Raw genomic sequence first — 115,343 nt, forward strand, 5'->3', positions numbered from 1 at the left:
TAATCCAAGCAAAAGAATAAGTTTTATGTAAATTATACTACGCCTCATCTTGAAATTTTTGGGTTAACTTATTAACTTCGGCACCAATATCTCCAGCACCTACCAACAATTTTACTCTACTATCCGACTGTGATAAAACTTCAGCTAAATCTGATTTTGAAACCAAGGTTTTATGCTGAGAATCAATCTGATTCAACAACCATTCTGAAGTAATTCCTTCAATTGCCTCTTCTCTAGCTGGATAGATATCCAACAACACCACTTCATCAAATTGTGAAAGACTTCTAGCGAAACTTTCTGCAAAATCTCTTGTTCTTGTAAAAAGATGTGGTTGAAAAACAATCTGCTTTCGATTATTTGGATACATTTCTTCTACTGCTTGATACAAAGCATCTATTTCAGTAGGATGATGAGCATAATCATCTATTAAAACAAGTTTATCAGTTTTAATTTTATACGAGAAACGGCGTTTTACCCCTTTAAAACTCGAAATTGCGTTTTTTAGACATGAAACAGATGCCCCAGCTAACAACGCCATTCCCATTGCCATAATAGCATTGGTAAGATTGTGATGTCCTGGCAAATTAAACGTAATATCTTCAATAAGCTCATTTGGTGTTTTCAAATTGAATAGATATGCTCCATTCTTTATTCTTACATTTTGGGCTTCATAATCTGCAGTATTTTGAACCGCAACAGTCATTCCGTTTAAAGGCAAACCTATCTTTATTAGAACGTTTTCTTTCTTTTCAACTAATTCTGCGAAAGTTGTAAATGCATTTTCAATTTCTGAAACGTCTCCATAAATATCTAAATGGTCGGCGTCCATAGAAGTTATGCAAGATATGTCTGGACGAAGTTGAAGAAACGATCGGTCAAACTCATCGGCTTCAACCACTGTAATTTCACTTCCTTTATAAATAAAATTGGAATTGTAATTCTCCGCAATTCCTCCTAAAAATGCTGTTACCGGCATGTTACATGCAGCTAATAAATGTCCTAATATTGCAGAGGTTGTAGTTTTTCCGTGTGTCCCTGCTACAGCTAGACAAAGTGTATTTTTGGATACCTCTCCTAAAAGTTGAGCACGTTTTACAATTTGAAACTCTTCAGAAATAAAATAGTTTAAAATTTTATTGTTCTTAGGAATTGCAGGGGTGTAAACTACCAAAACATTATGCTTTGCCTTCACCTCAGATTGAAGTGCTGAAATTTCATCTGTAAAAGTTACTGGTATCCCTTCTGCAACCAATTCGTCGGTTAAGTCAGTTGAAGTTTTATCGTACCCAAAAACAGCCTTGCCTTGCATTTTGAAATACCGTGCAAGAGCACTCATCCCAATGCCGCCAATACCTACGAAATAAAAGGTGGTTATGTTTTTTAGGTTGTTCATTAATTGTTGTTCTTCAATAATTTTTCAATCTCTTCAACTATTTCTATTGTGGCATTTGGTTTTGCCAATGCCAATATATTTTTTGAAAGCATTTCCTGCTTCTCTATAGAGGAAATCAATTCTGAAAATTCCTTTTCAAAATTTGTATCCAGCTCATTTTCTTTAATTAAAATAGCAGCATTTTTTTCCGAAATTGCCAACGCGTTTTTTGTTTGATGGTCTTCAGCAACATTTGGCGAAGGGATAAATACAACTGGTTTTCCCACCAAACATAATTCTGAAACCGATAGCGCTCCCGCTCTTGAAATAATAAAATCTGAAGCTGCGTAAGCCAAATCCATTCTGTTTAAAAAAGTATGGACTTGTACATTTTCATTTCCTTTGTATCTATAGGTTTCTTCGTAAAATTTCCCGCATTGCCATATAACTTGTAAGTTGATTCTTTCAAAAAAAGGCAATGATTTTTCAATTAATTGATTTATTCTTCTAGCTCCTAAACTACCTCCTAAAACCAAAAGTGTCTTTTTATCCCTATTCAGCTTATAGAAAGCAAGTGCTTCTTCTCTTTTAAAAGAAATATCCAACAAATCTTGTCTTACTGGATTTCCCGTTAACTTTATTTTTTCAGAAGGAAAAAATTTCTCCATTCCTTCATAAGCCACACATATTTTCTGAACTTTACTACTAAGCCATTTATTGGTAATTCCTGCGTGACTATTCTGCTCTTGAATTAAACAAGGTATATTTCGCATTGCAGCCATTCGCAACAGTGGCGCACTTGCATAACCTCCAGTTCCAATTGCAGCATCGGGTTTAAAAGTTTTTAAAATAGACTTTGATTTGATTAAACTTGAAACCAGCTTTAACGGAAAAGCCAAATTTTGCAATGAAAGATTGCGTTGCAATCCAGAAATCCAAAGACCTTTTATTTTATATCCTGCTTGTGGGACTTTTTCCATCTCCATTCTGTCCTGTGCTCCCACAAATAAAAATTCAGCGTCAGGGAAACGAGTCTTTAACTCATTTGCAATAGCAATAGCTGGGTAAATATGCCCCCCAGTACCACCCCCTGATATGATGAATTTTTTGTTTTTCAATTTTTTGTTTTCTTCTTTATTACACTTAACAACTCTTGTTGTATTCTATATGGTTTCACTTAAAACATCAAGTGGATTTTCTTCCTCTTCTTCCTTTGCTGGAACTTCTCTTTTGGCACTCACACTCAAAATCATTCCCAGTGCCAAACATGTCATCCAAATAGAGGTTCCACCACTACTAATTAAGGGTAAGTTTTGTCCAGTTACAGGAAATAATTCGACTGCCACAGCCATATTAATCATCGCCCTAAAAATTATGGGAAAACCTACACCAATAACTAGTAGTTTGGTAAAGACCGACGGTGCTTTATGAGCAACTACCACTATTCGAAATAACAAAAACAGATATATAGCCATTAAGGTTAACCCTCCAATCAAACCAAACTCTTCAACGATTACCGCATAAATAAAATCTGAGGATGATTGTGGTAAGAAATTCTTCTGAACACTTTTTCCTGGACCTAATCCAGTAATACCTCCCGAGGCAATAGCAATTTTTGCTTTTTCTATTTGATAATCTGCTTCTGTATCTTCTTTATCAGCAAAATTTTCTACCCTACTTATCCAAGTATCTACACGGTTAGGAAATACTCCGGGAAATGCTTTGGCAGTTAAGACAAACAAAGTTAAAAACAGTAACCCTGCACCAAGTATAACGCCAAGATATTTTAATGGATATCCTCCTACAAAAACAAGCATAACAACCATTACAAAAAATATTGCAGTGGTAGAAAAGTTTGCAGGTAGAATTAAACCAAGAACGATAAACACTGGTACCCAAAGAAGTAAAAGCGTTTCTTTAAAAGAAACTTCTTTATCTTTAATACGAGCCAAATACCGCGCTACATAGGTCATTAACACTACCCCTGCTAAGGTTGATGTCTGAAAGCTTAGTCCAACAAATGGCAACCTAATCCATCGGCTGGCATTTGCACCCCCTATGGTTGTACCTTGTGATAGCGTAATTACTAACAGGAATATTATAATAGGCAATCCAATTATAGAAAGTCCTCCAAAGTAATTATAGGGTATTCTATGCACTGCATACAACACGATAAAACCTAAAATTAAATGCGCTAGATGTCGCAATAAAAAAGGCAATGTATTTCCATCATTGTTATACAAATATGCAAGATTGCTACTTGCACTATAAACAGGCAGGAAAGATATAAGTGCTAGAAGCCCAACTATCCCCCAGATTGCTCTATCTCCTTTTGTATATTGGAAAATATTTATCATTTACCTTTTCCGCTATTATTTAATGTTTTTAATTCTTTTTTATGTCTTACTACAAGTTTCTTACAGCATCCTTAAACTGTCTTCCTCGGTCTTCGTAGTTTTCAAATAAATCGAAACTTGCACAAGCAGGAGAAAGTAGAACTGTATTATTTCTTTCGGCTAATTTATACGCAACTTGAACAGCCATTTGCATTGAATCTGCTTCAACAATTGTATCTACTATATTACCAAAAGCATTAATTAATTTTTGATTGTCAACTCCCAAACAAATTATTGCTTTTACTTTTTCATTAACTAGTGGAAGTAATTCGTTGTAATCGTTGCCTTTATCAACACCTCCAACAATCCAAACAGTTGGATTTTCCATACTGTCTAAAGCAAAATATGTAGCATTTACATTTGTTGCCTTGGAATCGTTAACATACATCACATTATTAATTTTTAGCACATTTTCAAGTCTGTGTTCTACCCCCTGAAACCCTTCAAGACTTTCTCTAATTGTTTGTTTACGTATTCTCAATAATGTAGCTACGGTTGAAGCAGCCATTGCATTCTTTACATTGTGTTCTCCCTGTATTCCTATTGTTGCGATTGGCATAGTGAATTCTGTATTATTTATTTTAATTATTATATCGTTATCTCTTCTAAAAGCTCCTTGTTTCAATTCTTTTTTTAATGAAAAAGGAAGCGGTTGTGATTTTATGGGATTCTGTGAAAGCCATTTTAAGATTTCTTCATCATCGGCATCATAAATGAAAAAGTCTTGCGATGTTTGATTCAATAGTATTCTGAATTTGGACGCGATATAATTTTCATATTTATAATTGTATCTATCCAAATGATCAGGACTCAAATTGATTAATGCGGCAATGTGAGGTGAAAATGTTTCAATACCATCTAGCTGAAAACTACTTAGTTCTAATACGAAGTGATCGTATTTAGCTTCGGAAACTTGTTCTGCAAAACTCTTCCCTATATTACCTCCAAGAGCAACATTTAACCCACCGTTTTTCAATACTTCATAAGTTAAACTTGCGGTTGTAGTTTTTCCATTACTTCCAGTAATTCCAACAATGGTCGCGTTTGTATATTTAGAGGCAAATTCAATTTCTGAAATCACCTTTACTTTATTCTCGCGTAACTTTCTCACGATTGAAACAGTTTCAGGAATACCTGGACTTTTCATTACAACGTCGGCAGAAAGAATTTTCTCTTCAGAATGACCTCCTTCTTCCCATTCAATCTCATTATTTAAAAGAACTTGTTTGTACTTATCTTTTATTTTTCCAAAGTCTGACACAAACACTTCAAACTTCTGTTTCTTACCCAATATGGCCGTACCTACTCCACTTTCTCCCGCGCCAAGAATGACCAATTTTCCTTTCATGTCTATTTATATTTTCGTTAAAACGTGAAACTTCACATCTCTATCGAATTTTTAGCGTGACGATGGTTATTATCGCCAAGAATATTCCTACAATCCAAAATCGTGTTACAATTTTGCTTTCATGAAATCCTTTAATTTGATAATGGTGATGCAATGGCGACATTCTAAAAATGCGTCGACCTTCACCATATTTTTTCTTTGTGTATTTAAACCAACCTACCTGCATTACCACAGAAAGATTTTCCATCAGAAAAATTCCGCAGAGGATTGGGATTAACAACTCTTTTCTTACTGCAATAGCTATAACTGCTATAATTCCACCAATAGTTAAACTTCCGGTATCTCCCATAAACACTTGTGCAGGGTAGGTGTTATACCATAAAAATCCAATAAGAGCACCAACAAAGGCAGTGATAAATATGGTCATCTCTCCCGTATTTGGAATATACATTATGTTGAGATAGTCGGAGAAAATAACGTTACCCGAAACCCAGGCAAACAATGCTAGTGTTACCCCAATTATCGCTGAAGTTCCAGCGGCAAGTCCATCTATTCCATCGGTTAAATTTGCTCCATTTGAAACTGCAGTAATTATAAAAATTACAATCGGTATAAATATCAACCAGACATAGCTTTTGTAGCCCTCTCCTGCCCAACTAATTAAAGTGGCGTAATCGAATTCATTTTCTTTTACAAAAGGGATAGTAGTCAACATCGACTTATCTTTTACATAAAATTGGTCTACCGGTCCTTTAGCTATAATTTCGGTTTGGGCTCCAGGCGTTGTAGTATTGTGCTGCACTACGATATCTGGATGAAAGTACATTACAACCCCTACGAAAAGTCCTAATCCAACCTGACCAATTACCTTAAACCGTCCTGGCAATCCTTCCTTATCATTTTTAAATTTTTTGATATAATCGTCAATAAAGCCGATTACTCCCATCCAGAGTGTAGTAACAATTAATAGGATTACATAAATATTTTCAAGTTTTGCAAATAGTAAAACCGGAATTAATGTGGCTAGAATAATTATTATTCCGCCCATCGTTGGCGTTCCTGCTTTTTCATTTTGACCTTCTAAACCAAGATCACGGATAGACTCCCCTACTTGTTTTCTTCTTAGATAACTAATGATTTTTTTTCCATAAACTGTAGCAATAAACAGCGATAAAATAACTGCTAAACTTGCTCGGAATGTAATGAAGTTAAACAACCCCGCTCCTGGCAAATCGTATGTTTTGTCTAAGTATTCAAAGAGATAATAGAGCATGGGGTTATTTTTTTAATAGCGTTAAAATTTCATTTACAATTTTAAAATCATCAAAATCAAAACGTTCACCATTAATTTCCTGGTAGGTTTCATGACCTTTTCCAGCAATTAAAATAATGTCGTTTTCATTAGCCATTTGGCAAGCCGCTTTTATGGCTTCTTTTCTATTTGTTATAGAAATTGTTCTTTTATAATGTTCAGCAGGAACACCTGCTTCAACTTGTTCAATAATTCTATCTGGATTTTCAGTACGAGGGTTATCACTTGTAAAAACCACTTTTGTGCTTAATGTAGCAGCTATTTTACCCATTACTGGACGCTTAGATGTATCGCGATCGCCGCCACATCCTACAACGGTTATCACTTCTTCATTTCCTGTACGAATACTATTTATAGTTTCTAATACATTTTTTAAAGCATCAGGAGTGTGCGCATAATCTACAATAGCGGTTATCTTGTTCTCCGAAATTAAATATTGAAATCTTCCATCAACACTGTCTAGAGTGCTAATTAATTGTAGCGTTTCTAGCTCCTTTAATCCTAATAACTGAGCAGTGCCGTAAATTGCAAGAAGGTTGTAAACATTAAAACCTCCTATCAACTTCACCCACAATTCTTGATTGTTGATTTTAATAAGTTGACCAGAAAATTGACTTTCTAAGATTTGCGCTTTAAAGTCTGCAAAGGTTTTTAAAGCGTAAGTTTGTTTCTTTGCTTTAGTATTCTGAAGCATAACTGCCCCATTTTTATCGTCAGCATTCACCAAAGCAAAAGCGGTGTTTGGTAAATTATCGAAAAACGACTTTTTTACGTCGCGATATTCAGCGAAATCTTTGTGGTAATCTAAATGGTCGTGAGATAGGTTTGTGTAAACACCACCAGCAAATTTTAAAGCCTCTGTTCGTTTTTGATGAATTCCATGCGAACTTACCTCCATAAAACAGAACTCTACACCGGCATCAACCATTTTACGCAAATAACTATTTATTGTGATTGAATCTGGGGTTGTATGTGAGGTTTTATACTCGGTATCCCCTACCATTATGTTTACCGTAGAAATCAACCCAACTTCCATCCCAGCTTTTTTGAAAAGTTTGTATAAAAGTGTAGAAATTGTGGTTTTCCCATTAGTTCCTGTAATCCCAATAAGTTTTAAGTCTTCCGATGGGTTTCCGTAGAAGTTCGCCGCCATAATTGCTAAGGCTTTATGCGTATTGGTTACCTGAACATAGGTAATTCCATTTACTATGTTTTTAGGTAGTGTTTCACAAATAATCGCCAAAGCTCCTTGATCTGCAGCTTTTTTTATAAATTGATGTCCGTCAGAAACAGTTCCCTTTATAGCTATAAAAACATCGTTTAATGAGACTTTTCTAGAATCGAATTCTAGATTATTAACAGCCACAGAAGTATTTCCAACGACACTTTCGATGGTTACTTTATATAATATGTCCTTTAAAAGAATCACGATAATTTTAAGGTTATTAATTTGCCCTTTTCTAGGGTTTCTCCTGATTTTATGGATTGACTCGTAACTGAACCGTTACCCACAACTTGCACTTTAAGCCCAAGATTTTCTAGTATAGAAACCGCATCCATCCCCGCCATTCCAGTTACATTCGGAATAGTTTTATGTGACTTTTGAAGTTTAGCATAGTATTTTTCGAAATCTTTTTCAATTTCTGGATCTGGTGTTTCTATATTTTTAACATCATCTATGGTTCTAGATTCTGTAAATATTTTTTGAGCAATTCTTTTGAAAACAGGCCCAGAAACATCAGCCCCGTAAAATCCCTTTTTTATACTCGGCTTGTGAATTATCACTATACAGGAGTACTTCGGATTTTCAACAGGGAAAAATCCTGCGAATGATGAGATATATCGAGGATTGCTATTCCAGTCTTTGTGCCAATATTCCGTACGTGCCGTTCCAGTTTTTCCTGCCATTGAAAAATCTGGAGAGTATAACGATCTACCCGTTCCACGCTCAACGGTATTTTTCATAATCTCCTTAATTTCATTCAAAATCTTATCCGAACAAATTTTAGGATTAATAATTTTTGTATCGTAGGTAGTTACTCTTTCATTCCACGCACGAACTTCTTTAATAAAACGTGGTTTTACCATCACTCCATTATTAGCGATAGCATTATAAAAAGTTAAGGTCTGTAAAGGAGTTATTTCAAGATTATACCCATAGGCTATGGAAGGAAGTGCGTTTCTACTCCATTTCTTATCCCCCGGTTCCGGTATCATAGGCTCACCTTCCCCTTTAATAGCGACACCTGTTTTTTCATTTAGGTGCCAGCTCTTTAAGCGGTTTATAAATTTGTTTGGGTTTTTTGAATACCCTTCATCTATAATTGTAGCCAAACCTATATTAGAAGAAACCTCTAGAGATCTTGCAGCAGAAATTTCACCATATCCACCTCGTTTTGAATCGTGTACCGGCTTTCCGTAGAATACCTTTCTACCATTCCCAGTATCAACAACAGTGCTTGTATCAACAACTTTATCTTCCAAAGCTGCCATCAATGCCATTACTTTAAAAGTTGAACCCGGTTCATGCGATTCGTATACAGCGTAGTTGCGTTTTTCGTAATAAACACCATTTGATGCCACACCCAAATTAGAGACCGCTTTAATTTCTCCAGTAGCAACCTCCATTACGATAACGGTTCCGTGCTCAGCTTGGTAGTGCTCTAATTGCTTTAACAAAGCATGATGTGCTATGTCTTGAATATTCACATTAATAGTAGATACAATATCGTAGCCGTCTTGTGGTTCTATTTCGTTTTCGTCAAAAATTGGCTTCCACTGACCTTTGGAGATTTTTTGCTTTAGTCTATGGCCTTCTTTTCCCGTAAGTAAATCGTTGAATGCACCTTCGAGACCAATAGCATAATAACCTGGACGATCACTAGCTTCATTTCCAACAGTACGCTGAGCTATTTTCCCAATTGGATGTTCACGAACCGTACGTTGTTCTACTATAATTCCTCCTCTATTCGGTCCTTTATTAAAAAGTGGTAAGTTTCTTACCTTAATATAATCAGAGTACCCAAGATTTTTTACTACAGATACGTACCTGTTTTTATTAGCTTTAGCCTTTCTAAACTTATTTTGATAATAAGAAACTGGTTTCCCAAACATTTTACTAAGCCCTTCAGAAAGGGGCTTTATATTTTCATTAAAATCCTTATCCTTTGGCGCTAAAGCATCAAAACGTATATCGTATTTGGGAACGGAGGTAGCTAACAAACTACCATCATCAGCATAGACATTTCCTCTATTAGCAGGGATTACAAAGTTTTTGGTTGTATTTTGTTTCGCGAGTTCACGATACTCATCTCCATCAACAAATTGTATATTTATCAATTTTATGCTTATGGCAAAAGCAAACAACAACATACACCCTGCAACGATGTATAGTCTGTTTAATATGTTTCTTTCGTCAAATGCCATTTTTTCTTATCAGTATCTTTTTATTGATTTATAGTATTCTTACTCCTCATCATTAATAATCCTAATACGTTTAGGAGGAGTTGTTGAAGGCTGCAAACCTTGATTTTCCATAGCAGCAATTATTTTACTTTCCATTCTAGTTTGCATCAACTGCATTCGCACATCCACATACTCGCTTTTCAACTCTTTTACCTGCGCATTTAAGCCTGATATTTCGTGCACTTTTTTATCTGCGTTATGCGAAGATGCAATCATTATCAAAGCTAAAAGAGATAGAAATATGATGAAGCGCCAATTCTTTAAGGCCTCGTCACTTACCAAGAATTTTCCTTTTACTATGTTATAAAAGCTTTCCTTCAAAACTTACGATTAGAGATTTATTAAATAGCGAAACACCAGCTTCTACTTCCTTTTATACCAACATTTACTCAACCTCGTCTTCTTACAACTTCTCAGCAATACGAAGTTTTGCACTTCTAGCTCGATTGTTCATTTTTATCTCCTCCTTGGTAGGAACGATAAATTTTCCAACGGCTTTAAATGGAACTTCAAAATTTCCAAACACATCTCTTTCAGGCTCCCCTTCAAACAATCCATTACGGATATATCTTTTAACCAACCTATCTTCCAAAGAATGGTAACTTATTAAGCTTATACGCCCACCAGATTTTAAAACCTCGTTGGTCTGTAATAAAAACTCCTTAAGAGCTTCTAGTTCTTGATTCACTTCTATTCTAATAGCTTGGTAAATCTGAGCTAGAATTTTATTTTCCTTATGTGCTGGCAAAAACCTACTCAGCACTTTTTTAAGTTGCTCGCTTGTTTTAATTTTTTCTTCTTCCCTAGCTGCAACAATCACTCTTGCCATTGCTGGCGCACTTCTTAACTCACCATAGTTTGCAAGCACATCTCGCAATTGCTCCTCCTCATATTTATTAACAACTGTATAAGCCGAAAAATTTGTTTCGCGATTCATTCGCATATCCAAATCCGCTTCAAAACGAGTTGAAAAACCTCTTTCTGCAACATCGAACTGATGTGAAGAAACGCCAAAGTCTCCAAGTATTCCATCTACAGTTCGAAATCCGTGAAACCTTAAAAACTTCTTTAGAAATCGAAAATTCTGATTTATCAGCAAAAACCGCTCATCATCAATCGAATTAATCAAAGCATCTTTATCTTGATCAAATCCAATCAGCTTTCCCTCTGGCCCTAATCTGCTTAAAATTTCACGAGAATGTCCGCCACCACCGAAAGTAACATCAACATAAACTCCGTCTGGCTTAATATTTAAACCATCCACAGTTTCCTTCAATAAGACTGGGTTATGATAGTCCATTTTCTTCTTCAAAATTATTACCCATTACCTCTTCGGCTAAATCAGCGAAATCTTCTGGGGAAACAGAAATAGACTCCTCGTACTTGTCTTTATCCCAAATTTCTAATTTCTCTATCGCTGAAGAAATAACCAATTCTTTATCTATTCCCGCAAAAGACATCAAGTCCTTCGGGATCAACAATCTACCAGCAGCATCAAGCTCTACTACCTTAACTCCTGCTGTAAACATTCTAATAAAATCGTTGTTTTTCCTTGTAAACCGGTTAAGCTTACTCATCTTCTTCATCATCTCCTCCCATTCTTTCATAGGATATAATTCCAAACACGGTTGAAAAACCGCTCTTTTAATCACAAACCCTTCTAGCACCACCGAAGCCAACTGCTTTTTAAGCTGCGCAGGCACCATGACACGCCCTTTTGCGTCTGCCTTACATTCGTATGAGCCTATTATATTGAGCATTACGGAAAATTCCTATTTGTGATTTGTAGATTCAAATATATATATATTTTACCACTTTTTACCACATTATACCACATTGTTAATAAATTTTACCACATTGAAGTCATTGCTTAACCATCATTTGAAAACAAAGGCTAATTTTAAGTAGAGTGTATGAAAAATTTTTGTTTACTTTTGTTTCTAATAAATTGCACCAACCAAGTATGACTAACAACTTAAAGAAAGAAGGAAAATTTTCATATTTAGAAATAGGTGAAGGGACACCAATCATAATACTTCATGGCCTTATGGGTGGATTAAGCAATTTTGATGGAGTTGCAAATTTCTTTCCTCCGAAGGGTTACAAAGTTCTTATTCCCGAATTACCCATTTACAAAATGACCTTATTGCGAACAAATGTGAAAACTTTCGCCAAGTATGTTGGTGATTTTATAGACCATTTAGGTTACGGTGAAGTTATTTTACTTGGAAACTCCTTAGGCGGGCACATAGGCTTGCTTTGCACCAAATTATATCCTGAAAAAGTTAAGGCCTTAGTTATCACTGGTAGTTCCGGTTTGTACGAAAGCGCTATGGGAGAAAGTTACCCTAAACGCGGGGATTACGAGTACATAAAGAAAAAAGCTGAAAACGTATTTTACGATCCAGCGGTAGCAACAAAAGAAATTGTTGACGATGTATTTGAAACTGTAAACGACAGAAATAAGTTAATTAGAACTCTTGCCATTGCCAAAAGTGCCATTAGACACAACATGGCAAAGGATTTGCCGAAAATGCATACTCCTACCTGTATTATTTGGGGAAGAAATGACAATGTTACACCTCCTGAGGTTGCTATTGAATTTGACGAACTGCTTCCAGATTCAGAACTTTTTTGGATTGACGAGTGCGGACACGCTGCTATGATGGAACACCCTGAAAAATTTAACGAATTACTTTACTCTTGGTTACAAAAACGTAAATTTTAATTGTTTCTAGTTTTACAAAAACTTATTTCTCTATTAAATCCTAAACAAAAATAAATGCACATTAAATCGGCAGAATTTGTAATAAGCAATAGCGATGTAGACAAATGTCCAAAAGATCGCTTGCCTGAATATGCATTTATTGGGCGAAGTAATGTTGGGAAGTCCTCTCTTATCAATATGTTGATGCTTCGTAAAAACTTAGCAAAAACTTCTGGACGTCCTGGAAAAACTCAGCTTATCAACCACTTTTTAGTCAATAAAAATTGGTATTTAGTCGATTTACCTGGGTACGGGTATGCGCGAGTTTCGAAAAGCAGTAAAAAAACTTTCCAAAAGTTTATTACCGATTATTTTGCCAAAAGAGAGCAAATGATTCTCGCATTTGTACTTGTAGACTGCCGTCACGAACCTCAACCTATCGATTTAGAATTTATGACATGGTTAGGCGAGAATGGTATTCCTTTCAATATTATCTTTACAAAGGCAGATAAATTAAAGCCAATGGCATTGGAACGCAACATAAATACCTATACAGATAAAATGCTGGAAACTTGGGTTGAAATGCCAAATTACTTTGTTACCTCAGCTAGCAATTCAGCAGGAAGAGAAGAGCTATTAAACTATATAGATGAATTAAATTCAAATATAAATCGCGCTGAATTTTAATCTTCTTTACTTCCGATAAAACTTCTCGTTAAAAAAGAATCTCACAGATTATTCAACTTTTTATTGGAATAACCTCCACATCTCCATAACTTCGTTTATGTTGGAACAGATTTTTGCTTTAATCTGAATCTATACCTCAAATAAACCTAAAATTATGAAGAACTTATCAAGCCTTACCTCAATGTTTTTTCTTCTATTTTCGTTAAATAGTTGCGCTACATTTTCATCGGCAGGTTTTGAGAATCAGTATATAATTGATGGAAAATCTGATTTAACTACACCAATTAATTCTTCGAAAAAAATTAACCACAACACTTGGAATGAACTTCTTAAAAGGCACGTTCAAAACAACGGATTAGTCGACTATAAAGGGTTTATTAAGGATAAAGCTAAATTAAACGACTACTTAAAAATGCTTTCTCTTAATCAACCTAATAGCACTTGGAATAAACCTAAAATATTAGCCTATTACATTAACCTGTACAACGCTGCCACTGTTAAACTTATAATTGAAAATTATCCTGTAAAAAGCATTAAAGACATAAGTCGTCCTTGGTCTAAAAACAGAGTTTTAATAGGGAGTGAAATGATTTCTCTAAACAATATTGAACATGGAATTCTGCGAAAGATGAACGAGCCTAGAATTCATTTCGCGTTAAATTGTGCTTCCATCTCCTGCCCTAAACTCTTAAATGAAGCTTTTACCGCAAATAAAGTTGAACAGCAGCTAGAACGAGTTACAAATGAATTCATCAACAGTAAAGAAAATAATATTTCAATTTCTGAAGCTAAGATTTCATCTATATTTAAATGGTACAAAAATGATTTCTTAGTTAACGAGAAGAAAGATTTAATTGGCTTTATAAATCAATATTCGAAAGTCAAGATAAACTCAAATGCGACAATTTCATATTTAGATTACAATTGGAATTTGAATGAAAAGATTTGAAATAATTTCCAAGCCGTTTTATAGCCGTTGGTAAAACCACCTCAAATAGTTCAGATTTACGACGCTATAACCAGCAATCATCAGACAACTATACTAATAGTTTTTTTATCAATAATTTTCGATACTTAGTAATTTGTATATTCCTAAAAATAAATCAGCATAATGCTTTCTATTATAATTCCGGTATTAAATGAAGATCAAATCATCGAAAGATTACTTTTTCATTTAATGGAAAATAGTTCAGGTGAAAATGATATTGAAGTAATAATAGTTGATGGTGGAAGCACAGATAATACTAGGGACTTAATTCAAGGCTTCAGCAAACAGACCTCGATCCCTGAAAAGATTGAAAACTCAAAAAATAGAATTTCTTTTCGGCTTTTTTTCTCAGAAAAAGGAAGGGCTAAACAAATGAATTATGGGGCAAAACAAGCTTCTTCTGAAACCCTTTACTTTCTCCACGCCGATTCTTTCCCGCCGAAAAATTATGATACGTATATTTTATCTGAAATATACAAAGGCAATATTGCTGGATGTTTTAGAATGAAATTTGACAGTAATCACTGGTGGTTAAAACTTGCTGGATGGTTGACAAGGTTTAAATGGAAGGGTTGCAGAGGGGGAGATCAAAGCCTTTTTATTTCTAAAAAACTTTTCAATAAAATCGGTGGGTTTGATGAGAGCTATATTATTTACGAAGACAATGTTTTAATTAATGAACTATACAATAGAAAGTCTTTTAACGTAATACCACATTCCCTAACAACCTCAGCAAGGCGTTACAAAGATTTTGGAATTTGGCGTTTGCAATATCATTTTTGGGCTATTCATTTAAAGAAGTGGTTAGGTGCGAATGCAGATGAACTATATGCATACTATTCAAAAAATATTTGTAAAACACAATAAAACACCAATAGGTAAATATCAGAATTATTGCTGTTTAGTTTAATATCGCTTTGTTTTTTTCGATATTGTAAAGAATTTTAAAGATAAACTATATGAATATTTTTGAGGCTATTAGAAAAGATCACGATATACAACGCGAACTTTGTCGCTTGATTACTTCAACCTCGGGCGACACTAAAGGGAGAAAGCAAAAATGGCAAGCGTTAAAACACGAATTGCAAATTCACGCAGATGCTGAGGAACGTACTTTTTACGCACCGCTAATTCACAATGATATGATGCAAGAACACGCACGTCATGGAATTGCAGAGCACCACGAAATGGATGAACTCATTGAAAAAATTGACGATACAGATATGGATTCACCTGCATGGCTAGTTTACGCCAAACAACTATGTGAAAAGGTAGAACATCATTTAGAAGATGAAGAACACAGCTTCTTCCAATTAGCAGGAAAAGTGTTTACCGAATCACAAAAAACAGATATCGCAAAAGATTATTTAAAGCAAATGAAAGAGAACAGATAAGTCCTATAATTTAATCTTATAGAACTCCAGGTAACATAAATTAAGCCTAACAGGTTTTAAAACCTGTTAGGTTATTTTGTTTTACATCCCAGAAATCACCTTATCCTTTGGAAGTTTTACAGAATAAGAAAATCTCATCTTCTTAGTCTCCCCTGCTTTTAAGTTTAAACTCCAAGTAAGCTCTCCTCTATCGCTATTCACATCTGCATTAGAAGTTTCAATAAGCTTGATTTCTATATCCTTTTCAGTTGAAAGCGGAAATTGTTCTTTAACATCAATATTTACTGCTTCACTACGCGTGTTTTTAACAGAAATCTCATAAGTATAAACTCGTTTTTGAGAATTGCCAAAGAAAGAAGTACTCCCTTCCTCATTCACTCTTTCACGCTTAGTAACAATACGTTCGTCTCTTCCTAAACTTAAAGTTAATTTTTCTTCAGTTGAATTTGGATTAATATATGAGCTACCAGCAAAATTATTATCGATAATCAAGTTCGCACTACCTGGCAAAAGGTTAAGCTTACTCCAATCTGAAATTTTTGCAATTAAGAAAGCTGTTTCGTCCAATCGCGGTACAGTAAGATATGAGTATTTTGCAGGCAATTGATATTCCTTTAACCTAACTGCCTGTGGTTTCTGATTTGAATAAACATTATAAGGCGTATTTATTACAAATGAAGTTGACAGTTGATTCTCCTCAACTACTGCCATCTCATTTCTAGTGGCTCCATCTTCCAATACTTCCACTTGTGCTCCAGCAATTTTACCTTGTAATCTCTGAGGGAGCGGAGCAGCAGGTTGATAAAAACCTACCCACCACGGATTTAAATGTGGCGCATTGTTATTGCGTTTCGGGTTTCCGCTTGAAAAAGTCAATTTCACTTGCTTCCAATCAATTCCTGTAGCTTGTGAAACGTTAGCGTTGTATACTAGTTGTACAGGCTCATTTAGGTTATCTACTCTTACTTCATAAAAAGGTGTCCAAGATACATTATTCGTAAAGTAGTGGAGGTCAAAATTTGTTTTCACAGCTCTATTAGAATTCAATCGAACAACTAATTGTCCTGCATTTTGTCCATTACCACCAGCCTCTTGTAACTGATTATTTAACTTATTAACTATCTTTTGTTGCTCTATTTCTTTACTTTTCAAGTCCAAAATATTTGCAGAAAGGGTTTTATGTTCCTCTCTGTAATATTTTATCATTGTAGCCATACTCGTCGGGGACACTCCATTTTGTCCACCAAACTTTTTATTTTCTTCCAATAATGCTAAAGTACTTTCCTCACCTTTTCGGGCAGTTATTAATTGATCTAAAGTATTTTTAGCTTCTTCATATTTACGCTTTACTTCTAAATATTGAGCGCTTTGATTTTCCCCTTTTACCAAATAATCTCTTTCAAAGGATACCGAAAGAATTGTTAATTGGCTATTATCACTTGTTATGCGAATACTATTGGGATCAACATTTTGCGCAATCTGACTAATTACAAGTTCAGAACTTCCATTAGGCACAGAAAACTGCCTAACCGTATGATGCATACTTGCTCCACGCCCGTATATTATTACATCTTCTAAAGAAGCTGTAGCCTCTAATGTGTTTTGTGCAAACCCCATTTGTGTTGTTAGCGTCAGAACAAAAAATACTATTGGGAGAGGGAAAAGTTTTATAAGAGTTTTCATAAGCAATGTGTTTTTATCGATATATTCAATATTTGTGCCGAGCTCGAATAACCTTAAAACTATTCCTTATTATTTAGAATAGTATTTTTTTACAACAGCTTCGGCCGACTTGTTTTGAGGAGTGAATTGACTATCATTTTCACCACCTACCTTATCGTGTGCGATAAACCATTTCCAAAGAAATCCTCCTGCAAACCAATTTTCATCCCAAATAGATTGGTATAGCCCTTCCAATAAATTAGATTGAGCTTGTAAATTCACCGAATTCATAGACCTATCACTTTTCCAAGGTTCTTTTCCACTATAATCTACACTTCGATACCCATATTCAGTAAAAAGAATTTTTTTGCCTTTTTCTTTTGAAAGGTTTTTCATTTCAATTTGCCATTTCTCAAAACCCGATTTTATTTCAGCAATAGTTGGAGTCTGACTATTAGAAACAGGGAAATACGCATCAACCCCAATATAATCTAAAACATCCCAAAAAGGAACTCTCTTATATTCGTCCCAATTAGCAGCATAAGTAAGTTTTCCACTGTAAACTGCCCGAACTTCTGAAACTAATTCACGCCAATACTCGGGCCTGTGAACTATAAAATTTTCCAATTCGGTACCAATACAGAATATTTCAACATGCTTTTTTTCAGCTAATCGAGCATAATCTAATATGAATTTTTTATAGGAGTTTTCTAAATTCAACCAATCTTCTTCTAAGTTCATCTTAATTTCACCTGTGAATTCTCCCCGCCAAACCCAAATTTGAGGCTTTATCATTACCTTGATGTTATTCTTATGAAGTGCTTTTACATATTGCTCAACCCCATTTAATCTTTCTCCAAACCATTGTCTTTCTGAATTATATATTAACTCTGGATGTTCAATATCCCTAATAAATCCAAATGGCATAATTGCAGCGTAGTTAGCATTAAGGCTTAATAAAGGTGTGATATTTTCTTGTGTAACCGAATCGCGAGAAGCCACGAAGCTTACTCCATTAATTTTTAATATATTTTCTTTTATCGACTCTTTTTGTATTGCTAAATCTTTCTTTTGCACGCAACTAACAAGCTGAGTAATCAGTAAAATGTAAAATAAAAAAGTTTGTCGTTTTAGCATTATATTTTCTGTGGCCTATGAAATTAAGTTAATAAATTAAAAACCAAAAAATAAATCTAAACTTTTAAATATGCTCTAATTGTAATTGTGTAGTTTTATAGATAATCGAATAAGATTATAATTAAACTATGGAGCACGTTGTTATTATAGGTAATGGAATAGCGGGAATCACTGCTGCTAGGCATATTCGAAAACTTTCGGATAAAAAGATAACTATAATATCTGCAGAAACAGCGTATTTCTTTTCTCGTACGGCATTGATGTATGTTTATATGGGACATATGCGATGGCAAGACATAGAGCCTTACGAAAGTTGGTTTTGGGAGAAAAATGGATTGGAACTCAAAAAAGCCTATGTAGAAAGAGTAGATACAGACAAGAAAACTTTATTCTTTAAAGAGGGTGATTCTATTAATTACGACAAATTAATTATAGCTAGTGGATCTGTTACAAATACCTTTGGTTGGGAGGGTTTAGATTTAAATGGTGTTCAAGGTTTAGTAAACAAGCGAGACTTAGAAACTTTAGAAAAAAATGCTCCTAATAATAAAGTTTGTCCTCATGCAGTGATAATTGGCGGGGGATTAATTGGCGTTGAAATGGCCGAAATGCTTCGCACTAGGGATATAAAAGTTACAATACTAGTTCGAGAAGGAGGTTTTTGGGCAAATGTGCTTCCAAAACCTGAAGCAGAAATGATTTCACAACATATAATCTCACATGGTGTAAACCTAAGGCACCTCAGCAATCTCGAAAAAATTATTGGTGATGCAAATGGAAATGTTAAGGCTGTAATCACAACAGAAGGGGAAAAAATCCCTTGTTCTATTGTGGGAATAACCACTGGAGTAAAGCCTAATATTTCGTTTTTGAAGAATTCAAAAATTGATACCGACAGAGGTATTTTAGTCAACAGGAAATTAGAAACAAACATTAAGGATGTTTACGCTATAGGAGATTGTGCTCAGCAACGAGAACCTATTGGTCTTCGACCTGTAATTGAAGCGGTTTGGTATACGGGTAGAATGATGGGGGAAGCTCTTGCTCAAACTATTTGTGGTAACCCTTTTGAATACAACCCAGGAAATTGGTTTAACAGTGCAAAATTTTTCGACATAGAGTATCAAACTTACGGATGGGTATTTTCAGAAGAAAGAAGAAAGGATTACGAGGAGCAGTTTCACTGGAAATGCAAAAGCAATTTACGAGCTGTAACTGTTTCTTATCATAAGGAAACTCGAGAATTTTTAGGAATAAATACTTTCGGAATAAGAATGCGACACGAAGTTTTTGACAGCTGGTTAAATGAAAAACGCAGTGTTGAATTTGTTATAAAAAATCTTAGCCAGGCTAATTTTGATCCCGAATTTTTCAGGAGATATGAAAAAGAAATTGCGAAGGAATTTTTATCCATTACTCAATTAGCTACATCTTAATAAAATTATGAGTACAGTTCAAAGAAATATGTCCCTTACAGGAGAACCCCCAAAAACCATAAACGGTCAACAAAAAATCGCATCTGCTATTGGGTTGATTGGCTTATTGATTTTAGTATTAGCTCTTTTCAATGTGGATTTTCCCAATAAATCGGTTTGGCTAATAGCTTCCCTAACTGCAATTGGAGGAGGAACTATTTGGTTTAGTATTGCGGCGTATAACCATAAACACGAAGGCATAAAAAACGACGGTATATATTTTAAATCGTTAACCTCAAAAGGTTTTTGGGGATGGATTTTAGGGATTTCCCTAACTTTATTCTATGTATTACTCTATTGGTTTCCACAATATCTAGGCTATGTGCAAGGTGGAGATAACAAAGGTGTTGTTGCTCTTTTTGATCCATTAAGCAGATTTTTAAATGGTGGACCAGCAAGCCAATGGTTTCTATATGGCACACTTTATACTTTGGCAATTTTAGCCTTCGGAATAAAATTTATTTTAAAATACAGACATAATAAATACGAAAAGCTAAGAACGTACTCTGTGATGTTTTTTCAATTAGGGTTTGCCTTTATTATACCTGAATTAATGCAACGTTTAAATAGCGAAACCTTTTCATTACCGTATTACGACTTAAAAAATATTTGGCCTCTTAACCATTATAACTTCGAACAATATAGAGTTGATGATTTTATTTCTGCAGGTAATATCGGAATTGGACTATTAATATTTGGTATTGCTTCCATATTTATAATCACTCCCATCTTAACGTATAAATACGGAAAACGTTGGTATTGTTCATGGGTTTGTGGTTGTGGCGGTCTTGCAGAAACCGCTGGAGATCCTTTCCGTCATTTAAGCGATAAAACGCAGGTAGCTTGGAAAGTTGAAAGATGGGTTATTCACAGTGTATTAGTTTTTGTAGTATTAATGACCACAGCGGTTGTGCACTCTTATTTGGGTGACGATACTTCCAAATATTGGCTTACAAAAGATGTTTTCCTCATAAGTGTCGGTGTTTTTTTAACCTTAGTTTTTGCAGGGGTTTGGATTTTTAAAAGAGAAGAGTTACAAAAAGACGCTCGCATTGGGTCTATAGCCTACTTTGCAATAATCATCGCTTTAATAGCTTTACATTTTACAACAGGAAAAACGTTATTTCTTTTTGATGCTGAAACGCTACGTTCAACTTATGGATTTCTTATTGGAGCTGTTTTTAGCGGGGTAATTGGCGTTGGCTTCTACCCTATTTTTGGCAGTAGAGTATGGTGTCGCTTTGGTTGCCCTATGGCAGCGATTTTAGGATTTCAACAACGTTTATTTTCAAGGTTTAGAATTACTACCAATGGCGGCCAATGTATTAGTTGTGGAAATTGTTCTACATATTGTGAAATGGGAATTGACGTTCGCGCTTATGCTCAAAAAGGAGAAAACATTGTTCGTTCTAGCTGTGTAGGTTGTGGAATATGTTCGGCTGTTTGCCCTCGTGGTGTTTTAAAACTTGAAAACGGCCCATTAGAAAAAAGAATTAATCCGAATGAAATACTACTAGGAAATGATTTAGACCTAATGAATTATGTAAACAAATAATCCATATTTAGTCCTAGATTCCATTTAGGATTATACCTACATTTAAGAGTTTGTCAGATATTTTTCTGAAATTCGCGATTTTAATATTCTAAAGCATTTAATGTCAAAAAACATCAAAGTAATAATTCCTGCCTTCAATGAGGAAGATGCTATTGCTAAAGTAATTGCAGAAATTCCAGAAATTGTTTCAGAAGTAGTTGTTGTAAACAATAATTCTACCGACAATACTGCCAAAGTTGCTGAAGCTGCAGGGGCTACAGTATTACTAGAACCAAAAGCGGGATATGGTTATGCATGCTTGAAAGGAATGGAATATATTGCTAATCTAGAAAAAGCTAAACAACCAGATATTATCGTTTTTCTAGATGGTGACTATAGCGATTACCCTTCTGAATTAACTAGAATTGTAGCACCTATTATCGAAGATGATGTAGATTTTGTTGTAGGTGCTAGAGTAAAAGAACTTATGGAAAATGGCTCTATGACCTTACCTCAACGTTTCGGAAATGCTCTTGCAACTAGGCTTATGAAGCTTTTCTTCAATTCAACTTTTACAGATTTAGGGCCCTTTAGGGCTATTAAATACAATAAGTTGCTTGATTTGCAAATGGAGGATAAAACTTATGGTTGGACAGTTGAAATGCAACTTAAAGCACTAAAAAAGAAGTACACTTATGTTGAAATTCCTGTTAAATATAGAAATCGAATAGGTGTCTCAAAAGTTTCAGGTACGGTAAAAGGTGCTATATTTGCAGGTGTAAAAATTCTAACCTGGATTTTTAAATACAGTTTCAAAAAATGATTCTTGAATCAATAATCATTGCAATATATTCCATTGCCCTTCTCCTCATTTTCATGTACGCGTTGGCGCAACTTAACTTGCTATTCAATTATCTTAACGCAAGAAAAAAACATAATGAATCTCCTACATTTAATTTTTCAAACGCCGAAGAAATCCCATTTGTAACCATTCAACTTCCAGTTTATAATGAGCTGTATGTTATGAAACGCCTATTAGACAATATTTCTCTCATAGACTATCCTCACGACAAATTAGAGATTCAAGTCTTAGACGATAGTACAGATGAATCTTTTGAAACAACCGCCAAACACATTCAAGAACTAAAAAAAACAGGTCTTGATATTCAGCATATTTCGCGCGAAAATAGAGTTGGATTTAAAGCAGGAGCTTTGAAAGAAGGTTTAAATATTGCAAAAGGTGAGTATATCGCCATATTTGACGCAGATTTTCTTCCACAAAAAGATTGGTTAAAAAAGACAATCCCATATTTTAAGGATTCCGAAATTGGCGTGGTGCAAACTCGCTGGGGACATATAAATCGAGATTATTCTATTCTTACCCGTGTTCAGGCTTTTGCTTTAGATGCACACTTTACTCTTGAGCAGGTAGGCAGAAATAGTAAAGGTCACTTTATCAACTTTAATGGTACCGCGGGTATTTGGAGAAAAGAATGCATTCTTGATGCGGGAAATTGGGAAGGCGATACACTAACTGAAGATTTAGACCTTAGCTACCGCGCACAACTAAATAAATGGAAATTTAAATATCTGGAAGATGTAGAAACACCAGCCGAACTTCCAGTAGTAATTAGTGCTGCACGCTCGCAACAATTCAGGTGGAATAAAGGAGGTGCAGAAAACTTTCAAAAAATGGCTTGCCGCGTTTTAAAAAGTGAGAACATATCTAATAAAACGAAAGTACACAGTCTATTGCATTTGCTAAATAGCACTATGTTTTTAAATATTTTGATAGTTGCCATCTTAAGCATTCCGATGCTTTACATTAAGAATGAGTACGAGCATTTAAAGGTGTATTTCTATGTGATGAGCTTTTTCGTAATAAGCACCATTATATTTTTTGTATGTTACTGGTTTACTTTTAAAAGCATTTACGGCGGTGGATTTAAGCGGTTTTTGAAATACACAGCAATGTTTTTTACTTTCTTCTCTATAGCTATGGGCTTTTCCGTACATAATTCGATCGCTGTTTTAGAAGGACATTTTGGTAAAAAAAGTGAATTTATTCGAACACCAAAGTTCAATATTAGCAATTTGAAAGAGGGGTGGAAGGGAAATAAATATATTGCTAAAAATATATCTCCAAATGTAATTATTGAAGGTGTATTAATGATCTATTTCGCCTTTGGAATGTACAGTGCTTTTATTGTAGGAGACCAGGGCGGCGACTTCGGACTTTTCCCTTTTCACCTAATGTTATTTCTAGGATTCGGATTTGTATTTTTTAAATCCTTAACATCGAAGACGTAAAAGGTTGACATAGGTCTTAGAGTTTTCACAACGGTTTTGGCTATGGTTTCATTACGGAATGGTACGCGAGTATCATTCCGCCGTAACCATAAATTTAGCAAAAAAGCTCGAAATTCCGATTAGGAATTTCAGCCGTAATGAACTACAGTCGTTGTTGTAAGTAGTTTTTTTCTTATTAATGCTATTCCAACTATCAATCCGATAATTCCCAATAAAATCAGCAATTCAGTTTTAAAAACGGCAATCAATTTCCAAAAGTCAGATTTTCCATTTATTTGTTTTATTTCAGAGATTTTTGGTAACGAAATATGATTAAAAAAATAGTCTGAGTCTGTAATTCCCGTATCATTTTTTGAAATACAATTAAACAAGAACAAGTGATTGCTCATTAAATAAACTTCCGATTCATAAAGTCGATTTCCAGTGCTGTCAGTCAAGGTCAATTTTTGCCCGATAACCCCATTCTTGTTAATTTCTTTTTTCGAAACAGATGTATTCGGATAGCTTTTTGAAATATTGGGAACAATTTCTTCGTAAAGACTAATTAATTCCTTTTTAGAATTCGGTAGACTTTGTACATCAATCAGCATTTTATTTCCACTGTAAATTATGTCATTTTTTTCAGCTGATAGTTCGTACATTTTAATTCCGTCCTGTTCAGAATCGAAAAGATTGGCATTTTCAGCTGGCAATTTAAATCGAACGTTTTTGTTTAATTCAAAATCAAACCATTGTCCGTTTTGAGCGAATGATTGAAAAGAAATCAGTATTAAAATCCAATAAATATTTTTCAAATTTGAAGTGTTTTAAAATTACTTACAACTATAAAATATCATAAATTCTACGACTTACCTCCTATTAAGCTTTTTCCACATAGCCCTTTACCACTTCAAAATCTAACCCGCCATAATTCCCACTGCTCATTAATAGTAAACTGGTATTATGGTAATCCTGAGAGAATAGATAAGTCTTAAAATCGCCAGGATTTGTAAAAACAACTAAGTCCTTACGGTCAAATGCTTCTTCAATCTGTTCCCTTTTTATAGCCTCCAATTTTTTTATCATTACAGCGTGAGGTGAATAGAAAACTACCGCACTATCTGCTGCATTTAGCGCTCCATGGTATTCCTTTAAAAACTCTGGATTAAGACTGCTGTATGTATGTAATTCTAAACAAGCAATCAATTTTCTATCTGGATACTGATTTTTTACTGCTTGCGTTGTAGCCTTTACCTTGCTAGGGGAATGCGCATAATCTTTGTAAGCAACAGCAGTAGCTGTTTCGGCTATCTTTTCTAATCGCTTGCTTGCGCCTTTAAATGTCGCAATGGCTTCGTAAAAACCTTTTGCATCTACTCCCATTAATTCACAAATACCTCTTGCACCTTCTAAATTGTTTAAATTGTGCCTTCCAAAGATTTCAACTTCCAACGGACCTTCTGATGTATTTAGAATTGTTGTTCCGCCTTGAACCTTATAATCAGGTGTTTTATAAGGATATTTGTTAATCGTATTGGTAGTTTTTTCAACCAAGCGTTTTACCTCAGCATCTTCTTTATTGTAAACAATAGCGCCGTCTGTTGTAATTTCATTTAGAAATATTTCAAACTGCTCTACATAGTTTTCATAAGTTGGAAATACATTGATGTGGTCCCAAGCAATTCCACTTAATAGTGCAATATTAGGTTTGTAAAGGTGAAATTTTGGTCTTCGATCTATAGGAGAAGAAAGATACTCATCTCCCTCAATTACCATAAATTCGTTCTCGTGAGTGATTTTAACCATAGTATCAAACCCCTCTAATTGGGCTCCAACCATATAATCAACCTCTTTTCCGTGATAATTCATCACGTGTAAAATCATAGAAGTAATTGTGGTTTTACCGTGAGAGCCACCAATTACAACACGAGTTTTATTTTTTGATTGTTCATACAAAAATTCTGGATAGCTAAAGATCTTTAATCCGAATTCCTTTGCTTTTAAAAGCTCTGGGTTATCTGCTTTAGCATGCATTCCGAGAATTACAGCGTCTATTTCTGAAGTTATCTTTTCTGGAAACCAACCAACATTATCTGGCAACAATCCTTTCGCTTTCAATCTACTCTTTGAAGGTTCGAAAATTTCATCATCACTTCCAGATACGTTTTCTCCCTTTTGATTTAATGCCAACGCTAAATTGTGCATTGCACTACCGCCAATGGCTATAAAGTGTATTCTCATATTAATGTTGAAGAATTTATGAGTTTAAAGTTTAAGTGTAAAGATACTTTTTCTAATTCTGAATTCTTAATTCTCAGTTCAGAATTATAGGGCGAGAATGAGTGATTTCTCTTTAAGAGCCTCTATAAAATCTTGTCGTACTAGCAATGCTTTATTAATCCAGGTAAGTGCAATTTCCTTTTCCCCTATGTTTTTATAAATCTGCGCCAATTGATAGTAAGCCCATTCCTTTGGGATATCATCCCTTATGGAATGATTAGCTATAAACACACTTAAAGACTCTATTCCAATTTGTGACTCAAGATTGTAGCGAGCTGAAATCTCTCCTACTCGATAGTTTAAGTGATTTACTTTATGTTTCCCAACAGAAATAAGAGCAGTTTTTATGGCTTTAAGAGGTTGATTATTTTTCTCATACAGATTTATAAGTTTTTCATAGGTATGAGGTGACCCTCCTACTTTAATTGCCTTTTTATAATTCAATTCTGCATCCTCAATCTTTTTATGAAATTCAGCGATATGCCCCATAGCTAGGTAACCATCTACTATTGAAATTGCTTCTAATTCCTTGGCATAATCTATAGCTTTTTTTTCACTTCCTCCAAAGAATACTGGCAATTGAATGTAGAGCTCTACCAACGCCCAACGCGCTTCTATATGTTGCGGATTTAATTCAATAGCACGTTCAAGATGATGTTTTATTTCTGAAATATATGTAACCGCACGAAGCCGACTAACAGTCATTGCTTTCATTCCTAAAGCACCACCGTATTTAAAATGATAACTAGCATTGGATTCATGGTCTGATACTAAATCTTTGTAATAAGAAAGTGCTGTATCCCAATCCTTATTGTAGCCAGCTATATCGCCTAAGTATTCTCGAGTTTTTATATGACCAGGATGAAGTTTTAAATATTCTTCAAAAATAGGTTCTGCCTTGGTGTAATTTTCTTGTTTGTAATGTTCCTCTCCCTGTTGGAAATTGGATTGAGCGATTATAAAAACAGGAAATAATATAAAGAATATGAAAGACGGGAATAGTCTCTCTCTGCTTACCGCATCTTCCCTCACAATCGAGATTTTGAAACTTGTAGTATGTTTTAGAATTGGCAATTTCTACTTTTTTCTTGGAGTTCGGAATTTAAAATTTGTTATTTTTTAGAAGGTGGATATTTCTTTAAAATTTTCTGAATAACCGATAAGTAGTAAGCTTCCTTTTCCTCTGGCTTTGACCTCTCTTTCATTTCACCCTCCGCAACAGCTTGCCACACCAAGTCATCTTTAACAACATCAATAAAGTCCATTGTAAGTGTTTGGTTTACAACCTTTCCGCCAATAGGTATCCCGCCACTTACACCTACACCAACATTTCGTCCGCTACCGCCAACGCCAATACCGATAGTATTTCGTGAATTTGAAATGCTTTCACGCGCATAAAAATTAATGTACAATTGAGGCGTTTCACTTTTCACGAATCCTCGTTGATGCATAAGACTATCTGTAATCTGAATAATACGTTTATCGTCCAATTCATTTAGGCCTGAGTCTATTGTAGGAAAGTAATTATAGGAAGTGTATTTTGTGAAGTCTACCTGCTTATCATAATCTACCGCTACAGAAGCGCCACAAGAAGTTAAAATCATTGCGACTAAAAGTATCCAGAAGTATCTCATTGCGTTTTCTTATCAATAAAAATACGCAATCCCTAAAAACTTGAATTTTAAAAAAGGTTAAAAAATCTGCAAAAGAATTAAAATCCACCCATTTCGTTTGTAAAATAAAACCTACACTTTAATTGGGATTTCAATTATTGTTTCAACTCCATCTCCGTTTTTTTTATTTCTTACTATAAAAAAATAGTCATTATCATATAAATTAGCCAAACGATCATTAATATTTGATAATCCCATCCCGCGTTTCAGTAAAAATATATGATCAGCTTCAGCGGCTGCCCCATTATTTACAACTTTAATTATTAGTTTTTTGCGTTTTGAATAAATTTCAATTACAATGTTCAAATGAGTATGCTTTAAATCATAACCATGTTTTATGGAATTTTCGAGTATTGGCTGTAATAAAAGTGCAGGAACTAACTTTGAAAGCAAAGATTCGTCAATATCTTTCGTAATATTTAAATGATCGGAAAAACGAACATTTACGATATTCAAATAGAATTCCAATATCCGTAATTCCTTTTTTAACGGAATGCGATTATCATCGTTATCATAAAGAATTTCACGTAAAAAATAACTGAGATCTGCAATTGTATCTTTTGCTTTTCCCGCATCAATATCGGTCAAGGCTGCTATTGAGTTTAAAGTATTGAATAAAAAATGAGGATGCAACTGAGATGAGAGCATTTTCATACGTGTGTTAACGAGTTGAGCTTCTAATTTGCCCTGTTTTTTTTCGGCCTTTTTCACTTCATCAACATAGTAATAAGTGTAAATTATAAACACCATTGCAAAGTAAATCAGGAAATTTAGATCTAAAACATACATAAACCTATAAATGCTTTTTTCGAAATCATAATCTGCAAAGCTCAATTTCCCAATAATAATATAGTAGAAATCAATAACCATCCGGATAATCATTCCTATTAATAAAGAAAACAAAATATGGGTAAATATAATTTTAGTCCAAGAGTATTTTTTTCTGAGGAAGCGTTTAGTGCTTATTGATATTAAAGTCATAAAAACTAGTACTATTATATAATCAAAAAGCAAATTGTCAATCAAAAAATTTGTCCAAGAAAAACCTTCCTCTTTGTATTCCCCATAACCCCTCATATAAGCTATCTTTGCTATCAAAACCAAATCAAACAACAAATAAAATCCACCTAAAAGTAGTACTAACTTTAAGTCTAAGTATTTCTTTTTATTTGAGTGTATTCTGCTCATATTCCAATTTTGCTTAGAAAATTTTTTTTGAAGGTTTTACTGACGTGCAGTAATTTGTTATCAATCATTCGGGCATCAATTTCAGAGTATTCTGAATGAACTATTTCTTTTATATGTTGTATGTTAATAATACTAGATCTATGAATTCTAATAAAGATAGTATTGTCAAGAATAGCACACAGATTAGTTAAGGTTTCTCGAAGTACATACTTTTTATCCTCTATAAATATTTCGGCATAACAACCAGATGCAGTAATATATAAAATATTCTCAGGGTTTAAGAGTATCGTTTTATTCCCCAGTTTAACGGGAAACTTATCCAATTCAGGAGTTCTTGCGGAATTATTTTTATACAGATTAAAAAACGCCAACATTCTCGCTTCAAAATTCTCATCTGCTTCACTTAAAGAAGTTCTTCTAATCTTTTCAATCGTTCTATAAAAACGATCATCCTTAAAAGGCTTTAATAAAAAATCAAATGCCTCAACATCAAACGCTTTAAGAGCATAGTTATCATAAGCGGTTACAAAAATAATTATAGGTTTAGGTGAAAGGGTTATCTTTTGCAATACTTCAAAACCGTTCATATCTTTCATATTAATATCGAGAAAAATAAGATCTGGGCGCTGTTTATTAATTTCAGAAATTGCATTTAATCCGTTAGAGCACTCTCCCAAAACTTCTATATCTGGCACATTCTGCAAGAGTAATAATAACCTTTTTCGAGCAAGTGCTTCATCGTCTATTACGAGTGCTTTTATCATAACATTATCGTTTAAGGGTATACTCAAGTATATTGACCCTTATAAAGGTATTGAAAATCAAATACTTAGAAACACCTTATAGTGTATTTTTGATGTTCTATATATGTGTAAAAAAGACTATCAGCAATTCAACTTACTGACAGTCTTTAACTAATTTTGCAAAACGTTTTCTTTCAATTTAAGGCAACCCCAATAACATTTTGTCTATCGTCAATTTTTAATTTCTGACTATCGTTTCCCTTTTCCAAATGTATTTTATACGTTGCACTGATTAAAAACTCCCCTTTAGTTCTCGCTTTATACTTTGTTTTAGTCAAGGTCCACCCCTTATAACTATCATAGATATCGTTTCTTATATAAGCTGGAATAACCACATTTTTAAATTGTTGGCGAGTTTCTAATAGTTCTCCATTCTTGTCAAATAGAGCCATTAATGAACCATTAGATCCTTTGAAGGTTACTAAGTATTCAATATAATTTTTATCTGAGGTTTTATTTATAAAGTTTTGAATATCAAAATTCGCCTTCATAAAACCTATAGGGTTTCTTGCAAACTGTCTATTTTGGCTGTCTCGAACATTATAGACATAGCTGTCACCGTCGTTAGTGATGGATGTATTTTGTGGAGCATAAATCAGCCTAGCTTCATCTAAAACTGTAACTTCTTGAGCGCTGATTAATGTAACCGTCATACTTAACATAATGGAAATAACTAAAGTTTTCATAACTGATATTTTTAAGAATTAATACAATGTTTATTACACTTGTAAATCACTGATCAGAAATATTTACATCCACTAAATTAGAAGAATATGACGCTACTTTCATTTAATTGAAGTGAACGTCCAACTTAAGCTATTGAATTTATAGAATTTTGAAGTAAGGAAAACCTATATAATTTATAAAAAACTTTATAAAGTTAAATATTAAACAATATCTATCTTTTAAAGTAAGATTATAAGTGCTAAAAGGTATGTATAAAAAAGTATCTTTTTGGTAGCAGAAATTGACACCACTTTATTGTGGTGAAATAAACCGATGAAATATTATTTTAGAAAGCTCCAAGCCTGGGTATTGTTCGGCAGAGGTATGTTTAATTAAGCATCTTCCATAATTTATCCTTCAACTCAGTTAGCCCTTGATGTGCTACTGCTGAGATAAATAAATATGGAATCCCTTTAAACTCTTTGTCCAAAACTTTTTTCATTTCGTCTTTAAGTTCGTCATCTAGCATATCGCTTTTGCTAATTGCCAAAAGACGTTCTTTATCTAAAAGTTGTGGATTATAACGGCGTAATTCATCAACAAGAATATCGTACTGCTCTTTAATATCTGGCGCATCGGCTGGAACTAAAAACAGCAAAGTAGAGTTTCTTTCAATATGACGTAAAAAGCGATGGCCAATACCTTTTCCTTCTGCTGCACCTTCTATAATACCTGGAATATCTGCAACTACAAATGTTTGGAAATCGCGGTATTCTACAATACCTAGGTTTGGTTTTAAGGTTGTAAACTCGTAGTTGGCAATTTTTGGCTTAGCAGCTGTAATTACTGAGAGTAATGTTGACTTTCCTGCATTAGGAAAACCTACTAAACCTACATCAGCAAGAATTTTCAGTTCAATAATAATATCTACCTCTTCCCCTTCTTCACCTGGTTGAGCATATCTTGGAGTTTGATTTGTAGAAGATTTAAAGTGTGCATTTCCAAGACCACCTCGACCTCCTTTTGCTACAACTTTTTCTTCGCCATCTTCAAGTAGTTCGAAGAGAATTTCATTCGTTTCTTTGTCGCGAACAACTGTTCCTAAAGGAACTTCAATATACACATCGGCACCATCGGCACCTGTACTTGTTTGCTTACTACCAGCTTGCCCGTGTTCTGCTCTAAAGTGCCTTTTAAATTTAAGGTGATAAAGTGTCCAAAGGTTTTTATTGGCTTTTACAATTACGTGTCCACCACGACCACCATCCCCTCCATCGGGGCCTCCTTTAGGAATATACTTTTCCCGTCGCATGTGTTTACTGCCTTGCCCTCCCTTTCCGGAAGTAACATGAACTTTCACGTAATCTACAAAATTGCCTTCAGTCACTTTAGTTATCTGTTTGTTGTTTGTTGTTTGTTGTTTGTTGTTTGTTATTTAGTATTGGACAATCCAATATTTAAACTACAAAGTATCAATTACTTTACTTAACCTTTCAGTTATTTCTTCAATACTTCCTTCACCATTTACACCGTAATACATTCCTCTCTTTTCGTAATAATCTTTTAAGATAGCAGTTTCATTGTAGTAAACTTTAATGCGATTACGGATAATACTTTCTTCAGCATCATCTGCACGACCACTAGTTTTTCCTCTTTCTAAAAGTCGTTGTACTAAAACCTCATCATCTACTTCTAATGCTACCATTGCATTTATTTGAGAATCTTTATCATCCATTAGATGTCCTAAGGCCTCTGCTTGAGCTTCAGTTCTTGGGAAACCGTCAAATATAAAGCCGTTAGAACCGCAGTTTTTATCAACTTCATTACTTAACATATCAATGGTAATTTCATCTGGCACTAACTTTCCTTTAGACATAAACGACTTAGCTAAATCACCAAGTTCTGTTTTGTTTTTAATATTGTATCTAAATACATCTCCAGTTGAAATATGAACTAGATTATACTTTTCTTTTAGAAAATTAGCTTGAGTACCTTTTCCTGCTCCTGGAGGGCCAAATAAAATAATATTGGTCATGGGTTTTTTTTAATGGTTGTAAAAAATGAAGTTGCAAATTTACGAAATTTCAGGCAGTTGCAGTTATGACCATAAAGAAATATAATTATATATACTTTGCATTGAAGGAGAGAATTCAACCAAACAATAAAATAAATACCTGATTATATGATATTTACATACAACCAAAAGAAGAATACCACCCGATTACAGCTATCATTTAAACATCTTTTTAGTGATTATTTGACAACATTTACTATAAAATTAATGCGAAAACCTCTTATTTATGATATTAAAAACTCCCTTTTTAGGCTAACACTCTGAGAATGTTGACTGTGGTTGATGCAATTTCATTTTTTTTGACAGCTCAAAGATAGGTTGTAAAAAGTTGTTATTTTCAGTTTACACCTAATAACACCTAGGAACTTGATCAGAACTATTCAGATATATTTTTGATGTATGCTGAAGGTGTATTACCGGTAATTTCCTTAAAGGCGGTAGTAAAGCTACTTTGTGAGGCAAATCCGCTTTCCTCTGCCAAATAGCTTATTTTGTAAGATCGGTATTTAGCATCGGTGTTAAGTTTATCTACTATATATTGAATTCTTAACGAATTGATATATGCATTAAAACTTTTATTTTTAGATGCATTTATTACAGAAGACAAGTAACGTGTATTGGTGTCTAATTGTTTGGCCAAGCTTGCAATACGAATCTGTTTATCTAAATAAAGTTTAGAGCTTTCGAATTTTAGAAGTTTATCTAAAATTTCTTCTTCAGTTTTATCTGAGATTACCGTGCCTTTTGAATTATCAATATCAACACTTTTATCAGCCCTAATTCTGGTGTAGTATTTATTACCGAAATAGATTAATAACAACAAAAAAAGTAATCCGATTGCTATATATAGCTGTCTATTTCTTACAATTATATTATATGCAGCCTCTGTTTGCTTTTTACGGTACACTCCTTCTATTAATACAACCTTTGCTTTACGAGTACTTTGTTGAGTTTTGAAAAAATGATTTTGAAGTCTTTTTTCATAAACCATTAAGCTATCTTCATTTCCTTTAATATTCCAGTATTTAATCGCCTCGTTTAATAATACAGGTTTAAGATCAACATCAAATAAATTAGCCACCACTTTTCGGTATTCTATGCTATCTGTATGAATAAGGTTTAAATACGTTCTAGAAGCCTGACTTAAGGGCTTAACATTAAAATCTTGAATTACTTTATTAAAATAGAGGCTAGAAGAATCATTTTGTTGTGGGTAATATAGTTTTGCAATTTGAAACTGAATAAAAGGTTTTCTTTCATCGTTTCCATCCATTTTATCCAGTATCTTTTTTAAACCTGATATTTTGTCTTCTATTTGCTGGTCTTCTAAATACTTAACTTTAAGTAACGCTAAATCAACTGCATAATTTTTCTTTAAGTTAGAATTTAGATTGTTGTAACTTTTTAATGCCTTCTCATAAACAGAATTACCTTCTCCCTTTAAGTCAATATCCTCATAAAGAGTGGCTAGCTCACGCCAATATTCAAATTGTAAATCCGTACGGGAGGAATTAGTGATAGTGCTTTCGATTTTTTGTGAAATTGCAACCGCTTCTTCATAATTATTAAGCAACCGATATATTTGTAATTTCTTGATCTCGATAGCGACAGATTCTTCCGTGCTGGTATTTTTAAGTAAATAATCGTAGAGTTTAAGCGATTTATAAGGATCGTTAAATCGACTTTCGATTGCTTCAATAAATAACTTTTCTTCTTCCGAATTTTGTGCTTGGAGAAGCTGAGCGCCTAAAACCACAAATAATACACTAAGAAAAAGATTAAGTTTCATAAAACCTCATTGTTCTGAAGTACAAAACTACATCATTTTACAAACCTTATAGATTCGTATTTTAATAAAAAAACTCCTCAACTATTTAATAATTGAGGAGTCGTACAAACAAAAGAAAGAAATCACCAATAATCCTATATTACTTTTTTATGAACTTCAACTGCTTTAAAGTTCCATTACTCAATGTAACCTTTGCAATATATAAACCACTAGTTAAACTAGAGACGTTTATGGAGTCTTGAGTATCTTTTATAGATTTATTAATTAAAAGATTCCCTGAAATATTGTAAATCTTAATAGATTCTATTGAGACTCTTGCATTAATATTTAACACTTCGGATGTTGGATTAGGATATAATGAAAACTGTGTTACCTCATTGTTTTCTACGCCCAAAATCGATTCAAATGGAAGTCTGTAAAAGTCCGTCTGCATTTGGTAATTACCTGTTTCGTACTGAACAGTCATTTTATTAAATATACCATTTCCATCAGTTAGAAAGTTAGACCCAATAACGTTTCCTATACCAGTATCACCTCTAAATTCTACCAGCTTATCTTCATTACTCTTTGAAACTACTAAATTGTTAAAAATAGAACCATCTGTGGCCATTTGCTTATAGATATACATGAAGTATAACTCACTATCATCTACAAATAAATTAGGAATAAGAGCAAACCTCGTTAATACAGGCTGGAAAAGAACCACATCTTCAGGTAAAGTAAATCTATGTCTTTTAAAAAGTGAACCATCTCTTTCATACTCATTAACAACTCCAAAAACATTTCCATTTTCTTCATCTGGTTCGCCTAATCCAACTAAATAATTATAAGAATACCCTTTCGGAATTCTATTGAAATCAGCAGAAATTTGATCACCATTATGATTTGCATCCAAAATCAACTCGAAAGACCAGTTTTCTATATTAAAGAATCCAAGGTTAGTAGCCATGCCATCAGCTCCCATCAAAAAGCCTAACTGATTATCGTGACCATCAACACTATTAATCTCCATAAAGCTGTCGATAATGTACTCATTAAGCTCGTGAATCATTTCACCATCTTCATTTGCCACCATATAAGTATTCCACTCATTATCCGCAATCATATCGTAATAAGTTATACCATAAACTACCTCTAACTTACTATCTGAATTAAAAATATCACTTGAAATATCATAAGTCTGATCCCTATAAAACACTCCAAATTGACCCATTGGGATTACAAATTGTCCTGCATCGGGATATCTTGTTTCGATGTCTAAATACATTGTTTTTACCTCCTCTAAATTCAAATCTAATAACTTAATAACCAAATTATTATCTGGAAACACCTCTAAAGTTGCATTGTCCATAAATAAATGTTTGTAATGCGCCAAAGCCACGTATTCTACACCATCTACAGTTACAAAGTTGAAAGGAGAACCCATTAAAAAGTTTATTAATTCTGAATCATAAACATAGCTATTATCTAACTCCCAAGTAGCAACATTAAAAGCTTTAATAGTTACATCACTATCATCGGCCATATAAGTAAATACTTTATGATTACCCGCAGCATCAATTTTAGTGTCGGCTGAATAACCATCAAGCTGTTGCAATATTTCACCTTGGTTATTTACTACCCAAACTTCCCAAACTTGGTCGTCTGGACCTGGATCTACACCTTCAAAATAATGAAGGAAAACCATAAATTCGTTATTACCGTCAGCGTTAAAAAAGTTTGTTGAATAATGATTTACCACCTCTATTTGATTTGCAGATTCTGGCACTTCAATAGTAAAATCATCAACAATTTCGATGTCATCATTATAGGTTTTTACAGTGTAATTATTCCCAATTCTTTCTGAAGAATATAATATTTCACCCCCGTTTTCAACTTTGTTGATTATCCCCCATCTAAGTACATCTATTTGTGCATAAGGCTCGAATTCTGAGGTTGTACGATTTGAATTATTTGCAACTGCTCCACCCTGTGAATCGTTTTTAAAAGGAGAAGTTACCATTTCTGGTCTATTAAGCTCCGTTAGGTTATAATGCTTAAAAGCGCGAGTTTCTTTTTTGCGCATTTCAATAGTTTGACCTATAGAAGTTGAAGTTTGGGGAATTTGTGCAATTGCTGCTGCTGAAATTAACATCAACAAGATAAGTGTAGTTTTAAATTTCATTTGAAATAATTTTATGTGAAGTAAAATTTGAAGAAGACAAAACAACTAAAAACATATCTCAACAAAAAATTGAAAACTACCGAAATTAGCGAAAATTACGTGAATTCATTAAAACAAAAATAAATTTAAAAAGCTGAATTTCAGGTTGTTATATTTAATTTTAATGCTTTTCAGTAAATTAGAAGAATCCTTGTGAAACTGCCCTAGAAAATATGGTTAAGAATGGTAAAACACACTGAATGTTTAGAATTTTCAATGCTAGAATCGTTATTTATTTTTAACCCAACGCCAAAGTTGCCAAGCTGAAATGATCATTACAATTACTAAAAGTGCAAATAGAAGGTAGTCTAAAAATTTTAATTTTTTATCTGTTTCTGTAGTTTGCTCTTCGACAAATTTAAGTACATTTTCAAATTGTCTATCTTCGAGTTTTTCAATTTCTTTAGCTGATTTATTATATCTATTTCGATATAATTCATATTTGTTTTTGTCACCCATAGACAAATAATTCTCTTTTAAAAGAAGATATAATTCAGTTTTAATTTTTGGATTTTGTGTAGTATCGATAACATTTAGAATTTGCACCACACTATCTTTTGCAGCAGCAAAATTTCCTTCTCGAGTAGATACTTTAGCAAGACCAATATTAGCCTTATGCATATATTCTTCTAGGTCGTTTTGAATAGCAATACTATAAGCCTTTAGAAAATTTGTTTTCGCTTGTTTTAAATTGTTGAGTTCTAGCAAGCAGTTTCCTTTCTCTAGAAATACTAAAGCCAAATTGTTAAGCGAAGCAGAGTTTTCTGGAATTGTTTGATAGGAAGCTATGGATAAATCGTAATTTTTGATAGCGTATTCACAGTCTATCTCATCTTTATATCCATTTCCTTTAATTGCGTAAATATTACCACGAGAAACCGCCATTGCCTCTTTAGACAGATTAGAGCTTTCTATAAGCGCTTCTGCTCTATCCAAATATTCTCTAGAAATAGCATTTAAATGAGATAATTGATATTGTTCTGCCAATAACCCTAAAGCCCATATTTTATATTGGGTATTATCTGAACTTTCTGCCAACTTCCAAGTTTTTGAAGCATATTTCAAAGATTTTCCATTTTGATTGAGAGCTGTATAACCATTAACCATTGTAACCAGGGCATAGATCTTTGTTTCCAATAGCTCTGCTTCTTGGTACACCTTTGTGCTTAAAACTACAGCTTTTTGAGCATCTTGATAAACACTTAAGTTTGCCTCTTCAAGTTCTTTAGCAAACTCTTTTTGAGATTGAGCGTTGCATAATTGTGGCATAAATATGCAAGAAGAAAGCCATACTGCGATTAAAGTAAAAAATGATTTGTAAGAATGCATGCTTTTTTTGGGAATTGAGATGTAACAAATATAATCTTTACATCTTTGACTAATTATATGTACTCCCCTTGATTTAGCAATTCTGCCACTCCGTTTTGGTCAAAGAATAGAAATTGTGAAGCATTCCTTCATACGTAAATTCATTTCGTTTAATAAGCCCCGATTTTGCCAAGATTATATTCGAAGCAGAATGATTTACGTCTGCGATTCCTACAATCTCATCAAAACATAATTTTTGAAATCCGTGATTTATTGAAGCTCTAGCCGTTTCTGAAGCATACCCTCTGCCCCAATATTTTTTCAAAAATCGATATCCTAAATCATAGTAATTAGTCTTGCCGTTTACCACATCGGTAATTAACCTAAAACCACTCCACCCGATAAAAGCTCCACTTTCTTTTTCAATTACTGCCCATCTGCCAATTCCGTTGTCATGGTATTGCTGTTGTATATTATCAATGATTTTTTTTGCTTCCTCAATGGTAGAAATCGGTTTATTTCCTAAAAAAATATGGACATCTGGATCTGAATCCATAGCGTACATCGCCTGAACGTCGGAATCTATTATATCGCGCATAAGTAAGCGCTCTGTCTCTAAATGTATTGCCATATTATATATCTATTGAAGAAAAAAGCTTTAACTCAACCAATGACTTTTAAATTCCTAGGTGAAAAACTATTCCTATAACCACCCTCCTATCTCCTATAAGCTATTCTTTAACTTTCGATTTTCATTAAGCTTGCTTTCCACCCTTAAATCGCAACTGTCTAAAACTTATCTTATCAAATGTAAGTCCACCTACAATTAAGAAAAGACCGATAATAGTTGGAAACCTAATAGGTTCTTCCAACACAAAATAAATTACTACTAAGGATAAAAAGGGAACTAAATAAACAAGGTTACTCACTTTGGCTGCAGTGATAGATTTTTTAAGTGCGATGGACCATATTACGAAAGTAATCCCCATTTCAAATAAGCCGACATATACCGCACCTCCAAATGATTTGATATCTACAAATACTATTTCCGAAGTGAGCAACAAGGCGATGAGGATATAGATAAATCCGAAGAAAAAATTGAGAAACAATTTGCTTAGTTCATCGCGTTCGTCTTTAATATTAAAAATCCAAAACAAAGCCCAGATAACTGCAGAAGCTAGGCCGAATAACACGCCTTGCCCATTGGTAAATGACAAATTAATTAAATTACCACCAGTAGCGATAATAAGCACACCTATAAAACTTATACCAATTGCAATTAAGTTTTTTAAACCTATTTTTTGTTTGAGCAAAGGCACAGCTAATAAACTTAGCATAATAGGCCATGTGTAATTAAGTGCTTGTGCTTCTTGGGCAGGCAAAAGCTCATAAGCTTTAAATAAAACGATATAATATAAAAATGGATTTATTGCCCCGTAGAATGCCGATCTTATGAAAGCTTTTGAAGGGAGTTTGGCGAGGTTACCAAATTTCTTGGTTACAAGCATAAGGATACTCAGGGTCAATAAAGCTGTGGCGGATGACCAAAATAACAACTGTAGAAAACTATAACTCTGTAGCGCAATTTTCATACTGGTAGCAACTGTACTCCATAAAAGCACAGCAAGACCCGCATAAATATATGCCTGTTTTTGATTTTTCATTCTAGACCTTATTTGGAAGTTTAAAAGTATGATATAATATCATAAGAATCCTACGTAGGCTATAGATTCCATCAAAAAATCATTTTATAAGGTCTTTGCACTTTCTCCTGCAACTCTTGAATGCTCATCAGTCTAACTTTCCTTAAAAATTCTTTTCCATCAAAAAACACTAATAATGTTGGAGCAGAAAAAACTCCAAATTTTCCTGAAATGCCAGGAGATTTATCAATTTCTACATGAATGAATTTTATGGCTGGAAAATCTTCAGAAAATAACTCTGCTATTTTTGGCCTTAGCGCATGGCAAACCCCACATTTAGGTGCAGAAAAGTAAATCGCAACTGCAGCTTCATTTTCTACCAAATTATTTAATGTTTCTACATCCATATTTTATGAATTTATTGTTTTCAGTTAGAATTACAGACTTTATGGAATAGTTCCATCACCAAGTCTTAATCGTTAAATAGGCTTTAGTCTTAAGTCCTAAAGTGCAGCGATCTTATGTCTGAATGACGATAAAATGTCTTTAAATCAAAATCCTGATTTTCAAGAATTTTCATTATTATTCTTGTTCATTCTAACAAAATTATAAACTCCTTTTCCTTCCGCTATCAGTTTTTCATTTTGAAACGCTTTCATTCTTGCCACAAGAATTCTATTTCCAAATCTTATTATTTTACCTTCAACCATAATAGCCTCGGGTTCGGCACCTCGTAAATAATCTACCCTTAAATCGATAGTTGAAATTTTATCTTGTAGTGAAGTAAAGTGCATAGCGCCAATTACACCACCCACAGAATCCATAACAGTGGCAATAACACCTCCATGCCATCTGTTATTTCTAAAATCGCCTACTAATTCTTTTCTAAATGGCACACTAATTCTTACAAAATCCTTTTCGAGCAATTCTATTTTTAATCCCAAAAACTTATGCATTGGGATATTTTTTTCAAAAGTAGTTTTAATAAGTTCTGTATTATCTTGAAGCATATTATCAATTTATTTTCTAAAATCAACTTTTATAAATCACTTGATTATATTAAAGCTGGTGTCACATTCTTAATTGTTTCAAATGTAAAAATAAACCTGCAGAACAAATACCAAATAAATACAAATGAATTTTATGGATTATTACTATTAAAATTGATCAATGTAAATTCTAAATAACCAATTAGCAAATCTATCATGCAAAGCCCAGTCAAAGTATCGAAATAACTATCTTTGCAAATTATTATAAACCAACAATTAATATGAACTACTTCTCCACCAACTTCACCCTCGGCATTCTTGGCGGTGGGCAATTGGGAAAAATGATGCTATACGAAACTCGAAAATGGGATATTCGCACACACGTTCTCGACCCTAGTAATGAAGCTCCCTCTAAAATTGCGACAGATTACTTTCAACAAGGTGATTTAATGGATTTTGAAACCGTTTATAACTTCGGAAAAAAAGTAGATGTACTTACGTTTGAAATTGAAGGCGTAAATGTGGAAGCTTTAGAAAAGTTGGAAAATGAAGGCGTGAAAGTTTACCCGAGTGCCGCAACCTTGCGAAATATTCAGGATAAAGGAGTGCAGAAACAGTTTTATAAGGAACATAGAATTCCTACCTCTCCTTTCAAAGTTTACAAGGATAAAAATGAACTAAATGAAGCGATTGTTAGAAAGGAACTGCATTTTCCATTTGTATGGAAAAGTTGTACTGGCGGTTATGATGGAAAGGGCGTAAGCGTTGTTAGAAATGCTGAAGATATAATTCCGCTATCGTCTGAGGCCTGTATAGCAGAAAAACTAATTCCCTTTAAAAATGAACTTGCCGTAATTGTTGCAAGAAATCCTTCAGGCGAAGTAAAAACTTACCCCGTAGTTGAAATGGAATTTCATCCAGAAGCCAACCAGGTAGAATACGTAATATGTCCTGCAAGAATAGACGAAGCTGTTGCAAACAAAGCTAGAGCTTTAGGTGAAAAAGTATCGGAATCGTTTAAACATGTTGGACTACTAGCTGTAGAAATGTTCCAAACTGAAGATGATGAAGTTTTAGTAAACGAAGTAGCGCCAAGACCACACAATAGTGGGCATTACAGCATTGAAGCTAGCTATACCAACCAATTTGAACAACAGATTAGAGCTATTTTAAATTTACCATTAGGAAACACGGATAGCAAAGTAGGCGGGATTATGGTTAATTTAGTAGGCGCAGAAGGACATACAGGTCAAGTTGTTTATAAGAACATAGAAAAAATACTCGCGATGGAAGGTGTAACGCCTCACATTTACGGTAAAAAAGAAACGCGTCCATTTAGAAAAATGGGCCACGTAACCATAGTAAATAAAGATCTCGACAAAGCACGAAAAATAGCAGAAGAAGTTAAAAAGACAATTGAAGTTGTTAGTGAGTAAATCATAGGTTTCTCATACACTTTGTCCAATAAACAATATTAATCAGAGATAACAATGTCCCCTCGAGCGCAGTCGAGAGGTCAATATTAAGCAAGAGTTGTCTTAACAAGTAAGTCTCGACTGCGCTCGACCTGACACAGAACTATAAAACATGAGCAAAGTAGCAATAATAATGGGAAGTACTAGCGATCTGCCAGTGATGCAGGATGCGGTAGATATTTTAAAAGAATTCAACATTGAAGTAGAAGTAGATATAGTATCTGCTCACCGCACACCAGAGAAGCTTTTTGATTACGGTAAAAACGCTCATACCCACGGAATTTCGGTGATTATTGCAGGTGCTGGAGGCGCTGCCCACCTACCTGGGATGATTGCTTCACTTTCACCTTTACCCGTTATCGGTGTTCCAGTGAAATCTAGTAATTCAATCGATGGTTGGGATAGCGTATTGTCTATTTTACAAATGCCAGGCGGTGTTCCTGTAGCTACAGTTGCACTTAATGGCGCTAAAAATGCTGGAATTTTAGCCGCACAAATAATAGGATCGTTCGATGAATCGGTTTTGAATAAAATTCTAGCCTACAAAGAAAGTCTTAAAGTAAAAGTAGAAGAAGGTGCGAAAGAAGTTCGCAGAGGTAAGTAGTGTATATTGAAAACCAAATCGATTAGATTCCTTTTTTAGGAATAATAAATCTAACGTCTAAAATCTAAAAAATTTCAATGAATCCTTTATTACAATCCTATAACATAGCCCCATTTTCAAAAATTGAAAACAAACATTTTCTTCCTGCAATTACGAAGCTAATTGAAGAAACAAAAGCTGAAATTGATGCTATAACTTCAAATTCTGATGTTCCTACTTTTGAAAATACAATTGAAGCATTAGAATTTAGTGGTGAAAAGTTAGACCGAGCAACAAGTATTTTCTTCAACCTAAATAGTGCAGAAACAAACGATGAAATTCAGAAATTAGCACAGGAAATCTCCCCTATGCTAACTGAATTCGGCAATGATATGTTGTTGAATGAAGCTCTGTTTGAAAGAGTAAAAGCTGTTTACGACCAAAAGAACACTTTAGACCTTAATGAAGAACAGCAAATGTTGCTCTATAAAAAGTACAAAGGTTTTTCAAGAAACGGAGCCAATCTATCAGAAGAAAAGAAAAAAGAACTTAGAAAAATAGACACCGAGCTTGCTAAGCTAAAACTAACTTTTGGAGAAAATGTATTAGCAGAAACCAACAAGTTTGAACTTCATATTACTGATGAAAAGGACTTAAGTGGACTGCCAGAAGGCATAATTGAAGCTGCTTCTCAAACTGCAGAAGAAAAAGGAAAAAAAGGTTGGGTTTTCAAATTAGACTACCCTAGCTATGTTCCATTTTTAACCTATGCCGATAATCGTGAGTTGCGTAAAAAAATGGCAATCGCATTTGGTGCAAAAGGTTTTAATAACGACGATTTAGACAATCAGGAAAATGTACTTCAAATTGCACAATTACGTCATACAAGAGCAAATTTACTAGGCTATAAAAGTCACGCACATTTTGTTCTTGAAGAGCGAATGGCTGAAACTCCTGAAAAAGTAAAGTCATTTTTAAACGAATTACTTGAAAAAGCAAAACCTGCAGCTAAAAAAGAATTTGAAGAATTAACCGCTTTCGCAAAAGAACTAGATGGAATAGATCACCTCGAAAAATGGGATGGCGCTTATTATTCAGAAAAGTTGAAACAAAAACTTTTCAACCTTGACGATGAAAAGCTAAAGCCATACTTCGAATTAAAAAATGTAATAAACGGTGTTTTTACTGTTGCACAAAAACTTTATGGACTACACTTTAGGGAAGTTCAAAACATAGACAAATATCATCCAGATGTAAAAACTTACGAGGTAAAAGATGACGAAGGAGAATTAGTTGCACTGTTCTATGCAGACTTCCATCCCCGTCCCGGTAAGCGAAATGGAGCTTGGATGACTTCCTATAAACCTCAGCAAATAAAAAACGGTAAAAACGATAGGCCTCATATTTCTAACGTTTGTAATTTCACTAAGCCTGTCCTGAGCAGACCCGAAGGGACAACTGCTAGTAAACCTTCACTTCTTACATTTAACGAAGTAACCACACTCTTCCACGAGTTTGGTCACGCATTACACGGTATGCTTGCAAATACCCAATACCCTAGTCTATCTGGAACTAGCGTTTATTGGGATTTTGTAGAATTACCAAGTCAGATTTTAGAGAATTGGTGTTACGAAAAAGAGACTTTAAAACTCTTTGCTACGCATTATAAAACTGGAGAGTTAATCCCGATGGAGTATGTTGAAAAAATAAAAGAATCGGCTACTTTCCTTGAAGGAATAGCAACACTTCGCCAATTGAGTTTTGGAATGCTAGATATGGCTTGGCACGGCCAAGACCCAACTGGAATTAACGACGTAAAAGCATTTGAGGTTGCTGCATTTGAAGACACTCAATTATATCCGGATGTAATAGAAAATTGTATGAGCACTTCGTTCTCACATATTTTCCAAGGCGGTTATTCGGCAGGATATTATAGTTATAAATGGGCAGAAGTGTTGGATGCAGATGCATTTGCATATTTCCAACAAGAAGGAATTTTCAGCAAAAAAGTAGCTGATAAGTTTAAAACCTTCGTGCTTTCACAAGGAGGAACAGTGGATCCAATGGAATTATATATTAAATTCCGCGGTCAGAAACCAGACCCAGAGGCGTTGTTAAAGCGTGCTGGATTGTTGAAGTAAAAAACTTAACGTCGAACCCAAGTTTGATAGGTGAAAGCATACTTATGCTTTTCATCTATCTCATGACGGGTTTCCGTTTCCAATTTCCATTCGTCGGTAGAAAATTCAGGAAAAAATGTATCGGCACTGGCAAAGGTTCCGTGAACACGAGTTAGTTCAATTTTATCAGCAAAGGACAATCCTATTTTATAAATTTCACCGCCACCAATAATAAAAGGCTGAGCGTCATTTTTTGCGATTTTTAAAGCTTCTTCCAAGCTTTGCACACTTACTGCACCCGACTTTTCATAATTTTTATCACGTGTAATTACAACATTAGTTCTATTAGGTAGCGGTTTGTCTAGAGATTCAAAAGTTTTACGCCCCATAATTACGTGATGACCACTTGTAAGTTTCTTAAAACGTTTAAAGTCGTCAGGCAGGTGCCAAATCATTCCATTTTTGGCTCCTAATTCGTTGTTTTCGGCCGCAGCAGCAATCATTGTTATCATTGTACGTCTGGAGGTAAAAGGTTGTCTGCTTCGTTTTTTTTTGTGAAATCTTCAGTTTTTGGCAATTGCAATTCGCTATCAACTTGCTTTTGAAGTTCGGCAATTTTCTCTGCTTGTCTTGCCTTTAACTTTTCAAGTTGTCTGTCTTCCCATTCCTTATCCATAAATTTATTCATCACAAAAACATTGAAAAGATGAATCAAAAAGATAAAAGTCCAAATTAGAATAGCCCATATAAACCAATCTTTTATCAATGTTTCATTACCATAACCCAACACAGGATTTATAATAATAAGGATAATTGACCCCACTAGAAACAAAATAAAGTGACGCATTAAACTCTTTTTTTGTTTAATCCGCCTGCGTGCATACTCGTATTGTTCACGCTGCTCAGCGTCTATTCTGTCTGTTTTTTTAGTTTTTGAGAACATAGTTAGTTACTTTCGTTACACAATCACGATAACTTTCTGTAAAAATACCTAAATTTCACAGTTATGGCATAATTCATATGAAAGAAATAAGAAAACACTTTCCCGTCCTTAACACTACAGTGTATCTCGATACAGCTGCAAATGGTTTAATTCCGAAACCTGTGATAGATTGGAGACGAATTCAGGATGATGAACTGCTAAACAATCCTGTAGCTTTTCGCGCGAAACATCAGGAAATTATTGAAGGCACAAAAGTTGAAATTTCACGATCCTTTGGAGCTTCGTTTAATACAATTGCTTTAATCCCCAATTTTTCGTTTGGGATAAATAGTATTCTGGATGGCCTTTCTAAAAATCAAAAAATACTATTATTAAATAACGATTACCCTTCAGTAAATTGGCCTGTTGAACATAGAAAGTTTAATGTATGTTATGCAGAAATAGATGAAAATCTTGAAACAAACATTATAACAGCCATTGAAAAACACGAACCTGATGTATTTATTTTTAGCATTGTACAGTGGCTAAGCGGAATTAAAATCGACTTCAGCTCCTTAAAACAACTAAAAGAAAATTACCCACATTTACTGCTTATAGCCGATGGCACACAGTATTTAGGTACAGAGGTTTTTAACTTTGAAACTAGCCCGATTGATATTTTAGCCACAAGTTGTTATAAGTGGCTTACTTCAGGATTCGGAAATGGAATTTTATTTATTAAAAAATATGCTCAACATCGAATAGCGCCTAAAACCATTGGATTTAATTCTGCAGCTACGTTTGAAAGTTCAGCCTCAGACACTGCTTTTATAAAACATTTTGAGCCTGGACATCAAGACACATTAAATTATGGAAGTATAGCACAAGCCATTAGGTTTCGAGAAGAAATTGGCCGAGAAGTTTTGTATCAACAGATAAAATCAATTTCAGAATTAGCCAAAGAAAGCTTTGCCGAAATTGGATTACTTTCAAAAAACACCCTACTTCGTCAAACCCATTCATCTATTTTCAACCTACAATGCGACAAGGATGTTTTTAAAAGACTTAGAGAAAACAATATTGTGTGTTCTTTACGAGGAAACGGTATAAGAGTAGGGTTTCACTATTACAATACGGAGGATGATTTAGAACATTTACTTCAAGTTCTCAAGCAAAGCTAGATCACCTTTTCTTTATAAAATACATAAGTTTCTGTTAAGTAGTGGAAAACACTGTTCAACTACTTTCCCATTAAGAAGGAAAGCAGTACTTTTGCACCCTCAAAATAAATTACTTAAAAAATTATCATGAATAAAACATTCGACGTACTAATAGAAATTCCAAAAGGAAGCCGTAACAAATATGAATACGATTTTGAGTTAAAGAAAATTCGTTTCGACCGTATGCTTTTTAGCAGTATGATGTATCCTGCCGATTATGGTTTTATTCCAGAGACATACGCAAAAGATGGTGATCCGTTGGACGTACTAGTGTTAGGTCATGAGCCTACATTCCCAATGTGTGTGATGGAAGTTAAGGCTATAGGAGTTTTCCATATGGCTGATGAAAAAGGTCAAGATGAAAAAATTATCTGTGTACCTGTTTCAGACCCAATCTGGAGCCAATTAAACGATTTAGAAGACCTTAACCCTCATTTGAAAAAAGAAATTGAGCATTTCTTTAAGGTATATAAGGATCTTGAGAAGAAACGTGTAGATGTAGGTGGATGGGGCGATGCTATTGAAGCAAAAGAAATTTACGAGCAATGCATTAAGCGTTACGAAGAGACTCCTGAAGTACATGGGAAATTCAGTATATAAGAGACTCTCTTAAGTAAACAATACATTACATATTAAGGACGTAAAACTCAAGACAATAAGGTCTTTTGTTTTTACGTCCTTTTCCTTTTTAGGCATATTTTCATGAAACTTCAATTTCAACATTCTGTTACTACTAGTAATCCAACAAATACATAACTTTAACAGTATCAGTGAAAAAACCTTGAATTTTCTATTTGATTTTTGATTTTTATACTATGAAAATTGCTGTTTTATATCCCAATCCATTTCCCTATTTTTGAGAGTAACATAATAACAACCAACCTTAAACTAATTTTTTTATGGAATCATTGATGATTTATGCGCCTATTGTTATGGCGTTATTAGGCCTTTTATTTATGGCTGTAAAACGTTCTTGGGTAATGAAACAAAACCCTGGAGATGGTAAAATGAAAGAAATAAGCGACCACATTTACGAGGGTGCTTTAGCTTTCTTAAATGCCGAATATAGATTACTCGCTGTCTTTGTTATAATAGTAAGTATCGCTTTGGCAGTTGTTTCATTCGTTGTTCCCACTACAGATATATTAATTGTTGTAGCCTTTATATTCGGGGCTGTGTTTTCTGCTTTAGCAGGAAATATGGGAATGAAAATAGCTACAAAAACAAACGTTCGTACTACTCAAGCAGCTAAAACAAGTTTACCTAATGCGCTTAAAATATCTTTCGGCGGGGGAACCGTAATGGGACTTGGAGTTGCAGGCCTGGCAGTTTTAGGACTTACTGCATTTTTTATCTTCTTCTTCCATTATTTTATGGGAGGTGTTTGGACGAACACTATGGATATGACCATTGTTCTTGAAACATTAGCTGGATTCTCACTAGGAGCTGAATCTATCGCTTTGTTTGCAAGAGTAGGTGGTGGTATTTACACAAAAGCAGCCGATGTTGGTGCCGACCTTGTTGGTAAAGTAGAAGCTGGAATCCCAGAAGATGATCCACGTAACCCAGCCACAATTGCTGATAACGTTGGTGATAACGTAGGTGACGTTGCAGGTATGGGTGCCGATTTATTTGGTAGCTATGTAGCAACAGTTCTTGCTGCTATGGTTTTAGGTAACTACGTCATAAAAGATATGGGTGGAGCTATCACCGACGCATTTGGTGGCATAGGACCAATTTTACTTCCTATGGCAATTGCAGGAGTTGGGATTATCATTTCGGTTATTGGTACAATGCTCGTGAAAATAAAAAGCAATGACGCCAAAGAAGCTCAAGTTATGGGTGCCTTAAATATCGGAAACTGGGTTTCTATTATTCTTGTTGCTGTTTCATGCTATGCTTTAGTATTATGGATGCTCCCTGACACTATGAATATGAGTTTCTTCGGGGAAGGCCTTCAAGAAATTTCTTCAATGAGAGTGTTTTATGCCACACTAGTTGGTTTAGTTGTAGGCGCAGTGATTTCATCCATTACTGAATATTACACAGGATTGGGAAAGAAACCTATTTTAAAAATAGTACAACAATCATCAACTGGTGCAGGAACTAATATTATTGCTGGTTTAGCAACGGGAATGATTTCTACATTTCCATCCGTTATTCTTTTTGCAGGAGCAATTTGGGCATCCTATGCATTTGCTGGTTTTTACGGGGTTGCCTTAGCAGCTTCGGCAATGATGGCTACTACCGCAATGCAACTAGCAATTGATGCCTTTGGACCTATTAGTGACAACGCAGGAGGTATTGCCGAAATGAGCGAGCAAGACCCTATTGTAAGAGAACGTACCGATATTTTAGACTCAGTTGGTAACACTACAGCTGCAACCGGAAAAGGGTTTGCAATTGCTTCTGCAGCACTTACTTCATTAGCTCTTTTTGCAGCCTATGTTACATTTACAGGGATTGATGGTATTAACATCTTTAAAGCACCTGTTCTAGCGATGCTTTTTGTAGGAGGTATGATTCCAGTTGTCTTTTCGGCATTGGCAATGAATGCAGTGGGTAAAGCCGCAATGCAAATGGTAAACGAAGTAAGACGTCAGTTTAGAGATATTCCAGGAATTATGGAAGGCACTGGAAAACCTGAATACGATAAATGTGTGGCAATTTCAACCAAGGCGTCTTTAAGAGAAATGCTTTTACCTGGTATAATGACTATTGGTTTCCCAATTGCAATTGCTTTCGTGCCAATGATCTTTGGAATGAACAACATGGCGATTGCAGAAATGCTTGGTGGATACATGGCTGGAGTAACCGTAAGCGGTGTACTTTGGGCAATCTTCCAAAACAACGCTGGTGGAGCATGGGACAATGCTAAAAAATCTTTTGAAGCTGGCGTTATGATTGACGGCAAAATGACATATAAAGGTAGTGATGCACATAAAGCTGCTGTAACTGGTGATACTGTAGGTGATCCTTTCAAAGATACTTCAGGGCCTTCTATGAATATTTTAATAAAACTAACATGTTTAATTGGGTTAGTTATTGCTCCAATATTAGGAAACCACGATAGCAATATTATTACCACTGAAACATCTACAGAAGAGGTTTACATTATAGATGCTGAAGGAAATAAAACTGTATTAACCGATAAGCAAATTAAATATATTGAAACAGGAAAAACGATCACTGAAGGTGATAACCTAAGAAACAAAACCGAAACGATGGTTGAGTGGCTGAAAAACGACAACAACAATCAGGTTACTGCAAATGTTACAATTACAAGAACAGTTGACGGTGTAGAAAGCACAGAGACTAAAACTTTTACAGGTACTGAAGAAGAAGTGCGCTCACAGTTAAAGGATGTTGATGGTGTGAAAATAAAAGTGAAAGACAAAGAGTAAACCATAACATATCACAATTAAAACGAATAAAAATTTCAAAGCCTGCTAAGTTTATACATCTTGCAGGCTTTTTTTACTCAAGCAATATTAATTTTATATTTCTGAAATTTATTTTCGGAATCCCTGATTAACTTTTATTACTTTAGTACTTATATGAATTACGAGGACATTATAACATTAGCCATTGGGTTTGGATTAGGAATGCTTGTTGGTCTTCAACGCCAAAAAAGCGATCACGAAATGGCGGGGGTTAGAACCTTTACACTTATTTCAATAATGGGTGTTGTTTCAGCCTTTTTAGCTAGAGATTTTAACAATCCATTTATTCTACCTGTTTTAGGAATCTGTCTTACCGCATTGTTGGTAATGGCCAATGTAATTAAGCTAAGAAAGACTAATGAAACAGACATAGGACAAACCACAGAGGTAGCAGCACTACTTATGTTTGCTGTTGGAGCTTATTTAGTAATGGGAGATCGGGTAATTGCCGTTATCGTAGGCGGTTCTGTAGCTATTCTTCTTTACTTAAAAGAACACCTACATGGTTTTATAGAAAAACTAGAAGAAAAAGATCTTGCTGCTATTATGACTTTTGCAGGAATTTCCCTCGTAATACTCCCTCTCCTACCCGATAAAACTTTTGGCCCCCTAGATGTTTTAAACCCAAGAAATATCTGGTTAATGGTAACCTTAATTGTGGGGATAAGTGTAATAGGCTATTTCATTTATAAATTTGTTGGTAAAAAAGTTGGCATTATCTCGAATGGAATCTTAGGCGGACTCATTAGCAGCACAGCTACAACTGTTAGTTATGCTCGTAAAACTAAAGAGACAAAATCTATTAACAAACTAGCAGCATTTGTTATTTCAGCAGCCTCTGCAGTTGCGATGGTAAGAGTATTAGTTGAAGTTGGTGTAGTTGTCCCAGAAAAATTTTCAGAGCTATTCCTACCACTTATTGCTGTATTTGTTGTAATGGCTATTATTTGTGTAGGATTGTTTTATATCATCAGTAAAAACAGTGGAGATGATAAAATGCCTGAACCTGAAAATCCAGCACAGTTTAAAAGTGCCTTGATTTTTGGATTGTTATATGGAGCTATCCTTTTAGCTGTGGCATTTACCAAACAAGAGTTTGGAAATGATGCGCTCTATGTGGTAGCAATAATTAGTGGACTTACTGATGTTGACGCGATAACATTATCTCTCTCTCAAATGATGAAATCTGGAGGGTTAAATACCTCTACTGGTTGGCGTTTAATATTGTTAGCTTCACTTTCAAACTTAGCTTTTAAAGGAATTATGGCTGCAGTTTTAGGCACACGTCAATTGGCAAAATGGATAGGAATTTCCTTTGGAATCACAATTGCTTTTGGTTTAACCATAATGTGGTTATGGCCTGATACTTGGCATTTTTAAAAAAAACTATGTTTAAAAAAGACCCAATTCAGATTGTTACTTTTCGCAGTTATGGCACTGCTAACCATCTTTATGCCAAAGGTAGATCTATTCAGGATGAGGATATAGACCTAAACCAAACAGGTTTATTCAACTTATTAAGAAATAGTTGGAAACGATTTATAACCGATAAAGTAACAAGTGCTAAACTTACACTCACACTCCCTGACAACAGAACTATTTCAACTGTAACCGACAGCCAAGGTTATTTCTTAATTGATGAAACCATAGAAAATCTACTTCCCTTAACAGATGAAGAAGGTTGGATGCCATTTTCAATTTCCTTTACCGAGAATCATACTGGACGAAAAATACAAAAGGACAATAAGTTTAAAGGTGAAATTCTTATTCCAAAAAACACAGCGAAATACGGAGTAATTAGTGATATTGACGATACCATTCTTCACACAGGACTTACCTCTCGATTAAAATGGGCTGTAATAAAAAACACATTTTTTAAAAGCGCCGAGAAGCGAATTCCGTTAAAAGGTGCCGCAGATTTTTACCAAAAATTACACGACGGAAAATCTGGTAACGATTGTAACCCTATTTTCTATGTAAGTCATAGTCCTTGGAATTTATACAATTATTTAGAAGTTTTTCTCGAAGTCAACAACTTCCATAAAGGGCCTATTCTACTGCGAGATTTTGTAAATCCTTTTGCTAAAAAATATAAAGCTGAAAAACCTCAAAAGCAAACTGAAATCATTAACATTTTAAAAACTTACCCTAAACTGCCATTTATCCTCATAGGTGATAGCGGACAGCACGACCCAGATATCTACCAAGAAATAACGGAGTCATATCCTGGGCGAATTTTAGCCATCTATTTAAGAGATGTAAATCGCAAAAAGAAAATGGAACGTGTAAAAAAACTTTATAAAGATTACACAAGGGTGCCTGTACTTTTAGTCGAGGACACTGAAGCAGCAATTAATCACGCAAAAGAACAGGGATTTATATAAAATTTAATTTTAAAATAAACCGTGGAGTTCAGCATCGATTTTATTAATCACCTCTCCAAGATGTTCCTGATTATCTACAAAGTCTAAATCATCAACATCTAGTATAATAAGATTTCCCTTATCATAACCATGAATCCATGCTTCATAGCGCTCGTTTAAACGACTTAAATAATCAATGCTAATTGAGTTTTCATAATCACGACCGCGTTTGTGAATTTGTTTTACAAGGTTTGGAATACTACTACGCAGATATATCAGTAAATCTGGCCCTTCGGTAACACTCTCCATAAGTTCAAAAAGCGATCTGTAATTTTCGTAATCACGATTAGTCATTAAGCCCATCGCGTGAAGGTTGGGTGCAAAAATATATGCATCCTCATAAATAGTCCTATCTTGAATTACACTCTTGCCCTTTTCACGAATATCTAATATTTGGCGAAAACGACTATTTAAAAAATAGATTTGAAGATTAAAAGACCAACGCTCCATCTGATTGTAAAAATCATCTAAATACGGATTGTCTTCCACATCTTCATAATGGGGTTGCCACTTGTAATGTTTTGACAATAACCTTGTAAGCGTAGTTTTACCTGAACCTATATTTCCTGCAATTGCAACGTGCATATTATTTAATTCTTTGGGATAGTTAGTGAAAAGATGTGCAAATATTTGCCGTCATAAATATAAAGCAAATCATTAGTAAGCTGCAAGTCTTTAATATTCATTTCTGCCACATCTAACTTTACGGTTTCTCCTGGTTTATCACCATTCCTTTTTGCAAAATCGGGAATGTAATAAAGCGTATTCTCCTTTAGTGCAATCAAGTTTTCATTTTGTTGAACGATTTTTTCATATTCTTCTGAAGGAGCTTCATTGAGAATACTTCCGTATATATTAAAAGCGCGTAATTTCTTTTCGGTTAAAGTAAAACAATAGTTAAAGTTACTCGCCTGAGACACTAGTTTTCCAGGAAAAGGTTGTGATACCACAGTTTGCATTTTAGAACCGTAATTGTACAGTTCAAGTTGCTGCGTATCTACATTAAAAATCCACAAACTATTACTACCTGCATTTGTAGCAGATCTAACATTCAAAAATTGCGGCAAGTTATTAAAACTAATTCTTTGAATTTCACTTAATTTATTATCGAGTAAAACCACTGTATTAGTGTCTTGAAAAAACACAACAACTTTTAAAGGATTTATAATATCTACTGAAGTAATTCTTCCCAACTGAAGATCGTTGAATTTAAAATTCCCATCAGCTCCCCTCTTGTTTAGAACACGATCTTTAATAAAATAGGTGTTTTTATAGTTGTCAACTCCAATAAACTTATCAGCATCTAACGGAGTCTTACGCTCAAAGTTTAAACTTTGAGCAATACTAAATTGAGAAATTAGTAAAAAGAATATTAGAAATTGTTTCATAAAGTTGGCAAGTTACAAAATGTGGTGATACCCTAAAACGTAAAATTATGTAACACATTATACATTCACTCGTCTTAGTATTAGTGAACTATAGTTTGTTGTATTTAAATATATTATTTTTAAGCAATTTACTTCTTGTTTATTAACTTTAAACGTACCCTTAATTACAATTTTATGATACGATATATTTTAATTTTCCTCCTTTTATTTTCGGTTTCTTTAAACGCACAAAGTATAAGTGGGCAAGCTTTTTACGAATCTAAAACAACTGTAGACTTAGATGAAATGGGAGCTGGTAGACGTGAAATGACTGAGGAAATGAAAAAAATGGTTTCTCAGATGATGAAAAGCGCATTAGAGAAAACCTACATCCTCACTTTTACAAAAGACGAATCTATTTATAAAGAAGAAGAAAAGCTTGATGCCACACCAATTAACCCAGGCTTCAGAATGATGATGAACAGCTTTACTCCTGGAAGTCAATACAAAAACCTAAAAACAGGACAGATTGTAGAGGAAAATGAATTCTTTGGAAAACAATTTTTAGTGACAGACTCTATAAAATCGTTGGATTGGCAGATGACGAAAGAAACTAAGCAAATAGGACAGTACACCGTGTTTAAAGCTGTTGCTATGAAAAAAGTTGACCCCACCGATTTTAGTATGGCTCGTCCAAAACGCGATAGAAAAGGAAAAGATGAAAAGGAAAATGCCGAAGTAGAAAAAGATTCTACAAATTTTGACGACCCAATGGATATGATTGAAATTCCTGAAGAAATTGAGGTTACAGCTTGGTTTACACCACAAATCCCTGTAAGTAATGGCCCTGGAGAGTTTGGAGGATTACCTGGATTGATTATGGAATTAAACGTTTATAGAACCACATTACTATGTTCAAAAGTTGTAATAAATCCAAAATCTGCTGAAAAAATAGAAGCACCTAAGAAAGGAAAGAAAGTAACTCGTGAAGAGTACATCAAAATTGTACAGGAAAAAACTGAAGAGTTGCGCGAAAATTTCCAAAGTAGAGGTGGAAGACGTGGCGGTGGATTCTAGGAGATAAGGAAACGGAAAACGAAAACAATGTAAACACATGGAACACAGAGAAAAATGGAATATAATTATCTATCTATAATCTCTGTGTCTTCCGTGCTTCTGTGGTAAAACTCATATTCAGAGATCAAAAAACCAACCAATGAATAAAACCTTCACCTTCATTTTAATAATGCTCTCCATATCTCTTTCTGCCCAAAGCATCAAAGTAAAAGGAACCATTAAAGATAGCCTTGGCAATCCCTTGGAATTTGCCAATGTAATTGCTAGTGTTAAAACTACAGGTGAAACAGAGTCCTATGGAATCACAAATCATCAAGGCCGTTACCAACTCGATCTGCCAAAAGGAAATACTTACACTTTAACCGCAAGTTTTTTAGGATATGAAACCAAAAAACAAACAGTTTCCGTTCCCTCTGAATCACAAAACATCGATTTAAATTTCATTTTAAATCCGCAGGAAAATCAATTAGACGATGTAGAAATAGTTTACGAAATGCCTGTAACAGTAAAAGGTGATACTATTGTTTACAACGCAGACAGCTTCACCAATGGTAATGAACGTAAACTCGGGGATGTAATGAAGAAACTTCCCGGAGTGGAGGTTAATGACGATGGTGAAATTCAGGTAGAAGGGAAAACGGTTAGCAAAGTAATGGTGGAAGGGAAAGATTTCTTTGACGGCGATAGCAAACTCGCTACTAAAAACATTCCAGCCGATGCTGTAGACAAGGTAGAAGTACTTCGAAATTACAATGAAGTTGACCAAATGCGAGGCCTTGGGAACGACCGCGATAATGTAGCAATAAACATAAAACTAAAAGAAGGCAAGAAAAACTTTTGGTTTGGAGAAGTTACCGCCGGTGCCGGAATTGCTGATGAATACGGTGAAGATAGTGGCCGTTATTTAGTTCATCCAAAATTATTTTACTACAGCCCCAAATACAGTATTAACCTAATTACCGATTTTAATAATATTGGAGAAGTACCTTTTACCTTTCGCGACTACTTCAATTTTACTGGGGGTTTTAAAAATTTTAACCGAGGCGGTGGAACTAGTTTTAGAATTAGCGATAGCGACCTAGGTTTTGCTGTTTCTCAAAACGATAGAGCTAAAGCTATAGACGCAAAGTTTGTAGCAGGGAATTTCAGTTATGCTGTAAATGATAAATTAGACATCAGTGGTTTCGGGATACTAAGTGACAATAAAACGAATATTGTAAATAACAGTATCAGCCAGTACATCCTCACTGGAATTACCGAAAACACAAATACCAATAACGATCAACGCAATCAACTGGCTATGCTAAAATTGAGTAGTGTTTATAAACCTAACACCAATTTTCAGTTGGATTATGACGCCTTGGTAAAAACTTCAAAGCAAACGCAAGACGATGCTACGCTTTCAATAGTTGGCGGTAACCAAAACGATATTTCTGAAGCAAAAGAAAACAAGCCTTTCTCAATAAATCAAAATGCGAATGCTTACTTCACCCTAAATGATAAAAACATATTTGCTGCAGAAGTTCAGCATCTGTATCAAAATGAAGATCCATTTTATCAAGCAGTTCAGGATTCAATTCCATTTCGAGGAGTATTTACTACTATTAATCCACTAGACCCTTTTAATAGTGATGCCGATACATTCGATCCTTTGGAACAATCGGAACGCTATAACATCAATCAAAACAAAACTGTAAAAAGTCATAAGCTCGATGCAAAAGTTGATTATTACTATGTTTTAAACAATGTTAGCAACCTCAACTTTACCCTTGGAACCACTTATAGCAATCAGAGATTTAACTCAGATATTTTTCAAATTTTAGATAATGGAAATCAAAATAATTTTACTGAAAACGATTTTAATAACGATGTAAACTATACTTTCTCAGACGTATTTTTCGGACTTCATTATAAATTAAAATCGGGGAAGTTTATTTTCACCCCTGGGCTTACACTTCATAATTACAACTTGAAAAACGAACAATTAGGAGCAACCTCAACTCAAAACGACTGGATGGTTTTACCAGATATAAATGTTGTTTTAGAACTTAAGAAGAGTGAAAATTTACGTTTTAACTATGCAATCACTTCAGAATATAGCGATGTGAATAATTACGCACAAGCCTATGTTTTTAACAATTATAATAGACTTTTCCGCGGAAATAGAGAGCTAGAAAACTCATTATCGCATAGTTATAATTTAACTTATTTTAGCTTCAATCTTTTTAATTACACCAATATCGGTGGAAACTTGAGTTATACAAGACGAATTGATGCTATAAAAACCACCACTCAACTTGCTGGAATTAATCAGGTAAGTAGTCCTGTTAATTTCGACAGTAATTTTCCAGATGAAACTTTTTCGGCTGTTGGTAGGTTTAGCAAACGAATAAAGAAAATTCAATTTAAATTGGATGCTGCATTATTCTTAACCAAAACAAATAATACCATCAACAATGATATTCAAGAAAGTCAGAGTTTCACTCAGAATTACAATATAAGTGCATTGAGTAATTTTAAGAACTTCCCAAATTTTGAAGTTGGTTATCGTTTCATTAAGAACGATTATGACAATGGAGGAATTGAACAAACATTCTTCACCAACAAACCATATGCAAATGTGAATTTGAGATTTTTAAAAGACTTCAACTTTTTTGCGGAATGGGATTATTACAACTATACCAACAATGCGAAAACTATTGAAAACAGTTATTCGTTTTTTAATGCTAATTTATACTACAAACACGGCGAAAGCCCTTGGGAGTTTTCTGTACAGGCAACAAATATTTTAGATACGAAATCTATTAATAATGATAGCTTTAACGATCAATTCAATACAACTTCACAGTATTTTGTAATGCCAAGAATTGTTATGCTTGTTATTAAATACGATTTGTAATGATTAATTTTCAGTTAAACTAAAGGTTACAATTATTTACTGACAACCAATTTTTATATCTTTCTTGTAAAAAATTACTTCTATGCGAAACATTCTTCTGGGTATTATCATTGCTTTTGTAATAATTTTTAGTGTGCGATATTGTGATGATCGAAAGGACAATCGCGAAACTCTACAAGCTAATACTGCACTTATTGAGAAAGAATTAAAAAATGTGGGCAAATTGATTGTTACCGAAGGAAGTTACGCTCAAGTTTTTAGTTATAATGCTAGTAAAGATTTAATGTATGGCCTATTCGACGCCCGTAAAAAGGCATTGATTGTGGTAAATGCCAAAGCTAGCATAGCCTACGATTTAAGTAAAATAACATCTGAAGTTAACGAAGCGACAAAAACGGTTACTATCACGAGTATTCCCGAGCCTGAGTTATCAATAAATCCGAATATTGAATATTACGATGTAACTCAAGACTATCTAAATCAGTTTACTGCTTCAGATTACAATAAAATAAAACAACGTGTAGAGAAGTCGCTACGCAAAAAAATTGAAGCTTCAGAATTACGAAAAAATGCTGAAAACAGATTAATTTCTGAACTTTCGAAAATCTACATTCTTACCAATTCAATGGGGTGGACTTTGAAATATAATCAAACAGTAGTTGAAGAGGAAGACGACCTACAACGAATCAAACTCTGACGAATTCTAATAAGAAATTGAAATCGAAACCTGAAAGAAGGAGGATTGAAAATGGCCACAGGAGATTTAGATCAAAATTGAATTACGATTATTAAACTTCCTTACGCGCCATCTCTTCTCTCTACTCTATATTCTCTAATCTAGATCTAAAGTTTCTTACTCAAGCTAAACCAGCCACCGCCGTTCATTACTTCTATTCCATTACTTTTTAGAATTCCTGCAGCACTTGCACTTCGCATTCCACTAGCACAACATACAATTACAGGTTTATCCCATTTCTTGATTTGAGAAATTTTAGAACCGATACTTTGTAACGGAATATTTTTAGAACCTGGAATGGCTCCTCCCTCATATTCGCTTTTACTACGAACATCAACTATAACCGCATCACGGCTTTTAAAGTCTTGTATCTTCTTGCTTTTTCCACCAAATAAAAAATCTAATATTCCCATATAATTATTGTTCTAAAGTTTTAAGAATTGATTTTGGTCGTAACTATGTTGACAGAATTACGAATAGTTCAAACTTAAATTACAAATTTTAAAATTCAAAAGTAGGTTAGAGCTATCTTCTAACCAAAGCCTAGCCACTCTATTTTTTGTAAATTGCAATCTAATATGAAGCAAAAAAATCGGAAAGATGAAATAATTGAAGTTGCATCAAGTTTATTTTATGAAAAAGGCTTTAATGCAATTTCTATGCGTGACATTGCCGCGGCAATGGATATCAAGGCCGCGAGTCTTTACAATCACATAAAAAGCAAGCAAGAGATATTGGCAGAAATTATTCTAGAGGTAGCCAAAGAATTTACTTTTGGAATGGAAAGTGTGGTTGCAGAGAATAGTTCGGCTATTAAAAAAATCGAAAAAGTAATCGAACTTCATATCGATATTACGGTAAACTATTCTGAGGCATTAGCCGCTTTAAACAATGACTGGATGCACCTTGAAGGAGAAGATTTGAAGAACTTTATAAAAATGCGTGACGATTACGAAGAAAATTTTCGCGATATAATTAAACAGGGGATTGCAGCTAATGAAATAAAACCCAATCATCCCGAAGTGATATTATTTTCAATACTTTCGAGTTTAAGAACCCTTTACATCTGGAACCAAAAAAGAGGGAAAGTAGACGTAAACATTTTGAAAAAAGATATGGTCTCTGTTTTAATTAACGGAATTGCATAAACTTTAATATACCTATTAAATGTATATAAAGATTTAGCATTTCAGAATATCAAGAATGGTTACTTAGAAATAATTTTCTAGCTCCCTAGTTCATTCGGGAATTCTGCAATTCATTAAAAAACAAAAGGAAATAAAAATCAAAGTTGCATTTCTAACTAACAACCGTTAGTTTTGCTATTCATAAATCATAAAATAAGTGGCAAGATTTCATAAATTAAAAGTTCGAGAGGTTTATAAAGAAACCGATGAATGTTCGGTTATAACTTTTGACGTTCCAGATAATTTGGCTCAGGAATTTAACTTTCGCCAAGGACAGCATTTAACTTTAAAAGCCGATATTAACGGGGAAGATACACGCCGCTCGTATAGTTTGTGTTCTAGCCCTATTGATAATCAATGGCAAGTAGCTGTAAAAACAATTCCAGGTGGTGTTTTTTCTACTTATGTAAGAGACATCTTAAAGTCTGGAGATACCCTTGAGGTAATGGAGCCAAGTGGAATGTTTGGCGTGGATGTGAATCCTGATAAAGCGAAAAACTATTTGTTTTTTGCTGCAGGAAGTGGAATTACTCCTGTTATCTCAATGATAAGAACACATCTAGCATTAGAACCCAACGCTACTTGCAAGTTATTTTATGTGAATAAAACTGCAAAATCTATTATCTTTAAGGAAGCTTTAGAGCAATTGCGAAACCAATATTTCGGAAGATTAGAAATCTATTATTTCCTTACTAAAGAACGCAGAGATATCGAACTTTTCAACGGTCGTTTTGACGAAGAAAAAATGGAAATTCTAACGAAGAATTTCATAGATATACCAGACACTAGTGAAGTGTTTTTGTGTGGTCCTGAAAAAATGGTAGATTTTGTAAGTGAATATTTGATAAAAGCTGGACTTCCAAAAGAATTAGTTCACTATGAACTTTTTGTTACAGGACTTTCAGAAGAAGATATTAAAAGAGCCGAGCGTTTAGCAAAACAAAACGTAGAAGGTGTTGAAGTAACAATTGTAGATGGTGGAAAGGAATTCCAGTTTACAATGACTAAGGATTTCGACAACATTCTGGACGCTGCCTTGGCAGCAGGTGCCGATTTGCCTTTTGCATGTAAGGGTGGAGTTTGCAGCACTTGTAAATGTCAAATTATGGAAGGGAGTGTAGAGATGAAAATAAATTATGCGTTAAGCGATAAAGAGGTAGGACAAGATTTAGTTTTGAGTTGCCAGGCTGTTCCAACGTCTGATAAAGTAAAGGTAGATTTTGATGTATGATGAATTTTCCTGCAAGCTGTCTCCAATTTCTTCAGCGGAGCAAAATGTAGGTATTAAAAAAAAGATATTATGAGCGAAAAAGAAGTGAAAAACCTAGAAGAAATCTTTGAAGCACGTATTGCGCGCGATGAAAAGATAGAGCCAAAAGACTGGATGCCGGAGAAATATCGAAAAACTCACATCAGGCAAATAAGTCAGCACGCACATTCAGAAATTATTGGAATGCTACCTGAAGGAAATTGGATTACACGCGCTCCTTCCCTGCGTAGAAAAGCTGCATTATTGGCAAAAGTTCAAGATGAAGCTGGACACGGCTTATACCTATATTCAGCTTGTGAAACCCTTGGAGTTTCTCGGGACGAATTATACGATCAACTTCACAGTGGAAAAGCGAAGTATTCTTCAATTTTCAATTATCCAACAATCACTTGGGCCGATATTGGTGCAATTGGTTGGTTAGTAGATGGAGCCGCTATTATTAACCAAGTGCCACTTTGCAACACTTCATTCGGACCTTATGCTCGTGCAATGGTACGTGTATGTAAGGAAGAAAGTTTCCACCAACGTCAAGGTTACGAAATTATGTTAACGCTTTGCCGTGGTACTGAAGAGCAAAAAGCAATGGCTCAAGACGCATTAAATCGCTGGTGGTGGCCAAGTTTAATGATGTTAGGCCCTACAGATGCAGAGTCTGTTCATACCGAACAATCCATGAAATGGAAATTAAAGCGTAAAAGTAATGACGAATTACGCCAACAATTTATCGATCAAACTGTACCACAAGCAGATATTTTAGGACTTACAATTCCGGATCCAGATTTAAAATGGAACGAAGAAACAGGTCATTATGATTTTGGGGAAATTGATTGGGAGGAATTCTGGCAAGTAGTAAAAGGTCACGGGCCTTGCAACAAAGAAAGAATGAGTGCTAGAGTAAACGCTTGGAACAATGGTGAATGGGTACGCGATGCCGCAATGGCATATGCTGAAAAGAAAGAAGCAAATAAATTAAAAGAAGCAATATAAAACTAGAATCAAGGCTTAAGGAGTTCAACTTTTAAGACATTATATTCTTGAATTCTGAATCCTCAAAAAACTTTGAATCAAACACATAAAGTTATGTCAAAAAATTGGCCCCTTTGGGAAATATTTGTCCGCAGTAAAAACGGATTAGAGCACCGTCACTTCGGAAGCCTTCACGCAGCAGATGCTGAAATGGCTTTAGAAAACGCGCGTGACGTTTACACTCGTCGAAACGAAGGCGTGAGTATTTGGGTTGTAGAAAGTAAAAATATTACCGCTTCAAATCCTGCTGAAAATGGTGAAATGTTTGAGCCTGCTCAAGATAAAGTATACCGCCACCCTACTTTCTATGATTTACCAGACGAGGTGAAGCATATGTGAAACTAGAACTGAAGTTGAAGTTGAAGATGAAGTTGAAGATGAAGATGAAGATGAAGATGAATGAAAGAAATTAAAGGCTAATACAATACTCCGTATTTTGAAAAAATATGATATAGATTCTAGATTGGAAGATTATGCAGCTGCTATTATCATATTATACGATCGTCCGCCTAAATCTTTTGCATCTGATTATCTAGCTAAACAATTGATTCGCTCTACTTGTTCTGCTGCCTTAAATTTTGGAGAAGCTATGGGAGCAGGAACTGAAAAGGATAAAATAAATAAGCTTAGAATCTGTTTAAAAGAATTAAGGGAAAGTCTAAGAAATCTTAATATCCAAATTAAAGCTAAGCTTTATAGTGAAGAAATAATGAATCCTTTAAAAAAGGAAAATGATGAATTGATAAGAATAATTGTAACCTTGATTAAAAATTTAAGATAAATACTGAGGTTCGACTTCATCTTCGTCTTCAACTTCAACTTTATCAATGAAATAAATAATACCAAACCTTCATTACTTAATGTCTTTTAAAAATGAATAACCTCTATAAATACCTCCTAACAATTGCTGACAACTCACTAATTCTAGCCCAAAGATTGGGGGAGCTATGTGGTCACGGCCCAAGTTTGGAAACAGATATTGCAATTACCAATATATCATTGGACTTGCTTGGACAAACAAGAAGTTATTATCAATACGCTGCTAAATTGGTAGGTGAAGATAAAACTGAAGACGATATCGCTTTCTTACGAATTGAAAGAGACTACAAAAACTGTCTTTTAGTAGAGCAACCCAACACTCATTTTGGGTTTGTTATTGGCAGACAATATCTTTTCGATGTTTATCACTATATGTTAATGGAAAAACTTCAGAATAGTCCAGATGAAAACTTAGCTGCTATTGCCAAAAAAGGAATTAAAGAAGTAAGCTACCACAAGCGTTTTTCTGGTGACTGGGTAAAACGATTGGGCGACGGAACCGAAGAGAGTAATAAAAAAATGCAAGAAGCCATCGACGACCTTTGGAGATACACCGATGAACTTTTCTATTTAACCGATGCTGAAAAAGAAGTTATTAAAGAAGGAATTGGAATTGATGTATCCAAATTTAAAGAAGAATATTACAAAGAAGTTTCTGAACTTTTAACTGAAGCTACTCTTACTGTACCTGAAAATAAATATTTTACAAAAGGTGGAAAAGAAGGAGTTCACACAGAGCATATGGGATATATTTTAGCCGATTTGCAATATATGCAGCGCACCTACCCTAATATGAATTGGTAGTTATACCTTTCACCTTTAATTTATACTCTTGCTACTTAAAATAGCGCTTTAGAAGTTAGTACTATATTGAATACTGAAATTTAAAAAAAACAAATTGTTGACCGAAAGTCCAAATATTGATAAAGATTTAATCCCAGTTTTGAAAACCGTTTCAGACCCGGAGATTCCTGTGTTATCGGTTTTGGCACTAGGAGTTATTCGCGAAGCAATAGAAGTAAACGGAGTTGTAAAGATAAAACTTACCCCTACCTACTCTGGATGTCCAGCTATGGACGTTATTTCAGATGATTTGAAAATAGCATTCGAGAATGTAGGAAAAAAAGTTGAAGTAGAACTGGTTCTTTCCCCTGCATGGTCCACCGATTGGATATCTGAAGAGGGACTTCAAAAAATGGAAGAATACGGGATTGCGCGTCCTCTTTCAGAAACCCACGACAAAGACGTTTTACTTGGAAATAAAAAGATGGTTAAATGTCCGCAATGCGGCAGTACAAATACACACCTAGTGAGTCAGTTTGGTTCTACAGCTTGCAAAGCACTTTTTAAATGTGACGATTGCCACGAGCCATTCGATTATTTTAAATGCCTGAAATAAATTCTCTCGTAGGCTGGAATTTCATCCTTAGTGCTTAAATACTTTAGTCTTGATTCTTGTTTCTTATAGCGCAGCGGTCGTGTTTCTGTAATGAGAATTCTCTCAATCATTAATCTCAATAGTTTCACGCTTGAGATTGTTTAAATTTGTCAAAAAAAAACTATGGGATTTTATTACGAACTACTCAATCGTGAAATAAAAACAGACGGCACGCAAGTGGCACACTATCGCCCTACTAAAAACACTCAAGGAGCCTGGAATGATAACGAACAGCATATGGCCCCAGCTACAGGCGCTATTTGTGCAGAGTTAGAAAAGTTCCAACCAAGAGACGACATGCGAATTAGTCGCATCAGCTTGGATATATTGGGAATGATTCATTTGGACGACTTTCAAATTACTACTCGGTGTATCCGTCCAGGAAGAACTATTGAACTTCTTAATCGGTTTTTGAAGCTAAGGGAAGAACCTGCATTATTGCACGCACTTGGAGGATGATCACCGAAGACACTTCAAAAGTTGCTGGATTGGAAGATAGCCCAATGCCCTCTTACAAGACTTTACCTAATTGGGAAGGTATGTCTGTTTGGAGTGGTGGATATATTCAATCTGTTTCAAAAAATATTAAAGTAGTTGAACGTCGCCCTGGAAAAGGAAAGGTTTGGATTACAAATAAGTTGGAAATGGTAAAAGGAGAAACCACAAGCCCTTTTGTAAAACTAATGGGAATGGTAGATACCATGAATGGAGTGGTAGTTAGACAGGAAAATCCCTTTACTCATATGTTTCCTAATGTCGATTTACAAATCCATCTCTATCGCTTGCCTGCAGGAACGTGGTTAGGTCTAGAAGTTGATCAACAATATGGACAAGACGGTATTGGTTTAACAACTGCAGTACTTCATGACGAGAAAGGACCCATTGGCCACGCCGAGCAAATTTTGACAGTTAGAAAGGTATCTTAATTTGGTTTAATAAACTTATGAAGTATAGTGGGGATATACCAGGGATAACTATGGAGTTAGCATCAGATTTCAACAACTCTTTCTATTTTTGTATTAAAGGACTTCGACAAAGTATTATCTTTAGTCGTTCAATAAGAAATTCATTATATAAACACATAATATGGCTTCTATAATTAAAGAAATAAAAGATAAAACCGCATACCTAACATTAAATCGTCCAGAAGTTTTCAACAGTTTTAATAGAGAAATGGCCCTCCTACTTCAAAGTGAATTGGATGCCTGTGAAAACAATCCAGATATTAGAGCAATAGTAATAACGGGTATGGGGAAAGCATTTTGTGCTGGTCAAGATTTAAAAGAAGTAACTTCTCCAGAGTTAAATCCTGGATTCAAAAAAATTCTTGAAGAACACTATAATCCGATTATTTCTCGAATTAGAAGTATTGAAAAACCAGTTATTGGAGCTATTAATGGTGTAGCCGCAGGTGCTGGGGCGAATATTGCTTTGGCTTGTGATGTAGTAATTGCATCAGAAAATACAAGTTTTATTCAGGCGTTTAGCAAGATTGGGCTGGTTCCAGATAGCGCAGGAACTTTTTTTCTTCCTCGTTTAATTGGTTTTCAGAAAGCTTCAGCTTTAATGATGCTTGGCGATAAAGTATCCGCTCAAGACGCTGAAAAAATGGGAATGGTTTACAAGGTAATTTCTTCAGAAAACTTTTCAGAAGAAGTAAATACTATTGCCAATACCTTAGCCAACATGCCTACCAAAGCATTAGGGCTTACAAAGCGATTATTAAACCAATCCATGACAAATTCATTGGAAGAGCAATTAGATTTAGAAAGCAAACTTCAAATTGAAGCAGCTCAAAGTGAAGATTACGCTGAAGGAGTAGATGCTTTCGTAAACAAAAGAAAACCTGAATTTAAAGGAAAGTAATATTAGCAAAACTCGAATCAAGGTTTGTTAAATATTAAAAGTCTAAAAAATAAGAAATGATTAAAAATATTGGAATAATTGGCGCAGGTACAATGGGCGCAGGAATTGCACAAGTAGCAGCAACAGCTGGATGCACGGTTAAAATTTACGATACAAAAACCGATGCTTTGGAAAAGTCTAAAGCCGATTTAGAAAAAATCATGAATCGGTTGGTTGAAAAGGGACGAATCGATGCTAATGAAAAGGAGCGCATTCAAAATAATATAAAATATGTAAATACACTTAAGGAATTAAAAGATTCCCATATGACTATTGAGGCAATTATTGAAAACCTCGACATCAAGAAAAACGTGTTTTCAACGATTGAAAAGTTTGTAAGTGACGATTGTATATTGGCTTCAAATACGTCTTCCCTGTCTATTGCCTCTATCGCCTCTTCATTAGAAAAACCTGAGCGTTGTATAGGAATTCATTTCTTCAACCCTGCTCCATTAATGAAATTAGTTGAGGTTATTCCTGCGATACAAACCTCTGAAGAAACTTTAAACATTTCTGTTCAAACCATTAAAGACTGGGGTAAAACAGTTGCAGTAGCCAAAGACACACCTGGATTTATTGTGAATCGTGTTGCAAGACCTTTTTACGGAGAAGCACTCCGAATTTACGAAGAAGGCATTGCCGATTTTGCTACTATCGATTGGACTATGACAAATTATGGAGGTTTTAAAATGGGTCCGTTTGAACTTATGGACTTTATAGGAAACGATGTAAACTATACGGTTACCGAAACTGTTTTTCAAGCGTTTTATTACGATCCACGATACAAACCTTCATTCACACAAAAACGTTTTGCAGAAGCTGGATATTTAGGAAGAAAAACTGGTAGAGGTTTTTACAACTATGGAGAAAATGCCGTAAAACCTGAACCTGTGTTTAAAGATGACTTAAACATTGAAAAGCTCGTTTTTGAAAGAATATTAGTAATGCTAATTAATGAAGCTGCTGATGCCCTTTTCTGGAATATTGCATCTGCGGAAGACATAGACAATGCAATGACTAAAGGAGTAAATTATCCAAATGGTTTATTGGCTTGGGCGAACGAAAAAGGAATCGATTGGTGTGTAGAGAAAATGGATGAGCTTTACGATACATATCACGAAGATCGCTACCGTTGTTCTCCGATTTTGAGAAAAATGAAGGATAACGGAAGTACATTCGACGTTTAAATTGAAAATAATTAGGTTTTAAATCGAAATAAATATGAAGAAGTTTACTTATTTAGTTTTGGCTTTATCTTTTATTCTTGGATCTTGTGGAAATAAGAAAGAAGAGAAAAAAGAAGAAGACAATAATACTGCTGAAACAGTATTAGAAAAAGCAAAGAGAATTCACGACAATGTAATAACCATTGACACCCACGTTGATTTTGATGTCCGCAATTTCACCGCAGAAAAAAACTACACCCAAGAACTTCCAGTTCAAGTGGATTTGCCTAAAATGGCTAAAGGTGGTTTAGATGCTGTGTTCTTAATTGTATATACAGGACAAGGTGATTTAACAACAGAGGGCTACAAAAAAGCATATGAAAATGCAGACGCTAAGTTTAATGCCATTCATCGTTTAGCTACAGATTACGCTTCAGACCAAATAAAACTTGCCACTACTGCTGATGATGTACGCCGTATTGCTACCTCTGGTAAAAAAGTTGCTCTTATAGGTATAGAGAACGGTTATCCTATGGGGGAAGACATTTCTAAACTTCAAGAATTTTACGATCGTGGAGCACGTTATCTATCACTGGCTCACAATGGTCATAATCAGTTAGCAGATTCAAATACGGGGGAAGAAGACAATGTATGGCTTTATAAAAACAATCTAAGTGAGTTAGGAAAAGAAGCTGTTGCCGAACTTAACCGTTTAGGAATAATGATTGATGTTTCGCATCCATCTACAGGTTCAAACAAAGAAACATTAGCACTTACAAAGGCCCCTGTAATAGCCTCACATTCTTCTGCTCGTGCATTAAATGATGTAAGTAGAAATCTTTGGGATGATGAGCTTTTAGCGATAAAAGAAAATGGTGGTGTAGTTCAAGCTGTAGCTTTTGCTAGTTATATCAACTCTAAAAAAGATTCTATTCACAAAGCCGCATCCCAAACAATTTTGGATGAAATTGCTTCAGAAATGGATTTAAAAATCTTAAGCTGGCCTGAATACAGAGAATTGAATAAAGATGAAGCTGAAGCATATTTAGATAAATACAGAAAACTTCAGGCAACTGCAAAACCACGGATTGAAAAAGAGGTTAATCCTATTGCACCTCCGGTAGATGTAAAAGATTTTGTAGATCATATAGACTATATGGTAAAACTTTTAGGCGTTGATCACGTAGGAATTAGTTCTGATTTTGATGGCGGTGGCGGAATTTTTGGATGGAGAGATGCTTCAGAAACTCTTAATGTTACTTTAGAATTAGTAAAACGCGGTTATAGTGAAGAAGACATCGCAAAACTTTGGGGTGAAAATCTACTTCGTGTAATGGAAGAAGTAGAAAAAGTAGCTTTTAAACTTCAAAGCGAAGAAAAAGCGACTTAAGCTTATTTCGTTTTCAAACAGATTTAAAAAGCCTTCCAAAAATTTGGAAGGCTTTTTAGTATAACGTTATGATGCTATATACTCATAGCTAGCTTGTAGTCCAAGAGGAATTCCTAGTGCCCAATAAACCAATAGGAAAATGGTCCAAAAAATGAAAAATGCAATTGAGTACGGTACCATGGTTGAAACTAATGTGCCAATTCCGGTACCTTTTACATATTTCTGACAATAAACAACTACCAAGGGGAAGTAAGGCATTAACGGGGTAATAATATTGGATACCGAATCCCCTACTCTATATGAAGCTTGAGTTAGGTCTGGCGATATTCCTAGCTGCATTAACATAGGAACCATAACAGGAGCAATAAGCGCCCATTTAGCTGAGGCCGACCCGATAAAGATATTTACAAATCCTGTGAGAATAATAATTCCCACAATGGTAATTTGAGCAGGTAGATTTAAAGATTGAAGTCCTGAAGCTCCTTTTAATGCCAATAAAGCCCCGAGATTAGATTTAGCAAAAGCATCAATAAACAATGCACAGAAAAAAGCCATTACAATGTAATAACTCATTCCACTCATAGATTTGGTCATACTCTCAATAATATCTTTACTCGTTTTAAAGGTTTTAGACATCATTCCATATACCACACCTGGAATTAAAAATATGATAAAAATTAACGGCACTATCGATTGCATCAATGGTGCTGAAAAGGAAGTGATTTCACCTTTCGGGTCACGTAGAGCTGAATCTTCAGGATAAGCCCATAAAAACAATCCTATTAAACCCAATATCATTGCTAAACAAGCCGCATAAAACGCCTTCTTCTCTTGCTTATTTAAAGAACCCATATTAACCTCTTCTCCTTCTTCAACAACTACTGGAACTTTTTTCAGGCGAGGTTCAACTATTTTATCTGTAATATACCAACCTATTAAAACTATAAGTAACGTTGAAGCTGAGGTAAAATACCAGTTATTTAATGGATTTAACTGAATAGCTGGGTCTATAATCTGAGCGGCAGATTGCGTGAATCCCTGTAATAATGGATCAATTCCAGAAGGGACAAAATTTGCACTAAACCCACCCGAAACACCAGCAAAAGCTGCAGCAATTCCAGCAATAGGATGACGACCAGCGGCATAAAAAATAATACCACCTAAAGGAATTACCAACACATATCCCGCATCGGTTGCTGTGTGTGAAACTATAGCAACTAAAATTAACATGGGGGTTAAAAGTGCTTTCGGTGTAATTCGCAACATCGATTTTAAACCTGCATTTATAAATCCAGAATACTCTGCAACACCTACTCCCAACATGGCTACAAGAACAATTCCTAAAGGAGCAAAACTAGTAAACACAGTTACCATACTTGAAAGAAATTTAGCTAATGCGGCACTTGTAAGAAGGTTGTGAATCTGAATTGAAGAACCAGTAGTAGGATCTATTTCTGAAAACTCTAAAGTCGAAAAGATTGCAGACAGCACCCAAATTAGGAGCATTAAGACAAAAAATAGAATAGCAGGATCGGGTAATTTATTTCCTATTCGCTCAACTGAATCTAGTAGTTTGGTTACAAATCCTTTTTTTTCTGAGGTGGTTTTGTTAGTTGTATTCATATTCATGGGTAAAACAAATAAATGGCTCAAAAATCCATTTAAATGCGATTAAAAAAAAGACTAACATACAATTTTTTCTTAAACTTAAGATTTTTTAAAAGTAGCAAATCTTATTATTACAATTTTCTGAGATATGTAAAAATTGCTAGGATATTCTATAGTATCCAGACTTCAGATAAGCTCCTTCTTCAAAACCAATCGGGTGATCGATATCGTGTTGTGTAAATTCTTCTAATTGATACGCAACATTTAAACGGTCAAATTCTTCACGGTGAATATTTAAAAACTCATCTGCCTTAATTCTAGAAGAACAAGAAGCTAACAACAACAATCCGTTTTTTCTCGTTAATTGAATTCCGAGAGTCGTTAATTCGGCATATTTCTTTTTAGCGACATCAATTTCCTTTTTACTTTTAGCAAAAGAAGGCGGATCGATTACCACAATATCAAACTGCTTTTTGTGCTTAACCATATCGTTTAAAAGCTCAAAAGCATCCCCAGCTAAAGTGAAGTGTTTGCCGTCGTGATTATTTAAATTTGCATTCTGTTGTGCTAATTCTAATGCCTGTTTACTGAAATCTAAACTTGTAACTTCTTTCGCTCCCCCAGCCAAAGCGTGAACCGAAAATCCACCGGCATATGAAAACACATCAAGAACAGTCTTGTCTTTAGCAAGCTGTCCTACTCTATATCGATTTGCTCTATGATCAAGAAAAAAACCTGTTTTATGTCCTAGTAAAAGATCTGCTTGAAAGTTTACTCCATACTCCTTGAATGTTACTGACTGATTATCAAAATTGCCATAAAGCACATCTCCTTCTTTAAAAGAAATTTTCATTTTTTGGAGGTTTCTACTTAGACGAAGCACTAAACTTTCTACTTGACTTGCTTCAACAATAGCACGTACTAGCATTTTAAGATATAATAACCAAATAGGAGAATACAGTTTTACTACTCCTACATTATTATAAATATCAACTATTAGACCTGGAAGCCCATCATTTTCTCCAAAAATTAAACGATACGCATTTGTATCAGTTTTTAATAATTGTTTACGAATTTCGTACGCTTCAAAAGTTTTCTTTTTAAAAAATTCTTCATTTATTTTCGCACCACCTCCTAAATGAATCATTTTAATTCGAATTGGAGAATCTGGGTCGTAAAGCCCAATTCCAAACACTTTATTACTTCTCTGATCGAATAGTATAGCAATATCTCCAGGTTTTCCTGTTTTATTAATTTTTTCAATACTTTCTGAAAATATCCAAGGATGTCCCTGTTTAACTAACTTTTCAGCAGTAGGTTTAAGTTTTATTGCCAAAGAAATTGGAGATGCCATATATAGCTGTGTTGTAAGGTGAAAGTATAGTTGTTTAAAAGAAAAAAGTAAATGATAGTTGGGGTTAAAATTACTTAATCTTCATAAATAATAAGATTTTACAAATGTCTATATTTAATGTCCTATTTTTGTATTAAATCTAGCTTGTTTCATTTTAATCTAATATATGATTGAAAACAATAATAATTCCTTTGGTTCAAAAATGAATCCTGAAGACATACCCAGTAAAATGCTTTCTTTGGATCCTTTCAGCTCTTGGCTTGGAATTGAAATTTTAGAACTTAAAAAAGGGTATGCCAAACTTGGTATGCATATTAGAAATGATATGCTAAATAGTATGGGAAAAGCCCACGGAGGAATCTCATTTTCTTTAGCAGATACTGCCTTTGGATTTGCAGCTAACTCTCAAGGTAAATTTGCTGTATCTATCGAGACTTCTAATAATCATATTGAAGCCTTAGAAGAAGGAGATTACATAATTGCGGAATCTGTAATTGAGAGAACGAAAAACAAGCTGGCATTTTATATTGTTGAAATTAAACGAGAAGAGGAGTTAGTTGCACTTTTTAAAGGAGTTGGCTATAGAACTTCAAAAGAATGGACTGAAGAGTAGAATAATTTTATATTTCCTTTGCAGTTCCTTTATTTCTTGATATTTTAGAAAATGCTGCTCTTAATAAGAATAGTGTTCTATACTTTACAATTGTTGTTTGTTTAAAAACGGTTATTTTTTTCAAATATCAATACTAAATTTAACATAAAAATATTCAATTTTGAATTATTTAAAAAGACAAGAGTAAAGCGAGGTTAGCACTTCATCTACAGACCTAAAAGTTTGTTATTTTTTAATAAAAACTTAACCTTTTAATGAAACGCATTAAATAGTTTTGATAAAATTTTCGAAATCTTAAAACTGATGAAAGTAAAAAAATATCCTATTGATAAAATAAAAAGACCTTTTGCAAAATTAATGCAAGAAGAGAAATCTGGAGCCCTCGTTTTGGGAATAAGCATTATAATCGCTTTTATCCTTGCTAATTCACCAATTCACGAGCAATATCATCATTTTTTCGAACACGAATTTGGTTTTTATTTTGACGGAAGTCCTTACCTAGAATACAGTATTTCTGAATGGATTAACGATGGTTTAATGGCTATTTTCTTCTTTGTAGTAGGTCTCGAATTAAAACGAGAAATTGTCGCTGGAGAATTGTCTAATATTCGAAAAGCTATGCTTCCCATTGCTGCTGCAATTGGAGGTATGTTGGTTCCTGCTGCTATCTATCTAGCCTTGAATCCTACAGGGGAAGTTCATAGTGGATGGGGAATCCCGATGGCAACTGATATAGCGTTAGCATTGGGAGTTTTATATCTTTTAGGTAACAGAGTTCCTCTTTCCATAAAGGTTTTTTTAACAGCCCTAGCCATTGTCGATGATTTAGGGGCTGTTTTGGTAATTGCATTTTTCTATACATCTAATATCTCATTCCTAAATCTTGCTATTGGTTTTGCATTTTTATTAATGATGTTCATTGGTAATAGAATGGGGGTAAGAAGCATTATCTACTATGCCATAATAGGGATTGTAGGCGTTTGGACTGCATTTATTTTATCAGGAATTCACGCCACTATCGCAGCAGTTCTAGCTGCTTTTATGATTCCTGCCAACGTAAGAATTAAAGAGAGCATATATATGGCGAGGATTAAAAAGCATTTGTTTAGGTTTAAAAATACTGATCCTGACGATTTAATTCCAACTTTAACTAACAAACAATTACATATACTCGAGCGTGTTAGTTTAGACACCAAAAAAGCCATTCCACCACTTCAGAGGTTAGAGCATGCGATGACTCCCTTCGTAAACTTTATAATACTCCCAATTTTTGCTTTGGCAAATGCCGGGGTTACAGTATTTAATATTGAAATAGATAAGTTATTTAGCACCAATGTTGCAATTGGAGTGGGATTAGGATTATTAGTAGGAAAAGTTATAGGAATTGTTGGCTTCAGCTGGCTTGCAGTAAAACTGAACATTGCATCATTTCCTAAATTAATGAATCTCAAAAGCCTTACTGGTTTAGCGTTATTAGCAGCTATCGGATTTACAATGTCTCTATTTATAACTCAATTGGCGTTTACACATGAAGAATATAAAACACAAGCGAAAATAGGTATCTTTATAGCATCCATTATAGGTGGGTTATTAGGATATTTTATTCTGAACAAGCAATTTAAAAAAACATCTTAATAGGTTTAATAATATGAAATGGAAAGGTAGAAGAAAGAGCGGTAATCTTGAAGACCGACGAGGAATGAGCAAGGGCAAAATGGCTGCTGGTGGTGGTATTGTAGTTACTATAATAGTATTGGCTCTAAATTTTTTCGGCGGCGATACAGGCAAACAACTCGCCCCAATTGTTGAACAGATTGGAAACAGTCGAACTTCACAACAAGTTGAACAAAGAGAACTCACTGCTCAAGAAAAAGAAATGGGCGATTTTATGGCAACAGTATTAGCTGATACTGAAGATGCCTGGCGACAAATTTTTAACGAGAATAACTTAGGTAATTATCAAGAGCCTAAAATGGTGCTTTTTACAGATGCAGTTAGAACAGGGTGTGGAAATGCTAGCTCAGCCTCAGGACCATTTTACTGTCCTGCAGATCAAAAAGTTTATATGGATTTAGTGTTCTTTAATGAATTAAAATCCCGTTTTGGAGCAAAAGGTGGCGACTTTGCCATCGCTTATGTAACTGCACACGAAATTGGACATCACGTTCAAACATTACTTGGAACTTCTGGAAAAGTAACACAATTGCAACGTCAGTCGGGTGAAGCACAAGCTAACAGACTGTCGGTTGCTTTAGAGCTTCAAGCAGATTTTTATGCAGGTGTTTGGGCCCACTACAACCAAAAATATTTGGAAGAAGGTGACATAGAAGAAGCCTTAAGTGCAGCAAATGCCGTAGGTGATGACGCCATTCAAAAAAGAACACGTGGAGATGTTATTCCAGATAGTTTTACACACGGAACCTCTGAGCAACGTATGACTTGGTTTATGAAGGGTTTTAAAAGTGGAGATGTAAGACAAGGAGACACATTTGCAGAATTATTAAATTAACATTCAAAAACTTTAATGGAAGCATATATAATTGACGGAATTAGAACGCCAATAGGAAATTACAAAGGAACCTTATCTACAGTTCGCACAGACGATTTAGGTGCAATTGTAATTAAAGAAGTAGTAAAAAGAAACCCAGATATTCCTAGCGATGCTTATGACGATGTTATCATGGGATGCGCAAATCAAGCGGGAGAAGACAATCGAAACGTCGCCAGAATGTCTTCGCTTTTAGCAGGATTACCTTACACTGTGCCTGGGGAAACGGTTAATAGACTTTGCAGTTCAGGTTTATCAGCAATTATTCATGCAAACAGAGCAATAAAAGCTGGAGATGGCGATTTATTTATTGCTGGTGGCGTAGAAAATATGACCCGCGGCCCATACGTAATTGCTAAACCTTCAAGTGCTTTTGGAAACGATTCTAAAATGTACGATTCAAGTTTTGGATGGCGTTTTATCAATCCAAAAATGCAGGAAGAATACGGTACAGATGGTATGGGAAATACCGCTGAAAACCTTGTTGAGATGTATAATATCTCAAGAGAAGACCAAGATAAATTTGCACTTTGGAGTCAGCAGAAAGCTACTAAAGCACAAGAAAACGGAAGATTAGCAAAAGAGATTGTTACCGTTGAAATTCCACAACGCAAAAAAGATCCAATATTATTTTCAAAAGATGAATTTATAAAGCCATCCACTTCATTAGAAGTTTTAGGAAAACTACGTCCAGCTTTCAAAAAAGAAGGCGGTAGTGTAACCGCGGGAAATTCATCAGGATTAAATGATGGCGCAGCAGCAACAATTATTGCCTCAGAAAACGCCGTAAAAAAATACAATCTTAAACCAATTGCAAGAATTGTAAGTTCTGCCGTAGTTGGGGTTGAACCAAGAATTATGGGTATTGGTCCTGTTGAAGCTTCTAACAAGGCGTTAGAAAAAGCAGGATTAACTATGGATGACATGGATGTTATCGAGCTTAATGAGGCTTTTGCTGCACAAGCATTAGCTTGTACTCGTGCATGGGGGTTGAAAGATGATGACCCAAGATTAAATCCAAATGGAGGTGCAATTGCAATTGGCCATCCACTTGGAGTAACAGGAGCTAGAACTACTTATTCAGCAGCCTTAGAATTAAAAGAACAAAACAAGAGATACGCCTTGGTTACAATGTGTGTTGGTGTTGGGCAAGGTTATGCTGCAGTAATCGAGCGCGTTTAAAAAAAATGTATTTCACTTAAAAAGTGAATTGCTTAATAAAATTATAATGAAAAAATTACATAATTACATAACAGGACAATGGGTTCAAGGTAAAGGCGAAGGTGTTCCTATGCACGACGCTATTACCGGTGAAGTTATTGCCCTTTCTGATACTGAAGGACTCGATTTTGGAGAAATTCTTCATTACGGAAGAACGAAAGGTGGAGAAGTACTTCGTAAAATGACCTTTCAAGAGCGCGGAAATATGCTAAAATCCTTAGCTCTTCACCTAGTAAAAAAGAAAGCCGATTTTTATGAGATAAGCTATAGAACGGGTGCTACAAAAGTTGATAGTTGGATAGATATTGAAGGAGGATTCGGAAACTTATTTGCTAATGCTTCTCTTAGAAAACTTTTCCCTAATCAACCTTATCACGTTGAAGGAGACCCAATAGATCTTTCTCGTGGAGGTCGTTTTATGGCACATCATATTATGGTGCCAAAACGCGGAGTTGCAGTACACATTAATGCTTTTAACTTCCCAGTTTGGGGAATGTTAGAAAAATGTGCAGTAAACTGGATGGCAGGTGTACCTGCTGTAGTTAAGCCTGCAACCAATACTTCATTCCTAACAGAAGCAGTAGTTCGAGAGATTATTGCTTCTGGAATACTCCCTGAAGGTGCCTTACAACTTATCACAGGATCTGCAAGAACTATATTAGATACTGTAGAATCTCAAGATGTCGTAACATTCACAGGTTCTGCAACTACTGGGCGTATGTTAAAAGCACATCCTAGAATTATCGAGGAAGCGGTTCCTTTTACTATGGAAGCCGATTCGTTAAACGCTTCTATTCTAGGAAAAGATGCCATTCCGGGAACCCCAGAATTTGATTTATTTATAAAAGAAGTACGCAATGAAATGACCGTAAAATGCGGTCAAAAATGTACTGCTATCCGTCGTGTTATTGTCCCTGAAAACTTAGTTGAAGATGTTCAAATAGCACTTGGACAAGCACTTTCAAAAGTAACTATTGGAGACCCACGACTAAAAGAAGTAAGAATGGGCTCCTTGGTAAGTTTAGACCAAGTACAAGAAGTGCGTGAACGCGTTCAAGAGTTGTCAAAAACAGCAAGTATAGTTTATGGCGACTTAGATAAAATTGAGGTAATTGGTGCTGATGCTAAAAAAGGGGCATTCTTAGCTCCCATTGTACTTCGTGAAGACAATCCTTTTAAAAACTTATCTGTTCACGAAACAGAGGCATTTGGACCTGTTAGTACTATCATGCCTTATAAGAACTTAGATGAAGCTATTACTTTAGCTCAAATGGGGAAAGGTTCCTTAGTCTCTTCTATCGCTACCAATGATGATAAAATTGCAAAAGATTACGTAATAAATGCTGCTTCACATCACGGTAGAATTTTAGTGATAAATCGAGAAAGCGCTAAGGAAAGTACAGGGCACGGTTCACCACTACCAAGTTTAGTTCACGGTGGTCCAGGACGTGCTGGTGGAGGTGAAGAAATGGGTGGAATGCGAGGTATAAAGCATTATTTGCAACGTACAGCTATTCAAGGTTCGCCAACCACGCTAACTGAAATCACAGGAATATACCAAGCAAATGCAGATTACAAGGAAGCAGATAAACATCCATTTGCATATCATTGGGAAGACATAAGACCGGGTATGTCGCTTAAAACTCACAAGCGAACACTTACAAATTCAGACATTATAAACTTTGCGAATCTTACTTGGGATCATTTTTATGCTCATACAGATATCACATCGCTAGATGGAAGTATTTTCGAAAAACGAACAGCTCACGGCTACTTCATTATTGCAGCTGCAGCAGGACTATTTGTTTATCCTAATAAAGGTCCAGTAGCTGCAAACTATGGACTAGAAGATTGTAGATTCCTTCGTCCGTTATATCATAATGACACTATTTATGTTCGACTAACGTGTAAGCAAAAAGTTGATCGCGACGTAGCTTCTTCAGAACATCCGAGTGGAATAGTAAAGTGGTTTGTTGAAGTTTTTGACGCCGAAGATGAATTGGTTGCAGTAGCGACAATTTTAACGATGGTTGAAAAGAAACAAGAGGTTTTTACTGAGATGACCGAAGAGAAAATTCAAGAACTGGTAAACAAATTAACCGAAAATGTTAAGCCAAAATGGGGTATTATGACACCACAACATATGCTAGAGCATTTAGAAGAATCGTATAAAATTCTTGGAGGGCAAATTCAAGATTTTGAAATTGTAACTCCTGAAAAAATTGTAGAGAAAGTTAAAAACAGTCTTTATAATTATGAAAAATTCCCTCAAAACTCACACTACCCTACTTTGAAAAAGGGAGAGTTGGAAGATTTAAAACATCCGGATTTAGCAACCGCTAAAGAGAAATTTTTTAAAGCAAGAGAAGAATATGTTTCTTTTTTCAAGGAAAATCCTGACGCTGTTCTCAAAAATATGGTTTTTGGTGAATTGAATAAATATGAATCCTATCTACTAGAAAGAAAACACCTAAACCACCATTTTGAACAGTTTGGGTTGATTTAATTATCTAGATATATTCTATTAAATTTAAAATGGTCTCTTAGTTTTAAGGGACCATTTTAATTTAGAAACATCTACTTTTCTTTTTTACTCTCGTCTTTTAGTAGAATTTCATATAAGAGATAAAGTCCAATAATCGCAGCAATTACAAATAGTATAAAGGCAAATCCTGGATAACCAGCAATGGTCCATGAACTAGGAACTCTTACCAACATCGCTGCTCCAATAATTAAAGCTGCGATGATAAGCCCTGCTGTAATTCGATTGGCCACCTTTTGAAAGGCACCCGTAAATCGCTCTTCATCAATAGCATCAACTTTAATTTTCAACCTATTATCCGCTAGAAGTTCTGAGAATTTATTTAATCGATAAGGTAAATTTTCTGTTAGCTCCTTCATTTCTAGAAATACCTCCATTAAATTTTCTGGTTTTAAATTCTCCTTCATTCGCTGCTGCATCAAAAGCTTAACGTAATCTTTTACGGTTTGCTGCACGTCGTATTTGGGTGCGAGATAGGCCACTATTTGGTCTAGATTGAGTAGAATCTTTCCTAGAATATTCAGTTCTACGGGAATATGAATACTTTCTTTTGCAGCCATTTGGTTCATTTTTATTAAAATTCTACCTGTTTGCAAATCCTTAGCCCGAGCATTTTCATTTTCCTGAATTTTGCGAATTACATCTTTTTTGAAATTCGACACATCCTTCTTGTCATCGTATTCGCTTATACTTAGGAGTATATCTGCAACCCGAGAACCATCGTAATTACTTAAGCCAATCATCAATTTTAAAATGATTTCTTGCATTTCATTGCTGAACTTGGCTACCATTCCCAAGTCCATAAGCGCAATTTTATTTTCTGGCGTTAAGTAAACATTTCCCGGATGTGGATCGGCGTGGGCAAATCCATCCACTATAATTTGTTTTAAATAGCTCTTTACCAATTCATCCACCAAAGGTTCAAAAGAAATGTCGAGACGTTTTAAAGGTGAAACCTTTGTGATTTTCCCTCCTTCAACAAATTCCATTGTAAGCACCTTGGAAGAGCAATAATCCATTATTGGAGCAGGAATGAACATATGTTCAAATTCAGCTAGATTCTTTTTTAATGTAGCCAAATTTTGAGCTTCCAAAGTATAGTCTAGCTCCTTCAACAATACATATCGAAGTTCTTCGATCACACTGTGAATAGCATAATTACGTCCCATTTCACTATAAGTTTCAAGCTTTTCCGAAATAGACATCAAGGTATCTAAATCCTCAATAAATCGCTTCCGAATTCCTGGACGTTGTACTTTTACGGCAACTGTTTTTCCGGAGTGCAGCACCGCACGATGAACCTGACCAATAGAAGCACTTGCCAAAGGTTCTTTTTCGAAAGATGCGAATGCTTTGGATATACGAACTCCCAATTCTTCCTTAAAGATGGTTTCGATCTCCTGATAATCTACATTCTCAACATCATCCTGAAGTGTCGCTAAGGCTTCTAAAAATGGAGGGGGTAATAAGTCTGGACGGGTTGAAAGAAGTTGACCGAGCTTAACATAAGTAGGCCCCATACTTTTTAAGTCTTCCGCAAGTTCTTCAGGCGAATGTTCGAAGTTTTCCGATTCAATTTCGGACTCAGAATCGGCTATTCTTTCTTCTGTATAGGAAAAGACATCGCTGTTCCAATACTTCATCATAAATTTAAAAAAACGGATATACTTGTCGTATTGATCAGGTAGTAGACTCATAATTTGTAATTTTTTATGAAAACTACAAAATTTACTTAACTGCCTATACGAGCTTTAGGATAAATTTAGGTATAATAAATCCCCAATTCGTTTTTAATCCTCCGCAATTCTTTCTTTTCCTTTCTTAGTGGCGATAACACTAATAATTAATATCTGAAAGGCGTGATAAAACATCAGTGGTAAAAGCACTATTCCAATTATACTAGTCTGCCCAAAAAGTGCTTCCGAAAATACAGTTCCGTGGACTAAAGATTTTTTAGTCCCACAAAATTGATTTGTAATTCTGTCGGCGTGATTAAAATTGAGCAGTTTCCCAAACCATCTTGTTAGAGAGTACACAACAAAAAACAGAAGTAGTACCAAAATTACCATAACGCCCATTTCTAATACACTTACGCTAGAGAATATTTCATCCTCAAACGATTGAACGAAGCTTTTATATATTATCAGCAAAATCACAAACTTATCAAATAAGCTCAATTGTTTTTTATGCCTTTGTGCCCAAGCTCCAAAATACTTCCGAAGTAAAAGCCCCAGTATTAAGGGGATTAAAATTTCAGTAATCAACTGAATATAAATGGAAGAAAAATCGAAAGCTACATCTGTTTGACTTATAAATGGCATCATCCAAAGCGGTGTTAATACTATCCCGATAATTCCCGATATGCTTGCATTAAAAATTGCTGCAGGTAAATTTCCTTTTGCCATTGAAACCATCACAACCGAAGAAGAAACCGTAGAGGGCAATGCTGCCATAAATAAAAATGCCAACCAAAGAAGTTCATAATCTGAGTTATTAAAAAGCGGGTAAAACGGCAATATTAAAAGCGGAAAAAGGATAAATGTAGAACTCTGAACAGTAAGGTGTAACTTCCAATTTTTCAGCCCATTTTTAATGGCTTCAGAATTTAGACTTAAGCCATAAAAAAAGAAAATAAAAGAAATACCAATACTACTAACCGTTCCCATAGGTACAGGACTGCTTGAAACCGCAAGTTGAGGGAAAAAGTAGGCAAGAATAATACTAATTACAATTGCTATTACAAACGAATCAATTTTAAGTTTCTTGAGCATAGTATTTTTCAACAAAGATATAAGTGCTGAGCATTTTAAGATGACGTATTTTATAAAATTAGAACAAATATGGTTTTAAAATATATTACCAATTGTTCGATTAAAATCTAGATCATAAAAGTTCAATTAGGCATTAAATTTATAAAAAGTTGATTTATTTTGTAGGACTAGAAAAGACCCTAGTTTTTGCAGGCCTTTTGAATGGTTAAAAAGATCATTTAAAAAGGAAAAGTCTTTTATTTTGAATAAATTGTAACCGAACGAAAATCCGCATAAAAAGCGAAATAATATGAATGAAGCATACGTAAAACACAGCACTCAAAACGAAATTTCAACCATCGAATTTTTTCACCCAGCACACAACAGCTTACCTGGTGATTTATTGGCAAAACTTGCAAATACCATTACAGAAGTTGGCAACGATGATAATGTAAAAGTCATCATATTAAAAAGTGGTGGCGACAGAACTTTTTGTGCAGGTGCAAGTTTCAATGAATTAATCAGCATCAACGATGCCGAAACAGGAAAAAAATTTTTTAGCGGTTTCGCTAATGTGATTAATGCAATGCGCAAATGCCCAAAGTTTATCATAGGTAGAATTCAAGGAAAGACTGTTGGTGGTGGCGTTGGCGTTGCGTCGGCCACAGATTATTGTATGGCAACAAAATTTGCTGCAATTAAATTGAGTGAACTAAACGTTGGTATCGGCCCGTTTGTAGTTGGTCCAGCTGTGGAAAGAAAATTAGGAACAAGTGGTTTTAGTCAAATAGCCATTGACGCCAATTCTTTTTACGATGCCGAGTGGGCGAAGCAAAAAGGATTATACAATCAAGTTTACGACACCACTGAAGAAATGGATGAAGCTGTTCAAAACTTTGCTGAAAACCTTTGCAAGTATAACCCTGAGGCAATGAAAGAAATGAAAAAAGTTTTTTGGAGCGGCACCGAAGATTGGGATGAACTTTTAGCCGAAAGAGCAGTAATTTCAGGAAGATTGGTTTTAAGTGATTTTACGAAAGAAACACTAAAAAGGTTTCAATAATAGTTTGTAGACAAGCAAGTAGAAATGCTTCCAAGTCACGAATTTTGTAAACTATCATATCAGTTTGTTTGCACAGCAGCCTCAATTACTTTTAATATTGGCAAAGTTTAGATAGTACCAGTGTAAACTTTGGGCGTTATTTAAAAATGTTAAGGCGCAGTTTTAATGACATATAGCTGCACCTACCATGGCACAATTGTAACAATACATAAGCTTTGAAACCGATGAAGAAAATAGAAAACGACAACGATATTAGGTAAATTGATTTCAACATTAAAGCGACATTTAAAAAAAAATAAGATGATTAACCTCCCAAAGCGAGGCGCTCTCATCATTCTCCTCTAAAAACTAAATTATGATCTATTCATTCAAAGGCCACATTCCAGTAATTCACGAGTCTAGTTTTGTTCATCCACTGGCTGCTGTAACTGGGAATGTAATTATTGGAAAAAACTGCTATATTGGACCGGGCGCTGCAATTCGTGGAGACTGGGGGGAGATAATTTTGGAAGACGGAGTTAATGTACAAGAAAACTGTACAGTTCATATGTTTCCAGGTAAAAGTATTGTTTTAAAAGAAGGTGCTCATGTAGGCCACGGCGCAGTAATTCACGGCGCCAATTTAGGCAGGAATTGTTTAATCGGGATGAATAGCGTTATAATGGACGATGCTAAAATTGGTGACGAATGTATTGTTGGTGCAATGAGTTTTGTAAAAGCTGAAGAAAAATTTCCCAAAAGAAGTTTGATTGTAGGCAATCCTGCTAAAGCAATTAAAGATATATCAGATGATATGATTGCATGGAAAACGGCGGGAACAAGATTGTATCAACAATTACCAAATGATTGTCATAAAAGTTTAAAGGAGGTCGAACCATTACGCGAAATTCCAAAAAACAGACCTGTTCAAGAAGATTTTTATAAAACACTTCAAGATTTTAGAAAAAAATAATAATGTATAATAGAGAAATAGAAACACTTCCTCTTGAAAAGCTTAGGAAGCTACAAAGTGAACGTCTAGTGAATCTCGTAAACCGAGTATATAAAACCGTTCCGTTTTATAAAAATCTTTTTGATGAATCAGGAATTGATGTGTCATCAATAAAATCGATTAATGATATCCACAAGCTTCCTTTCACCAAAAAAACAGATTTAAGAGATCAGTATCCTTTTGGATTTTTAACTGTACCTGAAAACCAATTAGCGCGAATTCATTGTTCTAGCGGTACTACAGGAAAACCAACAGTGGTGGCATATTCAAAAAAAGACCTAGATATTTTCTCAGAAGTTGTTGCTCGATCTTTGGGTGCTGGAGGTGCAATGCCTGGAATGAAAATGCATAATAGCTATGGTTATGGTCTATTTACTGGCGGGCTTGGAATTCACTATGGAGCAGAAAAATTAGGAATGTCTGTAGTTCCTGTTTCAGTTGGAATGACCGATAGACAAATTACTTTATTACAAGATTTTCAGCCTGAAGTAATTTGCTGCACCCCTTCATATGCCCAAACCATCGCTTTTGAATTAGAAAAAAGAAACCTAAAAATATCCGACCTTAATTTAAAATATGCTATTTTAGGAGCTGAACCTTGGACAGAAGCTATACGTAATGACATAGAAGCATCTCTAGGTGTAAAAGCGACTAATATTTATGGGTTAAGTGAAGTTATAGGTCCTGGAGTCTCACAGGAAGCTTATAATGAGCAAGGCACAGGTAGTTATATATGGGAAGATCATTTCTTTCCTGAAATTGTAGATAGAGACACGGGTGAACCACTTCCTTATGGAGAAGAAGGTGTGTTAGTATTCACCACACTTACAAAAGAAGCTATGCCTTTTTTGAGGTATTGGACTAATGATATTTGCAGCTTGTCTTACGACCATAGCACATCTAGAACCCACATTAAAATGGGACAAATTAAAGGACGCTCAGATGATATGCTTATAATTAGAGGTGTAAATTTATTTCACACTCAAATTGAAGAAATTTTTCAGGAGTATAAAGAATTAGCACCAAACTATCAGCTAATTGTCAGCAAAAATGGTTTATCAGATCAAGTAGAGGTTAAAGTTGAAACCAATACAGACTTTCAAATTAAGTTAGGTTTTGAAAAAGGATTCAAAGAAGATGAAGTTTTAAGGAATTCAGCACTAACTTCTATTTGTAATCAATTGAAAAAAAATATAAAAGATAAAGTAGGATTAAGTATTAAGGTGACCTTGAATTGTTATGGAGCAATCCCTAAAAGTGAAGGAGGAAAATTAAACCGTATCATTGACTTACGAAATTCTTAAAAAATTAAATATGCCTAAGCAGGAATTTAGAATGCCCAAAATGGGCGAAAGCATTACCGAAGGAACCATCATAGAATGGCACGTTAACGTTGGAGAGTGGTTTGAAGAAGGAGATATACTTTTAGAAGTAGCTACAGATAAAGTGGATAACGAAGTCCCTGCAGCAGCTTCAGGAAAGTTAATTGAACAAAAATTCAGTAATGGAGATGTAGTTCCAATTGGAGAAGTTATAGCTATTTTAGAGCTTTCAGATAGTGAAGGTTTAAAATCATCGGATTCGAAAACTTCATCATCACCGTCAAAAAATAAGATTGTTCAGCGCAGTAGTGCTGGTTCAGCTTCTAAAGAGGAAATTGCGAAGCCTAGTCAAAGTTCACCCGCAAAATCATTCAAAGTAAACGAAAACCTATTCATTTCACCTTTGGTTGATAGTATCGCCAGAAAGCATCATATTAGCTATGAAGAGTTAGCTCGAATTCCCGGAACAGGAAAAGATGGACGCTTACGCAAGAGTGATGTTTCTGAATATATTGCAAGTGGACGTCCGTTTAAGTTTGCACAACCAATTTCAGAGCCTACAGGGTTTCAAGTGCCAGATTTAAAATTTGACAAAGGCCAAGGGAAAATAGTAGAAATGGACCGTATGCGTCAAATGATTGCCGACCATATGGTATATTCAAAGCATACATCTCCACACGTTACTGCATATGTTGAAGCCGATCTTACCGAAATGGTAAAGTGGCGAAATGAGAACAAAATCCCATTTCAGAAAAAACACAATGAAAAGCTTACATTCACTCCATTATTTATTGAATGTGTAGCCAAAGCAATTACCGATTTTCCAATGATAAATTCATCTTTAGATGGTAAAAATGTAATTGTGAAGGAGGATATTAATATTGGAATGGCCACTGCTCTACCTACAGGGAACCTAATCGTTCCAGTGGTTAAAAAAGCTGATAAAAAAAGCCTGAAAGAGTTAGCTGAAGCTACGAACGAATTAGCAGGAAAAGCCCGTGACAATAAGTTAAAAGGAGACGACACCAAAGGAAGTTCTTTTACTATTAGTAATGTTGGAACTTTTGGAAGTTTGATGGGTACACCAATAATTAACCAACCTGAGGCAGCAATTTTGGCAACTGGAATTATAAAAAAACGCGCAGAGGTTATGGAAAGAGATACGGGAGATACTATTGAAATTCGCCATATGATGTACCTCTCACTTTCATTTGACCATAGAATAGTTGATGGATATTTAGCGGGATCTTTTTTGAGAAGAATTGCAGACTATATGGAGAAGTTTGATGTAAATAGGGAATTTTAGTCAGGCCTATTAACACAACCCTGCTTTATGCATTTTGACTACAAAAAGTACCATTCAAAATGTCAACATCAACCAAAAGAATAAAAGAAAGAATAAATTTGAAAATTAGAGCCAACAGATTTTAAAAAGCTAATAGCTCTGAGAACAATCTTAAAAATCGTGAAACGATGGTTAATAAAATAAATAAAGAAACCCTTAAAAAAGCCTTTAAAACTCTCGTTACTGCAAAAGGAATGACTGAGATTTATGAAGAAAACTTTAAGACAGTTTCAAAATACGTTCATGCAACTTCACGCGGTCACGAAGTGATACAGATAGCTGCAGGAATGCAACTCTTACCGCAAGATTATGTTTTTCCATATTACCGTGATGATTCAATCTTACTTTCTATTGGGATGACACCATATGAGTTAATGCTCCAGGTTTTAGCTAAAAAAGACGATCCTTTTTCAGGTGGGCGAACTTATTACTCTCATCCAAGCTTAAAAGATGACGATAAGCCTAAAATCCCACATCAAAGTTCTGCTACCGGAATGCAAGCTATACCTGCCACGGGGGTAGCTTTAGGCTTTTGGTATAAAGAATCATTTAATTCAGAATTCAAAACTGAAAATTCAGAATTAGATGCACCAATTGTAATTTGTAGTTTAGGTGACGCTTCTGTTACCGAAGGCGAAGTTGCTGAAGCCTTCCAAATGGCTGTATTAAAAAAACTGCCAATACTTTACTTGGTTCAGGACAATGGTTGGGATATTTCAGCAAACGCAGCCGAAACAAGGGCTCAAAATGCTTATGAATATGCAAAAGGGTTTAACGGACTGGAGGCATTAACTATAGATGGAACCGATTTTGAAGAAAGCTACAACACACTTCAGAATGTAATTTCTAAAATAAGAACTGAGCGCAGACCATTTTTAATACACGCAAAAGTCCCTTTATTAAACCACCATACTTCAGGTGTTAGAATGGAATTTTATCGCGACGATTTAGATGAAGCTAGGACTCGTGATCCATATCCTAAAATGGTAAAACTATTGTTGGATAATGGTTTTAAACAAAAAGAATTAGACGATATTGAGAGCGAAGTTAAAAACGAAGTCAAAAAGGCATTAGAAAAAGCTTTTGCAGCAGAAGACCCAAAACCGGAAGATTTATTTACGCATGATTTTGCACCAACCGAAATAACCGAAGAAGTTGGAGATAGAAGTCCGAAAGGTGCCGAAAAAGTTGTGATGGTGGATTGTGCTTTATCCGCTATTGAAGAAATTATGCGCAAGCATCCAGAATCCTTATTATATGGCCAAGACGTGGGAAGGCGATTGGGAGGAGTTTTCCGTGAAGCTGCAACTTTAGCTGAAAAGTTTGGCGACAATCGCGTTTTTAACACTCCTATTCAAGAAGCTTTTATAGTTGGAAGTACAGTTGGAATGAGTGCCGTAGGTTTAAAACCTTTCGTTGAAGTTCAGTTTGCCGATTATATTTGGCCAGGACTAAATCAGTTATTTACAGAAGTTAGTCGTAGTTGTTACCTTTCGGAAGGAAAATGGCCCGTTTCAATGGTACTACGTGTTCCAATTGGAGCTTATGGAAGTGGTGGGCCTTATCATTCTTCTTCAGTAGAAAGTATTGTTACAAATATCCGTGGACTAAAAATAGCTTATCCAAGTAATGGAGCGGATCTTAAAGGTCTTCTAAAAGCAGCTTATTACGACCCAAACCCTGTTGTGATTTTTGAACATAAAGGGCTTTATTGGAGTAAAGTGAAAGGAACAAAAGGAGCTACTTCGGTATTACCTGCAGAAAATTATATTTTACCCTTTGGAAAAGCTTGGGTATTACAAGAAATTTGGAAGCAAGAAGATGAGGAAACTCTTTCAATAATAACTTATGGAATGGGAGTGCATTGGGCAATGAATGCTTCTGAGGAACTTGGAATGCAAGATAAAATTGAGGTTGTAGACCTTAGAACCCTTCATCCCTTAGACTATGAAACAGTTTTTAAATCGGTTAAAAAATGTGGAAAATGTCTAGTTGTAACAGAAGAACCTTCAGAAAATGGATTCAGTAGAGGACTTCAAGGAAGGATACAAGAAGAATGCTTTCAATATTTAGATGCACCAGTAATGCTGATTGGTTCAGAAAATATGCCAGCAATTCCGTTAAACTCAACACTTGAAGAGACAATGATTCCTTCAACTGAAAAGGTTAAAAAGAAAATATTGGATATATTAGGATATTAAAGAGTTTTTGATGATTAATTAAAAAATAAACACTATATTAAATTTTTTTAAAATTCTAGCTATAGCAAGCTAATTATTTAAAACCAATTAAAATAGGACTACTAAAGTAATTGACACATATTATCCCCCCAAATTCTAGAGGATCATCTATATAGATGATCTTCTTTTTTTAGTCTATATTCATTTTAAGCCAATCAAATAAAGTTTTGTACGCCAGCTTTCTTACAGGTATTTTAGAAAGAAATAAATCGTGCATTCCGTTGTGTATTGCATGAGTTGTAACCTCACCTTTAATCTTCTTAGCGTAATATTCGATGTGTTGTACGTTTAACACAGCATCCGCATACATAAAGTTATTCGTCCATTTTTTTTCATAAATAGTTTTATCGCTATGCATCACCAGCAAAGGAACATCCAATTTTAAGTGGTTTTGAATATTTTTATGGCCATTGTGTATAGCTCTAATAAAACTTAAACCTACCTTGGGTATTTCGTGAGGTTTCCAAGTTAAGTTATAGCTCCATTCACCAAACATATCTTTATGCAAACTATAACCGTAAAATTTAGAAAGACCACTAGAAATTATCTTATTGGGCATATATTTCCCTAAAAATGATAGAATGGGTACCCCTATTTTTCTTTCAAATGAATTAAGATTAAACTCATAAAAGGGGCTGTTGCAGATTACGCAGTGAAACAAGCCACTGTTTAAATGCCTTCCGGCATAGTTAGTTACTATCAAACCACCTGTAGAGTGCCCCAATAAAACCACCTTATTATTTCCTTCTAAATGAATAAGCTGCAAAGCTTTATTTATCTCCTCGTCATACTCCTCAAGGGAGCGTACATTATTTAACTTTTGGTGAGTCAAGAACGAACGACCATACTTTCTTAAATCTAACGCATAAAAATTAAATCCTTCACTATTAAAGTGATTTGCCATTTCACTTTGAAAGAAGTAGTCATTGAAACCGTGAATATATAGGACAGCTTTAGAAGATTTTACAAGCGATTTCTTACGAATTACAGTAGCAACCACCTCCCCTTCATAATCATCTGCTAATGCTAGGGTAATTTGCTGAAAATCATCACCCAATATATCTAATGAATACTGCCCTTTACTTAATTTCATAGTTATTTCATTTTATAAAGAGAAATATTGTACAAATTACATATTCTAACTTGAAATATAAGATAACCTAGAAAATTAGGTATTTTAACTATGCATCAATCTAACGTAAAAAGACGTCACATTTATAGTTAAGACTTCTTACTTAGTAGCGGCAATAAGACTTACTTCGGCTGCGCTCAAAATGAACTTCTCGTACTGTTCTAAAAAGTTATTTTCAAAAAAAAAGACTTCACATTCATAGTGAAGTCTTTTTACTTAGTAGCGGGAACTGGACTCGAACCAGTGACCTTCGGGTTATGAGCCCGACGAGCTACCTACTGCTCTATCCCGCGATATGGGTTTTCAATATTTCAACTTTAGCTTTTAACTTTTCGGTTCATAATGCCGACTGAAATATTGGACTGCAAAGATACAAACCTTTTACTAGTTTGCAAATAAAATTCCGAAGAAAATTCAACTATTTCAAAACCATTTTATAAATAACTGATTTTGAATGGTACCGACTATTAAAATCAGGAATAAAAATAAAAGAGACGGTTTATAGTGAAGTTAAAAGCGTCCCAATACACCCACTGCTCCCCAACAGCAGGTGTAATCGGTAGCTTAATTATGGTAAAAACCAAAATCTAAACATTAACGAGTTAAAATCTTTTCAACTATATAATGACACTGCAAATATATAGTCAATATTTTATTGATTTCGACCTAATGTATTAACGTATCTAAAAATTGGATAAACGTAAAATTAGAGGAAAAGAGTCACAGTTGTTCCAAACTCTGTATAGTCTATATCAAGAGTAGAATCTAAGTTATAATTTAAAAATTGTAAACGTTCTTTTATAAGTGAAATACCTTTTGAAGTTCGTTGGGTAGGTTCAGACCTTTTTTTACTCCCTATTCCATTATCAGCAATTACACATTTAAGCTTATTGTCGTCCATTTGATTAATAACAAGTGATAATTTTGGGTTTTTTATGTCCTTAGGAAATGCATGAACAAAAGCATTTTCGAGGAAAGGTTGCAGAATTAGATTTGGAATCTCCGTATCACAAATATCAATTTTAGAATCGATTACAAAGTTTATAGAAACACGATTTTCGTGACGTTCGTTCTCTATTTCGCAATACGTTTTTAGGTAGTCCAATTCCTCTTTTAAACTTATAAACGTGCGACTAGAATTATTTAAATTGGCTCTTACAAGCTTTGAAAACTTAACCAAATAACTCGAAGCCTTTTCATTTTCACCTATAACAACTAAGTGCTGAATACTGTTTAGAGCATTAAATATAAAATGTGGGTTCATTTGTGCTAATAAGGCTTTAGCTTTTAGTCTTTCAATGCGTTTATTAGTTGCAATTTCTTTTGCTGTAATTATTTGGTGTTGTTTTCTTTTACGGTTAAAATAAAGAGAAGTGATAAAGACTATTGCAGTAGCCACCAATAACCTAAACCACCACTGTTCATAAAACGGGGGGTTAATTGTAAATTCTAAAACAGACTTTTCAAACCACTGCCCAGTATATGTATCATTGACTCGAACAATTAAATTATATTCTGCAGGCTCTAAAAAACTCAAATTAATCTCTGGCAAATCCAATTTATTCCAATTTGAGTTATCTTTAATTTTATAATAAAACTCTAGCTTATTTGGGTATGGGTGAGAATTGGTTGAAATACTAATTTCAAGATTATTTTGTTCTGAATTTAGAATTATAGGCTTTTTTCCATGCCCATAAATAGTGTCATTAACCTTTATTTGTTCTACAAATAAATTATTAATCCTATGTTTAGAATTAACCAGACTTTTCAAATTCACTTGATATTCTCCTCCATCAGAACCAAGATATAGCACATCATTATGCACATTTATAGCATGAATATTCTTTGTTATCCCCTGATCTTCATTAATAAATATTTGCTTTTCATGGTTGTAAAAAAGAACTCCTCCCTCTGTTACAATTATTAGCCAATCCTGGTAAGAATCTAACATCAAAATCGAGTTTCCTTTAATCTCGGATCTATCAATCTTTCTTATTATTTTGAACCCATTCTTGAAATCTACTATAAATACATCTCCAAATTCATTCCCTATAGCGACATAATCATTGAAAGGAGCATGATGTCTAAGTTTTTTTTCTTTCCAAATCCCCGTATCTAAAAATGACTTAAATGTTTTATCATAAGAAAAAAGACCATTAAAAACTGACAGAAAATAAGTGGTTGAATCTTTTCTAAATGTTCCAACAATATTTGTAGGAGTATCGGGAAGTTCTTCGTCATAATATGTATACTTTAACGGATATTCACTTTCATAAACTCTTACTCCCCGATAAGGATTAGTTTCTATTAAGTTGTTATTTGATGTAAAATCAAACTCTAGCGTATGTAAGGGCAAGTACGATTCAAAAGTTCCATCTGGACGAAATCTATACAACCCGATATTTGTATTAATCCACACGTGAGTCTTTGATTTTTTAATAGTGTAAAAAATTATATCAGTTTCAGGAGTATCATAATTCAACTCATAAAAAAAATCTTCGTGTTTAGGTAAGTTGTTTTTATTAGCTTTCACATAGGCAACTTTCTGTTGTTTAAAAAAGCCAGCATCGTAATATTTGTTTGCTATATCTACACCATCATCATATAAACTAATTTTGTTTTGATTAAAATGATCTATTGCAATAATTTTTTTATGGTTAGAAGGATAATATTGAACCATTGGGTTTATGGATATCTGAAATAGTCCATTGTCTAAAGTTCCTGCGTACAATAACTCTAAAATTGGATTGTACTCAAGCACAACAAGTTTTTTACTATCTATCCCATGAACCTCTTCATAAGAATTTCCATCTTCAGAAAACTTTAATAATCCTCCGTTTTCTTCAAAAACTCCCCAGGCAGCACCATAAACAGTATTATCATTGGTAACAGCGTAATCCCAAATTATGGGAAAGTCTTCCCTTTTCGTACCCACAAGTACTTTATCGTTCAGCAAATCGGTTATGGCAAATACAGAAACAGCTCCCTTATTACTAACAAATAAGGAGTCACCAATTCTCTCTGAATCGTAAATAAATTTATGATCACTTATTTTCTCAAGAAAGTACTCGTTACTTTCATTTGAAATTTTATATATCCCAGTATTGTATGTAGTCGTAAACACTGTATTATTAAACTCACAGAATCCCGAAATACGCATTAAGGAATTTTCCTCATGGTTTAATGAAGCAATTACAGATTTAGTAGCAGTATTAATTATAGAAACCCCACCACTTGTACCTACATATAGAAAGTCACCGAACACACTTAAATGAGTAATATGGTTGTTTATTAACCCTTGATTGGTGTTAATAATTGTAAAATTGGCGCCGTCGAAATGCGCAACTCCATTCCCATAACTTCCTACCCATATATCTGTATTTGCATCTTCGGTTATTGCCCAAATATTATTAAGTGGTAATCCTTCCTCCTCAAAATAGGTTGATACTTTGTTATTGTGTTTTCTTACTAAACCATTATCTGTACCAATCCATAAAACACCGTTTTTAGAAAGATGTAGACTTCTTACTGTGTTATGGGGCAAAAAGTTTTTCGTAGAAAAATGCGTAACCGGTGGTGTTTGCGCATTACACATTAAGAAAGTCGTTATCAAATAAATGATAAATAAGCTATACTTTTTCAAGAACTCTATTTAAAAAATCATTTTCACGTCTATAGGAGACTTCGAGCGAGCTTCCATCGGTTAGTTTTACGGTTTTTTCTTTTTTATCATAGCTAACAACTGCTGCAAGAGCTACTATATAACTTTTATGAGTTCTAAAAAACAATGATTGTGGCAAACGTTTATCTACAGTTCTTAACGATTGAGAAACAACTATCTTTTTATCTCCCGCAATATGCACCTCACTGTAATTTCCATCTGCTTTTACAAAGAGAATATCATTTACATAGGTTAACTCAAAACCTGTAAGAGTATTGAAAAATATTCTTTTCTTACCTTCTTCTGCTTGATCAACGTAACTTTTAAGTAAGGCTATTTGCTCTTTCAGTGCATTAGAATTTGATTTCTCTACAACGTATCTCTGCATGGTTTCATATAATACCGACTCGTCTATAGGTTTTAAAATATAATCGAATGCACTATATTTAAAAGCTTGTATTGCATAACTATCATAGGCTGTTGTAAAAATCACATCGAATGTTGGGTTGGAGAAATAATTAAATAAGGCAAACCCATTTTCTTCAGGCATATGGATGTCTAAAAAAACGAGATCTATTGAGTTATTAACAATTAAAGTACATGCCTCTTTTATAGATTGAGCCGTGCCTACTACTGAAATAACATTAGAAAACTGTTTATCTATTAGTACTTTAAGCAATGAATTTGCGTGAGGTTCATCGTCTACGAGAATAACTTTTATCATAAATTATATTTATATAACCGAAATATCTTTTATAAATAATCTAAAAGAAATTCGAACTTTCCTTATATTTAGAGAAATGAATAAGACCTTAAAATACACAATATACGTCATTCTTGCATTTGGTGCTATAGTAATAGCATCAAATATTTACATAAATCACTTTTTGAAGAATAAGCTAGAAAATTTTATCGAAGAGCGATTACCAAAAAATATGGTTAGAGCTTATGAAAATATAACGGTTGAAACTTTTAGTGGTTCGCTATCTTTATCAAACGCTTCACTTATTATTCAAAATAAAAAAGACAGTGTAAAACACACTTTTGTTAATGTTGAAAAGCTTAAAATATCTAATATTAGCTACTGGGATTATTTATTTAATGATAAAATTCACGTTGAGTCCATTTCTTTGGAAAACCCACTTATAGCCTACTACCAAGACAAACAGTTAGCTGTAACAGACACAGTGCGAAAACCCGTTGCCAAAATTTACAAACCTATACTTATAGATCAAGTTAAAATCAACAACACCAAACTGGTGATTTTTGAAAGTGGAAAAGATTCTACAAAGGTTTACACAAATGGTTTAAGTGTAAAAGTTAACGGAATAAGGATAGACAATAAAACAGTAACTCGTAAAATACCGCTTGATTACAAAAGCTTAGAAGCAAAAAGCGACACAGCATTTGTAAAAGTTAGTGCTTACGAAAACTTAACAGTAGAAAATTTTTTAGTTAAAAATCGCAAAGCAACTTTTAATAAAATAAAGCTTAAAACGAAATATTCTAAAAGGGAGCTCTCAAAAATAATTCATAAAGAACGTGACCACTTTGACCTGTCATTAAAATCACTGTCAATTGACAATTTTGATTTTGGGTTTAACAATAACGACTTTTTTGCTAAAAGTAAGCTTATCACACTCGACGCTCCGATTTTAGAAGTTTTTAGAGACAAATTGGTTGCAGACGACTATAAGGTTAAACCGCTCTATAGCCAGATGCTACGCGAATTACCTTTTGAACTAACTGTGGATTCGCTTAATATTAAAAATGCAAATATTAAATACGAAGAAAGGCAGCATATTAAAAACATGGGAGGATCTATCAACTTCAAAAACTTAAATGCAGCAATTTCAAATGTTAGTAATACATACAAAAGTCCGGTAAAAACTAATTTAAGCATTTCCGCAGATTTTATGGACAACACCCCTTTTACAGCAGAATGGAGTTTCGATGTTCAGAATTTAGAAGATAGATTTTTGTTTAAAGCACAGGTAGGATCATTAGTGGCCGACAGGATGAATAGCTTTACCGAACCTAATTTAAATGTGCGTTTGGAAGGTCAGACCCATAAAACTTATTTTACTATTGATGGTAATAAGGAAACTTCAACTACCGATTTAAAGATTAATTATTCAAATTTTTCTGTTACAGTGCTTAAAAAAAATGACGCTTCAAAAAACAAATTTCTATCAGCAGTTGCCAATATATTTGTTTCTACCGACAGTAATAAAACCGATGACAATTACCGTGAAGGGGTTGCCGAAGCAACTCGCGATAAAACAAAATCCATCTTTAATTTTTTATGGATTAGTTTGAAGAATGCTCTGGCAAAAGCAATGACAGGGAGTGGTAAGAAATAGCTCCAAGTTTATTGAGATATACTTACAGCGGTAAACTCTATTAAAGCTCCATCTTCAAAACTAACTTCCAATTCTAAGGGATTGCAGCAAATTTCACAGTCTTCTATATATTTTTGATGTCTCACGGAAGTATCCAACAACATCGATATGCTTTCCCAACAATGTGGGCATTGAAAAAAATGTTCGTACATAATTGGGGATTTTTTGGAATTATTCTATAATTCGTTATTTTAAAAGATCATTTTCTGCTAACTCCTTCTCTATTGTTTCTTTTACAAATTTATACCCCGCATTTTTTGCGTAGAAAAAGTTTGCTAAAAACGAAAGAAACCTGTTTTTAAGTAGATATTTGACAATTAAGCCTATCCTATTTTTAATCTTCGACTTATAATGATTCTGAAAATCTGAAATTGACAATTTTGGAAAGGGTAAAACTTGAATATCTGCATCCTTACCGTAGGTTTCTGTATCAAATTTATTAATAAAATTTCGAAGTACTCGCATATCTGGAATTATTGGAAATAGTTTATCCCCTTTAACATCCATAGGAGGTACTGAAAATTCAAACCTTTCTTTAATTTCTGCATTGGGCTTAATGCTTAAGCGTGTTTCGATTTCTTCGGAAGGGATGGCAAAATAATACCTTAAAAAATCCTGACAATTTTTTCTACCTAGTTGGAAATCATGTGCCCGAAAATCACGACTTAGAAACCCTGCAAAACCACCTATAGGAGCAGAGGCTAAATCATTTTTACTTCTAACCCATTCTCCATTTTTTTTAATCTTTCTTACAGGTTCAATTAAAAACTTTGTTCGGTCACTTAAATCTAAGGCATCTAAAATTCCTTCTTGATTAAACATCACCTGATTTCGGAGTGATCTTAGAAGACCTTTTGCAATACTCGAAATACTTTTCCCACTTTTGGAAACGTCTTTATCCTTATTAGGGAATGGGTCTATCATTATAACCCCATATCTGCAAGCTTCAATACTTTTGGGATTTTTTTCTTTAAGCACTTTTAAGGCAATCCCGTACGGTTCGTTATTTATAACTCCACCATCAACAGAATTAAAAGTGTAGATATCACCTTCTGGCAACAAGGGTTCTATCCCTCTCGACTGATTGAATAAATATTTAGGATATCGTTTAATATATTCTGACGATATAGCCACCTCTCTAGACCGTAAACCAATCGGGAATGCTGCAGTACTTAGCGTTGCGTCCTTTAAATATTGAAGATGTTTTTTCTTTGAAATATCAAGTACATAATACAGCTCATCTTCACTTTCAGGAATGCCTGACTTATATTTATCATTCTGTAATTTATATCTAAAAAAGCCTCCGTGATTTGTAATAACGGTTCCTTTTGAAGAATCTCTACTGCCATCAAAATTTACCAAAAAGTTTATGCCGCGTAAATTGGTTGTCGTTAAGATAACATCTAAACTATCGGAAGCGTATTTAGGAATTTCTCGCTGTTCTCGTATTCTAATTGCTTCAGCTGCAATATCATCTATAGCCTTAGTATTTAACAACGAACGAACTTCTCCAAATTCTTTTAAGTCTTTATCTCCAAGAAGTTTGTCTATAGTACTACTATCTTTAGTATCTGCCATTTCTACCCAACTTCTATAAAAGATGTTATCTATACCATTCGGGTTTTCTTTATTTATGCTTTTGTAGTTTTTATCGGCTAACGCAAGTAAGGTGAGCGAACCTGATATACCACCTGCTGAAGAACCGCTCATTACATCAATTTCAACTTGATGCATGGGTATGGAATGATCGTAATCTGGGTGATTAACACCTCGACTTCTATTTAAAACTTTCGCTTTTTCCCAAAGCTCAAGTGTTTCTAATAAATAATCTAATACACCAGCAGTATATGCCCCAGCCGAAACCGCACCCGCCATTGTGAGACATAATTTAAATGTTTTTTCATTTTCCATAAGCTCGCGACCAATAATCAACTCGTTAACAAACAACAAGTTATAACAATTAATCCAAAGAACTTAGGCGTTATGCGATTTTTATGATAGAGATTCTAAGGTTTCTTGAAGCACTTCCCACTCTTCCATCAATTTTTTAAGCGACTTTTTCTTCTCTTGATACTTGTCAAAAAAATGAGGTTTAGCAATAGTTTCTTCGTAATTTATAAGTAATTCGGTATCTATAGCTGCAATTTCCTTTTCTAAGGAAGTTATTTTAGATTCAACATTACTTAGTTTGTTTTTTGCAGATTTTAATTTCTTTTGAATTTCGTATTCTTCACCTGCAGTTCGTTTCTCTTTAACTTCTGTAACGACCGTTTTCTTTTCGGCTTCACGCAAGTTTTCTAGGTTTCTTTGTTCTAAGAAAAAATCAATATCACCTAAGTATTCCTTGATGTGTTGATCTTTAAATTCGTAAACCTTATTGGTTAGCCCTTGTAAAAAGTCACGATCGTGAGAAACTAAAATTAAAGTTCCTTCAAAATTCCTTAAAGCGTCCTTTAAAACATTTTTAGATTTAATATCTAGGTGGTTAGTAGGCTCATCCATTACCAGAACATTAAAAGGCTGCAACATTAATTTGGCAAGGGCTAAGCGGTTTCGCTCTCCTCCACTTAATACACGCACATACTTTTCTACTTCGTCTCCTCTAAAAAGGAAAGAGCCCAAAATATCTCGAACTTTACTTCGGTTTTTCTCATTTGCCGCGTCAATCATAGTATCTAGTACAGTTTTGGTACCATCCAAATAATCGGCTTGATTTTGGGCAAAATACCCTATCTGTACATTATGACCTAAATTAAGTTTTCCTCCGTATTCAATTTCACCAACTATAATCTTTGCTAGAGTAGATTTACCTTGACCGTTTTGACCTACAAATGCTATTTTACTGTCTCTTTCTACTAATAAATCAATATCGTTGAGGACCTTCTTCTCTCCATAGTTTTTAGTAATTCCCTCTGCTTCTATAACTACTTTCCCTGGGGTAACCGATATAGGGAAATGTAATGTCATTACACTGTTATCGTCTTCATCTACCTCTATACGATCAATTTTGTCTAACTTTTTAATAAGGGATTGCGCCATGGTAGCTTTACTAGCTTTAGCTCTAAACTTATCAATTAGTTTCTCAGTTTGCTCTATTTGCTTTTGCTGATTTTTCTGAGAAGCTAATTGTTGTTCTCGTAATTCGTTGCGAAGAACTAAATACTGAGTGTACGGCTTGTTAAAATCGTAAATCTTTCCAAGTGAAATTTCTATAGTACGATTTGTAACATTATCCAAAAACATTTTATCGTGCGATACAATCACGACTGCCCCAGCATAGCCCTTTAAAAAATCTTCTAGCCATAAAATAGATTCAATATCTAGATGGTTTGTAGGTTCATCTAACAGCAATATATCGTTATTTTGAAGTAGAAGTTTTGCTAATTCAATACGCATCCGCCATCCACCAGAGAAAGTTTCTGTTAGCTTCCCAAAATCTTCACGTTGAAAACCTAATCCTTGTAAAATTCGTTCTGTTTCCCCTTGATAATTGTACCCACCATGTATTTCATATTGATGCTGTACATCATTCAAATCTATCATTAATTGGTGATAGCCATCACTCTCGTAATCCGTGCGTTCAGCTAATTGGGTATTGATTTGTTCTAATCGTTTTTCTAATTTTTTAATTTCAGTAAAAGCTTCATATGATTCTTCAAGAACTGTGCGACCCTTCTCAAAGTCGATGTCTTGCTTTAAAAATCCTATCGAAACTTCTTTATCAGTTGCAATCTGACCTGTATCATATTCTTGTTCACCTGCGATAATCTTTAGCAAGGTAGATTTTCCTGCACCGTTCTTCCCAACTAAACCAACTCGATCGCCAGGCTTTAATTGAAAGGTTATTTTTTCGAACAAATAGTCTCCTTGAAAGGAAACAGAAAGATTATGAATGTTGATCATTATGTCAAAAGTGAATTTAGATATCAGGATTGTAAAATACCACTGGTAATTGTTGCAAAGATGCTTAAATTTGCGGTTCTAAAAAAACACTGATGCAATTCTTAAAAGGTTCTAAGCTTTACAGTATTTTCACAAGCACATGTCCTGTTTGTCATAAAGGTGATATGTATATTGAAAACAATCCCTACAAGGTTATGAAGATTATGAAAATGCATGATCACTGTAGCCATTGTGGTAAGAAATTTAAAATAGAACCATCTTTCTTTTTTGGAGCCATGTATGTAAGTTATGCTGTTGGGGTTGCAGTTGCGGTTGCTGCATTTATTATAGCGTATTTTTTTATTGGACTAGATAGAAATTATGCCTTTTTAACCATAATTATTAGCCTAGCTGTCTTATTCCCTGTTATAGTAAGAGTTTCTAGAAACATTTGGATTAACCTCTTCGTAGATTACGATAAAGACGTCGCTGAGAGAAATAATGTAAATGAATAGTTATTCTTTCCAATTTTTAGCCCGTCCGATGTATATTTCCTTAGTTAGGGGCATCCCTTCTTCTAAATGCTTATACAATATTTCTGAAAGTAATGGCGCCATTAAAAATCCTCTAGATCCAAGCCCGTTAAAAAATACTAGGTTTGGATTTTCTTCTAAACTTCCAAGTAGCGGTCTGTGATCTTTTGTAGTGGGCCTAACACCAGCTTCTTGACTTATTATTTCAAATGGGCAATTAATGAACGACTTTAATTTTGACAGTATTTCATCTTTAGCTTCTTCGGTAGGATTTATACTATAATCATCACGTCTATAAGTTGAACCAACCTTGTATTTATCACTACCCAATGGAATTACATAGATAGATCCTTTCAAAAAAGTTTTAACTTTTAAATCTGTAGCTTTAATAACAATGTATTCTCCCTTATTTCCTATTAATGATTTTTTAAGGAAAAAGGGATTATTCACCACGCTAGAGCCCTCTGCAAAGATGATTTTTTTTGCAATAATGTTTTTATAAACAACGCAATTTTCTTTTTGATGAAGTTGTTCATATTCAAAATTTTCAGTGATTAATTTTTCTTTGCTTTTTAAATATTCTCGATATTCAGCAAGCAAATTTTCAGTATTAATTTGAGCTGTTCCTAATACTTTTCCGAACCCTAAAGGAGCTTCTATAGCTGGATTATTATTTTTAACAAAAGTTGAAGATAAAAAACTCTCTAATTCAATTTTATCGCTGGCTACAGTCCAATTATTTTGTTCTTCTACACTTTTAAAAATACGTTTAATCGATTTTTCTTCAAAGAAATCAGTTTGTATTTTCCTAGATAGCGATTTGTAAAAATTAAAAGCATATGGATGAAATTTAGAGACATTCCAAGTAGCTGTAAAGCGTTTTAATACAGTTGGATTAAAAACACCTCCAGATTTGGCCGTAGAGCCATCTACATTGCTATCTATAAGCATAAAGCTCTTGCCATGTCGAAGAAGTTGTTCAGAAATACAAATTCCTGCAATCCCCAACCCTACTACTATATAATCTTTTTCGACCATTACCTCTTGCGGATATATTTAATATATTGAAAACCTATTAAAAAATAAACCCTTCAAATTCCAAAATGGAAAATGAAGGGTTTTATTATGCCTTGATAATTATAGAATTAATAATTCCACATATCTAATTCAATATTTCGAATTTGTTCTTTAATTCTATTAGATTCCATTAATTGCATAAGTGCATTATCATTAATATAATCCTTAACATCTCTATCACCTTGAATATTATCTTCTCTATAGATTACGGCACTAAAGCGTCTAGAGTTTAACAGATGGTCAAAAGTAATTGGTTGAGAAGTATTACTTCTATTAAAGGTTCTCGCATTGTGCAATACTTCACGAGCTCCTGGGAACCACACCCAAAATAGTTCAACTTTTGAATCTACTCCATCATCAGGAAATGCTTTTGAACGGGCTTCATTGGCAACTGGGCAGAGACCTAACAAACGGTACTTTAATTCCCCTTGACGTTTGTCTACATACCAATAACCTCTAATTCGCCATTCTTCAATATCTCCAGCATCCAAAGTAAATCGACGAACATATTGTGGATCAACTACACCCTCAGCATTGTATTGTTCAATACCTAAGTCTGTAGTATCGCTGTAAACTAAGGAAGTTTCTAGATCGTCTAACGTTCGTTTTTCAGTAAAATATGAATCTGCATATACAGCATCAATTTTACCGTTTTTAATGTTTTTTACTAAAACATCGTAAAGAGAACGTCTGTCTGATCCAATGTTGTTTGTATCTATAGGATAGTACAATGGGAAGTTTACTCTCTCGTTAAGATCAATAATCTCCCAAGTAGTTTTAGCCCACAGTACATCACGACTATCTGTATAGCCATAAGGCAACGGACCATCATTATCGTAAGTGATTTGGGCTTCGGTCTTTTGGCCTATTTCCTCTGGAGTTTTGGCGTTTAGAATATTCAACTGCGCATGAGCACTAGCCGCCATTCCAAGACCTAAAACACATAAAACAACATTTCTCAAAGTCATAAAACTTATTTTTAATTTTTTAATTTGTCAATTCGATAATTACTGGAGCGGTTTTCTTAAGCATTACACCACTACCAGAAACTTTTGCGTTAATATCGAAAATCTGAACGGTTTCACCTCTTCCAGCTTTTCTAATTGCACTTTTAGCTGCACCATTCAACTTAGTTCCGTTAACACGTACAGTTGGTTGCCCTGGCACTTTTAGACTAAAGCCTGAAACATTTAGATTAATGTCAAAATCGAAGTCTTCTAATACTGCAGATACAGATGAAATCTCTAACCCTTGACGTTGCATTCTTACTAAACCAGTTTCACCTCTAATAGCTCCAACTGGTGCAGGAATATCTTTAATTCTAAATTCAGCAGGTGTTCTCACACCTGTTCCATCAGGTAAAGTACCACTAGCAGTAATTGTTACTGTTCTTCCAGATCCTGGACGCATCACGTATTTACTACCTGAAACTTTAGATAAACCTGGAGCAGAAGCGTTAACTTTATTATCTGGAATACCAGGAATAGAAACCGTCATTGGGTTGTCTACACCACGATACACTACATTCATTTTATCGGCAGCAATTACAGCAGAATTAGGTTTTGAAATTGTTGAGAATCCTAAGTTAACAGGAACCTTAGTTTCTTTACCATCTTCTAAGAAGATTAAATCTCCTTCAATTTTATGGTCACCTGGAGAACCTGCAGTAATATTAAGCATTACTTTACCATTTTGGATAGAGTATTGATCTGCACTTAATGGCTTACCATCTAATGTAAGTTTAACTTCGTTAGGTTTAGTATTTGGATCTTTACGACCTAACACAATACCTCCGTCAAACTTCTCACCTGCATAATAAGCAGTCTTACTAGTTTCTAACAGTGTGTTGTATTGAGAAAAAGACAATGCAGCAGCTTGTTGTCCTGCTAACATATTTGATAAAATCTCGTTCTCAGTAGTTTTGATATCACTCTGCATCTGCGTTAACTTAGTTCTAGAAGCAACCATAGGGAAACCTTCATAGTGGTAGTTTAACCACGGTAATGTAACACCGTCACCGCGTTTTACAGGTTCAGTTGCGAATTTTTTAGAAACATCAGCTGCTATATTAGCATATCTCTTGTTTTCACCAATAACTGAAAGTATACTAGTTTTATAATTATTTATTTGGTCTAAAAATTCTTGTCCAGCTTTTGTGTACTTGTCGCCATTAAAAAGTTTTTGATCTAAAAAGTCTGATCTATCTTGCATTTCATAGCTTTCAGCATCTTCAGGTTTAATAGTGCTCATCATTTCACTTTTAAGACCTTCTAAGTATGAATCAAACTCATCAGATATTTGACTAATCTGTTCAGCCTTTTCCTTTACTTCACCATATTGTTCTGGTTGTTCAACAGCTTTTGATGCTAAATTCTCCATAAAAGCATTGTTACGTGCCTCTGCTGCAGTATTAGACTCTGTTAAACGTTCATTTAATAAACCAAAAGCCGAAAGCACTTCTTTTGACATGTTCAACGCCATCATCGCGATGAATATCAAATACATCATGTTAATCATTCGTTGCCTTGGGGATAGTTTTCCTCCTGCCATTTTTATTCTATTTAAAGATTAATAATTAAGGTGAAAACCTATTAGTTTTTTGTTGACATAGCAGAAAGCATACCTCCGTAAACACCGTTTAGAGATGATAGGTTAGTTGCTAAGTTCTGCATTTGCTGTTTTAGCTGTTCAGCATTTTCAGCAATTTCTTTATTTGCGTCTGTTTGACGGCTTGTTGATTCTATTTGTACTTTATAAAGACTGTTTAATGAATCCATTTGAGCAGCAGCAAGAGCCATTTCTTCACTGTATTTTTTAGTAGAGCTCATTGCTTCTGCAGTTGGAGCGATACCTTTTGCGGCACCTTCGAAAGAACGGATGCTAGAAGACAAACTACTCATTAATTCTGAATCGATTTTTGCTTCTTTTAACATACTATCTAATTTCTTAGACAACATTCCTTGAGTTTCTTCTGGTTGTTCGCTAATAGCTCTTCTACCTGATGCTCCAGCAGCACCACCTGCTAATTCAGGATATACTAAAGACCAATCCAATTCATCATCAACTGGTTCAAAAGCAGATATAGCAAAAATAATTGCCTCAGTAACCAAACCAATAGTTAATAATAAGTTACCTCCAATACCAGCAATTTCAAAGTGGGTAATTTTGAAAAGCGCACCGATAATTACAACTGATGCACCAAGCCCGTAGGCCATGTTAAATAGTTTTTTGGATGATTTTGATTTTGCCATAATACTTAAGATTTAGTTGAGGGTTTTTGTTAATAATTGTGTTAGTTGTTATGTTTAATTAGCGAGCGTCGCCAAAATTTTGATTTAATACTACGTCTGTACCCATATAATCTTGTACAGTTCTGAATCCTATATAACTACGTGCAGAATCTGCATATTCGTAATCTCTAGTACTCACTTGCAGGAAGTATGCTACATCTTTCCAAGAACCACCACGAACAACTTTACGCAAGTTTTTTGGGTCGTTCACGTTAGGATTCATTGTAGAGCTAAAGTCATAAGAAGAAGGGTCGTAAGAAGAAGCTACCCACTCCGCAACGTTTCCAGCCATATTATATAGGTTGAAGTCATTAGCTTCATAAGCATCTGCTTCTACAGTATAAAGCGCCTGGTCTGCAGCATAATCACCTCGTAAAGGCTTGAAGTTAGCCATAAAACAACCTCTATCATTTTTAGTGTAAGGTCCTCCCCAAGGGTATGTAGCTGATTCTAGACCACCTCTAGCCGCATATTCCCATTCAGCTTCACCAGGAAGACGGAATGAATTTACGTGGTTTTTCTTTTTAGATTTTTGATATGCATTTTTATATAAAGTTCTCCAAGCACAAAAAGCTTTTGCTTGTTTCCAGTTTACACCAACCACAGGGTAATTTCCATAAGCTTCGTGCCAAAAGTAATCGTTATGCATTGGTTCATTGTAAGAATAGTTAAAATCGCGAATCCAAACAGTTGTATCAGGATAAATATTTAATTCTTCTTTTATAATAAAATCTTTTCTTCTCTTACTTCTATCTCTAGCAGCCGCTTCAATATCCATATAGGTATATTGGAAATTAAGTTTACTTACATCAATAGTACGTTGACCGTTGTAAGCTTCTTCTGATGGGATATACATAGTATCCATTACTTCACTATAGAATTCATCTGGATATTCCGCGGTATCCCAAATAAGGTCTACTTTATTGTTAATTTTTCTACCAGCATAGAAATCCTCTCCCATCCCAAAGTAGTTATCGTACATATATTGGTCATAAGGTGTCATTTCTTCATTTTCTTGATCTAAAAATGCAAATTCTCCTATACCATCATCTCCTGGTGTTGCTCCCATTTCATCTGCCATAATAGCTAGACGAAGACGAACCGTAGAATCACGTACCCAATTTACAAATTGTCTGTACTCTGAGTTTGTAATTTCAGTTTCATCCATATAAAATGAACGAACAGTTACAGTTTTCGGCGGTGCATCATTAACGGCAACAAAATCATCATCACTTTTCCCCATGATGAAAGACCCACCTGGAACAAGTGTCATACCGTGAGGTTTTAGTGGATACCATTTTTTACCTTTTACCCCAACCAATTCTCCTCTATCTCCGGAGTTACAACTGAATAAAAAGGCAACGATCGCAGTTAATGCAATAAATTTCTTCATAGGTATTTTGGTTAAATTTCAATTTTAAAGGGCGTAAACCTATTTATAAAATTTTTAATAAACAATTTTTTTTTACAAAACCCTCTATAATCTACAATGTGTTGATTAATTATACTTCATTTTTATGGCGGGCTTTCAACCACCTTTCCGGAATCTCCTGATTACACGCACTCAAATAATCGCTGTAAGTGCAAGGTAATAACGTTTGGCTTTTTAATTTATTATTAACATTTGAAATAAATGGTAAAACAATCCACCATCGCTCAGTTTTATTACTCTTTTTAAACTCCAACAATTCATCGTCAATCGGCACTTTATAGGAGGTGTAAAGTCTCTCATTATCAAAGTCATCATCTGCAATTCTGAAGTTAAAACCTTCAATAAAATACCACAATACTTGCGCTATAAGCATTGCACTACTTTTTCCATAAACAGCATTACTCAATTCGTAAACTCCAAATGATTTAACTTTATTACTAATTCCTGCATAACGAGCTATCGTACAAATCTCTCGACCATCAAATCCGTTAGGACTCTCGTTAGTTTTATAACTTAATTCTGAGTTTTTTATTGCAGTTACATCCAAAGCCACCATATCTGCATCTCTTAGTATTGGCTCAATCACAGTTGTATCGGCACAAACCTCTCCCAATCTATAAGCGTCAAAATACAACTTATCCATTAAAGCTATCTCCTGCGGAGCGTTAAAAAATGATTGATATCCTAATACACTATAATTAAATAGGTTATAAGGCTTATCCACCACCATTTTTCCAACGTACGATTTATTTGATATTGGAAGATCGGCATTACCAAGGTCGAAACGATTGTCTATATTAACAACATTCACCATAGCGCCAAGATTATCATACGCGCGATATTGCGCATAAGCCATATCTTGACTTCCACCCAAAATTAGTGGAACTATCTTTTTTAGCAGAAGCGCAGTGACAACCTCCTTAACGGCAAATCTTGAATCTTCAACTGAATTTCCTTTTTCAATATCGCCAAGATCAATTATTCTGTGTTTCCAATTTCCGGGATACAACGAATAAAACGCTTTTCGATAGTCATCAAAACACAGTTCTTCACCAATGTAATTGACATCCGCACGATTTTCTTTAACACCAAAAATCGCAAACGAACCGTTTTTTAAGTCAGGTAAATCGCCAACTTCGGCGTGTACTTCTAGTTGCTTGCCTAACGTTCCTAGCGGCAGCAATTCTCTGTCCGCCAAAACCTTCTTAGAAACAGGGGTTAAAAATTCAATCATTATTTTTTCTTGGCTGAAGCTTTTTTCTTAGTTGTAGTCTTTTTCTTGGTAGCTGCCTTCTTTTTAGGAGCTTTTTTTGCCAGCATTTCTTGAGCTTCTTCTAACGTTATTTTATCGGCTTCAGTCCCTTTTGGCAATTCCACCTTTACTTTTCCTTTAATAACATTAAAACGTCCCCAACGAGCTTTCTCGATTCTAATTTTCTCTTCTGGCCACTCGTTGATTAGCTTATCAATCTCCTTTTGCTTTTTATCTTCAATTAACTTAACGATATCCTCATCCGTAAGATTATCGAAATCATACTTCTTATTCACATTGATAAACATCCCATTCCATTTTATATATGGGCCGAAACGACCTACACCTTTTTGAACCGGTAAGTCTTCATATGTATATATTGGAGCATCTGCTTTTTTCTTCTCCTCAATAAGTTCTTTTGCAAAAGCCATATCCACATCTAACGGATCCATTCCTTTTGGAAGAGAAATAAATGTTTTACCAAAGCGAACATAAGGACCAAAACGACCATTGTTAACCTCAACTTCCTCATTATCGTAAACACCCAAGGTTTTTGGAAGTTTAAAAAGATCCATCACCTCTTCAAAGGTAACTAAATGCAATTGTTGGTCTGGACGTAAACTTGCAAACTTTTTATCTTCATCGTCAGGAGCACCAATTTGAGCCATCGGTCCATATTTACCCAAACGAACCAATACAGTTCGTCCGCTTTCTGGGTCCTCCCCTAAAATTCGCTCTCCACTTTCACGATCGGCATTTTTCTCAACATCTTCTACGCGTGGATGAAATTTTTCATAGAATTCCTTCATCATTTTCGTCCACTCCTCTTTCCCTTCGGCAATATCATCAAAGTCTTGCTCTACTTTAGCAGTAAAGTTATAGTCTAAGATATTTTCAAAATGCTCTACCAAAAAGTCATTTACTATCATTCCAATATCAGTTGGAACAAGCTTGCCTTTATCCGATCCTACTGTTTCGGTTAAAGTTTTGTCTTTAATATTTTCTTTTTCAAGAGTAAGCTGAAGGTATTTACGTTCAACCCCTTCTACAGTACCTTTTTCAACATAGTTTCTACTAATAATAGTTGAAATAGTTGGCGCATACGTAGAAGGTCTACCAATACCAAGCTCTTCTAATTGCTTAACTAACGAAGCTTCTGTAAAACGATATGGAGCACGAGTAAATCGCTCTGTTGCTGTTATGTAATTATTTTCAAGCGAATCGCCTTCTTTCATATTAGGCAACATACCGTCTTGCTCTTCTTCTTCAAAGTCGGTTCCTTCTAAATAAACTTTTAGGAAACCATCAAACTTTATCATTTCACCATTTGCAGTAAAATTCTCTGATACTTTTTCTTTGGAAAGCACATCAATCTTAACATTGGTTCGCTCTAATTGGGCATTGCTCATTTGTGAAGCCAAAGTTCTTTTCCAAATCAAATCGTATAAACGTGCTTGATCGTGGTCGCCAGTAATGGTATGCTGACTCATATCGGTAGGACGAATAGCTTCGTGAGCTTCCTGAGCTCCTTTGCTTTTCCCTTTATAGTCACGAGGTTTACTATACTCTTTCCCGTAGGATTTAATAATTTCTTTTTGAGCTGCGTTTTTTGCGTCCTTAGAAAGGTTAACACTATCGGTACGCATATAGGTTATAAGTCCAGCCTCATAAAGACGTTGAGCGATAGTCATTGTTTTTCCAACTGAAAAATACAATTTACGCGCTGCCTCTTGCTGCAATGTTGAAGTAGTAAAGGGTGCTGCAGGCGATTTGCTTGCAGGCTTTTTAGTTAGATCTGAAATTTTATAACTTGCCGCTAAATTCTTTCTAAGAAATTCACGAGCTTCAGCTTCAGTTTCAAAGTTTTTTGGAAGTTTTGCTTTAAATTTACTACCATCTAGTGTGGTAAATTCAGCATCAATTCTATACGATCCTACAGGGTTAAACGATTCAATCTCACGCTCACGCTCAACAATTAAACGCACTGCAACCGATTGCACACGACCGGCAGAAAGTCCACCTTTCACTTTTTTCCAAAGCACTGGTGAAAGTTCATACCCCACCAAGCGATCTAAAACGCGACGCGCTTGTTGGGCGTTTACCAAATCGTAATTAATTTGGCGTGGGTTTTCTATTGCATTTAAAATTGCTGACTTTGTAATTTCATGAAAAACGATACGCTTAGTCTTGTCTTCATCTAGTTTTAACTCCTCAGCCAAGTGCCAAGCAATTGCTTCTCCTTCACGATCCTCATCACTTGCTAGCCAAACCATTTCAGCTTTTTTAGAAAGTGCTTTTAACTCCGCCACCAACTTTTTCTTATCGCTACTCACTATATATTTAGGTGTGAAATCCCCTTCCACATCTACTCCTAATTCCTTAGAAGGAAGGTCTGCAATGTGTCCAAAACTCGAGGACACTTTGAAATCTTTCCCAAGAAATTTTTCAATGGTTTTTGCTTTTGCAGGGGACTCAACGATCACTAAATTCTTTGCCATATCCTATTTTATTTAAGACTGCAAAAGTATATGATTTTTTTAATACGAAAGATTTTGCTTGTAATAATTGAATACAATCCACATTATTTCAGCTAAAAACACCTAGTTATCAACTGAGATTTGTGAGAAAAAACTACAACAATAAATTCAGCCAACAAGCACGAATAAACGAAAACTTAATAACTATACCTATATATTTATTGTTTCTTTTATGTCTCAAATAAAATTAAATAAAAAGCAATCTGCCACTTTGTCACCGCAAGCATTTAATTGTATCTTTGCAGGAAATATATTACGGACTGTTTTGTATTGAAGTTTGATTTTTTATGGAAAAGACAATAGACGAAAAAGCACAAGGGAACACCTTAATTTTAGAAGCAAAAAAGGAGAATTCTAAAAAATTATATTTAGAAAGTTACGGCTGCGCTATGAACTTTAGCGATAGTGAAATTGTAGCCTCTATTCTTGCTGATCAGGGATATAACACCACAAATCTGATGGAAGAAGCAGATTTGGTTTTAGTGAACACCTGTTCAATACGCGACAAAGCAGAGCAAACTATCCGTAAGCGATTAGAAAAATACAATGCAGTAAAACGCAATAGCAATCCAAAAATGAAAGTTGGGGTGTTAGGTTGTATGGCCGAGCGATTGAAGGAAAAACTTCTTGAAGAAGAAAAAATTGTCGATCTTGTTGTTGGTCCAGATGCATACAAAGACATTCCAAACCTTTTACAAGAAGTAGAAGAAGGTCGAGAAGCTGTAAACGTTATTCTTTCAAAAGAAGAAACCTATGGCGATATCTCCCCTGTACGCTTAGGAGGAAATGGAATTACTGCATTTGTAAGTATTACTCGAGGTTGCGATAATATGTGTACTTTTTGTGTAGTGCCATTTACACGCGGACGAGAACGCAGTCGTGATCCTCACAGTATCTTAAATGAAATTAATGATCTAGCCGAAGAAGGTTATAAGGAAATAACTCTTTTAGGTCAAAACGTAGATAGTTATTTATGGTATGGTGGCGGTCTGAAGAAAGATTTCAAAAATGCTTCAGAAATGCAAAAAGCTACGGCTACAGATTTTGCTCAACTATTAGATTTAGTTGCTATTGCGCAACCTAAAATGAGAATTCGCTTTTCAACAAGTAATCCGCAGGATATGGGGGAAGATGTGCTACACGTTGTAGCAAAACACAGTAATATCTGTAACCATATTCACCTTCCAGTACAAAGTGGGAGCACGCGAATTCTAAAAGAAATGAACCGTCAACACACTCGTGAAGAGTATATGAAGCTAATTGACAAAATTTGGGAAATTATTCCAGATTGTATCATTTCTCAGGATATGATTATAGGGTTTCCAACTGAAACTGAAGAAGATCATCAAGATACCTTAAGCCTAATGGAATATGTTAAGTACGGCTTTGGTTATATGTATAAATATTCTGAAAGACCTGGAACATTAGCAGCTCGTAAATTGGAAGATGATGTTCCTGAAGAAATTAAGAGTAGAAGATTGACAGAAGTAGTAAATCTCCAACAAAAACACAGCGCTTTTCGCACAGAATCTTTTTTGGGTAAAACGGTAACAGTTTTAATAGAAAAAGAATCAAAAAAAAATGCAGATGAATGGAGCGGAAGAACGGAACATAATAATGTAGCTGTTTTCCCTAAAGAAAATTATAAACCTGGAGATTTTGTAAAGGTTAAAGTAACCGATTGTACTACTGCAACACTTATTGGCGAAGCTATAGGACTTGCTTAGAACTAATAAATCAAAAAATGTATTTTAGTTCATTTTACTGTAATTTTATTAATGTTAGCAAAATCTAATAACGTTAATTCACAGTCTAAAGAGCTGAATAAAGATAAATAAGATCTTAGTATGATGTTAACAAGTAACATAACAACGATAGCAGAAAATTTTTATGAAGACTTTTTCATAGGATAACTAATAAGGGTAGTAGTTAAAGAATTAGTTTACGAGTTTAATAAAATATAAAATAGAATACTGCTGAGGAATATTTTGGGGCTATAAAGCCTCATAACAGGCAAAGTTGAATGACATAAAATTACTATGGAAAGCAGCATACAAGCAACAAAACAACGATTCGGAATAATAGGCAACGACCCTAAACTAAACAGGGCTGTTGAAAAAGCTATTCAAGTAGCTCCAACAGATATTTCGGTGTTGGTTACGGGTGAAAGTGGGGTTGGAAAAGAAAGTATCCCAAAAATTATTCATTCACTTTCTCACAGAAAGCACGGAAAATATATTGCCGTTAACTGTGGTGCAATCCCTGAAGGCACCATTGACAGTGAACTTTTTGGTCACGAAAAAGGTGCATTTACGGGTGCCACTACAACTAGAAGTGGATATTTTGAAGTAGCCGATGGTGGGACCATTTTTCTTGATGAGGTTGGAGAACTTCCATTGCCAACACAAGTGCGACTTTTAAGAGTTTTGGAAAACGGAGAGTTTTTAAAAGTAGGGTCTTCATCTACCCAAAAAACCGATGTCCGTATTGTTGCCGCTACTAATGTAAAGATGATTGAAGCCATTGAAAAAGGAAAATTTCGTGAAGATCTTTACTATCGATTAAGTACAGTTGAAATAAACCTACCTCCACTTCGTGAAAGAAAGGAGGATATTCATTTGCTGTTTAGAAAATTTGCATCCGATTTTGCTCAAAAGTACAAGATGCCTACAATTCGTCTAGATGATAATGCAATTGAATTGTTATTAAAATATCGATGGGGTGGAAATATTCGTCAACTTCGAAATGTGGCTGAGCAGATTTCAGTTTTAGAGCAGAATAGAGAAATTTCCTATGAAACTTTAAAGCATTATTTACCAGATATGGGAAGTAATCTTCCTGCCATAGTTAACGCTAAAAAATCTGAAAGCGATTTTAGTAGTGAGCGCGAAATACTTTACAAAGTGCTTTTTGATATGAAACGCGATGTAAATGATCTTAAAAAACTAACTTTGGAATTAATGAAAAGCGGAAACGCTGCCAAAGTTAAAGAAGAACAATCATCCTTAATCAATAAAATATATTCAGACGAAACGGAAGCCGAAGAAGAATTAGCCTCAATTATTGAGGAAGAGAATATCGCAACGGAAACCAATGTTGAAGTATTTAGCATTCCTGAACACGCCTCAGAACCAGAAAAAAAGGATAAATACGAATATGCCGAAGATATTGAGGAGGAAGAAAACTTATCACTTCAACAAAAAGAATTAGAGTTAATTAAAAAATCACTCGAGAAGTATGGTGGAAAACGAAAAGACGCTGCGGAAGAGTTAGGAATTTCCGAAAGAACGCTATATCGAAAGATTAAACAGTATAACTTATAATTAGTCGTTGGTTGTTTATAGAAACATTATTTTTATTTAGATGTCAAGAATATTTTCAGTTTTAGTTTTTTTTATTGTGGCTATTTCCCTACATAGTTGTGGCCCATATTCATTTACAGGTGCCGACATAAACTACAACACCACGAAAACAGTTCAAGTAAGTTATTTTCAAAATAATGCACCTATTGTAGAGCCTGGAATAAATCGTGATTTCACACAAAAATTACAAGATTTATTATTAAACCAGACCAGTTTAGACCTTGTAAATAACAATGGGGATTTAGTGTATGAAGGTGAAATTACACAATATTACATTTCACCTATTACGGCAACATCAAATAGCACAGCTGCGCAAAACCGATTGACTATTTCGGTGAGTGTTAGGTTTTACAATACAAAGGAACCTTTAAAAGATTTTGAACAATCTTTTAGTTTCTACTATGATTATGACGGTCAGACACAATTAACAGGATCGAAATTAGATGCTGCCATCGATATAATTTTTGAAAGAATAACACAAGATATATTTAATAAGTCGCTCGCAAATTGGTAAAATTAAAATTTTGAATATTTCGAACTATACATATCTACTTGCAAATCCACAGAATCTAACTTCTGAGGACCTGGCTGCTTTAGATTTATTAATTAGAAAATATCCTTATTTTCAAAGTGCACGTGCTTTACAATTAAAAGGTTTAAAGGACCAAGACAGCTTTCTTTACAATGATGCCTTAAAATTAACTGCCGCACACACTACCGATAGAGATATTCTTTTTCAATATATAACTTCAGAGAAGTTTATACAAAATGAAATTTCACAAACTATTCTTCAGCACGATGATTCTGTGAACGAAATAAATGTTGTTTCAGAAAACATCAACGACGAAGTAAAAGAAGAAAACGAACGTCTTTTAAATGCTGAAATTAAAAAAGCTGAGGATATTCTAAACCCAGAGTTATTTCAAAGAAAAGCTCGAGACGTAATTGAAAAAAATAAAGAGAAGGAAGAAAGGCTTAAAGACGAATTACAAACCGATAAGCCTTTAGAATTTACAAAAAGTGACACTCATTCATTTTCCGAATGGCTAAAGTTAACGAAAGCAAAGCCGATTGACCGAAAAGAGGAATCTATAAAAACAGCTTCTAAAAAAGAAAAAGAAGATGATTCTTTAACAGAATCAAACTATGAAGACACTATAAATCAGGAAGAAAAAGAACGAAAACTTCAACTTATTGATAAATTTATTCAGGAACGACCAAAAATAATTCCTTCTGCCGATTCAGAGAAGTCTTCACATTCTGGAACACATAGTCCTGACAATCCTAGTAATAAAGCGTTACTTACAGATTTCGCACAGAGTTCAAATTCATTAATGACCGAAACTCTAGCCAAAGTTTATTTACAACAAAAGAACTACAGAAAGGCAATTCAAGCATATAAAATATTAATTTTGAAAAATCCCGAAAAAAGTGGTTTCTTTGCAGACCAAATTCGAGCGATAGAAAAATTGACTAATACAGAATAATCATGAGCACGTTTACAATATTCCTAGTTTTAATAATGATAGTGGCCTTTTTATTGGTCGTAGTTATAATGGTACAAAACCCAAAAGGTGGTGGACTTTCATCTTCATTTGGAGGTGGCGGTGGCGCACAAATTGGTGGTGTGCAAAAAACAAGTGACTTTTTAGATAAAAGTACTTGGACGCTTGCAACAATTATGTTGGCTTTGATTTTGTTTTCGAACATCTTTATCATGGGTAGCAACAATATGCAATCTAAAACTTTTGACGAAAGTGCACTTCCAGCAGTTCCAACTACAGAAGTACCTGCACCAACAACTACAGAATAATTTTTGTTAAATATATATCGTAAAATGCCACCTCATAGAGAGGTGGCATTTTTTTATTAAAATTGTCGTATCTTTATTAGTAAAGAAAACTACAATGAAAGCAAGAAACATCATTCTACTCGTAATATCTAGCGTCTTACTTCTTTCTTGTTATGGAGACAGCTCAGGCATAGAGCGAACGTGTGAAAATTTATATGGATTAGATCCGAAAAAGGATTTAATCCTTAGTACTCAAGAAGAGGTAGATATGGCCTTTACTCGTAACCACGTTGCAGGAAACGTATACATCGGCTACTGTCCAGACAAAAATTCTTCAAGAATTACAAATCTTAACGGATTAAGAAATCTAACTAAAATTGAGGGGAGTCTTTTAATTTCTGAAACTGATATTACTACAATAAACGAGTTAGAGAAACTTGAAGAAATAGGCGGTGTTTTGAGCATCTATATGAATTCATCTTTGAGGGAAATAAATAACTTTAATTCACTTACATCTATTAATGAATTGAATGTTTTTGGAAATGA

Annotated in this window: 100 protein-coding genes, 1 tRNA gene and 1 pseudogene (2 of these 102 running past the window's edge); 50 read left to right on the forward strand and 52 right to left on the reverse strand. The window is 34.6% G+C overall.

Going from position 1 to position 115,343, the window contains the following annotated elements:
• The 11 genes from RT250_RS02175 to mraZ form a co-directional block, all read right to left on the reverse strand.
• Positions 1–48, reverse strand: the start of a protein-coding gene (locus tag RT250_RS02175) for a cell division protein FtsQ/DivIB (RefSeq protein WP_313111714.1). Its footprint begins 669 nt before the window's first position; only the first 48 of its 717 coding nucleotides appear in the window; its start codon is at positions 46–48; its stop codon lies beyond the left edge, outside the window.
• Positions 38–1,393, reverse strand: a complete 1,356-nt coding sequence (gene murC / locus RT250_RS02180; protein ID WP_313111716.1) for a UDP-N-acetylmuramate--L-alanine ligase — start codon at positions 1,391–1,393, stop codon at positions 38–40. The genes RT250_RS02175 and murC overlap by 11 nt, the downstream gene beginning before the upstream one ends.
• The gene (gene murG / locus RT250_RS02185) at positions 1,393–2,490 is read right to left on the reverse strand and encodes an undecaprenyldiphospho-muramoylpentapeptide beta-N-acetylglucosaminyltransferase (protein WP_313111718.1); all 1,098 of its coding nucleotides are present in this window, start codon (positions 2,488–2,490) and stop codon (positions 1,393–1,395) included. The genes murC and murG overlap by 1 nt, the downstream gene beginning before the upstream one ends.
• 45 nt (positions 2,491–2,535) lie before the next feature.
• The gene (locus tag RT250_RS02190; protein ID WP_313111720.1) at positions 2,536–3,729 is read right to left on the reverse strand and encodes an FtsW/RodA/SpoVE family cell cycle protein; all 1,194 of its coding nucleotides are present in this window, start codon (positions 3,727–3,729) and stop codon (positions 2,536–2,538) included.
• Positions 3,730–3,778: 49 nt separating this feature from the next.
• Entirely contained in the window at positions 3,779–5,116 is a 1,338-nt protein-coding gene (gene murD / locus RT250_RS02195) for a UDP-N-acetylmuramoyl-L-alanine--D-glutamate ligase (protein ID WP_313111722.1), read from the reverse strand.
• A gap of 40 nt (positions 5,117–5,156) precedes the next feature.
• Positions 5,157–6,389 (reverse strand): phospho-N-acetylmuramoyl-pentapeptide-transferase, encoded by a 1,233-nt coding sequence (gene mraY / locus RT250_RS02200; RefSeq protein WP_313111724.1) that lies wholly within the window; start codon positions 6,387–6,389, stop codon positions 5,157–5,159.
• Between the two features lie 4 nt (positions 6,390–6,393).
• Positions 6,394–7,857 (reverse strand): UDP-N-acetylmuramoyl-L-alanyl-D-glutamate--2,6-diaminopimelate ligase, encoded by a 1,464-nt coding sequence (locus RT250_RS02205; RefSeq protein WP_313111726.1) that lies wholly within the window; start codon positions 7,855–7,857, stop codon positions 6,394–6,396.
• Positions 7,854–9,854, reverse strand: a complete 2,001-nt coding sequence (locus tag RT250_RS02210; RefSeq protein ID WP_313111728.1) for a penicillin-binding protein — start codon at positions 9,852–9,854, stop codon at positions 7,854–7,856. Before RT250_RS02210 ends, RT250_RS02205 begins: the two co-directional genes overlap by 4 nt.
• Positions 9,855–9,893: 39 nt before the next feature.
• Entirely contained in the window at positions 9,894–10,214 is a 321-nt protein-coding gene (locus RT250_RS02215; protein ID WP_313111730.1) for an FtsL-like putative cell division protein, read from the reverse strand.
• Positions 10,215–10,296: 82 nt separating this feature from the next.
• Positions 10,297–11,193 (reverse strand): 16S rRNA (cytosine(1402)-N(4))-methyltransferase RsmH, encoded by an 897-nt coding sequence (gene rsmH, locus RT250_RS02220; protein ID WP_313111732.1) that lies wholly within the window; start codon positions 11,191–11,193, stop codon positions 10,297–10,299.
• Entirely contained in the window at positions 11,180–11,653 is a 474-nt protein-coding gene (gene mraZ / locus RT250_RS02225) for a division/cell wall cluster transcriptional repressor MraZ (RefSeq protein WP_313111734.1), read from the reverse strand. The genes rsmH and mraZ overlap by 14 nt, the downstream gene beginning before the upstream one ends.
• 203 nt (positions 11,654–11,856) lie before the next feature.
• Here mraZ and RT250_RS02230 point away from each other — a divergent pair, with 203 nt between their 5' ends.
• The 5 genes from RT250_RS02230 to RT250_RS02250 all read left to right on the forward strand — a co-directional run bounded on the left by RT250_RS02230 (position 11,857) and on the right by RT250_RS02250 (position 15,669).
• The gene (locus RT250_RS02230; RefSeq protein WP_313111736.1) at positions 11,857–12,621 is read left to right on the forward strand and encodes an alpha/beta fold hydrolase; all 765 of its coding nucleotides are present in this window, start codon (positions 11,857–11,859) and stop codon (positions 12,619–12,621) included.
• A gap of 54 nt (positions 12,622–12,675) precedes the next feature.
• Positions 12,676–13,287, forward strand: coding sequence for a ribosome biogenesis GTP-binding protein YihA/YsxC (gene yihA / locus RT250_RS02235; protein ID WP_313111738.1), 612 nt, complete (start codon positions 12,676–12,678; stop codon positions 13,285–13,287).
• A 154-nt stretch (positions 13,288–13,441) separates the two neighbouring features.
• Entirely contained in the window at positions 13,442–14,236 is a 795-nt protein-coding gene (locus RT250_RS02240; protein ID WP_313111740.1) for a DUF547 domain-containing protein, read from the forward strand.
• A gap of 162 nt (positions 14,237–14,398) precedes the next feature.
• Entirely contained in the window at positions 14,399–15,142 is a 744-nt protein-coding gene (locus RT250_RS02245) for a TIGR04283 family arsenosugar biosynthesis glycosyltransferase (RefSeq protein ID WP_313111742.1), read from the forward strand.
• A 92-nt stretch (positions 15,143–15,234) separates the two neighbouring features.
• Positions 15,235–15,669: a hemerythrin domain-containing protein gene (locus RT250_RS02250; RefSeq protein ID WP_313111744.1), complete on the forward strand. Its 435-nt coding sequence runs from the start codon at positions 15,235–15,237 to the stop codon at positions 15,667–15,669.
• An 81-nt stretch (positions 15,670–15,750) separates the two neighbouring features.
• Here the strand turns inward: RT250_RS02250 and RT250_RS02255 are convergent, their stop codons facing one another.
• Both RT250_RS02255 and RT250_RS02260 read right to left on the reverse strand, forming a co-directional pair.
• Entirely contained in the window at positions 15,751–17,352 is a 1,602-nt protein-coding gene (locus tag RT250_RS02255; RefSeq protein WP_313111746.1) for a DUF4139 domain-containing protein, read from the reverse strand.
• A gap of 69 nt (positions 17,353–17,421) precedes the next feature.
• Complete coding sequence (locus tag RT250_RS02260; protein WP_313111747.1) at positions 17,422–18,408, reverse strand: glycoside hydrolase family 113; 987 nt, start codon at positions 18,406–18,408, stop codon at positions 17,422–17,424.
• A gap of 188 nt (positions 18,409–18,596) precedes the next feature.
• On the opposite strand from RT250_RS02260, the gene RT250_RS02265 reads away from it, so the two are divergent.
• From RT250_RS02265 to RT250_RS02280, 4 genes are all read left to right on the forward strand, one after another.
• Positions 18,597–19,904, forward strand: a complete 1,308-nt coding sequence (locus RT250_RS02265; protein WP_313111749.1) for an NAD(P)/FAD-dependent oxidoreductase — start codon at positions 18,597–18,599, stop codon at positions 19,902–19,904.
• A gap of 7 nt (positions 19,905–19,911) precedes the next feature.
• Positions 19,912–21,498, forward strand: coding sequence for a 4Fe-4S binding protein (locus tag RT250_RS02270; protein WP_313111751.1), 1,587 nt, complete (start codon positions 19,912–19,914; stop codon positions 21,496–21,498).
• Between the two features lie 100 nt (positions 21,499–21,598).
• Positions 21,599–22,300, forward strand: coding sequence for a glycosyltransferase family 2 protein (locus tag RT250_RS02275; RefSeq protein ID WP_313111753.1), 702 nt, complete (start codon positions 21,599–21,601; stop codon positions 22,298–22,300).
• The gene (locus RT250_RS02280; protein ID WP_313111755.1) at positions 22,297–23,787 is read left to right on the forward strand and encodes a cellulose synthase family protein; all 1,491 of its coding nucleotides are present in this window, start codon (positions 22,297–22,299) and stop codon (positions 23,785–23,787) included. The genes RT250_RS02275 and RT250_RS02280 overlap by 4 nt, the downstream gene beginning before the upstream one ends.
• Positions 23,788–23,915: 128 nt before the next feature.
• Here the strand turns inward: RT250_RS02280 and RT250_RS02285 are convergent, their stop codons facing one another.
• From RT250_RS02285 to RT250_RS02360, 16 genes and pseudogenes are all read right to left on the reverse strand, one after another.
• Positions 23,916–24,581, reverse strand: coding sequence for a hypothetical protein (locus RT250_RS02285; RefSeq protein WP_313111757.1), 666 nt, complete (start codon positions 24,579–24,581; stop codon positions 23,916–23,918).
• A 64-nt stretch (positions 24,582–24,645) separates the two neighbouring features.
• On the reverse strand, positions 24,646–26,007 hold the full coding sequence (locus RT250_RS02290; protein ID WP_313111759.1) for a UDP-N-acetylmuramate--L-alanine ligase: 1,362 nt from the start codon (positions 26,005–26,007) through the stop codon (positions 24,646–24,648).
• An 84-nt stretch (positions 26,008–26,091) separates the two neighbouring features.
• Positions 26,092–27,078, reverse strand: coding sequence for a tetratricopeptide repeat protein (locus tag RT250_RS02295; protein WP_313111761.1), 987 nt, complete (start codon positions 27,076–27,078; stop codon positions 26,092–26,094).
• 80 nt (positions 27,079–27,158) lie between these two features.
• Positions 27,159–27,680, reverse strand: coding sequence for a DUF4136 domain-containing protein (locus RT250_RS02300; RefSeq protein WP_313111763.1), 522 nt, complete (start codon positions 27,678–27,680; stop codon positions 27,159–27,161).
• Positions 27,681–27,791: 111 nt separating this feature from the next.
• Entirely contained in the window at positions 27,792–28,907 is a 1,116-nt protein-coding gene (locus RT250_RS02305; RefSeq protein ID WP_313111764.1) for a sensor histidine kinase, read from the reverse strand.
• A complete protein-coding gene (locus RT250_RS02310; RefSeq protein ID WP_313111765.1) occupies positions 28,904–29,671 on the reverse strand; it encodes a LytR/AlgR family response regulator transcription factor in 768 nt (255 codons plus the stop codon). The genes RT250_RS02305 and RT250_RS02310 overlap by 4 nt, the downstream gene beginning before the upstream one ends.
• Positions 29,672–29,844: 173 nt before the next feature.
• Positions 29,845–30,396 carry a hypothetical protein gene (locus tag RT250_RS02315; RefSeq protein WP_313111767.1) on the reverse strand — a complete coding sequence of 184 codons (552 nt, stop codon included), beginning with the start codon at positions 30,394–30,396 and terminating at the stop codon, positions 29,845–29,847.
• 368 nt (positions 30,397–30,764) lie between these two features.
• The gene (gene obgE, locus RT250_RS02320) at positions 30,765–31,763 is read right to left on the reverse strand and encodes a GTPase ObgE (protein ID WP_313111768.1); all 999 of its coding nucleotides are present in this window, start codon (positions 31,761–31,763) and stop codon (positions 30,765–30,767) included.
• Between the two features lie 75 nt (positions 31,764–31,838).
• Positions 31,839–32,411: pseudogene (locus RT250_RS02325) on the reverse strand (adenylate kinase); the annotation flags it as partial.
• Positions 32,412–32,826: 415 nt separating this feature from the next.
• A complete protein-coding gene (locus RT250_RS02330) occupies positions 32,827–34,239 on the reverse strand; it encodes a helix-turn-helix domain-containing protein (protein WP_313111772.1) in 1,413 nt (470 codons plus the stop codon).
• 139 nt (positions 34,240–34,378) lie between these two features.
• Complete coding sequence (locus tag RT250_RS02335; protein WP_313111773.1) at positions 34,379–36,403, reverse strand: T9SS type A sorting domain-containing protein; 2,025 nt, start codon at positions 36,401–36,403, stop codon at positions 34,379–34,381.
• 267 nt (positions 36,404–36,670) lie between these two features.
• Complete coding sequence (locus RT250_RS02340) at positions 36,671–37,771, reverse strand: hypothetical protein (RefSeq protein WP_313111774.1); 1,101 nt, start codon at positions 37,769–37,771, stop codon at positions 36,671–36,673.
• A gap of 73 nt (positions 37,772–37,844) precedes the next feature.
• Entirely contained in the window at positions 37,845–38,381 is a 537-nt protein-coding gene (locus tag RT250_RS02345) for a GNAT family N-acetyltransferase (RefSeq protein ID WP_313111775.1), read from the reverse strand.
• A gap of 124 nt (positions 38,382–38,505) precedes the next feature.
• Complete coding sequence (locus tag RT250_RS02350; protein ID WP_313111776.1) at positions 38,506–39,414, reverse strand: DMT family transporter; 909 nt, start codon at positions 39,412–39,414, stop codon at positions 38,506–38,508.
• Between the two features lie 71 nt (positions 39,415–39,485).
• Positions 39,486–39,800, reverse strand: coding sequence for a thioredoxin family protein (locus RT250_RS02355; protein WP_313111777.1), 315 nt, complete (start codon positions 39,798–39,800; stop codon positions 39,486–39,488).
• 159 nt (positions 39,801–39,959) lie between these two features.
• A complete protein-coding gene (locus tag RT250_RS02360; protein ID WP_313111778.1) occupies positions 39,960–40,403 on the reverse strand; it encodes a hotdog fold thioesterase in 444 nt (147 codons plus the stop codon).
• 260 nt (positions 40,404–40,663) lie between these two features.
• Here RT250_RS02360 and purK point away from each other — a divergent pair, with 260 nt between their 5' ends.
• The 3 genes from purK to RT250_RS02375 all read left to right on the forward strand — a co-directional run bounded on the left by purK (position 40,664) and on the right by RT250_RS02375 (position 44,581).
• Positions 40,664–41,818 carry a 5-(carboxyamino)imidazole ribonucleotide synthase gene (gene purK, locus RT250_RS02365; protein ID WP_313111780.1) on the forward strand — a complete coding sequence of 385 codons (1,155 nt, stop codon included), beginning with the start codon at positions 40,664–40,666 and terminating at the stop codon, positions 41,816–41,818.
• A gap of 151 nt (positions 41,819–41,969) precedes the next feature.
• On the forward strand, positions 41,970–42,461 hold the full coding sequence (gene purE, locus RT250_RS02370) for a 5-(carboxyamino)imidazole ribonucleotide mutase (RefSeq protein ID WP_313111782.1): 492 nt from the start codon (positions 41,970–41,972) through the stop codon (positions 42,459–42,461).
• Positions 42,462–42,538: 77 nt separating this feature from the next.
• On the forward strand, positions 42,539–44,581 hold the full coding sequence (locus RT250_RS02375) for a M3 family metallopeptidase (protein WP_313111784.1): 2,043 nt from the start codon (positions 42,539–42,541) through the stop codon (positions 44,579–44,581).
• 5 nt (positions 44,582–44,586) lie between these two features.
• Here the strand turns inward: RT250_RS02375 and RT250_RS02380 are convergent, their stop codons facing one another.
• The gene (locus tag RT250_RS02380; RefSeq protein ID WP_313111786.1) at positions 44,587–45,072 is read right to left on the reverse strand and encodes a dihydrofolate reductase; all 486 of its coding nucleotides are present in this window, start codon (positions 45,070–45,072) and stop codon (positions 44,587–44,589) included.
• The gene (locus RT250_RS02385; RefSeq protein ID WP_313111788.1) at positions 45,069–45,503 is read right to left on the reverse strand and encodes a 2TM domain-containing protein; all 435 of its coding nucleotides are present in this window, start codon (positions 45,501–45,503) and stop codon (positions 45,069–45,071) included. The genes RT250_RS02380 and RT250_RS02385 overlap by 4 nt, the downstream gene beginning before the upstream one ends.
• Before the next feature lie 77 nt (positions 45,504–45,580).
• On the opposite strand from RT250_RS02385, the gene RT250_RS02390 reads away from it, so the two are divergent.
• The 5 genes from RT250_RS02390 to RT250_RS02410 all read left to right on the forward strand — a co-directional run bounded on the left by RT250_RS02390 (position 45,581) and on the right by RT250_RS02410 (position 52,529).
• Positions 45,581–46,663, forward strand: a complete 1,083-nt coding sequence (locus tag RT250_RS02390) for an aminotransferase class V-fold PLP-dependent enzyme (protein WP_313111790.1) — start codon at positions 45,581–45,583, stop codon at positions 46,661–46,663.
• 126 nt (positions 46,664–46,789) lie between these two features.
• A complete protein-coding gene (locus tag RT250_RS02395; protein ID WP_313111792.1) occupies positions 46,790–47,302 on the forward strand; it encodes an inorganic diphosphatase in 513 nt (170 codons plus the stop codon).
• A gap of 299 nt (positions 47,303–47,601) precedes the next feature.
• A complete protein-coding gene (locus RT250_RS02400) occupies positions 47,602–50,106 on the forward strand; it encodes a sodium-translocating pyrophosphatase (RefSeq protein ID WP_313111794.1) in 2,505 nt (834 codons plus the stop codon).
• Positions 50,107–50,259: 153 nt separating this feature from the next.
• On the forward strand, positions 50,260–51,525 hold the full coding sequence (locus RT250_RS02405; protein ID WP_313111795.1) for an MgtC/SapB family protein: 1,266 nt from the start codon (positions 50,260–50,262) through the stop codon (positions 51,523–51,525).
• 8 nt (positions 51,526–51,533) lie between these two features.
• A complete protein-coding gene (locus RT250_RS02410; protein WP_313111796.1) occupies positions 51,534–52,529 on the forward strand; it encodes an App1 family protein phosphatidate phosphatase in 996 nt (331 codons plus the stop codon).
• A 9-nt stretch (positions 52,530–52,538) separates the two neighbouring features.
• Here RT250_RS02410 and RT250_RS02415 read toward each other — a convergent pair whose 3' ends face one another.
• Both RT250_RS02415 and RT250_RS02420 read right to left on the reverse strand, forming a co-directional pair.
• Complete coding sequence (locus RT250_RS02415; RefSeq protein WP_139855478.1) at positions 52,539–53,153, reverse strand: deoxynucleoside kinase; 615 nt, start codon at positions 53,151–53,153, stop codon at positions 52,539–52,541.
• A gap of 5 nt (positions 53,154–53,158) precedes the next feature.
• Positions 53,159–53,956, reverse strand: coding sequence for a hypothetical protein (locus RT250_RS02420; RefSeq protein WP_313111799.1), 798 nt, complete (start codon positions 53,954–53,956; stop codon positions 53,159–53,161).
• A gap of 174 nt (positions 53,957–54,130) precedes the next feature.
• Between RT250_RS02420 and RT250_RS02425 the strand changes: the two genes are divergently transcribed.
• From RT250_RS02425 to RT250_RS02435, 3 genes are all read left to right on the forward strand, one after another.
• Complete coding sequence (locus RT250_RS02425) at positions 54,131–55,012, forward strand: GLPGLI family protein (protein ID WP_313111801.1); 882 nt, start codon at positions 54,131–54,133, stop codon at positions 55,010–55,012.
• Positions 55,013–55,151: 139 nt separating this feature from the next.
• Complete coding sequence (locus RT250_RS02430; protein ID WP_313111803.1) at positions 55,152–57,911, forward strand: carboxypeptidase-like regulatory domain-containing protein; 2,760 nt, start codon at positions 55,152–55,154, stop codon at positions 57,909–57,911.
• Positions 57,912–57,993: 82 nt separating this feature from the next.
• On the forward strand, positions 57,994–58,608 hold the full coding sequence (locus tag RT250_RS02435) for a DUF4230 domain-containing protein (RefSeq protein ID WP_313111805.1): 615 nt from the start codon (positions 57,994–57,996) through the stop codon (positions 58,606–58,608).
• A 146-nt stretch (positions 58,609–58,754) separates the two neighbouring features.
• Here RT250_RS02435 and RT250_RS02440 read toward each other — a convergent pair whose 3' ends face one another.
• A complete protein-coding gene (locus RT250_RS02440; protein WP_313111807.1) occupies positions 58,755–59,060 on the reverse strand; it encodes a rhodanese-like domain-containing protein in 306 nt (101 codons plus the stop codon).
• Positions 59,061–59,225: 165 nt separating this feature from the next.
• On the opposite strand from RT250_RS02440, the gene RT250_RS02445 reads away from it, so the two are divergent.
• The 12 genes from RT250_RS02445 to RT250_RS02500 all read left to right on the forward strand — a co-directional run bounded on the left by RT250_RS02445 (position 59,226) and on the right by RT250_RS02500 (position 68,848).
• Complete coding sequence (locus RT250_RS02445; protein WP_313111809.1) at positions 59,226–59,795, forward strand: TetR/AcrR family transcriptional regulator; 570 nt, start codon at positions 59,226–59,228, stop codon at positions 59,793–59,795.
• 196 nt (positions 59,796–59,991) lie between these two features.
• A complete protein-coding gene (locus RT250_RS02450) occupies positions 59,992–61,065 on the forward strand; it encodes a 2Fe-2S iron-sulfur cluster-binding protein (RefSeq protein ID WP_313111811.1) in 1,074 nt (357 codons plus the stop codon).
• 69 nt (positions 61,066–61,134) lie between these two features.
• On the forward strand, positions 61,135–62,091 hold the full coding sequence (paaA, locus tag RT250_RS02455; RefSeq protein WP_237609072.1) for a 1,2-phenylacetyl-CoA epoxidase subunit PaaA: 957 nt from the start codon (positions 61,135–61,137) through the stop codon (positions 62,089–62,091).
• Between the two features lie 93 nt (positions 62,092–62,184).
• On the forward strand, positions 62,185–62,469 hold the full coding sequence (gene paaB, locus RT250_RS02460) for a 1,2-phenylacetyl-CoA epoxidase subunit PaaB (RefSeq protein WP_139856636.1): 285 nt from the start codon (positions 62,185–62,187) through the stop codon (positions 62,467–62,469).
• A gap of 97 nt (positions 62,470–62,566) precedes the next feature.
• On the forward strand, positions 62,567–62,911 hold the full coding sequence (locus tag RT250_RS02465) for a four helix bundle protein (RefSeq protein ID WP_313111816.1): 345 nt from the start codon (positions 62,567–62,569) through the stop codon (positions 62,909–62,911).
• 92 nt (positions 62,912–63,003) lie between these two features.
• A complete protein-coding gene (gene paaC / locus RT250_RS02470) occupies positions 63,004–63,753 on the forward strand; it encodes a 1,2-phenylacetyl-CoA epoxidase subunit PaaC (protein WP_313111818.1) in 750 nt (249 codons plus the stop codon).
• A gap of 94 nt (positions 63,754–63,847) precedes the next feature.
• On the forward strand, positions 63,848–64,348 hold the full coding sequence (gene paaD / locus RT250_RS02475; RefSeq protein WP_435373064.1) for a 1,2-phenylacetyl-CoA epoxidase subunit PaaD: 501 nt from the start codon (positions 63,848–63,850) through the stop codon (positions 64,346–64,348).
• Between the two features lie 162 nt (positions 64,349–64,510).
• Entirely contained in the window at positions 64,511–64,846 is a 336-nt protein-coding gene (locus RT250_RS02480; protein WP_313111822.1) for an acyl-CoA thioesterase domain-containing protein, read from the forward strand.
• Positions 64,843–65,313: a thioesterase family protein gene (locus RT250_RS02485; protein WP_313111824.1), complete on the forward strand. Its 471-nt coding sequence runs from the start codon at positions 64,843–64,845 to the stop codon at positions 65,311–65,313. The genes RT250_RS02480 and RT250_RS02485 overlap by 4 nt, the downstream gene beginning before the upstream one ends.
• 160 nt (positions 65,314–65,473) lie before the next feature.
• Entirely contained in the window at positions 65,474–66,253 is a 780-nt protein-coding gene (locus RT250_RS02490) for an enoyl-CoA hydratase-related protein (RefSeq protein ID WP_313111827.1), read from the forward strand.
• 56 nt (positions 66,254–66,309) lie between these two features.
• Positions 66,310–67,479 (forward strand): 3-hydroxyacyl-CoA dehydrogenase NAD-binding domain-containing protein, encoded by a 1,170-nt coding sequence (locus tag RT250_RS02495; RefSeq protein ID WP_313111829.1) that lies wholly within the window; start codon positions 66,310–66,312, stop codon positions 67,477–67,479.
• Positions 67,480–67,513: 34 nt separating this feature from the next.
• The gene (locus RT250_RS02500) at positions 67,514–68,848 is read left to right on the forward strand and encodes a dipeptidase (RefSeq protein ID WP_313111831.1); all 1,335 of its coding nucleotides are present in this window, start codon (positions 67,514–67,516) and stop codon (positions 68,846–68,848) included.
• Between the two features lie 66 nt (positions 68,849–68,914).
• Here RT250_RS02500 and RT250_RS02505 read toward each other — a convergent pair whose 3' ends face one another.
• Both RT250_RS02505 and RT250_RS02510 read right to left on the reverse strand, forming a co-directional pair.
• Positions 68,915–70,471, reverse strand: coding sequence for an AbgT family transporter (locus tag RT250_RS02505; protein WP_313111833.1), 1,557 nt, complete (start codon positions 70,469–70,471; stop codon positions 68,915–68,917).
• Between the two features lie 145 nt (positions 70,472–70,616).
• The gene (locus RT250_RS02510; protein WP_313111835.1) at positions 70,617–71,810 is read right to left on the reverse strand and encodes a class I SAM-dependent rRNA methyltransferase; all 1,194 of its coding nucleotides are present in this window, start codon (positions 71,808–71,810) and stop codon (positions 70,617–70,619) included.
• 202 nt (positions 71,811–72,012) lie between these two features.
• Here RT250_RS02510 and RT250_RS02515 point away from each other — a divergent pair, with 202 nt between their 5' ends.
• The 5 genes from RT250_RS02515 to paaZ all read left to right on the forward strand — a co-directional run bounded on the left by RT250_RS02515 (position 72,013) and on the right by paaZ (position 78,698).
• Entirely contained in the window at positions 72,013–72,423 is a 411-nt protein-coding gene (locus RT250_RS02515) for a PaaI family thioesterase (RefSeq protein ID WP_313112170.1), read from the forward strand.
• A gap of 300 nt (positions 72,424–72,723) precedes the next feature.
• A complete protein-coding gene (nhaA, locus tag RT250_RS02520; RefSeq protein WP_313112172.1) occupies positions 72,724–74,058 on the forward strand; it encodes a Na+/H+ antiporter NhaA in 1,335 nt (444 codons plus the stop codon).
• A gap of 13 nt (positions 74,059–74,071) precedes the next feature.
• Complete coding sequence (gene ypfJ / locus RT250_RS02525; RefSeq protein WP_313111837.1) at positions 74,072–74,932, forward strand: KPN_02809 family neutral zinc metallopeptidase; 861 nt, start codon at positions 74,072–74,074, stop codon at positions 74,930–74,932.
• Positions 74,933–74,947: 15 nt separating this feature from the next.
• The gene (pcaF, locus tag RT250_RS02530; protein WP_313111839.1) at positions 74,948–76,153 is read left to right on the forward strand and encodes a 3-oxoadipyl-CoA thiolase; all 1,206 of its coding nucleotides are present in this window, start codon (positions 74,948–74,950) and stop codon (positions 76,151–76,153) included.
• Between the two features lie 46 nt (positions 76,154–76,199).
• Positions 76,200–78,698, forward strand: coding sequence for a phenylacetic acid degradation bifunctional protein PaaZ (paaZ, locus tag RT250_RS02535; protein WP_313111841.1), 2,499 nt, complete (start codon positions 76,200–76,202; stop codon positions 78,696–78,698).
• A 71-nt stretch (positions 78,699–78,769) separates the two neighbouring features.
• Here paaZ and RT250_RS02540 read toward each other — a convergent pair whose 3' ends face one another.
• Together RT250_RS02540 and RT250_RS02545 are read right to left on the reverse strand one after the other, a co-directional pair.
• Positions 78,770–80,431 carry an ABC1 kinase family protein gene (locus RT250_RS02540; protein ID WP_313111843.1) on the reverse strand — a complete coding sequence of 554 codons (1,662 nt, stop codon included), beginning with the start codon at positions 80,429–80,431 and terminating at the stop codon, positions 78,770–78,772.
• A gap of 93 nt (positions 80,432–80,524) precedes the next feature.
• Positions 80,525–81,505, reverse strand: coding sequence for a bile acid:sodium symporter family protein (locus RT250_RS02545; protein ID WP_313111845.1), 981 nt, complete (start codon positions 81,503–81,505; stop codon positions 80,525–80,527).
• A 289-nt stretch (positions 81,506–81,794) separates the two neighbouring features.
• On the opposite strand from RT250_RS02545, the gene RT250_RS02550 reads away from it, so the two are divergent.
• From RT250_RS02550 to RT250_RS02570, 5 genes are all read left to right on the forward strand, one after another.
• The gene (locus RT250_RS02550; RefSeq protein WP_313111847.1) at positions 81,795–82,547 is read left to right on the forward strand and encodes an enoyl-CoA hydratase/isomerase family protein; all 753 of its coding nucleotides are present in this window, start codon (positions 81,795–81,797) and stop codon (positions 82,545–82,547) included.
• Positions 82,548–82,902: 355 nt separating this feature from the next.
• Positions 82,903–83,499, forward strand: a complete 597-nt coding sequence (locus tag RT250_RS02555; RefSeq protein WP_313111849.1) for an acyltransferase — start codon at positions 82,903–82,905, stop codon at positions 83,497–83,499.
• Between the two features lie 2 nt (positions 83,500–83,501).
• Positions 83,502–84,842 carry a phenylacetate--CoA ligase family protein gene (locus RT250_RS02560; protein ID WP_313111851.1) on the forward strand — a complete coding sequence of 447 codons (1,341 nt, stop codon included), beginning with the start codon at positions 83,502–83,504 and terminating at the stop codon, positions 84,840–84,842.
• 10 nt (positions 84,843–84,852) lie between these two features.
• Positions 84,853–86,166 (forward strand): dihydrolipoamide acetyltransferase family protein, encoded by a 1,314-nt coding sequence (locus tag RT250_RS02565; RefSeq protein ID WP_313111853.1) that lies wholly within the window; start codon positions 84,853–84,855, stop codon positions 86,164–86,166.
• Between the two features lie 167 nt (positions 86,167–86,333).
• A complete protein-coding gene (locus RT250_RS02570) occupies positions 86,334–88,406 on the forward strand; it encodes an alpha-ketoacid dehydrogenase subunit alpha/beta (protein ID WP_313111855.1) in 2,073 nt (690 codons plus the stop codon).
• 169 nt (positions 88,407–88,575) lie between these two features.
• Here the strand turns inward: RT250_RS02570 and RT250_RS02575 are convergent, their stop codons facing one another.
• The 4 genes from RT250_RS02575 to RT250_RS02590 form a co-directional block, all read right to left on the reverse strand.
• Positions 88,576–89,538, reverse strand: coding sequence for an alpha/beta hydrolase (locus RT250_RS02575; protein ID WP_313111857.1), 963 nt, complete (start codon positions 89,536–89,538; stop codon positions 88,576–88,578).
• Between the two features lie 259 nt (positions 89,539–89,797).
• Positions 89,798–89,870, reverse strand: a tRNA-Met gene (locus RT250_RS02580).
• A gap of 413 nt (positions 89,871–90,283) precedes the next feature.
• Positions 90,284–93,121: a sensor histidine kinase gene (locus RT250_RS02585; RefSeq protein ID WP_313111859.1), complete on the reverse strand. Its 2,838-nt coding sequence runs from the start codon at positions 93,119–93,121 to the stop codon at positions 90,284–90,286.
• An 85-nt stretch (positions 93,122–93,206) separates the two neighbouring features.
• The gene (locus tag RT250_RS02590; RefSeq protein ID WP_313111861.1) at positions 93,207–93,962 is read right to left on the reverse strand and encodes a LytR/AlgR family response regulator transcription factor; all 756 of its coding nucleotides are present in this window, start codon (positions 93,960–93,962) and stop codon (positions 93,207–93,209) included.
• A 76-nt stretch (positions 93,963–94,038) separates the two neighbouring features.
• Between RT250_RS02590 and RT250_RS02595 the strand changes: the two genes are divergently transcribed.
• Positions 94,039–95,601, forward strand: coding sequence for an AsmA family protein (locus RT250_RS02595; protein WP_313111863.1), 1,563 nt, complete (start codon positions 94,039–94,041; stop codon positions 95,599–95,601).
• 8 nt (positions 95,602–95,609) lie between these two features.
• Here RT250_RS02595 and RT250_RS02600 read toward each other — a convergent pair whose 3' ends face one another.
• Genes RT250_RS02600 through RT250_RS02610 form a run of 3 tightly spaced genes read right to left on the reverse strand, consistent with a single transcriptional unit; the run spans position 95,610 to position 99,543 of the window.
• Positions 95,610–95,792 carry a CPXCG motif-containing cysteine-rich protein gene (locus RT250_RS02600; protein ID WP_139855491.1) on the reverse strand — a complete coding sequence of 61 codons (183 nt, stop codon included), beginning with the start codon at positions 95,790–95,792 and terminating at the stop codon, positions 95,610–95,612.
• Positions 95,793–95,826: 34 nt separating this feature from the next.
• The gene (locus RT250_RS02605; RefSeq protein ID WP_313111867.1) at positions 95,827–97,590 is read right to left on the reverse strand and encodes a patatin-like phospholipase family protein; all 1,764 of its coding nucleotides are present in this window, start codon (positions 97,588–97,590) and stop codon (positions 95,827–95,829) included.
• A 42-nt stretch (positions 97,591–97,632) separates the two neighbouring features.
• Positions 97,633–99,543: an ABC-F family ATP-binding cassette domain-containing protein gene (locus tag RT250_RS02610; protein WP_313111870.1), complete on the reverse strand. Its 1,911-nt coding sequence runs from the start codon at positions 99,541–99,543 to the stop codon at positions 97,633–97,635.
• A gap of 92 nt (positions 99,544–99,635) precedes the next feature.
• Between RT250_RS02610 and RT250_RS02615 the strand changes: the two genes are divergently transcribed.
• Positions 99,636–100,037 carry a DUF983 domain-containing protein gene (locus RT250_RS02615; protein WP_313111872.1) on the forward strand — a complete coding sequence of 134 codons (402 nt, stop codon included), beginning with the start codon at positions 99,636–99,638 and terminating at the stop codon, positions 100,035–100,037.
• Here the strand turns inward: RT250_RS02615 and RT250_RS02620 are convergent, their stop codons facing one another.
• The 7 genes from RT250_RS02620 to topA all read right to left on the reverse strand — a co-directional run bounded on the left by RT250_RS02620 (position 100,038) and on the right by topA (position 109,604).
• Positions 100,038–101,093, reverse strand: a complete 1,056-nt coding sequence (locus RT250_RS02620) for an NAD(P)/FAD-dependent oxidoreductase (RefSeq protein WP_313111874.1) — start codon at positions 101,091–101,093, stop codon at positions 100,038–100,040.
• A 107-nt stretch (positions 101,094–101,200) separates the two neighbouring features.
• On the reverse strand, positions 101,201–102,100 hold the full coding sequence (gene porN / locus RT250_RS02625; protein WP_313111876.1) for a type IX secretion system ring subunit PorN/GldN: 900 nt from the start codon (positions 102,098–102,100) through the stop codon (positions 101,201–101,203).
• Between the two features lie 19 nt (positions 102,101–102,119).
• Positions 102,120–103,682 carry a type IX secretion system motor protein PorM/GldM gene (porM, locus tag RT250_RS02630; RefSeq protein WP_313111878.1) on the reverse strand — a complete coding sequence of 521 codons (1,563 nt, stop codon included), beginning with the start codon at positions 103,680–103,682 and terminating at the stop codon, positions 102,120–102,122.
• A gap of 41 nt (positions 103,683–103,723) precedes the next feature.
• Positions 103,724–104,383 carry a type IX secretion system motor protein PorL/GldL gene (gene porL / locus RT250_RS02635; RefSeq protein ID WP_313111880.1) on the reverse strand — a complete coding sequence of 220 codons (660 nt, stop codon included), beginning with the start codon at positions 104,381–104,383 and terminating at the stop codon, positions 103,724–103,726.
• A gap of 58 nt (positions 104,384–104,441) precedes the next feature.
• Positions 104,442–105,815 (reverse strand): T9SS ring complex lipoprotein PorK/GldK, encoded by a 1,374-nt coding sequence (gene porK, locus RT250_RS02640; RefSeq protein WP_313111882.1) that lies wholly within the window; start codon positions 105,813–105,815, stop codon positions 104,442–104,444.
• Positions 105,816–105,924: 109 nt separating this feature from the next.
• On the reverse strand, positions 105,925–107,088 hold the full coding sequence (locus tag RT250_RS02645) for a formimidoylglutamase (protein WP_313111884.1): 1,164 nt from the start codon (positions 107,086–107,088) through the stop codon (positions 105,925–105,927).
• A complete protein-coding gene (gene topA / locus RT250_RS02650; protein ID WP_313111886.1) occupies positions 107,088–109,604 on the reverse strand; it encodes a type I DNA topoisomerase in 2,517 nt (838 codons plus the stop codon). The genes RT250_RS02645 and topA overlap by 1 nt, the downstream gene beginning before the upstream one ends.
• Positions 109,605–109,930: 326 nt before the next feature.
• On the opposite strand from topA, the gene miaB reads away from it, so the two are divergent.
• The 6 genes from miaB to RT250_RS02680 all read left to right on the forward strand — a co-directional run.
• Positions 109,931–111,370, forward strand: a complete 1,440-nt coding sequence (gene miaB / locus RT250_RS02655; protein ID WP_313111888.1) for a tRNA (N6-isopentenyl adenosine(37)-C2)-methylthiotransferase MiaB — start codon at positions 109,931–109,933, stop codon at positions 111,368–111,370.
• A gap of 312 nt (positions 111,371–111,682) precedes the next feature.
• Positions 111,683–112,966, forward strand: coding sequence for a sigma 54-interacting transcriptional regulator (locus RT250_RS02660; protein ID WP_313111890.1), 1,284 nt, complete (start codon positions 111,683–111,685; stop codon positions 112,964–112,966).
• Between the two features lie 40 nt (positions 112,967–113,006).
• The gene (locus RT250_RS02665; RefSeq protein WP_313111891.1) at positions 113,007–113,519 is read left to right on the forward strand and encodes an LptE family protein; all 513 of its coding nucleotides are present in this window, start codon (positions 113,007–113,009) and stop codon (positions 113,517–113,519) included.
• A gap of 10 nt (positions 113,520–113,529) precedes the next feature.
• A complete protein-coding gene (locus tag RT250_RS02670) occupies positions 113,530–114,492 on the forward strand; it encodes a DUF8458 domain-containing protein (RefSeq protein WP_313111892.1) in 963 nt (320 codons plus the stop codon).
• A 2-nt stretch (positions 114,493–114,494) separates the two neighbouring features.
• Complete coding sequence (secG, locus tag RT250_RS02675) at positions 114,495–114,818, forward strand: preprotein translocase subunit SecG (RefSeq protein ID WP_313111893.1); 324 nt, start codon at positions 114,495–114,497, stop codon at positions 114,816–114,818.
• Between the two features lie 94 nt (positions 114,819–114,912).
• Positions 114,913–115,343, forward strand: partial view of a hypothetical protein gene (locus RT250_RS02680; protein WP_313111895.1) — the 5' portion only. 595 nt of this gene lie beyond the right edge of the window; the window shows 431 of its 1,026 coding nt (coding positions 1–431); its start codon is at positions 114,913–114,915; its stop codon lies off the right edge, out of view.

It is taken from the genome of Aequorivita sediminis (genome assembly GCF_032080575.2).
Taxonomy (GTDB): Bacteria; Bacteroidota; Bacteroidia; order Flavobacteriales; family Flavobacteriaceae; genus Aequorivita; species Aequorivita sediminis.

What these genes read in the sequence shown, in the direction of transcription:
- RT250_RS02515 (WP_313112170.1), top strand. Translation starts at nt 72,013, where the DNA reads ATGAATCCTGAAGACATACCCAGTAAAATGCTTTCTTTGGATCCTTTC.
- RT250_RS02620 (WP_313111874.1), bottom strand. Translation starts at nt 101,093, where the DNA reads ATGGTCGAAAAAGATTATATAGTAGTAGGGTTGGGGATTGCAGGAATT.
- RT250_RS02540 (WP_313111843.1), bottom strand. Translation starts at nt 80,431, where the DNA reads ATGAGTCTACTACCTGATCAATACGACAAGTATATCCGTTTTTTTAAA.
- RT250_RS02440 (WP_313111807.1), bottom strand. Translation starts at nt 59,060, where the DNA reads ATGGGAATATTAGATTTTTTATTTGGTGGAAAAAGCAAGAAGATACAA.
- RT250_RS02270 (WP_313111751.1), top strand. Translation starts at nt 19,912, where the DNA reads ATGAGTACAGTTCAAAGAAATATGTCCCTTACAGGAGAACCCCCAAAA.
- RT250_RS02265 (WP_313111749.1), top strand. Translation starts at nt 18,597, where the DNA reads ATGGAGCACGTTGTTATTATAGGTAATGGAATAGCGGGAATCACTGCT.
- RT250_RS02380 (WP_313111786.1), bottom strand. Translation starts at nt 45,072, where the DNA reads ATGATAACAATGATTGCTGCTGCGGCCGAAAACAACGAATTAGGAGCC.
- RT250_RS02405 (WP_313111795.1), top strand. Translation starts at nt 50,260, where the DNA reads ATGAATTACGAGGACATTATAACATTAGCCATTGGGTTTGGATTAGGA.
- RT250_RS02660 (WP_313111890.1), top strand. Translation starts at nt 111,683, where the DNA reads ATGGAAAGCAGCATACAAGCAACAAAACAACGATTCGGAATAATAGGC.
- porK (WP_313111882.1), bottom strand. Translation starts at nt 105,815, where the DNA reads ATGAAGAAATTTATTGCATTAACTGCGATCGTTGCCTTTTTATTCAGT.
- RT250_RS02360 (WP_313111778.1), bottom strand. Translation starts at nt 40,403, where the DNA reads ATGCTTCAAGATAATACAGAACTTATTAAAACTACTTTTGAAAAAAAT.
- RT250_RS02445 (WP_313111809.1), top strand. Translation starts at nt 59,226, where the DNA reads ATGAAGCAAAAAAATCGGAAAGATGAAATAATTGAAGTTGCATCAAGT.
- RT250_RS02315 (WP_313111767.1), bottom strand. Translation starts at nt 30,396, where the DNA reads ATGAAAACTTTAGTTATTTCCATTATGTTAAGTATGACGGTTACATTA.
- porM (WP_313111878.1), bottom strand. Translation starts at nt 103,682, where the DNA reads ATGGCAGGAGGAAAACTATCCCCAAGGCAACGAATGATTAACATGATG.
- topA (WP_313111886.1), bottom strand. Translation starts at nt 109,604, where the DNA reads ATGGCAAAGAATTTAGTGATCGTTGAGTCCCCTGCAAAAGCAAAAACC.
- RT250_RS02555 (WP_313111849.1), top strand. Translation starts at nt 82,903, where the DNA reads ATGATCTATTCATTCAAAGGCCACATTCCAGTAATTCACGAGTCTAGT.
- RT250_RS02500 (WP_313111831.1), top strand. Translation starts at nt 67,514, where the DNA reads ATGAAGAAGTTTACTTATTTAGTTTTGGCTTTATCTTTTATTCTTGGA.
- RT250_RS02290 (WP_313111759.1), bottom strand. Translation starts at nt 26,007, where the DNA reads ATGAGAATACACTTTATAGCCATTGGCGGTAGTGCAATGCACAATTTA.
- RT250_RS02385 (WP_313111788.1), bottom strand. Translation starts at nt 45,503, where the DNA reads ATGTTCTCAAAAACTAAAAAAACAGACAGAATAGACGCTGAGCAGCGT.
- RT250_RS02330 (WP_313111772.1), bottom strand. Translation starts at nt 34,239, where the DNA reads ATGAAACTTAATCTTTTTCTTAGTGTATTATTTGTGGTTTTAGGCGCT.
- RT250_RS02245 (WP_313111742.1), top strand. Translation starts at nt 14,399, where the DNA reads ATGCTTTCTATTATAATTCCGGTATTAAATGAAGATCAAATCATCGAA.
- RT250_RS02505 (WP_313111833.1), bottom strand. Translation starts at nt 70,471, where the DNA reads ATGAATACAACTAACAAAACCACCTCAGAAAAAAAAGGATTTGTAACC.
- RT250_RS02420 (WP_313111799.1), bottom strand. Translation starts at nt 53,956, where the DNA reads ATGAAACAATTTCTAATATTCTTTTTACTAATTTCTCAATTTAGTATT.
- RT250_RS02590 (WP_313111861.1), bottom strand. Translation starts at nt 93,962, where the DNA reads ATGATAAAAGTTATTCTCGTAGACGATGAACCTCACGCAAATTCATTG.
- RT250_RS02390 (WP_313111790.1), top strand. Translation starts at nt 45,581, where the DNA reads ATGAAAGAAATAAGAAAACACTTTCCCGTCCTTAACACTACAGTGTAT.
- RT250_RS02510 (WP_313111835.1), bottom strand. Translation starts at nt 71,810, where the DNA reads ATGGCATCTCCAATTTCTTTGGCAATAAAACTTAAACCTACTGCTGAA.
- RT250_RS02210 (WP_313111728.1), bottom strand. Translation starts at nt 9,854, where the DNA reads ATGGCATTTGACGAAAGAAACATATTAAACAGACTATACATCGTTGCA.
- paaZ (WP_313111841.1), top strand. Translation starts at nt 76,200, where the DNA reads ATGAAAAAATTACATAATTACATAACAGGACAATGGGTTCAAGGTAAA.
- RT250_RS02430 (WP_313111803.1), top strand. Translation starts at nt 55,152, where the DNA reads ATGAATAAAACCTTCACCTTCATTTTAATAATGCTCTCCATATCTCTT.
- RT250_RS02645 (WP_313111884.1), bottom strand. Translation starts at nt 107,088, where the DNA reads ATGATTGAATTTTTAACCCCTGTTTCTAAGAAGGTTTTGGCGGACAGA.
- RT250_RS02425 (WP_313111801.1), top strand. Translation starts at nt 54,131, where the DNA reads ATGATACGATATATTTTAATTTTCCTCCTTTTATTTTCGGTTTCTTTA.
- RT250_RS02275 (WP_313111753.1), top strand. Translation starts at nt 21,599, where the DNA reads ATGTCAAAAAACATCAAAGTAATAATTCCTGCCTTCAATGAGGAAGAT.
- RT250_RS02565 (WP_313111853.1), top strand. Translation starts at nt 84,853, where the DNA reads ATGCCTAAGCAGGAATTTAGAATGCCCAAAATGGGCGAAAGCATTACC.
- murD (WP_313111722.1), bottom strand. Translation starts at nt 5,116, where the DNA reads ATGAAAGGAAAATTGGTCATTCTTGGCGCGGGAGAAAGTGGAGTAGGT.
- paaB (WP_139856636.1), top strand. Translation starts at nt 62,185, where the DNA reads ATGTCAAAAAATTGGCCCCTTTGGGAAATATTTGTCCGCAGTAAAAAC.
- RT250_RS02490 (WP_313111827.1), top strand. Translation starts at nt 65,474, where the DNA reads ATGGCTTCTATAATTAAAGAAATAAAAGATAAAACCGCATACCTAACA.
- RT250_RS02230 (WP_313111736.1), top strand. Translation starts at nt 11,857, where the DNA reads ATGACTAACAACTTAAAGAAAGAAGGAAAATTTTCATATTTAGAAATA.
- RT250_RS02665 (WP_313111891.1), top strand. Translation starts at nt 113,007, where the DNA reads ATGTCAAGAATATTTTCAGTTTTAGTTTTTTTTATTGTGGCTATTTCC.
- porL (WP_313111880.1), bottom strand. Translation starts at nt 104,383, where the DNA reads ATGGCAAAATCAAAATCATCCAAAAAACTATTTAACATGGCCTACGGG.
- RT250_RS02335 (WP_313111773.1), bottom strand. Translation starts at nt 36,403, where the DNA reads ATGAAATTTAAAACTACACTTATCTTGTTGATGTTAATTTCAGCAGCA.
- RT250_RS02255 (WP_313111746.1), bottom strand. Translation starts at nt 17,352, where the DNA reads ATGAAAACTCTTATAAAACTTTTCCCTCTCCCAATAGTATTTTTTGTT.
- RT250_RS02570 (WP_313111855.1), top strand. Translation starts at nt 86,334, where the DNA reads ATGGTTAATAAAATAAATAAAGAAACCCTTAAAAAAGCCTTTAAAACT.
- rsmH (WP_313111732.1), bottom strand. Translation starts at nt 11,193, where the DNA reads ATGGACTATCATAACCCAGTCTTATTGAAGGAAACTGTGGATGGTTTA.
- pcaF (WP_313111839.1), top strand. Translation starts at nt 74,948, where the DNA reads ATGGAAGCATATATAATTGACGGAATTAGAACGCCAATAGGAAATTAC.
- RT250_RS02610 (WP_313111870.1), bottom strand. Translation starts at nt 99,543, where the DNA reads ATGATCAACATTCATAATCTTTCTGTTTCCTTTCAAGGAGACTATTTG.
- secG (WP_313111893.1), top strand. Translation starts at nt 114,495, where the DNA reads ATGAGCACGTTTACAATATTCCTAGTTTTAATAATGATAGTGGCCTTT.
- mraZ (WP_313111734.1), bottom strand. Translation starts at nt 11,653, where the DNA reads ATGCTCAATATAATAGGCTCATACGAATGTAAGGCAGACGCAAAAGGG.
- RT250_RS02305 (WP_313111764.1), bottom strand. Translation starts at nt 28,907, where the DNA reads ATGAGCAGAATACACTCAAATAAAAAGAAATACTTAGACTTAAAGTTA.
- RT250_RS02400 (WP_313111794.1), top strand. Translation starts at nt 47,602, where the DNA reads ATGGAATCATTGATGATTTATGCGCCTATTGTTATGGCGTTATTAGGC.
- RT250_RS02395 (WP_313111792.1), top strand. Translation starts at nt 46,790, where the DNA reads ATGAATAAAACATTCGACGTACTAATAGAAATTCCAAAAGGAAGCCGT.
- RT250_RS02600 (WP_139855491.1), bottom strand. Translation starts at nt 95,792, where the DNA reads ATGTACGAACATTTTTTTCAATGCCCACATTGTTGGGAAAGCATATCG.
- yihA (WP_313111738.1), top strand. Translation starts at nt 12,676, where the DNA reads ATGCACATTAAATCGGCAGAATTTGTAATAAGCAATAGCGATGTAGAC.
- RT250_RS02310 (WP_313111765.1), bottom strand. Translation starts at nt 29,671, where the DNA reads ATGATAAAAGCACTCGTAATAGACGATGAAGCACTTGCTCGAAAAAGG.
- RT250_RS02240 (WP_313111740.1), top strand. Translation starts at nt 13,442, where the DNA reads ATGAAGAACTTATCAAGCCTTACCTCAATGTTTTTTCTTCTATTTTCG.
- RT250_RS02415 (WP_139855478.1), bottom strand. Translation starts at nt 53,153, where the DNA reads ATGCACGTTGCAATTGCAGGAAATATAGGTTCAGGTAAAACTACGCTT.
- RT250_RS02480 (WP_313111822.1), top strand. Translation starts at nt 64,511, where the DNA reads ATGGGATTTTATTACGAACTACTCAATCGTGAAATAAAAACAGACGGC.
- RT250_RS02545 (WP_313111845.1), bottom strand. Translation starts at nt 81,505, where the DNA reads ATGCTCAAGAAACTTAAAATTGATTCGTTTGTAATAGCAATTGTAATT.
- RT250_RS02300 (WP_313111763.1), bottom strand. Translation starts at nt 27,680, where the DNA reads ATGAGATACTTCTGGATACTTTTAGTCGCAATGATTTTAACTTCTTGT.
- paaA (WP_237609072.1), top strand. Translation starts at nt 61,135, where the DNA reads ATGAGCGAAAAAGAAGTGAAAAACCTAGAAGAAATCTTTGAAGCACGT.
- RT250_RS02560 (WP_313111851.1), top strand. Translation starts at nt 83,502, where the DNA reads ATGTATAATAGAGAAATAGAAACACTTCCTCTTGAAAAGCTTAGGAAG.
- RT250_RS02280 (WP_313111755.1), top strand. Translation starts at nt 22,297, where the DNA reads ATGATTCTTGAATCAATAATCATTGCAATATATTCCATTGCCCTTCTC.
- RT250_RS02375 (WP_313111784.1), top strand. Translation starts at nt 42,539, where the DNA reads ATGAATCCTTTATTACAATCCTATAACATAGCCCCATTTTCAAAAATT.
- RT250_RS02410 (WP_313111796.1), top strand. Translation starts at nt 51,534, where the DNA reads ATGTTTAAAAAAGACCCAATTCAGATTGTTACTTTTCGCAGTTATGGC.
- RT250_RS02550 (WP_313111847.1), top strand. Translation starts at nt 81,795, where the DNA reads ATGAATGAAGCATACGTAAAACACAGCACTCAAAACGAAATTTCAACC.
- purE (WP_313111782.1), top strand. Translation starts at nt 41,970, where the DNA reads ATGAGCAAAGTAGCAATAATAATGGGAAGTACTAGCGATCTGCCAGTG.
- RT250_RS02495 (WP_313111829.1), top strand. Translation starts at nt 66,310, where the DNA reads ATGATTAAAAATATTGGAATAATTGGCGCAGGTACAATGGGCGCAGGA.
- RT250_RS02190 (WP_313111720.1), bottom strand. Translation starts at nt 3,729, where the DNA reads ATGATAAATATTTTCCAATATACAAAAGGAGATAGAGCAATCTGGGGG.
- RT250_RS02340 (WP_313111774.1), bottom strand. Translation starts at nt 37,771, where the DNA reads ATGCATTCTTACAAATCATTTTTTACTTTAATCGCAGTATGGCTTTCT.
- miaB (WP_313111888.1), top strand. Translation starts at nt 109,931, where the DNA reads ATGGAAAAGACAATAGACGAAAAAGCACAAGGGAACACCTTAATTTTA.
- paaC (WP_313111818.1), top strand. Translation starts at nt 63,004, where the DNA reads ATGAATAACCTCTATAAATACCTCCTAACAATTGCTGACAACTCACTA.
- RT250_RS02345 (WP_313111775.1), bottom strand. Translation starts at nt 38,381, where the DNA reads ATGGCAATACATTTAGAGACAGAGCGCTTACTTATGCGCGATATAATA.
- RT250_RS02435 (WP_313111805.1), top strand. Translation starts at nt 57,994, where the DNA reads ATGCGAAACATTCTTCTGGGTATTATCATTGCTTTTGTAATAATTTTT.
- murC (WP_313111716.1), bottom strand. Translation starts at nt 1,393, where the DNA reads ATGAACAACCTAAAAAACATAACCACCTTTTATTTCGTAGGTATTGGC.
- RT250_RS02575 (WP_313111857.1), bottom strand. Translation starts at nt 89,538, where the DNA reads ATGAAATTAAGTAAAGGGCAGTATTCATTAGATATATTGGGTGATGAT.
- RT250_RS02355 (WP_313111777.1), bottom strand. Translation starts at nt 39,800, where the DNA reads ATGGATGTAGAAACATTAAATAATTTGGTAGAAAATGAAGCTGCAGTT.
- RT250_RS02250 (WP_313111744.1), top strand. Translation starts at nt 15,235, where the DNA reads ATGAATATTTTTGAGGCTATTAGAAAAGATCACGATATACAACGCGAA.
- RT250_RS02615 (WP_313111872.1), top strand. Translation starts at nt 99,636, where the DNA reads ATGCAATTCTTAAAAGGTTCTAAGCTTTACAGTATTTTCACAAGCACA.
- RT250_RS02350 (WP_313111776.1), bottom strand. Translation starts at nt 39,414, where the DNA reads ATGAAAAATCAAAAACAGGCATATATTTATGCGGGTCTTGCTGTGCTT.
- porN (WP_313111876.1), bottom strand. Translation starts at nt 102,100, where the DNA reads ATGACTTTGAGAAATGTTGTTTTATGTGTTTTAGGTCTTGGAATGGCG.
- purK (WP_313111780.1), top strand. Translation starts at nt 40,664, where the DNA reads ATGAACTACTTCTCCACCAACTTCACCCTCGGCATTCTTGGCGGTGGG.
- RT250_RS02595 (WP_313111863.1), top strand. Translation starts at nt 94,039, where the DNA reads ATGAATAAGACCTTAAAATACACAATATACGTCATTCTTGCATTTGGT.
- ypfJ (WP_313111837.1), top strand. Translation starts at nt 74,072, where the DNA reads ATGAAATGGAAAGGTAGAAGAAAGAGCGGTAATCTTGAAGACCGACGA.
- mraY (WP_313111724.1), bottom strand. Translation starts at nt 6,389, where the DNA reads ATGCTCTATTATCTCTTTGAATACTTAGACAAAACATACGATTTGCCA.
- RT250_RS02485 (WP_313111824.1), top strand. Translation starts at nt 64,843, where the DNA reads ATGATCACCGAAGACACTTCAAAAGTTGCTGGATTGGAAGATAGCCCA.